This window comes from Corynebacterium sp. HMSC068G04 (assembly GCF_001814885.1).
In the GTDB taxonomy this organism is placed as follows: Bacteria; Actinomycetota; Actinomycetes; order Mycobacteriales; family Mycobacteriaceae; genus Corynebacterium; species Corynebacterium hiratae.
Map to the genome: position 1 here is coordinate 106,527 of NZ_KV818291.1, position 87,418 is coordinate 193,944.

The 87,418-nt window shown below is 60.3% G+C and carries 82 protein-coding genes and 3 tRNA genes; 41 read left to right on the forward strand and 44 right to left on the reverse strand.

Annotated features, from left to right (window positions below; all coding sequences use genetic code 11):
• Window positions 1–67: 67 nt before the first annotated feature.
• Window positions 68–139 (reverse strand) — tRNA-Val (locus HMPREF2993_RS00705).
• A 61-nt stretch (window positions 140–200) separates the two neighbouring features.
• A tRNA-Gly gene (locus tag HMPREF2993_RS00710) sits at window positions 201–276 on the reverse strand.
• 287 nt (window positions 277–563) lie between these two features.
• Here HMPREF2993_RS00710 and HMPREF2993_RS00715 point away from each other — a divergent pair.
• The 5 genes from HMPREF2993_RS00715 to msrB all read left to right on the forward strand — a co-directional run bounded on the left by HMPREF2993_RS00715 (window position 564) and on the right by msrB (window position 4,120).
• A tRNA-Val gene (locus HMPREF2993_RS00715) sits at window positions 564–638 on the forward strand.
• A 268-nt stretch (window positions 639–906) separates the two neighbouring features.
• Complete coding sequence (locus tag HMPREF2993_RS00720; protein WP_083318664.1) at window positions 907–1,794, forward strand: TDT family transporter; 888 nt, start codon at window positions 907–909, stop codon at window positions 1,792–1,794.
• 57 nt (window positions 1,795–1,851) lie between these two features.
• Entirely contained in the window at window positions 1,852–2,502 is a 651-nt protein-coding gene (locus HMPREF2993_RS00725; RefSeq protein ID WP_070700426.1) for a dihydrofolate reductase family protein, read from the forward strand.
• Window positions 2,503–2,513: 11 nt separating this feature from the next.
• On the forward strand, window positions 2,514–3,710 hold the full coding sequence (locus HMPREF2993_RS00730; protein WP_070700429.1) for a glycosyltransferase family 87 protein: 1,197 nt from the start codon (window positions 2,514–2,516) through the stop codon (window positions 3,708–3,710).
• Complete coding sequence (gene msrB / locus HMPREF2993_RS00735) at window positions 3,707–4,120, forward strand: peptide-methionine (R)-S-oxide reductase MsrB (protein ID WP_070700432.1); 414 nt, start codon at window positions 3,707–3,709, stop codon at window positions 4,118–4,120. Before HMPREF2993_RS00730 ends, msrB begins: the two co-directional genes overlap by 4 nt.
• Window positions 4,121–4,154: 34 nt before the next feature.
• Here msrB and hemQ read toward each other — a convergent pair whose 3' ends face one another.
• Window positions 4,155–4,856, reverse strand: coding sequence for a hydrogen peroxide-dependent heme synthase (gene hemQ / locus HMPREF2993_RS00740; RefSeq protein ID WP_049157489.1), 702 nt, complete (start codon window positions 4,854–4,856; stop codon window positions 4,155–4,157).
• A gap of 125 nt (window positions 4,857–4,981) precedes the next feature.
• Between hemQ and HMPREF2993_RS00745 the strand changes: the two genes are divergently transcribed.
• Window positions 4,982–5,647, forward strand: coding sequence for a DUF3000 domain-containing protein (locus HMPREF2993_RS00745; protein WP_049157491.1), 666 nt, complete (start codon window positions 4,982–4,984; stop codon window positions 5,645–5,647).
• Between the two features lies 1 nt (window position 5,648).
• Window positions 5,649–6,896, forward strand: a complete 1,248-nt coding sequence (locus HMPREF2993_RS00750) for an HRDC domain-containing protein (RefSeq protein WP_049157492.1) — start codon at window positions 5,649–5,651, stop codon at window positions 6,894–6,896.
• Here the strand turns inward: HMPREF2993_RS00750 and dxs are convergent.
• The 5 genes from dxs to dut all read right to left on the reverse strand — a co-directional run bounded on the left by dxs (window position 6,877) and on the right by dut (window position 12,536).
• Window positions 6,877–8,805 carry a 1-deoxy-D-xylulose-5-phosphate synthase gene (gene dxs / locus HMPREF2993_RS00755; protein WP_070700435.1) on the reverse strand — a complete coding sequence of 643 codons (1,929 nt, stop codon included), beginning with the start codon at window positions 8,803–8,805 and terminating at the stop codon, window positions 6,877–6,879. The two genes, HMPREF2993_RS00750 and dxs, sit on opposite strands and share 20 nt — an antisense overlap.
• A 113-nt stretch (window positions 8,806–8,918) precedes the next feature.
• On the reverse strand, window positions 8,919–10,235 hold the full coding sequence (locus HMPREF2993_RS00760; protein WP_070700438.1) for a class I SAM-dependent RNA methyltransferase: 1,317 nt from the start codon (window positions 10,233–10,235) through the stop codon (window positions 8,919–8,921).
• Window positions 10,222–10,920, reverse strand: coding sequence for a DUF3159 domain-containing protein (locus HMPREF2993_RS00765; RefSeq protein ID WP_070516979.1), 699 nt, complete (start codon window positions 10,918–10,920; stop codon window positions 10,222–10,224). The genes HMPREF2993_RS00760 and HMPREF2993_RS00765 overlap by 14 nt, the downstream gene beginning before the upstream one ends.
• A 182-nt stretch (window positions 10,921–11,102) precedes the next feature.
• Entirely contained in the window at window positions 11,103–12,020 is a 918-nt protein-coding gene (locus HMPREF2993_RS00770) for a DUF3710 domain-containing protein (protein ID WP_070700441.1), read from the reverse strand.
• Between the two features lie 39 nt (window positions 12,021–12,059).
• A complete protein-coding gene (gene dut / locus HMPREF2993_RS00775) occupies window positions 12,060–12,536 on the reverse strand; it encodes a dUTP diphosphatase (RefSeq protein WP_046648177.1) in 477 nt (158 codons plus the stop codon).
• 124 nt (window positions 12,537–12,660) lie between these two features.
• Between dut and HMPREF2993_RS00780 the strand changes: the two genes are divergently transcribed.
• Window positions 12,661–13,197: a DUF3093 domain-containing protein gene (locus HMPREF2993_RS00780; RefSeq protein ID WP_046648178.1), complete on the forward strand. Its 537-nt coding sequence runs from the start codon at window positions 12,661–12,663 to the stop codon at window positions 13,195–13,197.
• A 44-nt stretch (window positions 13,198–13,241) separates the two neighbouring features.
• On the opposite strand, the gene HMPREF2993_RS00785 is transcribed toward HMPREF2993_RS00780, so the two are convergent.
• Window positions 13,242–13,532, reverse strand: a complete 291-nt coding sequence (locus HMPREF2993_RS00785) for a DUF4193 domain-containing protein (RefSeq protein WP_070700444.1) — start codon at window positions 13,530–13,532, stop codon at window positions 13,242–13,244.
• 321 nt (window positions 13,533–13,853) lie between these two features.
• Here HMPREF2993_RS00785 and ppgK point away from each other — a divergent pair, with 321 nt between their 5' ends.
• The 3 genes from ppgK (at window position 13,854) to HMPREF2993_RS00800 (ending at window position 16,761) form a co-directional block, all read left to right on the forward strand.
• Window positions 13,854–14,651: a polyphosphate--glucose phosphotransferase gene (gene ppgK / locus HMPREF2993_RS00790; protein ID WP_070700447.1), complete on the forward strand. Its 798-nt coding sequence runs from the start codon at window positions 13,854–13,856 to the stop codon at window positions 14,649–14,651.
• Window positions 14,652–14,853: 202 nt separating this feature from the next.
• Window positions 14,854–16,326, forward strand: a complete 1,473-nt coding sequence (locus HMPREF2993_RS00795) for an RNA polymerase sigma factor (RefSeq protein ID WP_070513148.1) — start codon at window positions 14,854–14,856, stop codon at window positions 16,324–16,326.
• 108 nt (window positions 16,327–16,434) lie between these two features.
• On the forward strand, window positions 16,435–16,761 hold the full coding sequence (locus HMPREF2993_RS00800) for a hypothetical protein (protein ID WP_070679687.1): 327 nt from the start codon (window positions 16,435–16,437) through the stop codon (window positions 16,759–16,761).
• A gap of 164 nt (window positions 16,762–16,925) precedes the next feature.
• Here the strand turns inward: HMPREF2993_RS00800 and dhaM are convergent, their stop codons facing one another.
• From dhaM to HMPREF2993_RS00835, 7 genes are all read right to left on the reverse strand, one after another.
• The gene (gene dhaM, locus HMPREF2993_RS00805) at window positions 16,926–17,636 is read right to left on the reverse strand and encodes a dihydroxyacetone kinase phosphoryl donor subunit DhaM (protein ID WP_070679684.1); all 711 of its coding nucleotides are present in this window, start codon (window positions 17,634–17,636) and stop codon (window positions 16,926–16,928) included.
• A 3-nt stretch (window positions 17,637–17,639) separates the two neighbouring features.
• On the reverse strand, window positions 17,640–18,305 hold the full coding sequence (dhaL, locus tag HMPREF2993_RS00810) for a dihydroxyacetone kinase subunit DhaL (protein ID WP_070513139.1): 666 nt from the start codon (window positions 18,303–18,305) through the stop codon (window positions 17,640–17,642).
• Window positions 18,306–18,315: 10 nt separating this feature from the next.
• Complete coding sequence (gene dhaK, locus HMPREF2993_RS00815; RefSeq protein ID WP_070513136.1) at window positions 18,316–19,317, reverse strand: dihydroxyacetone kinase subunit DhaK; 1,002 nt, start codon at window positions 19,315–19,317, stop codon at window positions 18,316–18,318.
• Between the two features lie 124 nt (window positions 19,318–19,441).
• Window positions 19,442–21,070, reverse strand: a complete 1,629-nt coding sequence (locus HMPREF2993_RS00820; protein WP_070700450.1) for an MFS transporter — start codon at window positions 21,068–21,070, stop codon at window positions 19,442–19,444.
• Window positions 21,071–21,072: 2 nt separating this feature from the next.
• Window positions 21,073–21,519 (reverse strand): DUF2871 domain-containing protein, encoded by a 447-nt coding sequence (locus HMPREF2993_RS00825; protein WP_070700453.1) that lies wholly within the window; start codon window positions 21,517–21,519, stop codon window positions 21,073–21,075.
• A 162-nt stretch (window positions 21,520–21,681) separates the two neighbouring features.
• Complete coding sequence (locus HMPREF2993_RS00830; protein ID WP_070700456.1) at window positions 21,682–23,472, reverse strand: DEAD/DEAH box helicase; 1,791 nt, start codon at window positions 23,470–23,472, stop codon at window positions 21,682–21,684.
• Between the two features lie 103 nt (window positions 23,473–23,575).
• The gene (locus tag HMPREF2993_RS00835) at window positions 23,576–23,827 is read right to left on the reverse strand and encodes a DUF3039 domain-containing protein (RefSeq protein WP_046648196.1); all 252 of its coding nucleotides are present in this window, start codon (window positions 23,825–23,827) and stop codon (window positions 23,576–23,578) included.
• Between the two features lie 48 nt (window positions 23,828–23,875).
• Between HMPREF2993_RS00835 and HMPREF2993_RS00840 the strand changes: the two genes are divergently transcribed.
• From HMPREF2993_RS00840 to galE, 6 genes are all read left to right on the forward strand, one after another.
• The gene (locus HMPREF2993_RS00840) at window positions 23,876–24,337 is read left to right on the forward strand and encodes a DUF3099 domain-containing protein (RefSeq protein ID WP_118779511.1); all 462 of its coding nucleotides are present in this window, start codon (window positions 23,876–23,878) and stop codon (window positions 24,335–24,337) included.
• 85 nt (window positions 24,338–24,422) lie between these two features.
• Window positions 24,423–25,964 carry a DUF7782 domain-containing protein gene (locus HMPREF2993_RS00845; protein WP_210401536.1) on the forward strand — a complete coding sequence of 514 codons (1,542 nt, stop codon included), beginning with the start codon at window positions 24,423–24,425 and terminating at the stop codon, window positions 25,962–25,964.
• 86 nt (window positions 25,965–26,050) lie between these two features.
• Window positions 26,051–26,527 carry a D-aminoacyl-tRNA deacylase gene (gene dtd / locus HMPREF2993_RS00850; RefSeq protein WP_070700464.1) on the forward strand — a complete coding sequence of 159 codons (477 nt, stop codon included), beginning with the start codon at window positions 26,051–26,053 and terminating at the stop codon, window positions 26,525–26,527.
• Between the two features lie 139 nt (window positions 26,528–26,666).
• Window positions 26,667–27,662: a sigma-70 family RNA polymerase sigma factor gene (locus tag HMPREF2993_RS00855; protein WP_046648202.1), complete on the forward strand. Its 996-nt coding sequence runs from the start codon at window positions 26,667–26,669 to the stop codon at window positions 27,660–27,662.
• A 287-nt stretch (window positions 27,663–27,949) separates the two neighbouring features.
• Complete coding sequence (locus HMPREF2993_RS00860; RefSeq protein ID WP_046648203.1) at window positions 27,950–28,630, forward strand: metal-dependent transcriptional regulator; 681 nt, start codon at window positions 27,950–27,952, stop codon at window positions 28,628–28,630.
• A 4-nt stretch (window positions 28,631–28,634) separates the two neighbouring features.
• A complete protein-coding gene (gene galE / locus HMPREF2993_RS00865; protein WP_046648205.1) occupies window positions 28,635–29,618 on the forward strand; it encodes a UDP-glucose 4-epimerase GalE in 984 nt (327 codons plus the stop codon).
• On the opposite strand, the gene HMPREF2993_RS00870 is transcribed toward galE, so the two are convergent.
• Complete coding sequence (locus tag HMPREF2993_RS00870; protein WP_046648207.1) at window positions 29,575–30,723, reverse strand: DUF4192 domain-containing protein; 1,149 nt, start codon at window positions 30,721–30,723, stop codon at window positions 29,575–29,577. The two genes, galE and HMPREF2993_RS00870, sit on opposite strands and share 44 nt — an antisense overlap.
• Window positions 30,724–31,058: 335 nt before the next feature.
• Here HMPREF2993_RS00870 and HMPREF2993_RS00875 point away from each other — a divergent pair, with 335 nt between their 5' ends.
• The 5 genes from HMPREF2993_RS00875 to HMPREF2993_RS00895 all read left to right on the forward strand — a co-directional run bounded on the left by HMPREF2993_RS00875 (window position 31,059) and on the right by HMPREF2993_RS00895 (window position 37,219).
• Window positions 31,059–32,078, forward strand: a complete 1,020-nt coding sequence (locus HMPREF2993_RS00875; protein WP_070513116.1) for a PAC2 family protein — start codon at window positions 31,059–31,061, stop codon at window positions 32,076–32,078.
• A 99-nt stretch (window positions 32,079–32,177) separates the two neighbouring features.
• Window positions 32,178–34,751 carry a DEAD/DEAH box helicase gene (locus tag HMPREF2993_RS00880; RefSeq protein ID WP_070700467.1) on the forward strand — a complete coding sequence of 858 codons (2,574 nt, stop codon included), beginning with the start codon at window positions 32,178–32,180 and terminating at the stop codon, window positions 34,749–34,751.
• Window positions 34,752–34,833: 82 nt separating this feature from the next.
• The gene (locus HMPREF2993_RS00885; RefSeq protein WP_070700470.1) at window positions 34,834–35,958 is read left to right on the forward strand and encodes a PTS sugar transporter subunit IIC; all 1,125 of its coding nucleotides are present in this window, start codon (window positions 34,834–34,836) and stop codon (window positions 35,956–35,958) included.
• Window positions 35,959–35,986: 28 nt separating this feature from the next.
• On the forward strand, window positions 35,987–36,364 hold the full coding sequence (locus HMPREF2993_RS00890) for a hypothetical protein (RefSeq protein ID WP_046648216.1): 378 nt from the start codon (window positions 35,987–35,989) through the stop codon (window positions 36,362–36,364).
• Between the two features lie 144 nt (window positions 36,365–36,508).
• On the forward strand, window positions 36,509–37,219 hold the full coding sequence (locus tag HMPREF2993_RS00895; protein ID WP_046648218.1) for a VIT1/CCC1 transporter family protein: 711 nt from the start codon (window positions 36,509–36,511) through the stop codon (window positions 37,217–37,219).
• A gap of 137 nt (window positions 37,220–37,356) precedes the next feature.
• Here HMPREF2993_RS00895 and HMPREF2993_RS00900 read toward each other — a convergent pair whose 3' ends face one another.
• Both HMPREF2993_RS00900 and HMPREF2993_RS00905 read right to left on the reverse strand, forming a co-directional pair.
• Window positions 37,357–37,890, reverse strand: a complete 534-nt coding sequence (locus HMPREF2993_RS00900; RefSeq protein ID WP_070700473.1) for an alkylhydroperoxidase, AhpD family — start codon at window positions 37,888–37,890, stop codon at window positions 37,357–37,359.
• Between the two features lie 44 nt (window positions 37,891–37,934).
• Window positions 37,935–38,528, reverse strand: a complete 594-nt coding sequence (locus HMPREF2993_RS00905; RefSeq protein ID WP_046648222.1) for a peroxiredoxin — start codon at window positions 38,526–38,528, stop codon at window positions 37,935–37,937.
• A gap of 173 nt (window positions 38,529–38,701) precedes the next feature.
• Between HMPREF2993_RS00905 and HMPREF2993_RS00910 the strand changes: the two genes are divergently transcribed.
• The gene (locus HMPREF2993_RS00910) at window positions 38,702–39,661 is read left to right on the forward strand and encodes a hydrogen peroxide-inducible genes activator (protein WP_070700475.1); all 960 of its coding nucleotides are present in this window, start codon (window positions 38,702–38,704) and stop codon (window positions 39,659–39,661) included.
• A gap of 164 nt (window positions 39,662–39,825) precedes the next feature.
• On the opposite strand, the gene HMPREF2993_RS00915 is transcribed toward HMPREF2993_RS00910, so the two are convergent.
• Window positions 39,826–40,908, reverse strand: coding sequence for a hypothetical protein (locus HMPREF2993_RS00915; protein ID WP_070700476.1), 1,083 nt, complete (start codon window positions 40,906–40,908; stop codon window positions 39,826–39,828).
• 110 nt (window positions 40,909–41,018) lie between these two features.
• On the opposite strand from HMPREF2993_RS00915, the gene hrpA reads away from it, so the two are divergent.
• On the forward strand, window positions 41,019–44,894 hold the full coding sequence (hrpA, locus tag HMPREF2993_RS00920; protein ID WP_070700477.1) for an ATP-dependent RNA helicase HrpA: 3,876 nt from the start codon (window positions 41,019–41,021) through the stop codon (window positions 44,892–44,894).
• Window positions 44,895–44,898: 4 nt separating this feature from the next.
• Here hrpA and nrdR read toward each other — a convergent pair whose 3' ends face one another.
• A complete protein-coding gene (nrdR, locus tag HMPREF2993_RS00925; RefSeq protein WP_046648225.1) occupies window positions 44,899–45,357 on the reverse strand; it encodes a transcriptional regulator NrdR in 459 nt (152 codons plus the stop codon).
• Between the two features lie 777 nt (window positions 45,358–46,134).
• Here nrdR and lexA point away from each other — a divergent pair.
• Together lexA and HMPREF2993_RS00935 are read left to right on the forward strand one after the other, a co-directional pair.
• Window positions 46,135–46,857, forward strand: coding sequence for a transcriptional repressor LexA (lexA, locus tag HMPREF2993_RS00930; protein ID WP_046648227.1), 723 nt, complete (start codon window positions 46,135–46,137; stop codon window positions 46,855–46,857).
• Window positions 46,858–47,229: 372 nt separating this feature from the next.
• Window positions 47,230–48,012 carry a DeoR/GlpR family DNA-binding transcription regulator gene (locus HMPREF2993_RS00935; protein ID WP_046648229.1) on the forward strand — a complete coding sequence of 261 codons (783 nt, stop codon included), beginning with the start codon at window positions 47,230–47,232 and terminating at the stop codon, window positions 48,010–48,012.
• A 105-nt stretch (window positions 48,013–48,117) separates the two neighbouring features.
• Here HMPREF2993_RS00935 and ptsP read toward each other — a convergent pair whose 3' ends face one another.
• Entirely contained in the window at window positions 48,118–49,812 is a 1,695-nt protein-coding gene (gene ptsP, locus HMPREF2993_RS00940; RefSeq protein ID WP_070513104.1) for a phosphoenolpyruvate--protein phosphotransferase, read from the reverse strand.
• Between the two features lie 236 nt (window positions 49,813–50,048).
• Between ptsP and pfkB the strand changes: the two genes are divergently transcribed.
• From pfkB to HMPREF2993_RS00955, 3 genes are read left to right on the forward strand one after another with little or no spacing between them, the layout of a single operon-like run.
• Entirely contained in the window at window positions 50,049–51,020 is a 972-nt protein-coding gene (gene pfkB / locus HMPREF2993_RS00945) for a 1-phosphofructokinase (RefSeq protein WP_070513101.1), read from the forward strand.
• A gap of 23 nt (window positions 51,021–51,043) precedes the next feature.
• Window positions 51,044–53,128, forward strand: a complete 2,085-nt coding sequence (locus HMPREF2993_RS00950; protein ID WP_070516879.1) for a PTS fructose transporter subunit IIABC — start codon at window positions 51,044–51,046, stop codon at window positions 53,126–53,128.
• Between the two features lie 58 nt (window positions 53,129–53,186).
• Window positions 53,187–53,456, forward strand: a complete 270-nt coding sequence (locus tag HMPREF2993_RS00955) for an HPr family phosphocarrier protein (protein ID WP_010190265.1) — start codon at window positions 53,187–53,189, stop codon at window positions 53,454–53,456.
• Between the two features lie 364 nt (window positions 53,457–53,820).
• On the opposite strand, the gene HMPREF2993_RS00960 is transcribed toward HMPREF2993_RS00955, so the two are convergent.
• Complete coding sequence (locus HMPREF2993_RS00960) at window positions 53,821–55,101, reverse strand: uracil-xanthine permease family protein (protein ID WP_070700479.1); 1,281 nt, start codon at window positions 55,099–55,101, stop codon at window positions 53,821–53,823.
• Window positions 55,102–55,135: 34 nt separating this feature from the next.
• Window positions 55,136–56,614: a GTPase HflX gene (gene hflX / locus HMPREF2993_RS00965; protein ID WP_070513095.1), complete on the reverse strand. Its 1,479-nt coding sequence runs from the start codon at window positions 56,612–56,614 to the stop codon at window positions 55,136–55,138.
• Between the two features lie 122 nt (window positions 56,615–56,736).
• Between hflX and HMPREF2993_RS00970 the strand changes: the two genes are divergently transcribed.
• Window positions 56,737–57,519, forward strand: a complete 783-nt coding sequence (locus tag HMPREF2993_RS00970) for a hypothetical protein (RefSeq protein WP_070700482.1) — start codon at window positions 56,737–56,739, stop codon at window positions 57,517–57,519.
• Between the two features lie 21 nt (window positions 57,520–57,540).
• On the forward strand, window positions 57,541–58,074 hold the full coding sequence (locus HMPREF2993_RS00975; RefSeq protein WP_070700485.1) for a hypothetical protein: 534 nt from the start codon (window positions 57,541–57,543) through the stop codon (window positions 58,072–58,074).
• Between the two features lie 17 nt (window positions 58,075–58,091).
• On the opposite strand, the gene dapF is transcribed toward HMPREF2993_RS00975, so the two are convergent.
• From dapF to HMPREF2993_RS00990, 3 genes are read right to left on the reverse strand one after another with little or no spacing between them, the layout of a single operon-like run.
• Complete coding sequence (dapF, locus tag HMPREF2993_RS00980; RefSeq protein ID WP_046648245.1) at window positions 58,092–58,928, reverse strand: diaminopimelate epimerase; 837 nt, start codon at window positions 58,926–58,928, stop codon at window positions 58,092–58,094.
• An 11-nt stretch (window positions 58,929–58,939) separates the two neighbouring features.
• On the reverse strand, window positions 58,940–59,866 hold the full coding sequence (gene miaA, locus HMPREF2993_RS00985) for a tRNA (adenosine(37)-N6)-dimethylallyltransferase MiaA (RefSeq protein ID WP_070700488.1): 927 nt from the start codon (window positions 59,864–59,866) through the stop codon (window positions 58,940–58,942).
• Entirely contained in the window at window positions 59,866–60,498 is a 633-nt protein-coding gene (locus tag HMPREF2993_RS00990) for a hypothetical protein (RefSeq protein WP_046648247.1), read from the reverse strand. Before HMPREF2993_RS00990 ends, miaA begins: the two co-directional genes overlap by 1 nt.
• A 131-nt stretch (window positions 60,499–60,629) precedes the next feature.
• Here HMPREF2993_RS00990 and HMPREF2993_RS00995 point away from each other — a divergent pair, with 131 nt between their 5' ends.
• Window positions 60,630–61,946: a DUF349 domain-containing protein gene (locus HMPREF2993_RS00995; RefSeq protein ID WP_070513083.1), complete on the forward strand. Its 1,317-nt coding sequence runs from the start codon at window positions 60,630–60,632 to the stop codon at window positions 61,944–61,946.
• Window positions 61,947–61,959: 13 nt separating this feature from the next.
• On the forward strand, window positions 61,960–63,045 hold the full coding sequence (locus HMPREF2993_RS01000; protein ID WP_070700491.1) for a GNAT family N-acetyltransferase: 1,086 nt from the start codon (window positions 61,960–61,962) through the stop codon (window positions 63,043–63,045).
• On the opposite strand, the gene HMPREF2993_RS01005 is transcribed toward HMPREF2993_RS01000, so the two are convergent.
• Genes HMPREF2993_RS01005 through miaB form a run of 3 tightly spaced genes read right to left on the reverse strand, consistent with a single transcriptional unit; the run spans window position 63,018 to window position 66,350 of the window.
• Window positions 63,018–64,106 (reverse strand): alkene reductase, encoded by a 1,089-nt coding sequence (locus HMPREF2993_RS01005; RefSeq protein ID WP_070700494.1) that lies wholly within the window; start codon window positions 64,104–64,106, stop codon window positions 63,018–63,020. The two genes, HMPREF2993_RS01000 and HMPREF2993_RS01005, sit on opposite strands and share 28 nt — an antisense overlap.
• 28 nt (window positions 64,107–64,134) lie before the next feature.
• Window positions 64,135–64,767: an Rv2732c family membrane protein gene (locus HMPREF2993_RS01010; RefSeq protein WP_046649363.1), complete on the reverse strand. Its 633-nt coding sequence runs from the start codon at window positions 64,765–64,767 to the stop codon at window positions 64,135–64,137.
• A 20-nt stretch (window positions 64,768–64,787) separates the two neighbouring features.
• Window positions 64,788–66,350 carry a tRNA (N6-isopentenyl adenosine(37)-C2)-methylthiotransferase MiaB gene (gene miaB, locus HMPREF2993_RS01015; protein ID WP_070513072.1) on the reverse strand — a complete coding sequence of 521 codons (1,563 nt, stop codon included), beginning with the start codon at window positions 66,348–66,350 and terminating at the stop codon, window positions 64,788–64,790.
• A gap of 138 nt (window positions 66,351–66,488) precedes the next feature.
• Here miaB and gluA point away from each other — a divergent pair, with 138 nt between their 5' ends.
• From gluA to HMPREF2993_RS01035, 4 genes are all read left to right on the forward strand, one after another.
• Window positions 66,489–67,217, forward strand: coding sequence for a glutamate ABC transporter ATP-binding protein GluA (gene gluA, locus HMPREF2993_RS01020; protein WP_046649369.1), 729 nt, complete (start codon window positions 66,489–66,491; stop codon window positions 67,215–67,217).
• Between the two features lie 68 nt (window positions 67,218–67,285).
• Window positions 67,286–68,170, forward strand: coding sequence for a glutamate ABC transporter substrate-binding protein (locus HMPREF2993_RS01025; protein ID WP_070700497.1), 885 nt, complete (start codon window positions 67,286–67,288; stop codon window positions 68,168–68,170).
• Window positions 68,171–68,245: 75 nt separating this feature from the next.
• On the forward strand, window positions 68,246–68,932 hold the full coding sequence (gene gluC / locus HMPREF2993_RS01030) for a glutamate ABC transporter permease GluC (RefSeq protein WP_049157556.1): 687 nt from the start codon (window positions 68,246–68,248) through the stop codon (window positions 68,930–68,932).
• The gene (locus HMPREF2993_RS01035) at window positions 68,932–69,870 is read left to right on the forward strand and encodes an amino acid ABC transporter permease (RefSeq protein WP_046649359.1); all 939 of its coding nucleotides are present in this window, start codon (window positions 68,932–68,934) and stop codon (window positions 69,868–69,870) included. Before gluC ends, HMPREF2993_RS01035 begins: the two co-directional genes overlap by 1 nt.
• Before the next feature lie 6 nt (window positions 69,871–69,876).
• On the opposite strand, the gene recX is transcribed toward HMPREF2993_RS01035, so the two are convergent.
• The 3 genes from recX to HMPREF2993_RS01050 all read right to left on the reverse strand — a co-directional run bounded on the left by recX (window position 69,877) and on the right by HMPREF2993_RS01050 (window position 72,381).
• On the reverse strand, window positions 69,877–70,470 hold the full coding sequence (recX, locus tag HMPREF2993_RS01040) for a recombination regulator RecX (protein ID WP_070516857.1): 594 nt from the start codon (window positions 70,468–70,470) through the stop codon (window positions 69,877–69,879).
• Window positions 70,471–70,479: 9 nt separating this feature from the next.
• Window positions 70,480–71,613: a recombinase RecA gene (recA, locus tag HMPREF2993_RS01045; RefSeq protein WP_049157561.1), complete on the reverse strand. Its 1,134-nt coding sequence runs from the start codon at window positions 71,611–71,613 to the stop codon at window positions 70,480–70,482.
• A gap of 258 nt (window positions 71,614–71,871) precedes the next feature.
• A complete protein-coding gene (locus tag HMPREF2993_RS01050; protein ID WP_128081875.1) occupies window positions 71,872–72,381 on the reverse strand; it encodes a hypothetical protein in 510 nt (169 codons plus the stop codon).
• Window positions 72,382–72,492: 111 nt separating this feature from the next.
• Between HMPREF2993_RS01050 and HMPREF2993_RS01055 the strand changes: the two genes are divergently transcribed.
• The 3 genes from HMPREF2993_RS01055 to HMPREF2993_RS01065 are packed head-to-tail and all read left to right on the forward strand — an operon-like array spanning window position 72,493 to window position 74,382.
• Window positions 72,493–73,065 (forward strand): biotin transporter BioY, encoded by a 573-nt coding sequence (locus HMPREF2993_RS01055; protein WP_070700500.1) that lies wholly within the window; start codon window positions 72,493–72,495, stop codon window positions 73,063–73,065.
• 5 nt (window positions 73,066–73,070) lie between these two features.
• Window positions 73,071–73,763 (forward strand): energy-coupling factor ABC transporter ATP-binding protein, encoded by a 693-nt coding sequence (locus HMPREF2993_RS01060; RefSeq protein WP_070700504.1) that lies wholly within the window; start codon window positions 73,071–73,073, stop codon window positions 73,761–73,763.
• 4 nt (window positions 73,764–73,767) lie between these two features.
• Complete coding sequence (locus HMPREF2993_RS01065; protein WP_070700507.1) at window positions 73,768–74,382, forward strand: energy-coupling factor transporter transmembrane component T family protein; 615 nt, start codon at window positions 73,768–73,770, stop codon at window positions 74,380–74,382.
• 3 nt (window positions 74,383–74,385) lie between these two features.
• Here the strand turns inward: HMPREF2993_RS01065 and HMPREF2993_RS01070 are convergent, their stop codons facing one another.
• The 4 genes from HMPREF2993_RS01070 to pgsA form a co-directional block, all read right to left on the reverse strand.
• Window positions 74,386–75,222: a PspA/IM30 family protein gene (locus HMPREF2993_RS01070; RefSeq protein ID WP_046649352.1), complete on the reverse strand. Its 837-nt coding sequence runs from the start codon at window positions 75,220–75,222 to the stop codon at window positions 74,386–74,388.
• Between the two features lie 106 nt (window positions 75,223–75,328).
• Complete coding sequence (locus HMPREF2993_RS01075) at window positions 75,329–75,676, reverse strand: helix-turn-helix domain-containing protein (RefSeq protein ID WP_070700510.1); 348 nt, start codon at window positions 75,674–75,676, stop codon at window positions 75,329–75,331.
• Between the two features lie 45 nt (window positions 75,677–75,721).
• Entirely contained in the window at window positions 75,722–76,219 is a 498-nt protein-coding gene (locus HMPREF2993_RS01080) for a CinA family protein (protein WP_070700513.1), read from the reverse strand.
• Complete coding sequence (gene pgsA / locus HMPREF2993_RS01085) at window positions 76,216–76,806, reverse strand: CDP-diacylglycerol--glycerol-3-phosphate 3-phosphatidyltransferase (protein ID WP_185963748.1); 591 nt, start codon at window positions 76,804–76,806, stop codon at window positions 76,216–76,218. Before pgsA ends, HMPREF2993_RS01080 begins: the two co-directional genes overlap by 4 nt.
• Window positions 76,807–76,853: 47 nt before the next feature.
• Here pgsA and HMPREF2993_RS01090 point away from each other — a divergent pair, with 47 nt between their 5' ends.
• Window positions 76,854–77,144, forward strand: a complete 291-nt coding sequence (locus HMPREF2993_RS01090; protein ID WP_010190299.1) for a YciI family protein — start codon at window positions 76,854–76,856, stop codon at window positions 77,142–77,144.
• Window positions 77,145–77,160: 16 nt separating this feature from the next.
• Here HMPREF2993_RS01090 and HMPREF2993_RS01095 read toward each other — a convergent pair whose 3' ends face one another.
• From HMPREF2993_RS01095 to dapB, 7 genes are all read right to left on the reverse strand, one after another.
• The gene (locus HMPREF2993_RS01095) at window positions 77,161–78,279 is read right to left on the reverse strand and encodes a TerC family protein (protein WP_070700514.1); all 1,119 of its coding nucleotides are present in this window, start codon (window positions 78,277–78,279) and stop codon (window positions 77,161–77,163) included.
• 179 nt (window positions 78,280–78,458) lie between these two features.
• Complete coding sequence (locus tag HMPREF2993_RS01100) at window positions 78,459–81,689, reverse strand: DNA translocase FtsK 4TM domain-containing protein (protein ID WP_070516845.1); 3,231 nt, start codon at window positions 81,687–81,689, stop codon at window positions 78,459–78,461.
• Between the two features lie 77 nt (window positions 81,690–81,766).
• The gene (locus tag HMPREF2993_RS01105) at window positions 81,767–82,405 is read right to left on the reverse strand and encodes a TIGR03085 family metal-binding protein (protein ID WP_070516843.1); all 639 of its coding nucleotides are present in this window, start codon (window positions 82,403–82,405) and stop codon (window positions 81,767–81,769) included.
• Between the two features lie 43 nt (window positions 82,406–82,448).
• The gene (locus HMPREF2993_RS01110; RefSeq protein WP_083295551.1) at window positions 82,449–84,512 is read right to left on the reverse strand and encodes a ribonuclease J; all 2,064 of its coding nucleotides are present in this window, start codon (window positions 84,510–84,512) and stop codon (window positions 82,449–82,451) included.
• A gap of 2 nt (window positions 84,513–84,514) precedes the next feature.
• Window positions 84,515–85,423 (reverse strand): 4-hydroxy-tetrahydrodipicolinate synthase, encoded by a 909-nt coding sequence (dapA, locus tag HMPREF2993_RS01115; RefSeq protein WP_070700516.1) that lies wholly within the window; start codon window positions 85,421–85,423, stop codon window positions 84,515–84,517.
• Window positions 85,424–85,494: 71 nt separating this feature from the next.
• The gene (gene thyX / locus HMPREF2993_RS01120) at window positions 85,495–86,244 is read right to left on the reverse strand and encodes an FAD-dependent thymidylate synthase (protein WP_070513046.1); all 750 of its coding nucleotides are present in this window, start codon (window positions 86,242–86,244) and stop codon (window positions 85,495–85,497) included.
• Complete coding sequence (gene dapB / locus HMPREF2993_RS01125) at window positions 86,244–86,990, reverse strand: 4-hydroxy-tetrahydrodipicolinate reductase (protein WP_070513043.1); 747 nt, start codon at window positions 86,988–86,990, stop codon at window positions 86,244–86,246. The genes thyX and dapB overlap by 1 nt, the downstream gene beginning before the upstream one ends.
• Window positions 86,991–87,418 lie beyond the last annotated feature (428 nt).

Here is an 87,418-nt window from a genome sequence, read left to right on the forward strand (position 1 = left end):
TGATGCGCTACCAACTGCGCTACATCCGCATTCGAAACCAGGCCCGGTTTCTAGGACTAAGTCCTTGTGCGCGATACTGGGATTGAACCAGTGACCTCTTCCGTGTCAGGGAAGCGCTCTCCCACTGAGCTAATCGCGCTTATGCATTTATCAAGACTCTCCACTCATTGACGCCAATAAGTTTGGCCACAAGAAAGTCTTGGAGCGGATGACGAGACTCGAACTCGCGACCCTCACCTTGGCAAGGTGATGCGCTACCAACTGCGCTACATCCGCATTGCACGTTGCCGGCCCGTATGCCGTGGTGCGAGAAGAAACTTTATCGTGCGCCGCTTCAGTTTCCAAATCCGCAGCCCACGGCACTAATCCCCGGGCACCCCAAAGCGTGCGGATTACATCAGTGTGATTGAGACTACGGTTACAACGAGCGGCAGCGATGACAACAGGAAGCCCTGGACCGACTCCACCACGACACTAGCGCCCACACATACAACTTAAAGCGCGTTTGAGCTGGACGATTAGGGGGTTGCCACACGCGCGGTGTACCTTAAGTGCTGCACCGAGGTTCTATAGCTCAGTGGGAGAGCGTTCCGTTCACACCGGAAAGGTCGCTGGTTCAATCCCAGCTAGGACCACCACCATAACTGCAGGTCAGAGACCTGCGGCATGAGGTACAAGCCTTCGCGTGGATACTATGTGGATAATAAATCTACATTAATGGTTTCTCGCGGGGCGTTTTCTCATTGCGCCTCATATTGGCCACAAGGGCTAAGCGAAAACCTCAACGCGTTGGGGACACGGCACGGTTACACAAGCCTGCATGACATTGAACCTGTCCCCCTCGCGCACTTATCCGATTGCTCCATAAGGGTTCAATAGCAACAAGTGCAGGCATAGGATAATTTTGTGCGGTTACCAAAGTATGGCCCAGCCTGGGCGGGCGCCTTGATGGGCACCTCGATTGCATCAACCTTGTCGGGATTACATGGTTTAGGCGTAGCACAGTTCGTCTTCGCTTGTATCGCAGCAATGCTGCTGGTGATTTTTACCGCGGGGACGAAGAATGAGCCTCCCCGGCACCAGAACATGGCGGCGTGGGGAATGTACACGATGGGCCTGCTGGCGTGCGGCTCGGCATGGACCGCACTGACCGGAAGTGATGCTTTCCAGTTGGCAAGTTGGTGGATTGGTGCACCGCTTTCGGTCGTAGTCTGCCTATGGCAGCTGTGGGGGTTGTTCAAACAGCCGCACCTCTACGACAAGCCCGCTTTTCCTTGGGGCCTGGCGCTTGTTTCCCCCATGGTGGCGGCGACCTCCGCAGGTCAGTTGGCTATGAACCACGGGCAGTTCTACCACTTTGCCGGCGAGCTATGCTTCTTCCTCACGTTCATCACCGCAATTCCACTATTCGCCTACTGTTACTGGTCCCTTGTACAACGCCGAGAAAGGCCGCGCGGGGCAGCTGCAGGTACAGCGTGGATCCCGCTTGGCGTGGTTGGTCAATCAACGGCTGCCTCGACTTTGCTTTTTGACGCCCACCTCTACGGCATCATCATGTTCACGATTGGAGCACCCTGCGTCGCATTCGCAATGTACTGCTTCTACCGAGCGGTACTCGAGTGGACTCCCTACGGCCCCGGCTGGTGGGGGTCGACCTTCCCGGTCGGAACACTGTGCCTAGGTTCATGGGATGAAGGCTGGCACCGGTTGTCCTTTGCTCTATTGGTGCTCTTATTCCTCCATTGGGGAGCCTGCGCGCTGCGCTTCAGCGCTTGGCGGCTCCAGCGCGCCTAATAGCATGAGGTCCGCCTCCCCAGGCAGTAGCCACCCTTTGCGGTACCGTGGGGCGCCATGAGTGACACTGCGCTGATAGAACACCTACTGGGGCCAGACCGAGAAGGAATCCGCTTGATTGCGGTGAGTACGCTCCACGGCTCCGCCACCATCGATGGAACCTCAGGGCCAATGGGCGACGCCACCGACAGTGAACTCTTCGCCGCACTGCGGGAGTGGGCCGATATTGCCGTCGTCGGCTCTGCAACGGTGAAGGCGGAGGAATACGGGCCGTCGACAAGCACGCGCCTCGCCGTGCTTAGCCGCTCCCTCGACTTTTCCGGCTTCGAGGACTTCATTGCAGCTGGCCCCATCGTGCTTACCCCCGCAGAACGCGCGTCTTCCCCCGAGGCCCAGCGCTTGACCGAAGCCGGTGCCGAAGTTATCAGCACGGAGACTGGCACCATGAGCGAGGCTATTTCAGCTCTTCGCGCCCAGGGCGCACGCCGCATCAGTTGCGAAGGTGGGCCATCCGTTTATTCCGCTTTTATCGCGGAAGGCCTCGTGGACCAGCTTTATCTGACGCTCGATCCGCACCTTTCCCCTTCCGTCGAAAAGCCCGTCGTCGACGGCGAGGCCACCTCCCCCGCACTCAAGCTCGAGCTGGAGAACGTCGACACCGTCGACAGCACGGTGTTTCTGCGCTACCGGCGCGCACAAACCCCGTAAACTTTGCTGCCGTGACTTCTCCGGCTCCCTCATCCCCAGCTTCCGCGCGACTGTGGACGGCCGCCGCCTGGCCCGCCGCCATCGTCTTAGTCCTTCACCGCGTGTTCGTGCTCGCTGTTAACGGCTCGGTGACTGATGACTTCGGCACCGTCTACCGCGCGATCCGGAGGTTGTGGGAAGGCAACCCGGTTTATGAGCAGAACTATTCCTTCGTCGAACCGCTTTATCTCTATAACCCTGGGGCCACCGTCTTTCTGTCCCCCTTGGGGCTTATCTCCGAAGAACACGCGCGCATCGCCTTCATTCTGGCCAACGCCGCTGCCATCGTCGCCGCCTTGGCCCTGCTGACCCGCTTCGTAGGTCACAGCCTGCGGGGCCCGCTGTTACCGGTGAGCATCGCCGCAGCCTTCGCTACCGAATCAGTCATCAACACGTTGGTCTTTACCAATATCAACGGTTTGTTGCTACTCGCGATGGTGGCGTTCCTAGCTTTGTTGGATAAACACGGATGGGCCGCTGGACTCTGCATCGGGCTGGCAATCTTGGTCAAGCCGCAGTTTGCCCCGCTACTCTTCCTCGCACTGGTGCGCAAGCGCTGGCTCACCTTAGGTCTGGGTGTGACTGTACCGCTGGTAGCCAACCTTGCAGCTTGGCCGTTCGTCCCCGGCGTGGAGGGCTTCCGCGCCAACCTTCTTCCTTACCTGTCCACCACGCGCGATTATGCCAACGCCTCATGGCCAGGTGTGCGCGCCTACTTCGATCTCCCCGGCATCATCTACTACCCCATCTGGTTGCTCTTCGCAGTACTTGCGGCAGTGGCGATCCTCGGTCTGCTGCGCTGGCGCGACAGCGAGCCGACCTTCTGGGCGCTGAGCACCAGTGGTGCCATCATGGTCGGGATCTTCTTCCTTTCCTCCTTGGGCCAGCAGTACTATTCCATGTGGCTTATCCCCATGCTGTTTACGGTGGTGCTGGGCCGCTCAGTGTTCCATTCGTGGGGAGCATGGCTCGCGGCATTTTTATTCTTGGCGCCGCTCGAGTGGACGTCGTCCAGCATGCCCACCGCCGCGCACTGGATGAGCGTGTTCATCGCCACCATCGGGTGGGGCCTGCTCATCGTCGTGACCGCTGCCTCCGTGGCCGGCTGGTGGAGCGCGGAACGAGGGGCTAGCCGGCAAGCTCAGTCGAGCGATAAGATTCCCGCATGACTGATTTCAAGCTCATTGCCGATACCGAATGGCGCAAGCGCCTGAGCCCTGAGGAGTATCACGTTCTGCGCGAGGCCGGCACCGAGGCACCGCACGTCGGCGAATACACCAACACCACCACCGAAGGCGTGTACTCCTGCCGAGCCTGCGGCGCCGAGCTCTTCCGCTCCACGGAAAAGTTTGAATCGCACTGCGGATGGCCGTCCTTCTTCTCCCCTTTGGCTGGTGACGCCATCATTGAGCGCGAAGACAATTCACTGGGCATGCGCCGGATCGAGGTGCTGTGCGCTAACTGCGAGTCCCACCTCGGCCACGTCTTCGAAGGTGAGGGCTACGATACGCCGACGGACCTGCGCTACTGCATCAATTCCATTTGCCTCAACCTAGAAGAAAAGCCGGTCGAGGACTAAACCCTCAACCGGCTTCCGGCGCTATAGCGACCCTTTAAGGCAAAATCGCGATGAGCTCAGCCACATCCTTCACGCGGCGACCGGTGTGGAAGGGAATCTCCTCGCGCACGTGGTGGCGCGCCTCGGTGTAGCGCATGAGGTACATCAGATCCACGATGCGGTGCAGCTCCGGGGCCTCAAAGGCCAGGATCCACTCGTAGTCACCCAGCGCGAAGGCCGGCACGGTGTTCGCGCGCACGTCCGGATAATCGCGCGCCTGCATGCCGTGCTCCATGAGGATGCGGCGGCGCTTTTCCTCGTCCATGGTGTACCAGTCGTAAGAGCGCACGAAGGGGTAAACGGAAATCCACTCGCCGGGCTCTTCGCCCATAATGAAGGACGGCAGGTGGGACTTGTTGAACTCCGCCGGGCGGTGCAAGGCATTGCCCACCCAGGTCACCTCGGAGACCTGGCCAAGGACGGTGTCGCGGCGGAAGTCCGCGAAGGCCTTCTGGATGTCGGCGAATTCCTCAGCGTGCCACCAGATCATGAAGTCAGCGCTCTCCCGCATTCCGGACAGATCGTAGATACCGCGCACGGTAACCACGCCTGCTTCCTCGAGCTCCGCGAAGAACTTCTGCGCCTGCGCGACGATCTCCTCGCGCTCGGTGCCCAGCGCTCCCGGGATGACCTGGAACACCGCGTGCTGCGAGTAGCGCTGGACCTTGTTGAGCTCGGCGAAGTTGACCTTCGACATGCCTCTCTCCTTTTTTCAACCGACAAAGTTTCTTATCCATCATAAGTTGGAGACGCCCTCGCGCGCCACTAGCCTTTCGGCGCGCCTTCCACCGCCACACGGGCGGAGCTTATACCTTGATCCCCGTGAGCAATTCCGACGTTTCTTCGCGCAACCTTGCAGGGGCCCCGACCAACCTGCACGATCGCGCCGCCGCCTCTCCCGCCGAATCGCGCCCCGCAGAACCGAGCACTCCGGCTGCCTTCACGGAGGCCGTCGAGTCCCTCCACGCTGCGCAGCTGCGCCCAGAAATCACCTTGGGCACCATCCGACCCCCGCAGCGACTGGCCCCGTTCAGCCATGCCATTGGCCTGGAGGTTGAGCGTCACGAGCAGGAGGAGGCTATCCCCACCGACTCTGAGGGTGATGCCTTCGGCCGCCTCATCCTGTTGCACGACCCAGGCGCTGAGGAAGCCTGGGAAGGTGCGATGCGCCTGGTGGCCTACATCCAGGCAGACTTGGAGGATGCCGTAGCCGGGGACCCGCTGCTTCCCGACGTCGCCTGGGAGTGGCTCACCGAATCCCTCGACGTGCGCGAGGCAACACACACCAACCTCGGAGGTACTGTCACCTCGACTGCTTCGGTGCGCTTCGGCGAGATCGGAGGCCCTCCGCGCGCCTATCAGTTGGAAATGCGCGCGTCCTGGACTGCAGCCGGCCTGAATCTTGCTCCACACGTCGAAGCTTTTGCACAGGTGCTTTCTCTCGTCGCAGGCCTGCCGCCCGAAGGCGTCACCGAGCTCGGGCGCTAACATGAGCGAACTGCGCCAGGTCCCCGTCGACGGCACGCCAAAAGTCCTGCTTTCTCCCCGTGAGTTCCAGGCGGGTGCTGCGCGCCTAGCCGCGGGGACTGGACCCTTCGCCATTGATACCGAACGCGCGTCGGCCTACCGCTTCGATGACCGCGCCTTTCTAGTGCAAATTCGCCGGGAAGGCGCAGGCACGCTTTTGTTTGCCCCGGAGAATCGTCGGCATGAACTGAGTTCCGCGCTAGCGCCGGTGCTCAACGGCCAGGACTGGGTAGTCCACGCCGCCCCTTCCGATCTCCCCTGTCTGGCCTGGCTGGGGCTACACCCCGGAACACTGTTCGATACCGAGCTTGCCGCCCGCTTCGCCGGTTTTGCGCATCCCAACCTGGGGGCGATGGTGCTGGAGCTGTTCGACGTCGAACTGGAAAAGGGTTACGGCGATTCCGATTGGTCCCAAACACCCATTCCCCGGACATGGCGCAACTACGCGGCGCTCGACGTGGAGCTGCTCAACGAACTTGCTGTGACGTTGCGAGACATCCTTGCGGAAGAAGACAAACTCGACTGGGCCTTTGAAGAATTCGACCGGATCGTCGACGAGCATGCCGGGATTACCGGCCCTGAGCCTCGAACGTGGCGGGAGCTGAAAGGTGTGTCTTCGCTACGCACACGCGAACAGCTCGCCGTGGCTCGCGAGTTGTGGCAACGCCGCGAATCCATCGCACGTTCCCAGGACATCGCCCCCAACCGGGTGCTGCCGCACCGCGTGCTCGTGGACATAGCGCGCCGCGTGCCTCGCACCCCGCACGACATCAATCAGATTAAAGGTTTCCCCCGCCGCCGCGGTGGGGCTACGTTGCGCTGGCTCGATGCCGTCACGACTGCGCTGGATAGCCCGCGCCAGGAGTGGCCAAAGCCGCTGCGCAGCCCCCGCCCGGTGCCCTCCAAATCAGTATTTAACCGGGATTTTCCCGAGCTGTGGCAGCTCTACTGCGAGATCCGCCATGACTTCGAGGACCTCGGTGACGAACTGCGCATGAGCTACGAGCTGATCCTCAAACCCAGTCTGATACGTACAGCGGTGTGGGCAGCGTTCGGGCCCGAAGGCGGCGTCGCGGGGGAGATCGCAAAAGATGCCGATATCCCCGATTTCCTGCGCTCCCAGGGCGCGCGCGACTGGCAAGTCGAGCTGGCCACGCCGCTCCTGCAGCGCGGGTTAGCCCGGATGCGCCCTACTCCCCCGCGCTCTTAGCAGACTCCTCAGCATCGCGTGCAGCTACCCACTCACGTACTGAGTTCGCGATGCCTTCCGGGGTCAAGCCAAAGTCCTCGAGGATTTCTCCACGGCTGGCATGCTTGGGGAAGCAGCCGGGTACGCCGAGCCTGTGTACTGGAGTGTCCACATCGGCGGCGTCGAGGGCCTCGGCCACCATGGACCCCACACCGCCCCGCAGGATGCCATCCTCCACCGTCACCACGAGATCGTGATCGGCCGCCAACGCGATGATGGATTGCGGTACCGGTACCGGCCAGCGCGGGTCCACGACGGTCACGTTGAAGCCTTGGGCTTCGAGCAGCTCAGCTGCACCCAGGGAACGCGCGCTCATGGCACCGATGGCGACGATAAGCACATCAGTAGCCTCCTCCGTAGCGGCAGCAGCATCGGAATAGCTCAGGATGTCTACCCCGTCATCGAGCCGCTTGAGTTCGTCGCGGTCATCAAGGAGGTTGCCCTTGGGGAAGCGCACCACGGTCGGGCCATCCTCGATTGCGATGGCTTCTTTAAAGAGTTCCCGCAGGCGGGCACCATCGCGCGGGGCGGCGATGCGTATGCCGGGGACGATGCTCATGAGCGCCATATCCCACACACCGTTGTGTGAAGCACCATCAGAGCCCGTGACACCGGCGCGGTCGAGGACAATGGTCACTGGCAGCTTGAGCAGCGCAATGTCCATGATGACTTGGTCCACCGCACGGTTGAGGAACGTAGAGTACACCGCCACCACCGGGTGCATCCCGGCCAGCGCCAGACCGGATGCAGAAGCCATGGCATGCTGCTCAGCGATGCCGACATCAAAGAAGCGCTCCGGGAACTCCTCTTGGAAGGGAGTTAGCCCCGTCGGCCCAGCCATGGCGGCAGTAATGGCGACGATGTCCTCGCGGGCGTGGCCGGCCTTGATCAATTCTTCCGAGAACGCCGCAGTCCACCCCGGTTGCTTCTGTCCCTTGGATACACCGGTGACCGGGTCGATGGCGCCGGTGGAGTGCATCTGGTCCTTCGGCTCGTTGACCGCAGGAGCAAAGCCATGCCCCTTCTCGGTGACCGTGTGCACGATGATGGGACCGTCATAGTCGCGGGCGTAGCTCAGCGCCCGCACAACTGCCTCAATATCGTGGCCGTTAATCGGGCCAATGTATTTGATGCCCAGCTCCGGGAACATCTCCGTGGGCATGACGGTCGACTTCACACCCTCCTTGACCGCGTGCAATGCATCAAAGGTGCGCTCGCCTACCCAACCCATGGACTTGAGGCGCTTCTTGCCCAGCGCCATGAACTCGTCGTATCCGTGCTGCGCACGAATGCGCCCCAGGTTCTCTGAGAGGCCGCCGATCGTCGGCGAATAGGAACGCCCGTTGTCATTAACGATGATGACAACGTTGCGGTCCTTGTCGGCAGAAATGTTGTTGAGGGCTTCCCAGCACATGCCGCCGGTAAGGGCGCCATCGCCCACGACCGCCACGGCATTGCGGTGGGATTCACCCCGAATCTTGAAAGCCTTGGAGAGCCCGTCCACCGTGGATAGCGCTGCCGAGGCGTGGGAGGATTCGGTCCAGTCGTGTTCTGACTCTGCGCGGTCCGTGTAGCCGGACAAACCGCCCTTCTGACGCAGCGTATCGAATTGGGAGGCGCGGCCCGTGAGCATTTTATGCACGTAGGACTGGTGTGACGTGTCGAAGACGATGGGATCCCGCGGGGAATCGAAGACCCGATGGATCGCCACCGTGAGCTCCACGACGCCCAGGTTAGGGCCTAGGTGGCCGCCTGTAGCGGACACCTTCTCAATAAGGCGCTGACGGATTTCCGCCGCGAGCTCAACCAGTTGCGTCTTGCTCAGGGCTTTAAGATCGCCTGGTGAGTGAATGGAATCCAGAATGCCCATAGAGCTTGCCTTAAACCCCTTCATCGATCGTTTTCTTCTTTACCACCGTACCCGTTGACACGCGTGACGCGTCAATCATTGCCCGACCACTCCCGCGGCACCCCCTGTGCGCCCTAGGCCAGTGGAACCAGGAGTGCCAGGGTTTCAAAGTGATGTGTCCCGGGGAAAGCATTCACCATGGCGAGGCGCTTCGCGCGGTAACCATGCTCCGACCAAGCAGCCAAGTCCCGGGCGAACGTAGCAGGATCGCAACCGATATGCAGGATGCGTTGCGGCTTTGCCGCGGCGACAGCGGCCACCACGTCGTTGCCAGCACCGGTACGCGGCGGATCCAAAATCACCGACGCCGGCTGCGGAAGCTGGCTGGCCACCTGCTCCACCTTGGCGGTGCGGAAGTGCACGTCAATACCTGCGAGCCCCGGCTGCGGCGCCGCTGCTGCGGGCGAATAATCGACGGAATACACGGTCGTGTGCCCGCCCTGGGGTGCGGTGACCTCTGCGAGCGCGGGAACGAACAGGCCAACGCCGCCATACAGATCCCAGGCCACTGCATGTACAGCGGACTCGTCCGCTGCCTCAGGTTCACCGCCGTTCCCGTGGCCTTCTGCGCCGAGCCACTCGCGTGCAAGGCTGGTGTAAACGTCCGGTGCTCCGACGTGCGCCTGCCAAAAAGCGGTGGGCGGGAAGCGGAACTCGTGGCCGTCAGCACGCTGCACCACGTTCTCAGTTGGCGCCTCGATGACCTCTCGAATGGTCTCGATTCGCCGCCCCCGCGGCGCCTTCCGGGTTTCCACGACGTGCCTATTGCCGTCGCTATCCATGACCGCGATTACCTCTGCACCTGGATTAAAGGTACGGGCATCAGGCCCCACTAGGCCGTCGACGAGCCCCGGAATCAGCTGGCTGCACGCAACGTCGGTGACGAGCTCCGTGGAGCCACGCTTGCGCAGACCAGCACGGCCCTGCTTGTCGACGCCCAACCGCACTCGCGTACGCCACCCGCGATGCGGTGCCACATCGATGGTCTCGACGTCGGGAGCATCCTCGATGTGAGCCACGCGGCGCAGCTGATCGAGCAAGACTGCGACCTTGATGTCTGGCTCCGCCGCGGGATCGAGCTCAGCGAAGTCACAACAGCCGGCGCCACGCTGCGCGACCGGGCACGCAGATTCGACACGGTAGGGCCCAGGTTGTACGACGGAACTCAGCGCGGCTTCCACAAAGGACTTCTTCACCTTGGTCGCAGTCACCGTGACATGGTCGCCGGGGAAGGCACCCGGGACGAAGCACACGCGCCCGTCGGGGGCCGCCCCGATTCCGACACCGCCGTGCCCCATACGTTCGATGGTGGTGTCGAATGACTGCCCTTTGCTCAGGCTTCCGGCAGCGGCGCTCTGATCTTTCGCAAAGTTGTGATCAGTCGCGGTCATGGATCTTCTCCTTAGAGTTGTCGCCGCCCTGCGACGTAGTGTCGCTGCCCTGTGCTTCCTCCACGGCGGCATTCGCGCGGCGCACCATCCAGATAGTGAGGAGGGTGACAATACCCGTTAACGGCCAGCCCATGAGAATGCGGACGATACCAAGCGTTGTGGTGGCATCGGCATCGTAGAGCGCGCGTTGCACCGCAAAACGGGCGATGAACACCGTCGCCCACCCGGCGGTGGCATAGGCATAGGAGCGTCGCGCCCGTGGCACTGTGCGCCACCCCATGTCCTCACCGTTGAGGCCTTTCCATACCACGCCGACAAGCGGCCAGCGCAGAATAATGGAAACGATCGCGACGATGAACAGCACGAGCGACATCCAAATTCCGTAGAGGAAATAGCCTTTGGCATCCCCGGTAAACCACGCGATTCCGGCGCAGATGGCCACGCCCAGCAGACCAGAAAAAGCTGGTTGCAGGGTTTCCTTGCGGGCAAGGCGCCACAGGCTGATAGCCAGCGCCACGCCCAGTGCCGCAACAAGCGCCGGCCCCAACCCCCAGACGTTGTTGACCGGGATGAGAACCAGCACGGGCAGGGTCGCAGACACGAGCCCGGTCAGCCCACCCATCTGGTCGAGCAACGACGGCTCCGGATCAGCTTCTGGCGACACCGTCGCTTGTCCTGCCGCCATGTCGGCGCCAGGATTCGAGGATGGCTCAGGGGCAGGTTCAGTAGCGCGCTCGGTGGTATCGGGGTCATGCGCAGACGCCGGGGGGCGGTAAGGCTCGCGCTCTTCGGGAGTAGGGCTGGTCACGTGCTTAAGGGGTCCTTTTCGGTAGTGCCGGAGGGGTCTGGCCGGCAGGCTGAAGTGCGCTACTTGTTCTCGTTGTCTTCGAGGTCGCGCAACTGCTCGCGGGCCTGGGACTCCGCGGTCTTTTCTGTTTCCGTGGCCGTGTCCGCTGGCGCTGCACTATCCGCGCTGGCTGCCTGCGCGGCCTGCTGCTGACGTTCCTTCAGCGCCTGCTGAACTTGCTCAGTCAGCTGCTGCGGAAGCGTGACAGGCAGGGAGCTGCCAGCCAGGATGGGATCCTCACCGCGGTAGACAAAGGTGCGGGCAACGACTTCGCGCCCTAGCTGCGCCAATTCCTCTTCCTTGCCGGCAGGTGCGGCCAGGGTCAGGCGGTACATCCACCGCGGCCCCTCTACACCAATGATGCGTATGCCGCCTTTCTCGCTGCTGCCAACGATCTCAGAACCCCACGGGCCATCCTCCGGGTGGGCAGCGAAACCATCGGCTTCCAAGCCTTTGATGATGTCCTCCGCAGACTCCGCCCACTGCCCCGGCGTGCGCGGCGCGGCAAAGGCCACTGGGGTCATGCGGCCGTGTGGGGTGAGAATGTGGAGCATGCGCGGGCCTTCCTGGCCCATCTCCACCTGGACCTGTGAGCCCTTCGGCAGCGGGATGCGCAGTGAGCCCAGATCCAACAGGCCTACGGAGAAGTCCTCAAAGTTAAACTCAGCGATGTCGACATTATCCCCATCGTAGGGACCCATGTCGCCGTTGATGGCATCGTGAGCCACAGCCTTCACGGCTAGAGAAGCCTGAGTATCATCTTCATCCTCACGGACAAGACCCGCGGTTGGCTCGGGAGCGGCCTCAGCGGCGCCATCGTTTGCGTTCTCCGCTGCCGGGTTCACTGCGGTGGTGTCCTCGGCCACGGCCTCGGTAGCCACCTCTTCTTGGTGGACGGCAGAGTTCTTCTTCTTTTTTCCAAAGGGCCACATCGCCATAGTTTAAGCCTTCCTCATTCCGTGTCTGCTTTGTTGAACTTAGTTAACGCCGGTTGATCCATACCCGCCGTCGCCACGAGCGGTGTCATCAAGTTCCTCGACTTCCTGGAAGCCCACCAGCTCCACGCGTTGGACAATCAACTGCGCGATACGCATTCCCCGCGTGACCTCAAAGGTCTCCTCTGGGTCGTGATTAATGAGGCATACTTTAATCTCACCGCGATACTCGGCGTCAATGGTGCCGGGTGTATTCACGACGGAAATGCCGTGCTTGGCCGCCAGGCCCGAGCGCGGGTGGACCAAGCCTACCGTGCCCATCGGCAGGGCAAGGGCAATGCCCGTACCGACAAGAGCGCGCTCGCCGGGCCGCAAAATAACGTCGTGAGCAGCGTAGAGATCCGCGCCCGCATCGCCGCCGTGAGCGCGATGCGGCAGCGGAAGCTCCTTATCAAGACGCTTGACCTGAATGTCGCCGAAGGGACTAACCGGATCTACGAGAGGGTGTTGCTCATTCACGGGGCCCAGCCTACCTTGTCCCCTCCATCCCCAACCGTCAGGGCTGGAAGCCGCGTCAGCCTGGCAGCCGCGCCTACTCTGCGTGTTGGGCTCTCCCCTGCCCCGACGGCTAGACTCGAAGGTCATGACTTCGAGTTCTTCGTCTGCTTCTCCCTCGGCACCAGCCGCTTCCCCAGTGATCCTCTACCGTGAGCGCCAATGGGTGCCGTGGTACTGGTGGCTGATGGCGGCCTTTGTTGTCGCGATCTCCACCGCCACAGTCAGCCTCAACCGTGGAATCATGTGGGTCATCGTCCCCGCCATCCTGCTCAGTGCCATCGCCGCGTGGGTCCTGCTGACATGGTCCAACACGGTGGTGCAGGTGGAACAGGATGCCGACGGCACACGGTGGCTCACCGTCAAGGACGCGCAGCTGCCGAACGATGTTGTCGCCCGCAGTACCGCGGTGCCGGCCACTGCACGCCGCAACGCGCTCGGTCCACAGCTCGATCCGGCTGCCTTCCTCGTCACACACGGCTGGGTACCCGAACACGTCATGCTCGTCCTCGATGACCCCGAAGATCCAACGCCCTACTGGCTCATCGGATCCACCAACCCCGAAAAACTCCTCGCAGCCTTTGTCCCCGAGCAGGCCGCAGCAGCTACAAGGCGCAGCAATTAAGGCTTGAATTAAGGCCTCAGCCACGCCTCGGTGAAACTGGCCTACTAGGCGCAGTCCATGCAGATTGGCTCGCCGTCCTCTTCATGGTCAAGGCGCTTGTTGGACTGCACCAAGAAACATACAGAGCAGGTGAACTCGTTTTCTTTGCGCGGAACGACGGTGACGTTGAGCTCTTCACCGGTCAGGTCCACTGACGGCGGTTCGAAGGCCTCGACGATTTCTCCATCGTCATCCATGCCATTGTTATCGTTTTCAGCCGCCTTCAGGCCCTCGAGGGAATCGGCCTCGAGGTCGTCTTCAGCGCGGCGACGCGGTGCGTCATAATCCGTGGCCATAATGCTTGCCCCTGTGAGTCAGATCGATAGGTATGTGTATTTATCGACGGCATCCTAAACCAGACTGGCCTCTGTGTCACACTCGCCCCGCCGTGGGGGCACCAAACCCTGCACTATCCTACCCCCTATTACTCCTCCTTCACCCCTGTGACCTGCTGATTCCAGCTCTATAGCGGGCCGCAAGAATTTCATCACAGTCTGTGCCTACCGCCAGCCCAAAAAGCGCGTCACGCACCGCAAACCGCACGGCACTACCGCTACTGCCCTTTTCATCCCTCGGATCATGCCGCATCATCGCGCGGGTCCACATAGACTGTCGGTATGACCGCCCATGAATCACAGCACCAGGACACGAAACCGAGCCCGCAGCACGAAGGCCACGCCTTCGGCATCGATGTTGGAGGCTCTGGCATCAAGGGTGCCGAGGTCGACCTCGCAACGGGAGAGTTCGTTGGTGACCGCCTCAAGATTGCTACTCCCCAGCCCGCAACGCCGGACGCCGTCGCCAAGGTGATTGCCCAGATCATCGAAGAGAAGAACTGGGACGGTCCCGTCGGCATTACCATGCCAGCGGTGGTAAAGGACCAGGTAATCCGCAGCGCGGCAAACATTGATAAATCCTGGATCGGCACGGATGCACAGGACTTGTTGAGCTCATACCTCGACGTTCCTTTTACCGTGCTTAACGACGCCGACGCGGCCGGCCTCGCCGAGGTGGCTTATGGCGACGAGATTGCGCGCTTCGGCCCCGTCATCTTCCTCACTTTGGGCACTGGTATTGGTTCCGCTTTCCTGCTAGATGGCCAGCTTTTCCCCAATACGGAGATTGGGCACATCATCGTTGGCGAGAAGGAGGCGGAGCACCAAGCTTCTTCAGCCGTCAAGGACCGCGAGGGGCTCAAAACCAAGCAGTGGGCGAAGCGCGTCAACCGCGTACTCCACGAGTATGAGGCCCTGTTTAACCCTTCAGCCTTCGTCATCGGCGGAGGAATTTCCCGCAAGTTTGACAAGTGGGGAGAGCACCTCCGCATTGAAACGCCGGTCGTGGCAGCTCAGCTTCGCAATCGCGCCGGTATAGTAGGCGCAGCCATGGCAGCACAAGAAGGTATTCGCCCATAAGGCAACCGGGGGCCAGCATTTCCGAGTTGACCCCAGTCACCGCCTAGTGCAAGAAATGATCTATACTGGGCTGTCGATTATCCAATATCCAGCGGCGCGCCTCCCCTGCTCATCTCGGAGGCGGGCTAGCATCGGGGACTAGTCGCGACTAACTTGCGCGTCCCCATAGTTTCCACTCAGAGAGCAAGTCGAAAGGGCGTACGTGGCAGCCACTGATTCTTCAGACCAGGTACTCGGCGCGGGCGAGAGCACCTCCGAGGCATCTGCACCTGCACAGAAGACCGCCAAAAAGACGGCAAAAAAGACCGCTAAGAAAACGGCCAAGAAAACCGCGAAAAAGACAGCCAAAAAGACAGCCAAGAAAACGGCTAAAAAGACGGCCAAGAAGGCAACAAAGAAGACCACCCGCAAGTCTGCACAAAAGGCCACAAAAAAGGCGGCCAAGAAGACTGTGCGTAAGTCAGCAGCCACAAAGGCAACGTCGCCTGAAGCTGCCAAGTCTTCCGAGGATCTCGCCGAGGATCAGACCGACGAGTTGGACGCCGACACCACTGACGATGCCGATATCGATTTCGATCCGGACAACGCCGAGATGGATGATGAAGACGAGTTCGGCGACGACGATGATGACCTCGAGGGCGACGACGCTGATGAGGACGAGGACGATGGTTCCTCGGTCTGGGACGAGGATGAGTCCGCAGCCCTGCGCCAAGCCCGCAAGGATGCGGAGCTGACCGCGTCGGCAGACTCTGTCCGCGCCTACCTGAAGCAAATCGGTAAGGTCGCCCTGCTCAATGCCGAGCAAGAGGTCTCCCTCGCCAAGCGAATCGAGGCTGGCCTCTACGCTCAGTACCGCATGGATGAGATGGAAAAGGCCCGTGCCGAAGGCGACAAGGCCGCCAAGCTTTCCCCCATGGAAAAGCGTGACATGCGTGCCATCGCTCGTGATGGCCGCAAGGCGAAGAACCACCTTCTCGAGGCAAACCTGCGTCTCGTGGTGTCCTTGGCCAAGCGCTACACCGGCCGCGGCATGGCCTTCTTGGATCTCATCCAGGAGGGCAACTTGGGTCTCATCCGCGCTGTTGAGAAGTTTGACTACACCAAGGGCTACAAGTTCTCCACGTATGCCACCTGGTGGATCCGTCAGGCTATTACCCGCGCGATGGCAGACCAAGCACGCACCATCCGCATTCCTGTGCACATGGTCGAGGTCATCAACAAGCTGGGCCGCATCCAGCGAGAGCTGCTGCAGGATTTGGGCCGCGAGCCCACGCCGCTGGAGCTGGCGAAGGAAATGGACATCACCGAGGAAAAGGTGCTGGAAATCCAGCAGTACGCTCGTGAACCCATCTCCTTGGACCAGACCATCGGTGATGAGGGTGACTCCCAGCTGGGTGACTTCATTGAGGACTCCGAGGCCGTCATTGCTGTCGACGCGGTCTCCTTCACCTTGCTGCAAGACCAGCTGCAGGACGTGCTCACGACCCTGTCTGAACGTGAGGCGGGCGTGGTTCGTCTGCGCTTCGGCCTCACCGATGGCATGCCGCGCACTTTAGACGAAATCGGCCAAGTCTATGGTGTCACCCGCGAACGTATTCGCCAGATCGAGTCCAAGACCATGTCCAAGCTGCGCCACCCTTCGCGCTCCCAGGTGCTGCGAGACTATCTCGACTAAGCCCGCGGACACGACAGTGGCGGCGAGGAAATCTTTTCCTCGCCGCCACTTTTCTTTCTGTATGTTCCAGGGCTCTGGGTTTCCTAGCAGCTCTAGGGATTGAGTCCCATGACCACCATCATGGCCATGGGAACGAACGGTGCGATACAACTCCAACAGAATCCGATGATCATCCCGGACACTGTGATGCCGGTTCGCCTATGCTCCGGGCTTCGCCCTGATCCGAGGATGAGCGCCACGATCCCCAGCCCCACCGCGCACCATCCGGTAAAGATCGTCAGCATCGACGACAAGAATCCCACTGCACCCCACAAGAGTGTCAGTACGATGATGAAGAGTGGCGGAAGCACCGCCAGCCCCAGTACCCACGGCGCGAGGGGGTTCGGCGTGGAAGGGTGTTCTATCGGAGACGTGTACGACCCCGCAGAGGAGTAAGGGGAAGTATTCGGATAAGCCTGTACGTAATCGGGCTGGTTCATGGATTCCCCGCTTTCAAGAGAACTCAACTAGGACGCTGCCTTTACCTTATTCGAAGGCATTGGAAGCGTCCTTTCATGCGGGGGACGGTGCCCGCACGCCGCACCATTCGGGGCACGCTTCTAACCGTCGAGCCCCAGCTCGATGGCCGTGGCAATCCGGTCGATGACTTCCTTATCGGAGATATCTCCGCTAATGGTCACCGATGCGCCCTGGCAAGCACCGAGCGACATCAGCATCATCGCGGAGTCTGCCTCTACTGCCTCACCGTTATAGGTAAGGACGATATCGCCCTCTGCTTCAGCCGCCATTTCAGCGATCTTGGACGCGGGACGAGCATGTAGTCCTGCTTCATCGGCAATGGTCACAGTCAGCGAGTATCGATGTGGATCTTCCTCTTGGTCTTGCTCGCGCACAGTCCCGGGATCAGCAGGCTGCTGAGGAGTGAAAGCCTCGATAGCTCGTCTAGCGGCGTCAGCAACTGCCCCCAGATCATCGCCTTGCTGGGCGGCGGTTGCCGCAGCGATAGTGGCCTCGACCAGTGGGGCATCAACGAACAGTGCTTGCTCTTCGTCCAGAAACTCCAGAACCGATTCGACGGTCATCGTTGCCGAGCCCAAGTCCGTGAGCACAACAACGCTGAGACCTTGACCTATGGCGTGGCTGATAGCGCCTTCGATGAAGTCATAGGACGTTCCGATACTGCCGTCTTCCAAGCCACCTGCAGGAAGGATGGTGACATCAGCGGCCATCTGGGCGGCGAGCTCAGCCAATCCTTCTGCGAGCTTCGCGGAATGCGAAACGAGAACGAGTCCAACGCGCGGCTGTGCCATGCTCTACGCCCCCTTCCCAGTAGTGTCGGCGGCGTCAGCAGCCGCAGCGAGGAAAAGCGCCGAGGAGGCGGCACCCGGATCCTTGTGCCCGGCAGAACGCTCGCCCAGGTAGGAAGCGCGTCCCTTAGTCGCAACCATCGGGATAGTAGCGTCCGCGCCGGCTGCGGCCGCGTCGGCAGCCGCGCGCAAGACCTCGGCGGGGCTCTGTGCGGCATCGGCGGCGTCGCGGGCAGCGCGCGCCGCTGGCGCCCAAGCATCGACCATGGTCTTCTCCCCTTCCGTTGCTTTGCCGCGGGTCATGATTCCCTCGAGGGCGGCCTCAATAAGCGCAGCCGTCGTAGAAGCATCAATGTCACCGGTGCCGGCGGCCTTCGCCGCACGCAAGAAGGCGGTGCCCAACAATGGGCCGGAGGCTCCGCCGACGGTGGACATGAGAGTCTTCGCGGTTAGTTTGAGTACATCAGCGACCGTTGAGTCATCCGAAGAGATATCCGCAGCAACCTTGTCGACGACGGCGCGGAAACCACGGTCGACGTTTTCTCCATGGTCGCTATCGCCGATGGCACGGTCGAGCTCGATGAGCTCCTCACGGTGTTCACGCGCGGCTTCGGCACAGCTTTTCATCCATTCCTGTGCCCACGCGCTTGAAAGAGTTTCAGAATTCGTCATAGTTAGATTGTTACATTCCTTGGCGTAGTGCGGAGGTGTGGCAGGGAGCGTCGAAAAGCGCGAGGTCCTCGTCGTCCGCTCGCATGACGGTAACAGAGCACCCAGCCATGTCCAGGCTGGTGACGAAGTTACCCACGAGGGAGCGCTCAATGGCGATGCCAGCCTGCTGGAGACGCTGGGCCACGCGGCGGTAGACCACGTACAGCTCAGAGGCCGGGGTGGCGCCCATGCCATTGACGACGACGATGGTGCGCTCCCCCTCGCTCAGCTTAAGATCTGCCAAGACGGGGTCGAGTAGGTGATCAGTAACGTCATCGGCAGAAACCAGTGGAATTTCCTTGCGGCCCGGCTCGCCATGGATACCCACGCCGAGTTCGACTTCGTCTTCCCCAAGGTCGAAGGAGGGCTTGCCCACGTGCGGCACCGTGCAGGCGCTCAGTGCCGCGCCCATGGTCGCGGTATTCTCCACTACCTTCTTAGCCACCGCTGTCACCGCAGCAAGATCATCGCCGCGCTCGGCTGCGGCACCTGCCAGCTTCTCTACCAACAAGGTTCCTGCCACGCCGCGGCGTCCGGCGGTAAACGTAGAATCCTCCACCGCGACATCATCGTCGACGATGACCTGGCTGACCTCAATATCATCGAAGTCAGCCAGCTCGGCTGCCGTATCAAAGTTGAGAACATCGCCGGTATAGTTCTTGACGATGTAAAGAACGCCCGCCCCAGCACTTACCGCTTCGGTGGCTGCTTGGATTGCATCCGGTGTAGGCGACGTAAACATGGCGCCCGGCACCGCCGCGTCCAGCATGCCGTAACCAACGAAACCCGCGTGCAAAGGCTCGTGCCCAGAACCACCACCGGAGACAATAGCCACCTTGCCGTGTTCTTTCTTCTGTGCGCGGGCAACAAACAGCGGTTCCGTGTTGCGAGTCACAATGTCACCGTGGGCTAACGCGAAGCCTTCTACTGATTCGGCTACTACGTTGTCCGGCGAGTTGACGAGCTTTTTCATCATCCATCTCCTTAGGTTGTCTTTGGCCTAGAGCACTCTTCTCACAATGCTGCCGAGCCTACCCTTCGCTGCTGGATGTTTCGCTGAAACCGTTGCGCCAACACCGTGGGCTACGCCCCCTTGCTTAGCCCTGCGCTGCTTTGCGGACCTGCAACGCACCAATAAAACCGAGCCCTAAGAACGCAACTGCGGTCAGCAATGACCAACGCGCTGCATCACTCATACCGTCGCTGAGTGCTCGGACCAACACGGCAGTCTCCTCTCCGAAGGGACTGGCGGCACCCTGCGCACGCAGCCCAGCGATACTCGACCCAGCCGATTGACGCGCTGCTTCCGCTATTCCTTCCGCAGCCGGACCATCGAAGCCAATGGTATTAAGCGCCTTCGGCAGAGACAGCGCTAGCGAGACGGAAAAGACCGAACCGGAAATCGCGGTTCCCAGGGAAGAACCAATTTGACGAACTGTGCTCTGTGTCGCGGAAGCTTGGCCTGAGTTTTCCACGGGGATGTCACGCAAGACGGTTCCGGTTAACTGCGCAGAAGCGAATCCTAGGCCCACTCCATAGATCACAAGCGGCAGCGCGATGAGCCATCCGCTGGTGTCGGGACCGAGAATTAACGCGAGTATAAGAGCTCCGACGACCTCGAGGCTCAGGCCGATGAGTACGGTGCCAGGGGCGCCGAAGCGCCCAGCGACGTGGCGTGCGGCTGCACCTGAAATGAAGGCTCCGACGGCCATCGCCGCGAGCACAAGGCCGGCAGACATTACGCTTAAGCCCAACGCATTAATGAGATATAACGGCAAGACGAAGATGATGGCGAACTCCCCGATGGCTACCGCACCGGCGGTGGTATTTCCCCACGAGAACGTCGGATAGGAAAATAGCCCCAAGTCCAAGAGTGCGGAGCGCTGAACCTTTTCGCGGTGCTTCTCCCAACGGATAAACAAAGTGAATCCGACCGCGGCGATGAGCAGCGCCACCGGCACAGCGGATACCGACGCGGTGGTAGGCCACGTCCACCCGAACACAGTCAGCTCCGCTTGCGGTGTCCACCAGCCAAGGCTGGGCCCCTCGATGACAGCGAAAACAAGGGCCCCAAAGGCAATCGCGCTCAGCTGCGCGCCGTCGACGTCGACTCCAGGGCGAGTCTCTGGGTTGCGGGTTTCCCGGACGGTAAGGACAGCTCCACCGGCCACGAAAAGGCCGATGGGGACGTTGACCAGAAAGATCCAGTGCCAGGACACCCACTGAGTAAGCGCGCCGCCGGCTAAAGGGCCTACGGCAGCAGCGCCTGAGATGACGGCGCCCCACACGCCGAATGCGGCTGCACGATACTTCCCGCGGAATACGGCGTTCACGGTGGACAGGGTGGAGGGCATGATAAAAGCCGCGCCCACTGCCTGCACGGCACGTGCCGAGATGAGAATTCCCGCTGTTTCGGAGAAACCAGCCCACACGCTGCCTGCTACGAATACGGCGAGGCCGAGAAGGAAAGCTCGTTTGCGGCCCCAACTATCCGCGATCTTTCCGGTTGATAGCAACAGCGCGGCAAGCACTACCGCGTAGAGGCTGTTGACCCACTGTGCCTGGGTGATATCCAGGTTGAGGTCCGTGATGATGGCGGGCAATGCCACGCCGACGATAGTGCCATCAAGAACAATGACACTCAGCCCTACCGATAAAACCGCAAGGCTAATCCAGTCACGGCGGGTCGGTGCCACCGTGCTGGATTCTGTTGTAGCCGCGGGCATAGCTAGGCGCTCACAGAAGTTGCGGCGGCAGGGTTAGCGGGCTCGTTCAATGCGCGGCCAAATGCGACGAGGAAGAGTGCCAGACCCACCGTGATGAAGATGTGTCCGAGGCCGGCGATTCCGGCGATCATCGCGGTAGATTCCTCACCGAGCACGGTGAGGCTGCCGTGCCAAATGAGCATCGCAACGGTAACCACCACGCCAGCGTTGTAGAACCAGAAGAAGGAATTGAACAGCTTCTTGTTATGGGACACGGCGAAGACCTTGTCTACCACAAGGAAGATGAGGAACATCATGAATCCCAGCGCTAAAAGGTGGGTATGGGCCACGCCCAGCTGGGTGAACTGCCCCTCCGGGAAATCATTCGCGCGCGTGAACTCGCGGTAGAACACGCCGGCGCTCAACCCCATGACAAGGTAGAAGATGGCTGCTCTATAGAGGGACTGCATTGTGTGTTCCTTCCTAGCCACGCTGCTGTGGCGATTGCGTCGAGGATGGTGATTGGCCTTTAGACCATCTGCTATCCATCCTGCTTCGCGCTCACAGCGTTTCCATCGCGTAGCCGGTTGAGTTTCTCATCAACCAACTAGTTGATAGCGTGGCCGCGCCGGCTACCACTTGCGCAGGTAATCGATGCGCTCCCGCAGCTGCTCGGCGTCGCACAACGCAGTCGGCGGGCCACCGCAGGCCTTGCGCGCTTCGGTGTGGATGGCTCCATGCGGGCGCCCGGTGCGTTGGGCGGTAATAGACACCACCGTGTTGAGTTCTTTGCGCAGCGCGGAAATCTCATCCACCACACCTGGCTGGGAACCAGCACCGCTTGCCGACGCCTCTGCCCCACGCTTGGGTGCATGTGGGGTGCCGTAGAGCTTGCGGCGTTGTTCCTCTGCTGCTTCCGCAGCCCGGCGCGCCTTCTCTTCTGCCTCGCGGCGGTCCAACTCTTCGGACTGCTTTTTGCGCAAAAGGTCCTTGACCTGGTCGGCGTCGAGAAGCCCGGGAATTCCAAGGAAGTCTTCCTCTTCGTCCGTGATATTGCCCGTCGTGAACTGCGAGCCGTTATAAAGCAGCCCGGAAAACTCTGCCTCCGCGCCTAAGGATTCATAGGAAGGCTCGAGCATGTCCGGTTCGGACTTCTTCTTATTGGCGTCCTCGAGCAGCTCATCGTCCCAGCCATCCTTGTCGGGGTTTTTCTCCCCTCCCAGGACGTGGTCGCGCTGCTTTTCCATATTCTCGGCAAGGCCCAAGAGCACCGGCACGGAGGGCAGGAAGACGGAGGCCGTCTCGCCGGGCATGCGGGAGCGCACGAAACGCCCGATGGCCTGAGCGAAAAACAGCGGGGTCGAGGCAGAGGTGGCGTACACGCCTACGGCGAGGCGGGGAACGTCGACGCCCTCCGACACCATGCGCACGGCCACCATCCATTCGTCGGTGGATTCGGAGAACTCCGCAATGCGCGCGGAGGAGCCTGGATCATCGGAGAGGATGACGGAGACGGGAGTATTGGAGATCTGCTTGAGGATCTTGGCGTAGGCGCGCGCGGTTGTCGTGTCGGTAGCAAGTACCAGACCGCCGGCATCCGGCATGTTGCGGCGCATCTGCATCAGCCGCGTGTGCGCCGCCTGCAAGACGGTGGGGATCCACTCGCCTTTCGGGTCGAGGGCCGTGCGCCAGGCGCGGGCGGTCTGCTCCGGATTGAGAATATCGCCGAGCCGGGCCGCATGTTCCTCACCGGCGCTATCGCGCCAGCGGGATTCGCCGGAGTAGCTGAGGAAGACGACGGGGCGCACGACACCGTCGGCAAGCGCATCGCCATAGCCGTACGTGTGATCAGAGCGGGATACGAGGTGACCTTCCCCGTCCTCCTCGTAGCGCACGAAGGGGATCTGCGAGTCATCGGAGCGGAAGGGCGTACCAGTCAGCGCGAGGCGGTGCTCCGCATCATCATAGGCTTCCCGCACGCCATCGCCCCAGCTCTTGGCATCACCGGCGTGGTGGATCTCATCGAGGATCACCAGGGTGCGCCGCGCTGAGGCGACCGCACGGTGCTTGTACGGGTGCATCCCCACCTGCGCATAGGTCACCACGACACCGTCCATCGCGGGGTTGACTCCCGAGGAGTTTGTGAACTTGGGGTCGAGAGCTAGCCCTACGCGGGAGGCGGATTCCGACCACTGCACTTTGAGGTGCTCGGTGGGCACCACCACGATGACGCGCTCTACGGTGCGGTCCGCCATGAGCTCTGTGGCCACCCGCAGGGCGAAGGTGGTCTTACCTGCACCTGGCGTTGCCACCGCCATGAAATCCTTTGGCTTGGTGGCTAGGAACTTATCCAAAGCCGCGCGTTGCCACACGCGCAGCGAACCATTATTGGCAAATCTCTGTGCTGGAGTCTGAGTAGACACGGTCAGCGACTTTCCCCCTCTAGTTATCCCAACATCCCGCTCTTGTGAAGTTTTTCGTACGTTTTCGCTTTACGCCGACGCAGGTTGAGCGTCGACGTCGGACTTAACGGCGGCGCAAGCTCTTATATATGCGCTCGCAGTCTGGGCACACGGGTGAGCCGGGCTTCGCTTGCTTGGTCACCGGGAAGGTCTCTCCACACAGGGCAACGACGTACTTGCCGTTGACCGCGGAATCGAGGATCTGGTTCTTCTTCACATAGTGGAAGAACTTCGGGGTGTCGTCGTTGGTCGACGTATCCTCGCGGACATCAGGGCGTTCAATAGTCTTAGTCGTCGTACTCACGCCCCCTATCATGCCGCATCGGTATCGAAGTTGGCGAGTCCTGCAGCTACGCTTGTAGGCATGACCCCTTCGAACTCGCGCGATAACGCCCGCCATACCCCACGTTCGGGGCAGCGGCGCGGACGCCGATTCGGGCGCGAAACGCACCTCATCACGACTGCCAAGCTCGCCCCGGGTCAAGACCGGTATCGCCGCGAGATCATTTACTCCATACTGCAGTTTTTACGCGTTCCATCCCTCCTGATAGCCGGGGCCATGGTTTATGTTTGGCAGTGGTGGATCCCCGCTGCACTCGTCGTGGCCGTCACCTTCCCCCTCCCCTGGATCGCCGTGGTCATTGGCAATGGCCGGGGTCAAAAGAAAGACAAGCGCGAGAAGGCTGTTTATAAGCCCGCTATGGCTCGGCAAATGGCGCAGGCCCAGCGCGAGCAACTGACAAGCCGGTCCCATGGAGCGCTTCCCGGCGCGCCATCATCACACGACGATTCGGCGAAGCACAACACCATCGACCACGAAGACTAGACGTTAACCGTTTACCGTTTCCCTCCCGAAGCAATGTAAGGACACTTTTGTGAGCACACAACAGCCTTCTCCTTTTGGCCCGGAGATGAACCCAGAGCACCCCGTCGCGGATGTCGCGGCCGACCTCGCCCGTGTCTTTGCTGACGCGGGATTCACCGCGGACGGCATCGCGGGACACTTAGGGCCGGAGTACACCGAGGCCCTACATCGCGGGGAGCCCGAGGCCGTGGCGCTGGGTGCTAGCGGCGACTCCCGTCTCGACCACCTCATCCGCATCTTTGTGTTGCACGAGCACGTGCCGGCCACGCTGCTTTCCGACGTCCTCGGTGCCCGCCTAGCCACCCAATTGCTTGACAGCGGTGTCGCGCTTACCGACGATCACGGCACTGTCTACGTGGCATACGACATTCGGCCGCACGTCATCGTGGGCAAGAATCGCGTGGTGTTTTCCGATGTTGATGCTTCCCTCGTGGACCACGTTCCTGGTCCCGAGCACGTCTTGGGTGTCGGCTCTGCCAGCCTTTCCCTACTTCATTCGACTCCCACTACTCCGGTGTCATCGGTGCTGGATCTGGGCACAGGCTCTGGCGTGCAGGTCCTGGGGCAGCTGGATTCTGCAGAGCGCATCGTCGCTACTGATGTCCATGAGCGAGCCCTCGAGCTCGCCCGCGCTACCGTTGCTGCAGCGGACGCAAAGGAACGGGTCGAACTGCGCCAGGGTTCGTGGTTCGAGCCGGTACAACACGAGCGCTTCGACCGCATCGTGGCCAATCCTCCATTCGTGGTGGGTCTTCCTGAGGTCGGCCATGTGTACCGAGATTCCGGCCTCAACCTCGATGGCGCTAGTGAGCTCGTGGTGTCCCAGGCTGTGGAACACCTCACCCCTGGAGGAACCGCGCATGTGCTCGCCGCGTGGGTTCATCAAGGCGAGGAGTCCTGGCAACAGCGGGTTGCCTCATGGTTGCCGGACACCGGCGTAGCCGCATGGATCATTCAACGCGACGTGGCAGATCCTGCCCTGTATGTGTCCACCTGGTTAAGCGATGAGTCCGTGGATGTTCGCAGCCCTGCAGGAAGGGAGCGTTCGCGCCGTTGGCTCGAACACTTCCGCGACCATGAGGTCACCGGCATTGGGTTTGGTTTCGTAGCCATCCAGCGGATTGGGGACGACGAGCCCTCGGACATTCTGGCGGAGACAATGTCACAGCCGGTCATCGATCCGCTCGGGCCCGAGGTGGAAGAATACTTTGCGCGCGTCGAGTGGCTGCGCGCTTTGGTGCCGGGTGAGCTGGAGACCAAGCACGTTCAGCTGCGCCCCAGTGTTGCTCGGGAGGACGTGGCCCTGCCAGATGCTGAGCTTGGCATGGGCTTTGAGCGCGCAGCGCTCCGATTGAGCCGGACCGACGGTCCGCGCTGGCAGCATGATGTCGACGAGCACCTCGCGGCTATCGTCGCTGGGCTCAATCCGCATGGGTTGAGCATCGGCGAAACCATCGAGCTTTACGCCGCCGCACAAGGCTTTGATGAGACCGCACTGGTGAGTGCTGCGCTTCCTGCCATCGTGGATCTCATCCGCCATGGTCTGCTGATCCCCACGGAGCTGCTAGCTTTTAGCAACACCGAGTAGACCAAGTAGTTCGCGTTAGCTGTATCCCCAGGAGCCTCCTTGCGTACTGAAAACTTCTCCACAAGAAAGGTTGTGTATCCCCGTCCATGCGTGCTGTTCTCACCCGCGTTTCTGAAGCTTCCGTTACGGTAGAAGGCGACGTTGTCGGTTCCATCAGCTGTCCCGACACCGGCGGCATTCTAGCGCTCATTGGTGTATCTCGTGAAGATGTCACAGCAGGCGCCGAAGCTGGTCCTGCCGACGGGCGATCCTTGGAGGAGCGGATGGACACGATGGCACGCAAGATCGCCGAGCTGCGCATTCTCGAGGGCGAAACCAGCGTGGTTGACAGTGGAGCTCCAGTGCTAGTGGTAAGCCAGTTCACTCTCTACGGGCGAACGGCGAAGGGCCGCCGGCCATCGTGGTCAGATGCCGCACCCGGAGACGCGGCGGAACCGGTGATCCAAGGGGTTGTCGCTCGCCTGCGGGAGTGCGGGATCACCGTGGAGGAAGGTCGCTTCGGAGCCATGATGCAGGTCGCCTCCGTCAATGAGGGGCCGTTTACCGTGCTCGTTGAGGTGTAGCCTCGGCGCGCCTCCCCCAAAATGGCCTAAAACCCACCTCGCAGACCGGGATGCGTGAACATTTTTCAAACCGTGGGAACTATCTGCGCCGAAGGTCCGTTGTAGGAGATGAACCAAGCCGCAACTTAGGAGGCATGAGATGGCCACATCATCCGCTGCTAGCGTCCAGGACGAGGACGGACAGGAAGTTGACCGCGGCTCACGCCGTAACCAGACTAATGACAATCCCTCCGCGGACTTGGTCCGCGTTTACCTCAACGGAATCGGCAAGACTGCGCTGTTGAGCGCCGAAGACGAAGTTGAGCTCGCACAGGCAATCGAGGTGGGCCTGTACGCCGAGTACAAGCTCGCCAATGCCGAGAAGCTGACCCGCGCCGAGAAGCGCGACCTCAAGATTCTCGCCCGCGAAGGCAAGAAGGCACGCTCCCACCTCCTCGAGGCCAACCTGCGCCTCGTGGTCTCCCTGGCTAAGCGTTATACAGGCCGCGGCATGCCGCTGCTGGACCTCATCCAGGAAGGAAACTTGGGCCTGATTCGTGCGATGGAGAAGTTTGACTATGCCAAGGGATTCAAGTTCTCTACGTACGCCACGTGGTGGATCCGCCAGGCCATTACCCGCGGCATGGCTGACCAGTCCCGCACCATCCGCCTCCCAGTGCACCTCGTAGAGCAGGTCAATAAGCTTTCCCGCATCAAGCGCGAGATGTATCAGTCCTTGGGCCGCGAGGCTACGAATGAGGAGCTGGCCGAAGAATCCGGCATCGAAGAGTCCAAGATCGAAATGCTGCTGCGTCAGTCCCGCGATCCTGTCTCCCTGGATATGCCGGTGGGCACCGATGAAGAAGCACCGTTGGGTGACTTCATTGAGGATGCCGAGGCAACCGATGCGGAGACCGCCGTGGTGGCATCCATGCGCCACTCTGATATCCGCTCCGTCATCGGCTCCCTCGAGGAGCGTGAGCAGGATGTCATCCGCCTGCGCTATGGCTTGGACGACGGTGTTCCGCGCACCCTCGATCAGATTGGACGCAAGTTCGGTCTCTCCCGCGAGCGTGTTCGCCAGATTGAGCGCGAGGTCATGGCCAAGCTGCGGGAGGGCAACCGCGCCGATCGTCTCCGCGAATACGCGCTTTAAGTTCTGTTTCATAGCTTGGCGCTAGCCATCGAGGTTCATCCCTCCTGCCCACCTAAATTGTTGGCTGGGCTCGGGGAGGTCGATGCTCGGTGGCTTTCGTCATTTCTCGAGGGCCGTGAATCTCTTTGTCCATATCTTCCTATTCACCCCGCGCAGCGTGCAGCGCTGCGTGCGCTAAGCCCTGAAAAAATACGCTATTGTTTAAGATATTCTCTTAATACACTCCTATTACCGCGCCTAAACCTATGTGGCTACGGACCGCCGACAACGCAGAAAGGTAAGCCCACGTGAGGGATCTAGTTGACACCACGGAAATGTATCTGCGAACCATTTATGAGCTCGAAGAGGAAGGAATTACCCCACTGCGTGCTCGCATTGCAGAGCGCCTAGAGCAATCTGGGCCGACTGTGTCCCAGACTGTGGCTCGCATGGAGCGCGATGGCCTGCTCCACGTGCGCACGGACCGCAGCCTCGACCTCACCCAGCAAGGTCGCGAACTGGCCACCAATGTCATGCGCAAGCACCGCCTCGCTGAGCGCTTGCTCACGGACGTCCTGGGCCTCGATATTCACAAGGTTCATGATGAGGCCTGCCGTTGGGAGCACGTCATGAGCGAAGAGGTAGAGAAGCGAGTCATAGCCGTTCTTGAGGATTCTTCCCGCTCCCCCTTCGGCAACCCCATCCCAGGTTTGGCGCAGCTTGGCATGACCCCCGCGGAACTCGACCTGGGGACTCGCGCCATCGATCTTCCCACCGGGCAAAAGACTGCAGCCACCATCGTCCAGATCAACGAGGTTTTGCAGGCGGATAACTCGACTTTCCACGAGCTTTACTCGTGCGGTATTCAGGTTGGTTCGAAGGTTACCGTGGTCAATGAAAGCGGAACGATTACGCTGACCACGGAGTCGGGCCACACCGTCGAGCTTGTCGACGACCTCGCGCACGCTATCCGAGTCAAGGAGGACTAAGGCGATGAAGCTACTTGTTACTGGCGGTGCCGGCTATGTCGGCAGCGTGTGCGCGGCCGTCCTCGTGGAGAAGGGGCACGACGTCACCATCATCGATAACTTTTCCACCGGCAACCGCGAAGCTATCCCAGAGCAGGCCCGCCTCGTCGAGGGTGACGTGGCCGATGTCGCTCGTGAAGTGCTATCTGAAGGAGGCTTCGACGGCGTTGTGCATTTTGCCGCTCGCTCCCTCGTTGGCGAATCCGTTGAGGCTCCAGCTGACTATTGGCAGCACAATGTCGTCACGACGCTGCAGTTGCTCAACGCCATGCGCGAATTCGGCGTCACCAACCTTGTGTTTTCTTCGACCGCGGCAACGTACGGCGAGCCTGCACAGGTTCCGATCACAGAGACGATGCCTACGAAGCCGACGAATCCTTATGGCGCATCCAAGCTCGCAATCGACTACATGATCACCTCATATGCCCAGGCCTACGGCTTGGGGGCGACGTCGTTGCGCTACTTTAACGTCGCCGGTGCCTACGGCAGCATTGGCGAGAACCGCGAGGTGGAAACCCACCTCATTCCGCTTGTATTGCAGGTAGCACTTGGCCATCGCGACAAGATCTTCATTTTCGGCGATGACTACGACACTGCCGACGGCACCGCCGTCCGCGATTACATCCACATCCGTGACCTGGCCGACGCTCATGTGCTCGCGCTTGAAAGCAACGCTGCGGGTACACACCGCATCTATAACCTCGGCTCCGGAGACGGTTACTCTGTCAAGCAGGTCATTGAGGCCTGCCGCGAAGTCACCGGACACCCCATCCCCGCTGAGCTGGCGCCCCGCCGCGCAGGAGATCCCGCAACCCTCGTGGCCTCCTCGGACAAGATTAAGTCCGAGCTCGGATGGGATCCGAGCCGCACCGACTTGACCACCATCGTGACGGATGCGTGGAACTTTACCCGGCAGCTCGGCGAGCGGGCTCATTCCGCGCGGCGTTAGTGCTGCCCTCCCCAGCCGTATCCCCTACCGCGTTGTCGAAGGCCTTACGCGCCCCTGCGTGGATCGAAGCACGTATCTTTTCATGCAGCCCGTGGCGATAGGCCTGGCACAACAGCGAGCCTAGGCGATGGCTGGGGAACTCTTCCGTGACGAGCTGCAGTGCCGGTCCAGCCAGGATGTCCCACTCCTGTTCCATGTGTGCCAGGGCAAACAGGGTCAGAGCATTCGCCCGTAATTCTTCGCCGAATGTGCGCGCTGCTGCTAGGAGAAGGTACGCACCGGTTTCGCCAGCCTCCGCGCAGATGCCCACCACGAGGTCGCGCGTCCAGGTCGTCGACAGCCACACGGCGCATGATGCCAACAGCTCTACATCTTCTTCGGCTTCCTCCACAGACGCCACCTGGTGAAGCGCCCACTGAGCATCATCCACAAAGTGCTCAAGGAGTTCCTTGCGCTTCTTCCCTTTCGCCGCGGCCACCTGGGCGCGAAACTGAGTCGCGGTATCGCGTGCTTGCCGGCTCAGGGCTTCGGCTTCGGCAGAATCGAGGTGTGGGTTTCCCGGCGCGAAAATGGCAAAGAATTCTTCCCTATTGAGCTCTGGAACAACATTGTGATTGACGCAGGAGCGCATCGAGGAGGCGTCGGTAAGCGCCGGTATAGTGCCTTCTACCCACTTTTTCATCGGCCCGCTCCCATCTGCGTTGACGGTTCCGTGCAACAGAACGTAGGGCTCATGTTTGGTGATTTCCTTGGCGTACCAGGCCGCGTCAATCTCCAACCCGTCACAGGAACGATCCAGGCCGTAGAGCCAGTGGGTCACCTCCCGTAATTCAGTAAGCGGGCGCTGCGAAATGAGGAAGGCGAAGACGCCTTCGCGGGCATTCTCTGCCAGCATCGCCGCGATGTCTGGCAGGGCTCCGGCGGCATCGGGGATATCGACGCGGGCGAGCGGACCCATGGCCGGGCCGCGCGGGGTGGTGTCAATGGCCATGAATACCACCGATTCGGTGGGATAGAAGCCAAGGAGTCCGGGGATGTTAGCAAGGAGATGACCAGGTGTCGTAATCGGTGGGGTGTTATCTGTGTGCGTTGAGAATGTGCTCATACTTGTACCCTGAACCAGGGCTGCCACAGGACGCTAGGGGGATCACGCCACACACGGAGAATCTGTGGATAACTAGTCCGGACTGGTCTGCAATCCGAGGGAAAGAGCCAAGTTATTCACACCCACCAACTCGACATGCTGGCACAACGGATGGCCATGTGGCATGCTTGAACGATCATCACCAGTGCCCATGATCAATCCCAGCTCGGCTTGGCAAGGAACGCACAATCGCAGCTGGGAATAGGTAGTAGCCCTACAGCGTTGCAAGGCACAGAACGCTGATTAGGTCCGTACGCTTCTAAAGAAGCGCACGGATAGAAGGAGGAGTCACAATCATGCAGGAAGAACAGGGCCGCATGTATGAGCTGGAGTATCCCGCACCAGTGGTCAAGGACGATTCCGCCCCAGGCAATGGCCCTACGATGATCGTGGCCATGAATGGCTATGCCGATGCGGGCCAGGCCGTCGAAGCCAGTGCTGATCACCTCAAAGCCGCGTTGGAGAACCGCCAGCTGGCTTCGTTTAATAATGACGAGCTTATTGACTACCGCTCTCGCCGCCCCGCCGTCACCATTGACCACGATCGCACGGTAGAAATTGAGAACACCGATCTGGGCATCAAGGTGCTCCGGGATAACTCCGGCACACCTTTCCTGCTGCTTTCTGGACCGGAACCGGACTTGCGCTGGGAGGCATTTACGGACGCGGTGGTGAACTTGGTGGAAAAGTTCGATATCAAGAACACCATCATGCTGTACTCGGCCCCTATGCCGGTGCCGCACACCCGCCCCACCGTGGTCACGGCGCACGGCAATGAGCCGGAGCTCCTTAACTCCATGGTGCGCATGGAATCCACCATGATGGTCCCGGGCGCCGCCGCCCTGTATATTGAGCGAGCCTTGGATAAGAAGGGCCGCCGCGTTGCTGGATACACCGCTCATGTTCCGCACTACCTTGCGGCGTCTCCTTACCCGGCCGCCACGCTACGGCTGTTGGATTCGGTCGCCTCGGCGGTTGACCTCAACATTCCGCTGGGCAGCCTGGAAGCGGACGTTGCTCGCATCAACCAGCAGTTGGAGGAGCAGGTTACCGATTCTGAGGAGATCGCTGGCGTCGTACGTCAGCTAGAAGAGCAGTACGATGCCTACATGGAGCGCTACCGCTCCCGCCACCCGCAGGCCATCATGCCAGGTGAGGAGCACATGCCCACTGGCGAGGAGATCGGTGCGGACTTTGAGGCCTTTCTTGCTGGCCTCGATGACAGCTCGGACATCCTGTCCGAAGATATCGATGACCGCGAAGACAACTACGGCCGCGATGAAGGCCCCGGCTTAGACATGGATGACGACGTCTAAGCATATCTTGCCCAGCCGCACAGCAACAGGCAGGGCGGTGAAGCTCGGACGCAAGGCCGACGCTCTGCACTATAGGGCTTTTCGCCTAAGGTGGGACGGGTGAACCTTTCTCAGATGTTGCCCGATCTCGCCGAAGTCCCCGAGTCGATGGTTGATGAGGCCATCTGGGACACATTTTTGTCCTGGACTTCCGGCCGCGGTATCTCGCTCTACCCGGCGCAGGAAGAGGCCTCCCTTGGTGTTCTCGCCGGGGATAACGTCATCTTGGCCACCCCCACCGGTTCTGGTAAGTCCATGGTGGCCAACGCCGCCCACTTCATTGCTTTAGCACGCGGCCAGCGCAGCTTCTACACCGCTCCCATCAAGGCCTTGGTGAGCGAAAAGTTCTTCGCTCTCTGCGAGATTTTCGGCCCCGAGAACGTCGGCATGATGACCGGCGATGCCACGGTCAATGGCTCCGCCCCGATTATCGCCGCCACCGCTGAGATCGTGGCCAATATTGCGCTACGCGATGGCGCGGAAGCCGCCATCGATCAAGTGATCATGGACGAGTTCCACTACTACTCCGAACCCGATCGCGGCTGGGCCTGGCAGGTACCGCTCCTGGAGCTACCGAAGGCCCAGTTCCTGCTCATGTCCGCCACCCTGGGCGATACCGCATGGCTGGAGAAGGATTTGACGGAGCGTACCGGCCGCACGACGACGCTGGTAGCGGGAACAACTCGCCCGGTGCCCCTCGACTTCTCTTATGTCTTTTCCGCGGTCCACGAAACAATCGAAGAATTGCTCGCCGATGGCAAGGCGCCCATCTACGTCGTCCACTTCTCCCAACGCGAAGCCTCAGAGCGTGCGCAGGCGCTCACTTCGCTGTCGAAGATCATCACCGCAGAGGAGAAGGAGGCCATTGCCGCGGAGCTCGCAGGCTTCCGCTTCACCACGACGTTTGGCAAAGACCTCTCTAAGCTTCTGCGTAAGGGAATCGGTGTCCACCACGCTGGCATGCTGCCGAAGTACCGGCGCTTGGTTGAGCGCCTGGCCCAGAAGGGCCTTCTCAAGATTATTTGCGGCACCGATACTTTGGGTGTGGGCATCAACGTCCCCATCCGTACAGTGCTGATGACGGGTTTGGCCAAGTATGACGGGACCCGCCAGCGCATTCTGAAATCCCGTGAGTTTCACCAGATTGCCGGCCGCGCTGGCCGCGCCGGTTATGACACGGAAGGCACCGTCGTAGTGCAGGCGCCGGAGTATGAGATTGAGAACGCCAAAGCGCGGCGCCGTGTGGGCGATGACCCGGCCCGCCTCAAGAAGCTGAAGAAGAAGTCTGCGCGCGACGGTGAAGTGTCGTGGTCGGAGCAGACTTACGCCCGGCTTATCGACGCCGAGCCGGAGCAATTGACGTCCCAGTTCCGAGTGTCCAACTCCATGTTGCTCAACGTGCTCGCCCGCCACGGCAACGGCTACGAGCACCTTAAGCACCTGCTCCGCACGAGCCACAACACGCGCGCCCGCCAGAACGAGGACATCCTCACAGCGTTGAGTCTGTTCCGAGGCCTCCTCAATTCGGGCGTGGTGCAAAAGTCTACGAAGGGGCTCGATATCTACGGCCGCCCCTACCACGTGGTCCGTGAGATGCCGCGCGATTTCGCCCTCAACCAGCCTTTAGGCCCCTTCGCGCTAGCGGCACTCACCTTGCTGGATCCCGAGTCCGAGACCTATGCCCTCGATGTCATCTCTGTCTTTGAATCGGTGCTGGATGATCCACGCCAGGTGCTTATTGCTCAACAGAAGCAGCGGCGCGGTGAGGAGATAGCAGCTCTCAAAGCGGAGGGCGTGGACTATACCGAGCGCATGGCCATCGTGGAAGACATCACGTGGCCAAAGCCCCTGGAAGAACTCCTCGAGCAGTCCTATGAGACCTTCTGCCAGACCAATCCGTGGGCTAAGGAATTCGAGCTGCGGCCCAAGTCTGTGGTGCGCGACATGCTGGAGAGCGCCATGACTTTTTCCGATCTCGTCGCTAGCTACGGTCTCGCCCGCTCGGAAGGCGTCATTTTGCGCTACCTCACCGATGCGTGGCGTACTCTCAAGCAGTCCATCCCCGCGGAATTCCTCACAGAGGAACTCGAGGACATCATCGTCTGGCTCGGAGAGCTTATCCGCCAAGTCGATTCTTCGCTTGTCGACGAGTGGGCTGAGATGGCTGGCGAGGACTCCCCCATTTCCCAGGAGGATTTGGACCGCGAGTTGGCCTTCGGAGTCGAGGATCCCACCGCCTTGACCGCTAATCAGCGGGCTTTCAGCATCATGGTGCGCAATTACTTCTTCCGCCTTGCACAGCTCTTTGCGTTGGAGAAGGAAGAGCGCTTGGCAGACCTGTTGGACTACTTAGAGGAGATTCCTGACTTTGGCCGTGCCCTCGATGACTACTTCGATGACTACGATGACATCGACACTGGGCCAGCGGCTAGGGGGCAGGAATACTTTGTCTTAGACAAGGGCGACACGGGCTCGGGCGCTCGTGGCGTTGGCGGCTCGCGGTCGTGGACCGTGCGTCAGATTCTTAAGGACCCAGAGGGCGATAACTCCTATCAGCTCGTTGGCACCGTAGATCTCGATGCCTCCGATGAAGCCGGGGAAGTACGGCTATCTGAGCTGAGCGTGGAGTACTAGGGCGCATAAGCAGGGAATATTAATACCCCCTTGCCTGCATTAATATTTTCTACCCATCGCATATTATGCGTATGATTGAGGGATGACCACGCCACAGCAGATAGACGAACGCAAGCTTTCCCCAATTCCTCACGCCAGCGCAGCCCCCGCGGCCGAGCGCCTCACACCCGGTTCCTTCACCATGAAGGTCCTCAACGGCATCTCCATCGCCGTCGTGGTGTCGCTGGTTCCGCAAGCTCTACTGGGCGAACTGGCCAAGGCTCTGCTGCCCTTCTGGTCTGGCGCCGCCACCGTCATGGCCCTCACCGGTTTGGCCGCTAGCCTTTTGCCCGTCATGATCGGTGTCCTCATTGGCATCGAATTCAAGATGACACCCATCCAAACCGCCGCGGTGGGTATTGCCTCCTTCTGCGGCTCCGGCGTGGCCACAGTGAATCCCGAGGGCGGCTTCTTCCTCAAAGGTACTGGCCTTGTGATTAACTCAGGACTTACCGCAGCCATCGCGGTGGGACTGCTTCTTTTCATCGGCGATAAACTCAAGAACTACTCAATCTTGCTGCTCTCCACCATTGTGACTCTGGTCGCGGGCACGATTGGATGGGTAGTCACTTACCCCGTTGTTAAGGTCTTCACCCTGTGGTTGGGCAACTTGGTCAACGGCGCAACCACTTTGCAGCCGGTCCTTATGGGCGTGGTCCTCGCTATCCTCTTCGCCATCATGATTGTCTCCCCAGTCTCCACCGTTGGCATTGCCACTGCCATCTTCATTGACGGTGTTGCCTCCGGTACCGCCAACCTGGGTGCCGTGGCCGCCGGATTTACCCTTCTGGTTGCTGGTTGGCGCGTCAACGGCTTCGCCACCTCCATCCTGCACGTCCTCGGTTCCCCCAAGGTGCAGATGGCCAATATGCTGTCCAAGCCAGTGACCTTCCTCCCGGTACTTTGTTCCGCGGCAGTTTTGGGCGGGGTCGGCGGCGCCCTAGGGATTTCCGGTACCCCGATTTCCGCCGGTTTCGGCATCTCCGGCCTGATGGGCCCCTTGGCCGCCCTCAACTACGAAGGCTGGGGCTGGAGCGCTGGCAACGTAATGATTATCACCTTTGTCTACCTCGTCCTGCCGCTCGCCCTTGCGCTGCTCTTTTGCTGGCTCTTCGAGAAGGTCCTGCATCTCACCAAATCTGAATACTTTTCTCTCGATTTCACATAGCCACGTGGGGAGTACAGTGGGTGGCGCTATGAATACCCCAGACTCCCCAGCCACCAGTATTCGCCTCGCGGGCGTTCACTTTGAAACGCAGGATGACGCCGTCACGGTCCACTGGCTTCTCGGAGGCCTTCCTCACCACCGTGACGTCGTGTTTAAGCTGCACACCCTCGATCTTCAACTCATCATCCACTTCGAGCGAGACCAGCTCGTCTCCATGGAAATCGCGTCTTTTGGTGAGGACACCAGGGATGCCCACCGGCCCGTCGATTATCACTACACGTACACCCCCGAGGAGCTCGTTGTCACCGTGCCAACGGCTCATTTTGAACTCACCGACCAGGTTTTCACCATGGGGCTGTCCGTGGATGGCGCCGCCTGTGGCGAATGGACTGGCACTATTGTCTAAGCCTTCGCTCCCTGCATTCAGCTAAGCCTACACACGCTTTACAGGGCGTTGACCAGCAACAATACTGGAGAGTAAGAAGTTCTCTAGACAATTGCGAGAGCACTAGAGCACGACGCGGACACTCTGGACATCGAGGAGCTGGCAATGCCCCACCATGGCAACGAACCCCACGGATCTTCACACAACGCGCGCCTCAACTCTTTGCGGGCAGGCGTTCTTGGCGCCAACGACGGTATCGTCTCTGTCGCCGCGCTTCTACTCGGCGTGGTGGGTTCGGGGGCGTCGGCAAGCACCATCCTCACCGCAGGCTTGGCAGCCACCGTGTCTGGCGCCGCTTCCATGGCGCTCGGAGAATACGTCTCGGTGTCCGCTCAGCGTGACTCCGAGCGGATGATGATCGACAAGGAGACCCGCGAGCTGGCGGAAATCCCCGAACAAGAGCATGCCGAGCTCGTTTCCATGCTCGCCAGCTACGGCATGCACACCGAAACCGCGGACACTGCCGCCCGTGAGATCGCTGCCGAGGATAGACTTCTCGAAGCACACCTCCGGCTTGAAATGGGCATCGACGGCGAAGACCTGACAAATCCATGGCACGCGGCGTTCTGGTCGGCCATATCTTTCCTCGCCGGCGCCGCACTCCCCCTGTTGTCGATCTTCCTCGCCCCCATGAGCATGGCTGCAGCAACAGTCGCCATCGTTACCTTGGTCGCTCTTGCCATCACAGGCTACGTCTCCGCCCGCCTCGCCGACACGAACACTGGGCGTTCCGTGCTCCGCCTCGTCATCGGTGGTGCACTGGGCCTGGCCGTCACTTATGGCATCGGCGTCGCGTTCGGCGGGGTCGTCGGCTAAAGGCAGGAAGAGAGCTGTCCCACGCGCCCTCTGCGCACCGACGCCCCTCCCCGACGGGCCCCAAAACACAAAGTCCCACCTCCCGCCAAATGCGGGCAGTGGGACTCTACGTTTAGCTAGAAAAGTGCTAGCTGGTTTTACTCAGCGGTGCGCACGGCCTCGGACTGCAGCGCCTGGGCCACAGCCTCGATGACGCCAGCTACCTTGATACCTTCCCAGATCTGCTCCTTGGTCACGCCCTCCTCCAAGAGGGTGTTGGCGTGAGCGGACAGGCAGTGCTCGCAGCCGTTTATGGCGGAGACCACGGTGCTCCACAGCTCAAACGTGGTCTTTTCCACGCCAGGCTTAGCGATGATGTTCATGCGAAGACCGAACTTGACCTGAGCAAAGTCATCGCCCAACCAGCTCTTTGCGCGGTAGGCCACATTGTTCATGGCCATCACCGTGGCAGAGCCAAGAGCTGCGTCAATTGCCTCTTCGCTGAGGTGCTCGCGGGCTTCCTCAAGAATCTCCGACAACACCAAGTCATTGCGGGTAGCGGCCGCGGCAGCAACCAAGCTTCCCCACAACTGCTCCTCATTCAGTTCGGTCGTACGAGTAAGGGTACCGATGTTGAGCTTCTGATCCTTGGCATATGCCGGAAGCGCGGACTTCAGGTTTTCGATGGACATTGATGTAACTCCTTTAAGGTTGGACGGTTGTGCTTATTGCTGCTTTACAGAGCGGACTGAACAACCTCGAGCTTGTCGATGTTCTTGGTCGGGTCATTAGCCTCCCAGTTGCAGGCACAGACCTCTTCGGACTGCAGGGCGTCCAGCACACGCAGAACTTCATCAACGTTGCGGCCGACAGCATCCGGAGTCACGGACACGAACTGGATAACACCGTCCGGGTCGATGATGAAAGTAGCGCGGTCAGCAACACCGTCGGCATTCTCCACACCGAGGGCACGGATCAGGTCGTGGCGAATATCAGAGAACATCGGGAACGGAACTTCCTTCAGCTCTGGGTGGGTTGCACGCCAGTTGAAGTGTGCGAACTCGTTATCGGTGGAGCCGCCAAGGACCTGGGTATCGCGGTCCAAGAACTCCTCATTCAGCTTGCCGAAGGCCGCAATTTCAGTCGGGCAGACGAAGGTGAAGTCCTTCGGGTAGAAGAACACAACCTTCCACATTCCCTGGTACTTGTCCAGAGATACCTGCTCGAAGTAGTCCTCCGGCTGGTTAGCGTTAACGTCGTGGAGGTCACCGCCCTTCAGTGCGGTCAACTCGAACTCTGGGAACTTCTCGCCAACGGTCAGGATAGGCATTAAAGGCTCAACTCCTTATAGTGTCACAACAATGCATAACTGTGATGCAAATCTCTACGACCACACACCAATCTGCCTTTTAGCAGGTACGCGGTCGCTCACCTGCCCAGTATGCCACGGAAGGCTTCGCGCGTCAATAGGACCGACGAATTAGAAGTGTTACAGTTATAGGCATGAACAATAAGGAGTATCGTCCGACCCTCGCCCAGTTGCGCACCTTCGTCACGATCGCAGAGAACAAGCACTTTGGCTCCGCGGCCGCCAAGCTCGATATCTCCCAGCCTTCGCTCTCCCAAGCCCTCGTCGCGCTCGAGCAAGGACTGGGAGTGCAGCTCATTGAACGCTCCACCCGCAAGGTCATCGTGACGTCCACCGGCGAGATGCTCCTGCCCTATGCAAAGGCGGCCCTCGAAGCCTCCGATGCCTTCCTGAGCCAAGCCCGCGGCGCCAACGGCACACTCACCGGTCCCCTCACCATCGGCATCATCCCGACCATCGCGCCCTATATGTTGCCGGGTCTGTTGCGATCCATCGATGATGCTTACCCCGATTTGGAGCCCCGCTTCGTCGAGGAGCAAACCCAGCATCTTCTGAGTAAGCTGCGCGAAGGAAACCTTGACTTAGCCGTTGCTGCACTACCCACTGAGGCTCCCGGCATGGTGGAGATCCCTCTCTACACCGAGGCCTTCACCGCAGTAACTCCAGCGGCGCATCCACTCGCAGGGCGCGATGACCTCACGCTGTCGGAGCTCGAGCATCTCGATTTGCTCTTGCTTGATGACGGCCACTGCCTCCGCGACCAAGTCCTCGACCTGTGCCGCCGCGCGAAAGTGAACCCCTCCGAGGCCACCAACGCCGTCACGCGCGCCTCGTCATTGACCACTATTTTGCAGCTTGTCATGGGAAACCTCGGCGCCACACTCGTACCTGAATCCGCACTCGTTACGGAATGCCAGAACCCGCAGCTTGCCGTTGCTCGCTTTGCCCCTTCGGTAACAGCAGAGCGCCAGGTGGGGCTCGTTTTTCGCTCCTCTGCCGCCCGCGCCGATGAATACCGCACTTTCGGGACACTGGTCACCAGCGCATTTGAGGACGCCGTCGAGCGCTCTCGGGACCTCTTTTCGTCTCCCTAGTCAGCTCCCTCTGATCAACACGCGTGCCCCAGCGCGACACTCAAAACGCCAAAGCCGCCACTGACCGGCCTCCTTGTCTAGGCCCTCCTCTGTGAAAGGGCTATCCGAAGAGGACAGTCAGGGCGGCGGCGCGCGTTAAATGCGCTACGTGTGGCCTTTAGTGTTTAGGCTGCGGGGGCATAACGCCCTTGACACTGGCGGCACAGGTGCGCGGTTGCCAGCTGCATAGCCGGTGCGATGACTACCAGCGCCAAGCCCAACGTGATGAAGGACGCGGCAAACATGAGAGCCGTAAGAACGATGAACAGCAGGATGTGGCTGTAATTCTGTTTGCCTAGCTTGAGCCCCTGCGAGAACGCCTCACCGATTGAGGAGGTATCCGCTGCCAACCAGGGCATGAGGGTAAAGAAGGGCAGGATGAATAGCCCGATCAGCATGAGCACGGCGAGAATACCGAAGATGGAACCGACGAGCGCGAGAATCTCCCCGTCTCCGAGGTTCTCGACGTTCTGCATATCCATTGCAGAGGCCCCGCCGAAGCCCACAGCAAACACAATGACGACAACAATCACGAGGGCTATAGCGCCAAGAATACCCAGGACCAGGTTCACCACAAGCGGCGACACCCAGCGAACACCTTGGAAAAGAGTGCCCCACGTGGGGCTTGGCTTATCGATCTCGCGATAGGCCAAGCGGTACACAATCAAAGAGATAACGATGGAGAGTATAGACACGGCAAAGGAGAAGAAGCTCACCATGACGCTCGCGCCCGTACCATCGGCGTTCTGCTCGCCAACGCTGATGCCAATTTGTGGAATAACCTGAATAAAGAACACCACGACAGCACCCAGCACCCACAGCATCGCATTACCCAGCGCAGCCTTGAAGCCCCATTTGATCGCCTCTAGGGCGCTGACTGGGCCCGTGTAGGCAGGGCCGGCGCCCGGACCAGGGCCCTCATATCCGGAATCGCCTCCGTAGCTTGCCCCGGCGTATCCCGGCTGACCGGCGTTGTAGGCGCCATAGGAATTGCCACCATAGGGCTGAGCGCCGTAGGACTCGCCACCGTAATTGCCATAACTGCCGGACTGGCCGAAGCCAGCCTGATCCTCTGGGTGCGTGGTGGGTTCATACCGCGGCAGGCCGCCATTGTTTCCCGAGGAGTTATTGGCGTTGTTTCCCGGATTGTTGCCGAACCCGCCGTGGGAGCCGTTGTCATCCGGTTTCGGATCAAAAGGATTGGTCATACACTTCTGCCCTTCTGTAATCTCTTTTCACACAGTCACCACAAGAGTACCAATTTCTCCACCTCGACCTGTGAGCGAAAAGCACTTCCGAGTAGACTTCTAGGTCGACTATGACTGCTACTCGCGAAGACCTCTACAACGCCCTTACGACAGTTTCCTTGAGTGATGAGCGTGCTTTCCGCCGCCGCCTCCGCAAGGCTCGCTCCCCCAAAGCGCTTGCAGCTATCGGGGCTGATATTGCATCTGCCCAGGAAAAAGTGAGCGCCATCGACGTAAACGTGCCGTCGATTTCCTACCCCGAGCAGCTTCCCGTTACCGGACGGCGGGACGATATCGCCGAGGCCATCGAGAATAATCAGGTGGTCATCATTGCCGGCGAGACTGGTTCGGGCAAGACCACTCAAATTCCCAAAATTTGTCTAGAGCTCGGCCGTGGACGCCGGGGTCTCATCGGCCATACCCAGCCGCGACGACTCGCAGCACGGACCGTCGCCGAGCGCATTGCGGAGGAACTCGGCCAATCAATCGGGGACTCCGTTGGCTATGCCATCCGCTTCGATGACCGAGTCTCCTCCACCACCGCTGTGAAACTCATGACGGACGGCATCTTGCTGGCAGAAATGCAGCGTGACCGCTTCCTCAATGCCTATGACACGATCATCATCGATGAGGCACACGAGCGTTCGCTCAATATTGACTTCCTTCTCGGGTACCTCAAGAGGCTGCTCCCCAAACGCCCAGATTTGAAGGTGATCATCACTTCCGCCACCATTGATCCGGAACGCTTCGCCAAGCACTTCGCTGACGCTAACGAAAAGCCAGCGCCGATCATCGAGGTCTCCGGACGCACCTACCCCGTGGAGATCCGCTACCGCCCGCTCGAGGTCGAATCAGGTGGAAAGACCATCGACCTCGATCCCTTGGACGCCCTCTGCGAAGCCATCGAAGAACTCATGGCCGAAGGCGAAGGAGATATTCTGTGCTTCTTCCCGGGCGAGCGCGATATCCGCGACGCCATGGAAGCCATCGAAGGGCGCCATTGGCGCAACGTGGAGGTCACTCCGCTCTTCGGACGCCTGTCCAACCAGGAGCAGCATCGCGTTTTCCGCTCACACCGCGGTCGCCGCATTGTGCTCTCTACCAACATCGCTGAGACCTCATTGACGGTGCCTGGCATTCGCTACGTCGTCGACACAGGCACCGCACGCATCTCGCGTTATTCCACCCGCACCAAGGTGCAAAGACTGCCCATTGAGCCGATCTCCCAAGCAAGCGCTAACCAGCGCTCAGGCCGTTGTGGCCGCGTGGCCGATGGCATTGCCATCCGCCTCTACAGTGAACAGGACTTCCTCTCCCGGCCAGAATTCACCGACCCCGAAATCCTGCGCACCAACCTGGCCAGCGTCATCCTGCAAATGATCTCGCTGCGCCTCGGTGATATCGCCGACTTCCCCTTCGTTCAATCCCCCGAACCGAAGGCCGTGCGCGATGGCCTTCTCCTCCTCCACGAATTGGGCGCACTCGAGGGCAAAGAAAAAGATGGGCTGCCGGTCCTGACACGCATCGGGCGGGATCTCGCCCGCATCCCCGTAGATCCGCGCATGGCCCGCATGCTCGTCGAAGCCAACACCTCCGGATGCCTCCACGACGTCATGGTCATCGTTGCCGCCATGACAATCCAGGATGTGCGTGAGCGCCCCATCGACAAACAGGCACAAGCCGACCAGACCCATGCTCGCTTTAAGGACAAGTCCTCAGACTTTATGGCGATGCTCAACCTGTGGGACTTTGTCCAAGAAGCTCGCGATGAGATGAGCGGCAATGCTTTCCGCAAACGGATGAAAGCCGATTTCCTGCACTATATGCGCATCCGCGAGTGGTTCGACCTGGTGCGGCAGCTGCGGGACGTCGCCAAGCAGCTCGGTTGGAACGCTCAAGAGGGCACCGAGCGGCGCCCCGATGACATCCACATGTCCCTGCTGTCTGGCTTGCTGTCCAATATCGGCGCACGCGATGGAAACTCTAAGGAGTTCATTGGCGCCCGCAATACCCGCTTCCTTGTTTTCCCGGGATCAGCGCTGGCAAAGAAGCCACCGGAGTTCCTCATGGCAGCCGAGCTCGTGGAAACCTCGCGACTGTGGGCACGCGATGTTGCCGCCATCGACCCGGCTTGGGTGGAAAAACTGGCGAAGGCTCTGTTGAAACACAACTATTCCGATCCAACATGGTCACGCAAGCGTGGCTCAGCGGTAGTTACCCAACGCTCGACGTTGTACGGCGTCACCGTGGTCGCGGACCGGACGGTGCCCTACCACCGCGTCGATCCTGCGGCGGCACGCGACATGTTCATTCGCAATGCGCTTGTCGACGGCGACTGGACCACCCACCATAACTTCTTCCACGACAACAAGCGCAAGCTTGCCGAGGCTTCCGAATACGAAGAAAAAGCACGGCGCCGCGGTCTCGTTGTAGACGAGGACACGCTTTTCGACTTCTACGATCAGCGCATCCCGGAATCTGTGACCACTGCCCGACACTTCGACTCGTGGTGGAAGAAACAGAAAAACAAGCATTCTCTGGACTTCGACCCAGAAGCACTCCTCGAGGATGACCACGATGTCACTGAGGACGCCTTCCCGGATCGGTGGTTGAAGGGAAGCATCGATTACGACCTGTCCTATAAGTTCGAGCCAGGTGACCCGCTTGACGGCGTCACGCTCAGGGTTCCCGTTCCACTGCTGGCCGGATTGGATACTGAGGGTTTCGACTGGCTCGTGCCGGGCCTGCGTCTAGAGCTTGTCACTGAGCTGATCCGCTCGCTACCGAAAGCGCTGCGCCGTACTGTGGTTCCGGCCCCCGAGTTCGCTGAGCGGGCCTTGCCCAAGCTCCTTCCCTATGAAGGAGCGCTCATCGACCAGCTCGCCGCGGTGTTACGGGACATGGGCGGCCAGGGCATCAACGCGGCTGATTTCCGCCCTGATCAGCTCCCACCACATTTGCGCATGAATTTTGCCGCTGTGGACAAGCGCGGAAAGATCATCGATTCCGATCGCGATTTGAAGGCTCTCGTGCAACGCCAAGCCGGGCATATCTCTTCCTCCGTCTCGCGCGTCGGCCGCGCCGCTGAGTCCGCTTCCGTCAAGGAATGGTCGGAAGACACGCTGGGCGCTATCGATGAGAAAGTGACCACGGTGGTCGATGGGCATGAGGTCACCGCTTATCCTGCGCTTGTGGCTACGAAGGAGGGCGTGGCGCTGAAGGTGCATCCAACCAAGGCGGCTGCCGACGCCTCCATGATCACCACCACCCTGACGCTGCTACTCCGAGAGATTTCCGTAAACACGCAGCATATGGTCAAGGGCCTGCCCCTGCAGCAGCGGGTTGCTGTCGACGCCTACCCGCACGGCGGGGCCGAAGGTCTCGTCAACGATGCTCGGGTCGCCGCAGTACGCGACATCATGATGGAGAAGGGCGGGCCGGTACGAAGTCCTGGTGAATTTACCACTCTTCTCAACGCGGTTAAACCGGAGGTGCCAGGCCGCGTCCGCCAGGCGGTGGTCGCGATCGCCCCAGGCTTGGCAGAGTATTCGAACCTCAACGCTGAGCTCAATCAGTGGGAGGGGCCGGCAATCGATGATATTCGCGGTCAGCTGAAGTTCTTGTTGCCCCCGAATGCGATCACTATGCACGGCATGCAGCACCTTCGCCACCTGCCGCGTTATATCCAAGCCGCGCGCATCAGGCTCGAGGACATGAATCTAGACCCGGATCGGGATGCCGACCGCCAAGCCGATGTCGACGAAGCGAAGGCATATCTGAACAATCGTTTGCGCACGCTGCCCGCCGGCCGCGAGAAGACCCGTGAGGTCAAGGACATCTACTGGATGATCGAGGAGTTGCGCGTATCGCTCTTCGCACAACGCCTGGGTACCGCGCATGCGGTGTCCGTGCGGAGAATCCAAAAAGCCGCGGACAAGCTGCGCTAAAACGTTAGAAGCTGTCGCGGTCGCGCCGGCGCATGAGGCGAATTTCGGATTCAAAGTCGTCGGCGCTCTCAAAAGACTTGTATACCGAGGCGAAGCGAAGATAGGCCACCTCATCGAGGTCACGCAGGGGTTCCAAGATAGCAAGGCCGATATCGTTGGCGTTGACTTGTGACGATCCGTGACTGCGCACGGTTTCCTCGACCTCTTGCGCAAGCTTTTTCAAGGCATCATCGCTAACATCCCGCCCCTGGCACGCGCGCTTCACGCCGCGGATTAGCTTGTCCCGGCTGAAAGGCTCGGCCAAGCCATTACGTTTGACCACCGACAAGACAGCCTTCTCGATGGTGGTAAACCGGCCTCGGCATGCAGCACACTCGCGACGTCGGCGAATTGACGTTCCACTGTCGATCACTCGGGAGTCAATCACTCGTGACTGTTCGTTGTGACAGAACGGGCAATACACTGTGCCGTATCCTTCCTCTCGACCGCTGCGCAGACGCCTTCCGGCCCCTCGGGAAGTCTAGCGCGAAGAAACAACCGCTGTGGCTGATGCACCGCTAGCGCTAGGGGCCTCACCATCAATACTAAGACCACCCCACACGGTGCCGATAAATACCGCTGCACCGAAAACTGCTCCAAGAACATAGTTACCTACGTTCGAGCCGCTACGGCGAGGTAGGGACGCAGCACGCTGGTATGAAACTGAGGAATCCCCTATTCGATCTGTGCGCCCCTGTGTTCTATCTCTCGGCTCGAGCGTTCGAACACGCGACAAACCACTTTCACGCGTTAACGCGAACGAGTGACACCGCTCAGGTTCCCACACGGCCGCGGGCGGGACGAGCACAGGACCCTTTCCGGACTTCTCGGGAGTTACTCCATGCAGAGCAGAGCTGGTATTAAGTGCAATGGCCATGACAGTTCCTTTCCAGGACTTCTTCTTCATTGTGGTGATGCCTGAAGTGTAAGAGCGAGGTTCGACATCGTCGAACACTTCCATCGACCAACCGTTCGATTTGGTCTGTATGTTCGATTTATAGCAGGCGCTCGAAAGTTTGTCCACATCCAAGCGGCGTTAGTCGAACATTTTTTCTTTACGTGCTAAAAAGGAAACGGAAACACCAATACGGCGCACGCCACGATGAGCAACCAACGAGACGTCACCGCGATGCCCACCAGCGTCCTGCACGCCTCAACCCGACGCGCTGTTTTGCGCACACCGATAGCCCTAGGAGTAAGAATGCCCCGCAAGCCGAAGCGAAGCGACCAACCTACCCTCGACTCACTTTCCGCCCGTCAGCGCCGCATCTTGGAAGTCATCCATGACGCTGTCATGCTGCGCGGGTACCCGCCAAGCATTCGAGAAATCGGCGATGCAACAGGCCTACAGTCCACGTCTTCCGTGGCCTATCAGTTGAAGCAACTAGAGGAGAAGGGCTTTCTTCGCCGCGATCCAAACAAGCCGCGCGCCGTTGATGTGCGCCACTTCCCCGGCGCCGACGATCCCAAGAAGCCGGGCCGCAAAGCCGGGCAGGCCAACACCACAGCAGGGCAGTCCACTCCCGACGTCCCCGAGGATGCAGCAACGCCGAACTACATCCCAGTAGTCGGCCGCATCGCCGCGGGCTCTCCTATCACCGCCGAAGAAAACATCGACGGCTACTTCCCCATGCCAGGTGAGATCCTGGGAAGCGGCGAGCTTTACATGCTGCAGGTCGTCGGCGACTCTATGCAGGACGCCGGAATCCTCAATGGCGATTGGGTTATTATCCGCTCCCAGTCCGTCGCCGAAGAAGGCGAATTCGTCGCTGCACTCCTCGAAGGCGAAGAAGCAACTGTAAAGGAGTTCCACCGCGATTCTTCTGGAGTGTGGCTCCTCCCCCACAACGACGCCTACGCTCCCATCAAGGGCGATGAGGCCGAAATCATGGGCAAGGTTGTATCGGTGTTCCGCAAGCTTTAGGCACCCCTAAGCCACAACTATCCCTCCCCCAACCGGTTGCCCACGCCACCGCTTATTTCCACTCGGTGCGGGCGAACTGGAGGGAGGGATTTTTTCTTTTTACCCCCTTGTGTGTGTACATGTCCGAATCGCGCCGTTTAAGCGTCCGACATCACACATTTGCAAACATGCAGTATAAACATTGTTTTTCTCGCACGTTTGCCGCCAGCAATGTGAGCTTTTATTTGTTTGGTTCCGTTTTGTTCGCATTCAGTGGGACAATAGAAGCATCGCCGCAACATTCGTTGCTCTCTTCGCTCACATGCCCCGGCCCCACTTATTATCACCGCCGGGCGCAGCGACTACCACAGGCAAACTTCACTGGGAGGAACTATGTACGCAGAAGAGCGTCGCCGACAAATTGCGTCATTGACCGCCGTCGAAGGCCGAGTCAATGTCACTGAGCTTTCCGAACGCTTCGATGTTACCGCTGAGACGATTCGCCGCGACCTCGCGGTCTTAGACCGGGAAGGAGTTGTCCACCGCGTTCATGGCGGTGCGGTTGCTTCCCAATCGTTCCAGACTGCAGAATTTACACTCGATACTCGTCAGCGTTCCGCCACGGGCGCGAAAATGGCTATCGCCCGCGCCGCACTAGAGCAGCTTCCCGACGGGGGCAGTATCTTCATCGACGCTGGAACTACCACCAACGCCCTCGCTGACCTCATCGGACAGCGCTATTCTGCTGGCCAGTTCAGCATTGTGTCGAATAGCCTACCGATCGCCCTCTCGTTGGCCAGCAATGGTGTTTCCGAGGTGCAGCTCCTAGGCGGCACGGTGCGCGCGATCACCCAAGCCGTCGTCGGCGATACCGCCCTTCGCACCATGGCGCTGATGCGCGCAGATGTTGCTTTCATCGGCACCAACGCCCTGACCATCGACCATGGGCTATCCACGGCGGACTCACAGGAAGCAGCTATCAAGTCGGCCTTTGTTACCAACGCGCATCGCGTCGTCGTCTTGTGTGACTCGTCGAAGCTCGGCAATGACTATCTGGTCAGCTTTGCCTCGCTCGATGAGATTGATGTCGTCATTACGGACGCCGCTGCTCCAGCCGCCTACGTCGAAGCCCTGCGCGAGCACGGCATCGACGTGATTATCGCTTCGGAGAAATAGGCGGTTTCATCCCACGACCGCGTAAGGGCGGTGTGGTTCCCCGAGGGGCCTCTCGGGGAACCACACCTCCCTGTTTCAGCAGCGGCCTAAACCAAGCTAGAGCTACTAGGCAGTCTGGTATTCCTCCAGCAGCGCAATCACTGCGGATCGCGCATCTGCTGGGCTTTCGGCGTTGATAGCCGCCTCCGCCATCTTCTGGCACTGCTCGAGTGTGAGCTCAGCCAGCTGTGCACCAACGCCCGCAACTGCGGTCGACGCTGCGGACAGTGAGGTGACTCCAAGGCCAGTCAGCACGCAAGCGAGCATGGGATCGGCGGCGGCCTCACCACAGACACCAACCGGCACATTGTTATCGCGACCCACCACGCACGTGTGCTGGATCAAACGCAGCACGGCCGGCTGCCACGGATCGGTCAGGTAGGCCAGCTGCGGCGACAGGCGGTCCGCGGCCATCGTGTACTGAGTCAAGTCATTGGTACCGATGGACACGAAGTCGAGGTGCGGCATGATGGTATCGGCCATCAGGGCCGCTGCAGGCACCTCAATCATCGCGCCGGCGATGAGCCCGCGCTCACGACACAGTTCAGCAAACCACTTCGCCTCTACTGCCGTGGCCACCATGGGCGCCATGACCCAAGTGGTAGCGCCATCAGCACGCTTTTCCGCGGCCTGTGCGATGGCGTCGAGCTGACGGGTGAGAAGCGCCTCGTTGTTTCGGGCGATGCGCAGGCCGCGCACACCCAAGGCCGGGTTCTCCTCAGAGTCCAACGTGGCGTAGGAAATCGGCTTATCCGATCCGGCGTCGAGCGTTCGAACGACGACCTTGGATTCGGGGAAAGCGTTGAAAACCTTGCCGTAGATGCGTGCCTGCTCCTCCACGGTCGGTTCTTCGCTGGCAGAGAGGAAGGAAAGCTCCGTGCGGTACAGGCCGATCCCCTCTGCCTGCGAATCCGAGGCGATGCGAGCTGCGTTCCCGTCGGCCACGTTGGCCAACAGCTGCACGCGGTGGCCGTCCTTGGTCTGGGCAGGGCCACGCCACTCGGCCACTCGCGCTGCCTTCTCGCGGTATTCCTCAACTGCCTTAAGTGAGGTGTCACGATCCGCGCCAAGGGACACCGTTCCCACGGAACCATCGACGAAGATCTGGGTTCCCGCTTCAATCGAGCGGAGATCAGCGCCAACTGCGACGATGCACGGAAGGTCCAGCTGGCGGGCGATGATTGCAGTATGGCTCGTCGGCCCGCCGAGCTCGGTGACCAGTGCCTTGATATGCGCAATGTCCAAGGTAGCGGTATCCGCTGGAGCGAGGTCATCCGCCAGCAGCACCGCCTCCCCTTCAACCATGGGCAGGCCCGGTTCCTGCTCACCGCGCAGTTGTGCGATGACGCGGTCGCGCACGTCCTTGAGGTCAGTCGTACGCTCGGCCATTACGCCGCCGGCAGCCTCAAACATGGTGACAAACCTGTCTGTGGCACCAACAACTGCATATTCAGCGTTCTTGCCGCTACGAATACCCTTGCGTACAGCCTTGTGCCAGCCTCGGTCCTTCACCATTCCGGCGGTAGCACCGAGAACCTCAGCAGCCTGGCCTTCGGCCCCAGCTGCCCGCTGCTCAAGGCGGCTGGCAACAATGTCCGCCGCTTCGAGGAAGCGATCGTACTCAGCATCACGCTGCTCCTCCGGCACGGTTTCTCCCGCCGTGGGCAGTTCTGGGCGTGGGCGGACCCACACCGCCTCAGCGTATGCAACGCCGGCGACGACGCCGGTGCCTTTAATGGTGGATGGGGATGCGTTTTCCATGACACATATCCTTACGGAGACGATGTTTTCTCTATCCAGATCATCACAAGTCGGTCAAAAATGCAACGAAAACCACAGTGATTCCGTTGACATTCGGACACATACGGGCAATAATCAACATTAAGCAACATTAGTTTCACGCTGACCACGGGCAATCTGCACCGAAGTTCTTGTTCGAGCCGCCGCGGCGCTTTTGCCCCAATATACGCACTCCGCGAAAGGGGACATTGTCCACGATGATCCTTACTTTGACCCCCAACCCGAGCATCGACGCCACAGTGCGCCTGAACGAGGCGCTCGACCCCGGTGCTGTCCACCGCGCCGAGTCTGTCTCCAGCGTTGCTGGCGGTAAAGGCGTCAACGTTACGCATGCCGTAACGCTCGCCAACGTCGACAGCTTGGCGCTGCTCCCCGCCGCCCCCGCTGATCCTTTCTTGGCCCTTGCTGATGACGCGTCCATCCCCGTACATGCAGTACACACGGCCGGCGCGGTGCGCACCAATACCACTCTGACCGAGCCAGACGGCCGGACGACCAAACTCAACGGTCCCGGCCCCACGCTCGATGAGTCAGTTCAGCAAGACGTGGCACAGGCCGTTGCTGAACACTGCGCCAACGCCGAGTGGATCGTCATGGCAGGCTCCCTGCCCAAGGGGGTTCCCACCGACTGGTACACGCAGCTCATCACTGTCGCTCGCGAGGCGAACCCCAACATCCGTGTAGCCGTCGACACCTCCGATGCCCCTATGGTGGCTCTCGGAGAGAACCTCGAGGTAGCCAGCCCCGATCTCATCAAGCCCAATGGCCTTGAGCTTGGACAGCTAGCCAACGTTGATGGCCAGGCCCTCGAAGCTGCCGCCGAGAACGGTGATTTTAGCGGTGTGGTCGAGGCCGCGAGGGTCGTCGTCAAGCGCGGCATTCCTGAGGTTCTCGTCACCCTAGGTGGCGCTGGCGCAGTGCTGGTCACCACCGATGAAGCGTGGGCCGCTACTCCCCCGCCCATTACCCTCCGTTCCACCGTGGGTGCCGGCGATTCTTCGCTCTCCGGCTATATCCTCGCCCGCCGCAGCGGTGCCTCCTACCCCGAAGCGTTGCGTCAGGCCGTGGCCTACGGATCGGCTGCCGCAGCGCTCCCAGGAACCCAGATACCAACCCCTGAAGAACTCGATATTAAACACACGACGGTTCAGGCCGTCACCGACCTTTAGCAGTACTGAGGAGTACTTACCCGATGTCATCAGAACTCATCACCACCGACCTTGTGGCGCTCGACGCCGACTTCGGTGGCAGCATCGAATCAGTCATTACCAACCTGGCCACGCTTGTCCATGACACCGGCCGCGCCACCTCCATCGAAGAGCTGGCCGGCCCCGCCATCGAGCGTGAAGCCAAGGCCGGCACCGGTGTTCCCGGCGGGGTTGCCATCCCGCACTGCCGCTCCGCCGCAGTGTCTGAACCCACCTTGGCCTTCGCCCGCCTCTCGCGCGGCGTGGACTTTTCCGGCCCCGATGGTGACGCCCACCTGGTATTCCTCATTGCTGCCCCGGAAGGTGGCGGTAAAGCACACCTGAAGATCCTCTCCAAGCTTGCCCGCGCGCTGGTGAAGAAGGACTTCCTGGAGGCTCTGCGCACCGCGCAGACCAAGGAGGAAATCGTCTCCCTGGTACTCGACGTGGTTAACGCCGAAAAGCCGAAGAAGAAGGCGACGTCCAGTGAATCGGCACCTGCCGCTGCGGCTGCAGCGCCTGCCTCGACCAAGGCTGTGGACTCAAAGAAGACTCACATCGTGGCCGTCACCGCATGCCCGACCGGCATTGCCCACACATACATGGCGGCCGACGCCCTCACCCAGACCGCCGAGGAGCGCGACGATGTCGAGCTCACCGTAGAGACCCAGGGATCTTCCAATAACACCGCTGTTTCTGCAGACACCATCGCGGCTGCCGACGCCGTCATTTTCGCCACCGATGTCGGTGTTCGCGACCGGGAGCGCTTCGCCGGCAAGCCCGTCATTGAATCGGGCGTCAAGCGCGCCATCAACGAGCCGGGTGTGATGCTCGATGAGGCTATCGCTGCGTCCAAGAACCCTAACGCGCACAAGGTTGCGGGCACTGCAGGCGCAGCCTCCTCTAGTTCCGCGGAAGAAGGCGAAGGACTGGGCTGGGGCAAGCGCATTCAGCAGGCCATCATGACCGGCGTGTCCTACATGGTTCCCTTCGTCGCCGCCGGTGGCCTCCTCTTGGCCTTGGGCTTCCTCTTCGGTGGCTACGACATGGCAAACGGCTGGCAGGCCATCACCACCGATTACTCGCTGACCAACCTGCCGGGCCATGACGTCATGGTTGATGGCGAAATGATGACCTTCCAGAAGGCAGGATTCGCCCTATACATCGGCGCCGTGCTTTTCGCTATCGGTCAAGCGGCGATGGGATTCATCGTCGCAGCGCTCTCCGGCTACATCGCCTTCGCACTGGCAGGCCGCCCGGGCATCGCGCCGGGCTTCGCCGGCGGTGCTATTGCTGTTACCTTGGGCGCCGGCTTCATCGGTGGTCTGGTCACCGGTCTCATCGCGGGTTTCGTGGCCATGTGGATTGGCAAGTGGAAGGTCCCGCGCTGGATCGGTTCCCTCATGCCTGTCGTTATCATCCCGCTGCTCGCCACGATGATTACTGGCCTGCTCATGTACCTGGTTCTCGGTGCCCCACTGGCCGCCATCATGGAAGGCCTGCAGAACTGGCTGGCCTCCATGTCCGGATCCTCCGCTGTCCTTCTGGGCATCATCCTCGGCCTGATGATGTGCTCCGACTTGGGTGGTCCGGTCAACAAGGCTGCCTACCTCTTCGCCACCGCTGGTCTGTCCACGGGTGATGAGGCTTCCATGAAGATCATGGCCGCCGTTATGGCCTCCGGCATGGTTCCGCCGATTGCGCTGTCCATCGCTACCTTCGTACGCAAGAACCTGTTCACGCCCGCGGAGCAGGAGAACGGCAAGTCGGCCTGGCTGCTGGGTCTGTCCTTCGTCTCCGAAGGTGCTATCCCGTTCGCCGCTGCCGACCCGCTGCGCGTTATCCCTTCGATGATGCTCGGTGGCGCCGTCACTGGTGCTCTATCGATGTCCCTGGACGTCATGTCGCGCGCCCCGCACGGCGGAATCTTCGTCATCTTTGCTATCGAACCTGCGTGGGCCTACTTCGTGGCCATTCTCGCCGGCGTCATCGTGTCCGCCATTGCGGTTATCGCGATGAAGCGATTCTGGCCCAACAAGGCTGCTGAAGAGGCTGCTGCGAAGGCCGACATGGCCGAGGCTGCCGCCTAGCACCTAACCCGCGTACACTTGTAAGCACGAAATACCGTAATTCGAAAGGATTATCATCATGGCTTCTAAGACCGTCAAGGTTGGCTCCTCCGTCGGACTGCACGCACGTCCGGCCTCCATCATCGCTGACGCCGCCGCTGAGTTCGATGAGGACATCTTCCTCACCCTCGTTGGCGATGAGGACGAGGATGAGACCGATGCCGCTTCTTCCCTCATGATCATGGCTCTCGGCGCCGAGCAGGGCGACGAAGTCACCGTGACCTCCGAGAACGAGGCCGCTGTGGAGAAGATCGCCGGTCTCATCGAGCAGGACCTCGACGCTTCCTAAAGCACTTTCCGTTTATAGAACGGCAGAGCTCCCGCCTCCCTCTTGTACTGAGGGTGGCGGGAGCTTTCTGTTGCTTGGTTGTCTAGCACAAGGTTCTAGTCATCAGGCTCTACTCAAACGGTTCTGTTGGGGGCAAGGAAACCATATGGAGGTGCCTAGAAGGTTCATTTGACCTCAGGAGAACCTTCTGACCCAAACCGTTTGAATGGAACCATGTGTATGCGCGTCTTCATGCCGCAGAGGGACCGAAGCAAACGCACCTTATACAGATTTCTGCACGCAATCACCTGGGGTTTGCGTAAATACGCGTCCAGATGGTGCCTTTACTCCGGTCCCTTATCCTCGCTAGTCGGCGTAAGCGCCTCTAGTACTTCGCGCCGCGGCCCTCACCAATGGTGCCGTAGAGCTTCTTCATCACCGGGTAGAGCACGATGATGCCGACAGAGCCCCAGGCAATACCTTCCAGCGTCACGCCGAAGACGTCGAGGGTGAGGTTGCCAATGCCCGCGATGAGCGCCACCGCCGCCGCAGTGAGGTTGACCGGGTTGTTGAAGTTGACCTTGTTGTCCATCCAGATGCGCACGCCCAGCATGCCGATGAGGCCGTAGAGGACAATGCAAGCACCACCCAGCACGCCGGTGGGGATGGTAAAGATGAGCGCGCCAAACTTCGGGATGAAGGCCAGAGCGATGGCTGTGATAGCAGCTACCCAGTAGGCGGCCGTGGAGTAGACGCGGGTCGCGGCCATCACGCCGATATTCTCCGCATAGGTCGTTGTACCGGAGCCGCCGAAACCACCGGCTAAGGAGGTAGCCAGGCCATCGGCGATGAGAGCGTCACCGGCCAGATCATCGAGATCGCGTTTGGTCATCTCCGAGACGGCCTTGACGTGACCGACGTTCTCAGCAATCAGCACAACCAGCACCGGCAGGGCTGCCGCGATGGCGGAGACGTGGAACTCCGGCGCATGGAACTGCGGGAAGCCAATCCAGGCTGCTTCGCGGATGGACTCCACGGCACCTTCGCCAAGGTTGCCCGTGGCAGCCGCAAAAGCCCAACCGACGACGACGCCGATAAGAATCGACAGGCGCGACACCATGCCGCGACCAGCGACGGTGGCCAGGATGATGACCGCCAGCGTCACCGTGGCAACTAGAGGCTGGCTCGAATAATTGGTGGCAGCATTGGGCGCCAAGTTAAGGCCGATCAGTGCCACGATGGCGCCGGTCACAGCCGGCGGCATGACGGCGTCAAGGACCTTGCGGCCCGCTGCCTTCACCGCGAAACCAATCGCCACCAGGACCAGGCCAGTCACTAAAACGGAGCCCGCCTGTGCGCCAATGCCGTACTGCTGGGAGGCGCTCAGCGGTGCAATGAACGCGAAAGAGGAGCCCAGGTAGGAAGGCAGGCGGTTGCGGGTAATCAGGAGGAATAGGATTGTTCCCAGGCCTGAAAACAGCAACGTCGTATTGACCGGGAATCCGGTCAGGGTGGGCACCAGCAGTGTCGCGCCGAACATGGCCACGACGTGCTGCATGCCGATGCCGATGGTGCGGCCCCAGCTCAATCGTTCTTCGGGTGCGACGACCGCGCCCGGCTTAATCGTTTTTCCGTCCCCGTGGACGGCCCAGCCAAAATTACTCACGAACCATAATTATGGCTCACGGGAGCACCGAAACCTAAGCGTCCTCACCGGCCACGCGAAATTCCCTGAGTTCGGCGGCAATGGAGGCGGGCAGGCGAACGTCGACAAGCGTGCCCTCCCCCGTGTACTCCTCGCTACGCACGGTGCCCTGGGTATGGATGCGATCGACCACGTCTCCGCGGGTAAAAGGAATGAGCAACTGCACATGCTCGTCCTGGGAATTGAGGAAGAGCTCCACGCGCGTGGTGAGCTCATCGATGCCCTCCCCCGTCTTGGCGGAGACATACACCACGTTGTCACGGTCAAGGGCGTGGCGAAGCTCCGCCAGCACCAGCGGATCGGCCTGGTCTATCTTGTTGATGACGATGATCTCCGGCGGGGCCTCCTCGCCGGTTTCCTTCACGATGTCATAGATGACCGCATTAACCGCCTCAATTTGCTTCAGCGGGAAGGGATCTGAGCCGTCCACGACGTGCAGCATCAAGTCTGCTGCGAGGACCTCCTCCAAGGTGGACTTGAAGGCCTCCACCAACTGTGTGGGAAGGTGGCGGACGAAACCAACGGTATCGGTGAAGACGACCTGGCGGCCATCAGCAAGCTCGGCGCGCCGGGTGGTGGGGTCCAAGGTAGCGAACAGCGCATCCTCCACCAGCACGCCAGCGCCCGTCATTGCGTTGATGAGCGAAGACTTACCAGCGTTGGTGTAGCCGGCGATCGCAATCTGCGGGATCGTCGATGACGCACGGCGCGAGCGCTTAATCTCACGCGCCGTCTTCATCGCCTTAAGCTCCTTCCGCAGCAGCGCCATCTGCGTGCGGATACGCCGACGGTCCGTCTCAATCTTGGTTTCACCGGGGCCGCGCAGACCGACGCCGCCGTTGGAACCAGCACGGCCGCCCGCCTGGCGCGAGAGGTTGCCGCCCCAACCACGGGTATGCGTATAGAGGTATTCCAACTGCGCGAGCGAGACTTGGGCTTTGCCTTCCTTGGACTTGGCGTGCTGCGCAAAAATATCCAAGATGAGCATGGTGCGGTCGATAACTTTGGTGTTGAGAGCGCGTTCCAAGGCAGAGAGCTGGCCGGGGGTTAGCTCGCCGTCGCACACCACGGTATCCGCGCCAGTGGCAGCCACGATATCCTTGAGCTCGTTCACTTTGCCGGAGCCGATATAGGTACCCGGGTCCGGCTTATCGCGCTTTTGATACAGGGCTTCTACTACTTCGGCTCCCGCGGTTTCCGTGAGCGCCGCGAGCTCCGACATCGTGGCCTCAACCTCGGCCACGGTGCCTTCAGTCCACACTCCTACGAGGACTACTTGTTCAAGGCGCAGCTTGCGGTACTCCACTTCGTAGCCGTCGGTGGTGTCTTCTGCGCGAATGGTGGTCTCGCGGGTTACTCGGCGGAAGGCGTTGCGCTCAGCTAGGTCGAGATCACCGGTAGTCGGCTCCGGTGAGGTGGGCGCGGGCTCACCAAAAGCCTGCGCGAGGAGATCATCATGGGTTTCTTTTGTCATATGCTTTCTATTCTTGCACGTCACGCCTCTTAACAGGGAATCTCCGTTGCACACGACCTTGTGCCGATCCCGGCGGCAAGGCTCACCGACAACATTTTTGAGTCATCGCGGCGCCAGATACAATGGGCCGCATGACCGTCAAAGAGACCACTCACCCAGAGATGCAGGCCATTGGCCTCAACTACGAGCGCTGGCAGGACGCCGTCGAAGCAGCCATTTCGACCAACCAGCTGGCAGTCACGGGGGAGGTTCGCGGAGGACAACTCATTCAGTTCTCGGATCCTTCCGGGGCGCAACTCAATATCCTTGCCGTCGAACCTTTCGCCACCTTCATTGGGTTTGAGGGCGTCACCCAAGGCTTCGCCCACGTCTCTATGATCAACGATGTCTTGGCTTACCTGGACATCATCGATCCTTTCGGAAACGTTCTCGCGCAAGCGACGGCGAACTTGGCGCAGGGCCCGCTCTTGGCTGATGAGGACACCCAGCAGTGGCAGCAGGTAGAGCTTACTGCGATGGGTCTCGATGTCACCGCGTTCGACAACGCAGATGCCTACGAAGCCGAGAAGGGCACCTACCCAGCCACGTTTGAATCCACCGGTGCGGCAGTTGTTGCGGCCGGTTCCGGCGCCGAATCCCCTACCCCGGGCTGCACTTTTTCCGCTCGGGTTATGGAGTCCGAGTGGCGCCACAACCAGCTCACCGGTGAGCGCTTCATGCACCTCGTCATGGATGGCACCTTCCCCTTCGATCTGTGTCTGCCGGAGAGCTTTGGCGAGCTGCCGCCGAAGGATTCCGTGCTTGCAGGTTCGGCGATGCTGACCGCCTCTATCGCGCTGCCCACCGGCGGCTGTGGCGGCGAGGGCGGCTGCGCCTGCGGCTCTGGAGGCTGCGGCGGCCACTAGGCATACCGTAGAGTTGTAAACATGAGTTTTTCCGCATCTCAGCGTCAGGGTTTTGCCCTGCTCCTTGCCGGGGTTACCGCTACGGTACTGGTTCTGACGCTGAAGCTGCCGGGAGTTATTCTCGCCATCTTTATCTGCGGGGCGCTATGGCTGTTTGTCGGCGCCCGCCCCGATGCCTCGGAACATGCGGCGCTGCGGGCTTCCATTGCGCTCACGGTGGAAGACATCACGGGCGTCCTCGAGGACTACGCCACATTTGCTACGAGCGACGACGCTGAAGCATTGGCGGACCGCACGCTCCACCGCCCAGCGCTTGCCGACGTCGACTGCACGAACCCCACTATCGAAGCGTTCCACTATGAAATGCATGGCGCGCAGCGTTTCTTGCGCCGCCTCGATGCGCGGGTTAACTCGCCAGATACTGGCACCAGCGAACTCGAATCCTTGCTCAAGGTGGCCGATGATCGGGCCGCCGAGCTCAAGGAGTCGTGGCTCGCTGCCCGCCGCGCCGCCTTGGCGCTAGGGACCAACTACAAAAAGGGGGACGGACGCTAAACGCCGTCCCGAAAACCCTATAGTGAGGTTTCGCCTGTGGCTACGATGCGCGAAGGCCCCGTCAGCGTAGATCCGTCCTCAGTGATTTCTACCTGGACCTCGCCGCCGGGGACGACGACGCGGACGCGGCCGGTGGTGTGGGAGGCGTCGGCAAGCGCGGCGCACGCTGCGGCCACCGTTCCGGTACCGCACGAACGTGTCTCCCCTGAGCCGCGCTCGAAGACGCGCATGTGAATCACGCCATCGTGCAGCGGAGTAACCAGCTCCACGTTGACGCCTGCCGGGAAGAAGTCAGTATCGAAGACGGGCTGCTCAAGGCGCTTCGCCGCCAAATCCTCCGCGGTCAGTCCCGGGATAACGGCCGCTAGGTGAGGGTTTCCCATATCTACCCCGAGCCCGGCGAAGCTCTCCCCCGCCATCGAAGCGGTGGAGACACCGAGCACCTGTGCAGGTCCCATCTCCACGCTGACTTCGGCTTCAGTCTCGTTGAAGGAGTGGACGGTGACCTGCTTGGCCCCAGCGCGCGTGCCGACGGTGAAAGTATCGGTGTTCACCAGCCCACGGGAGCGCACCCAATGCGCGAAAACGCGGGTACCATTGCCGCACATTTCCGCCACCGAACCGTCCGCGTTGCGGTAGTCCATGAACCAGTCATCGGTGTTAATACCCGGCGCGAGCTCATCGATTTCTCCAGAGGCGAGCAAGTCACCTGCACGTATGACGCGCAAGACGCCGTCGGCGCCGATCCCTGCGCGGCGATCACACAGTGCCACTACCTTTTCCGGCGGTAGCGACTCGGTTCCTTCCACAATGACGAAGTCGTTTTCCGTTCCGTGGCCTTTAGCAAACTTCATAGGAGTAGAGTCTAACTCTCTTCGAGGACACGCAAAGCCTGCGTTGTCGTATCAGCCGCGGCATCCAGCCAGTGGATGCGCTTATCACGGTTAAACCAGGCACGCTGGCGACGCACATAACGACGGGTTCCAGTGATGGTACGCTCCACCGCTTCTTCCCAGGTGAGCTCTCCACACTGGGCTTGGAGGACTTGGGCATAACCGATGGCCCGCCCCGCCGTCGAGTCAGCCTTCAGGCCGTGCGCCTGAAGGTTCTCGACCTCTTCGACCAACCCCTTGTCGAACATGAGGCGACTGCGCAGCTCGATTCGCGGATTCAGCCAACTGGAGTCCGTGCGCAGCCCAAGGATTCTTGTACCCCACCGGGGCGGTGCGTTCTTCGGCGGCTGGCTGGCCTTGAACGGCTTGCCCGTGAGCTCAATGACCTCCAGCGCGCGCACGGTACGGCGTGGGTCCTTGTCTTCGATGATGGCTGCGGCTGCCGGGTCCACGCTGGCAAGTTCTGCGTGCAAGGCATCGGTGCCGATCTCTTGACGCCGGGCTTCCCAGCGAGCGCGCACCTGCGCATCAGTGGGTGGGAATTGCCAGTTGTCCACGAGCGATTGGACGTAGAGCATGGATCCACCGACGAGGATCGGGGTTTTGCCACGGCCACGAATGCTGTCTATATCCGCGATGGCGGAGGACTGGTAGCGGGCTACTGACGCCGTTTCCGTCACGTCCCACACATCGAGCTGGTGGTGCGGGATACCTTCGCGCTCCTCCATCGTCAGCTTGGCCGTGCCGATGTCCATGCCCCGGTAAAGCTGCATCGAATCGACGTTGACTACTTCCCCGTCAAGCTCGTGCGCCAAGGCGACTCCGAGTGCTGATTTTCCGGAGGCCGTCGGCCCTACGACGGCAATCGGGGTTGGGCCGCTACTGAGAGTCTCTGGCATTAGCACTGCCACCCCGCCACATAGCGGCCCACGCCCAACGTCGAATCTGCAGCCCGGAGTTCTGCATGATGCGGGTGCACGCCTGCTAGCTGCGCCCACAGTGCCGTTTCGAGCACTCCCGTCGAATGGAGCAGCTCTTCGTCACAGTCTTCCTCCGCGCCGGCCAGCACGCTCTCGCACCACAGGTGAGTGTCCCGCGCACCCTCGACGAGGGCGAGCGGCGCGCGCTCTGTCAAGCCTGCAGAGCCATCAACGCACACTATTGTGAACCGTCCGGAACGCACTTCCCCTAGGGAGGCGCGGGAGTCTTCCACCGTGAAGGCGTGGTGACTGCTTTCTGCCCCGAGCGCGCTAGTGAGTACGTAGCGGGCCATGATTTCGGGCAGGTAGTTTCCGCCGCCGACGTCGACCTGGGGTGCGCCCCACGCTCTCAAACTTCCCGTGCGCTCGGTACGCCAGCGCGCATCGCGCGATCCCACGATGTCGACCTTAAGCGGTGCCCTACCGTTGACGCGTGCGGCATCACGTGCGAGCTCGCAGGCGGCGCTAAGGAGCGCGCGCGAAGCGTCATCGCTCGGTGACAATTCTTCCGCCAAGGCCGGTGAGGCTGGCATAACCATGAGATTTTGCATCAACTCCCATCCTATAAGGTTAGTTTTTCGGGGTTAACACGCGGCTGCGCGGCGGAAACGGTAGTGTTGTGTCACATAAGTTCTGGCAGCCGTGTCGCGCGGCGCGATAATACCGAAGGTGGTTTCTTAGCATGTCCGCTATTCCTTCCCCTGGAGCCATGCCTCGCAAGGGCGCTCGTCCCGGCCCGTCTTCCTCTGCCCCGGCAGCACGTCCCGTGCAGCCCGCAAAAAACGATCCGGCCCAGTGGGGCCGCGTTGATGCTGATGGATCGGTATTCGTCAAGGCCCCCGAAGGCGAACGCAAAATCGGCGAGTGGCAGGCCGGCACCCCGGAAGAGGGCTTGGCGCACTTTGGTGCACGCTATGACGATCTGTCCACCGAGATCGAACTGCTAGAATCCCGCCTCACAGCCCATCCGGGCGATGCTGCGTCGATCAAGGCGACTGCTGCGGAACTGCGAGAGTCCCTACCTACACAGGCAGTAATTGGTGATATCGCGGCACTGGACAAGCGCCTAGCCACTATCATCGAACACTCCGTGGAAGCCGGTGAGCAAGCACAGGCTGACAAGGCTCGTCGCCGCGAAGAAGCCATTGCCAAAAAGGAAAAGCTCGCTGCCGAGGCCGAGGACATCGCCGCCAACTCGACGGAGTGGAAGGCCGCCGGCGACCGTATCCGCGCCATCTTGGAGGAATGGAAGCAGATCCGTGGCATCGACCGCCAGACGGATGATGCCCTGTGGAAGCGCTACTCCCGCGCCCGTGACTCCTTCAACCGCCGCCGCGGCTCCCACTTCGCCGAACTGGATCGCAACCGCGCGGCCGCCCGCGCCAAGAAGGAAGAGCTGGTAGAGCGCGCAGAAGCTATTCAGGACTCCACCAACTGGGGCGAAACGGCGCGCGCGTACCGTGATCTCATGACGGAGTGGAAGGCTGCGGGCCGTGCCCCTCGTGAGATCGACGACAAGCTCTGGGCCCGTTTCCGCGCCGCCCAGGATCACTTCTTCAACGCCCGCAACGCCGTCAATGACGAGCGGGACAAGCAGTTCGCAGAGAACGCCGCCGCCAAGGATGCGCTCATTGCGGAATATGACTCCCTGATTGATCCCACCAAGTCGATCGACTCGGCGAAAGCCAAGCTGCGGGAGCTGCAGGAAAAGTGGGAGGAGATCGGTTTCGTTCCGCGCAACCAGGTGCGCGAGTACGAGGCCAAGATCTCGGCGCTGGAAAAGCGCGTGAGTGACGCCGAGGATTCACAATGGCGCCGGACGGACCCAGAGGCCCAGGCCCGCGTGGCCCAGTTCCAGTCCAAGGTCGATGATTTCACCGCGCAGGCAGAAGCTGCCGAGGCCAAGGGCAACACCAAGAAGGCGGAAGAACTGCGTGCCCAGGCCAAACAGTGGCAGGAATTCGCCGATGCCGCAGCGGCTGCTGTCAACGACAAGTAGCACCCTAGTCTGAGTGTTCGTTCAGATTGTCGCGCCACCGGGTTCGGCCTCAGCTGAGCCGGCGGATTGCCTGCGCAGCTTCGTTTTCGACGCCAACCTCGCCGCCCAAGAGGCCAGTGGCGATCCCGCTGCCAGCGGTTCCCCGCGCCGTGTGCTTCAGCGCCTGCAAGGCTCCACAGAGTCTCGCACCTATCTCTTTGGGCTGACTGACTCCGCCTTGGGGCGGGCTGGTGAGCTGGGTCTACCCGTTATCTCAGCGGCAGAGCCCAGCCCCGAAATCGATTTCGATGGCTTCATCCACATCTCCCTTCCGCTCTTGGAAGAAACGGAGAACGCCGATATCGAATGCGTCCTCGCCGCGGATCTCCTGCCCCTGCCTGGGGAGGAACTAGAGCCAGAGGCTCTCGACGTTACCCGATCCCTCGCCCGCGAGGCACTCCGGCTTACCCGCCAGCTGGGTCGCACGACTGCCCAGGTTGGCATGCTGTACCCGCCAGACGCGGACCATACCTATGACCCAATGTCGCAAGCCTACCTTGAGCTCGGTTTTCGTCGCAAACATGCCGAGCGCCAAATGTTCGTCGAAATAGCCCCCACTCCTCCGGTGGTTGGAGCGCAGGTGTGGCCCGACTACGACATCCCGGAAGAGCTGCTTGATGATGTCCTGCGCCTGCTCACCCTAGCCTCCACCGACGCGGTCTACGGTGACTTAAGCGTCGAGCCCATCGTGTGGACACGACAGCGCCTGAATGAAGCGCACGCACGGCTGCGCTCGCGCAAAGCGCATACGCTCCTCGTCGGCATTGTTGAACAGGGACGCGTCGTCGCACTCACCGAGCTCTCCCGCCACGGCGATGCGGACCCTGAGGTATGCGAGTGGACTCTTACCGTGACAGACCGCGAACAGCGCCGTCGTGGCCTGGCTACACGTGCCAAGCAGCATGCCCAGTATGCGGTGGCGCACCACTGGCCCGACGTCCGCCGGGCTTACTGCTCAGTCGCCCAGGCGGATCCGGCGATGAATGCGCTCTACAAGCGCCTCGGCGCGCACGTCATCTCGGCGAGCAGCGCCTACGAGTTGACCGTGGAGAACGGATAGTCGGTGTAGCCGTGCGCTCCACCCGTATAGAATGTGGTCTCATCCGGCGCAGTAACAGGAAGCTCCTCCTGCCAGCGGCGAACGAGATCCGGGTTAGAGATGGCCAACCGGCCCACGGCCACGGCATCACCGTGGTGTACTAGATCCTCGGCTTCCGCGCGCTGGGTCACCTGTCCAAACCCCGAGTTCAGGATGACACGGGTACGCCCGTTAGCACGCGCTTCGGCGCTCAGCTCAGTAATGAGCTCACCCGTAGGCGCTGCATGCAGGAAGGAGACGTAGGCCAAACCAAGGTCTGCGACAGCGCGCAGCAACCCACCATAGGTGGCACGCACATCCGCAGCGTCGGTTTCCTCAATGCCCTGAATATTGTGCTGCGGGGACAGGCGCAGCGCTACGCGGTCGGCTCCGATCTCCTTGGCCACGGCACGCAGGATCTCCACTACTAGGCGGTAGCGCTTCTCCGGGGTTCCGCCGTAGGCATCCTCTCGGTGATTCGAGCTCGGAGAAAGGAACTGGTGCAGCAGATAACCGTTCGCACCATGAAGCTCCACGCCATCCATCCCAGCATCGATGGCATTGCGGGCAGCTTGGCGGAACTCATCGACAATGCGCGGTAGCTCCTCGATGTCGAGGGCGCGGGGCACCGGGCACTCCTTGCGGGATTCGAAATCTCGGACCGCAGTGCCCGATGCCAGCGCAGAGGGTGCCACCGGTTCTGCACCCTCGAGGAGGCTGGCATGAGAAAGGCGCCCGCCGTTCATCACCTGCATGAAAATGCGTCCGCCAGCTTCGTGGACGGAATCGGCCACTCGCCGCCAGCCGGAAATCTGTTCTGGAGTTTCGATACCGGGCTGGCCAGGGAAAGCGCGGCTGGTCACTGCGGGGAAAACGCCCTCCGTCACGATAAGACCCAGGGAAGCGCGCTGCGTGTAGTACGTCTCGTGCAAATGCGTGGGGACACCGTCACGGCCTGCCCGTGAGCGGGTCAACGCTGCCATGGTCACGCGGTTTGGCAGGGTCAGTCGTCCCAATTCAAGTGAGTCGAAGAGTGTAGTCATGCACTCCACAACACGAATCTCGTAGCGCTTATTCCTCGTCCTGCTGGCGCCGGTGGCGGGAGGCCGCGCGGGAGCGGCGGTCGTCGATAAGCAGCGGATTCTGTTCTGCCGGCAGCTCGGTAGCGGCTTCGGTCTGCAGGACTCCCACGTGATCGAGCTGGCCGGCGACTTCCCGCACGCGTTCTGCGGCGGCCAACTGCTCGGGACTGCGGCGCAGTGCTACCTGGCAGTACACAAGAAAGGCGACCAACGTTGAGAAGACGCCCACGTACATACCTATGGCAGCGCCATCCGAGGCGCTGTCCCTGTACCAAAATCCCCACAGGTTAGCGAAGAAAGAGATCGTCGTCATCATCCACGCTACGAGAGCCAGCTTGGTCCGGCGAGTGATGATCGTGGCGGTGGTTAAGATCCCCACCCCACCCAGCGCTAGCCATGCGCTGACGGTTTCCATGAGGGAGATACGCACGCCCTCGGCCGTTCCACCGACGAAGAGAGCTTCCCAGCCGCGGGCATCACCGGCATAGGGCAAAACCAAGTAAGCAACCCACGCCACGACGGACACGATGAGCGCATATTTGTGCTTTCCCAACTCGAGGGTCTGCGCTGCGCGCTTCTCAGCAGCAACGGCATCGTGAACGGACTTTAAGTCATCACTCATAAAACGGAGCCTACCCCCTTTTAGCAGCCGCAGGAATCGGCAGGAGCACTGGGCTTGCCGACGCCCGGCAGACCCAGACCCACCCCAATTGGTGCCGTCGTGGGCGTCTGCCCCGCCGCCGACATATCACCGGCCTTCGTGCGACGGTGCTCGCTCACGCCGGAATCAGCCACCAGGAAGAAGGAGCCTGCATCCGTCACGGTAGCGTGCACAACATCACCGGGGCGAATCTCCGCAGAGATGTCCTTGCCCGCGGCATCGACTGGTGCAAAGTGAACAAGGCGACCATCACGCGCGCGTCCGGTGAGGCGGTGGGTCTCGGCGGCCTTGCGGCCGCCTTCCGCCTGCACCAACAGCTCTACATCAGTGCCGACAAGCTTGGCGTTTTCCTCTGCCTGAATGGAATCCTGCAAGGCGACGAGGCGCTCGAAGCGCTCCTGCACAACTTCCTTGGGGATTTGGTTATCCATTTCTGCGGCCGGGGTGCCGGGGCGCGGCGAGTACTGGAAAGTGAAAGCGGAGGCGAAACGTGCGCGGCGAACCACGTCCATCGTGGCTTCGAAATCCTCCTCGGTCTCGCCTGGGAAGCCCACGATGATGTCGGTGGTAATTGCCGCGTGTGGCATCTTCTCACGGACCTCGTCGAGAATCCCCAGGAACTTTTTCGTGCGATAGGAACGGCGCATGTCCTTGAGGACCTTGTCAGACCCAGACTGCAGCGGCATATGCAGCTGCGGGCACACAGCCGATGTCTCCGCCATGGCATCAATAACGTCGGAGGTGAACTCGGCCGGGTGCGGCGAGGTAAAACGCAAGCGCTCGAGGCCCTCAATCTTGCCTACCTCGCGCAGCAACTTGGAAAAGGCGAAGCGATCACGCGGCAGGTCTGGGTCCGCGAAGTTGACGCCATAGGCGTTGACGTTCTGCCCCAATAGGGTCACTTCGGACACGCCTTGATCTACCAAGGCCTGAACTTCTGCGAGGATATCGCCGGGGCGGCGGTCTTCCTCTTTGCCACGCAGCGAAGGGACGATGCAGAAAGTACAGGTGTTATTACAGCCCACGGAGACCGAGACCCACCCGGCATAGGCGGATTCGCGCTTTGCCGGCAGTACGGAGGGGAAAGCCTCGAGGGCATCGACGATTTCCACCTGCGCTTCATTGTTGTGACGTGCACGCTCAAGCAGTGCCGGCAGCGCCGCCATGTTATGGGTGCCGAAAACCGCATCCACCCACGGCGCGTGGTCCAAGACGGTGTCCTTATCCTTCTGCGCCAAGCAGCCGCCAACCGCGATCTGCATGCCGGGATGGTTTTCTTTCGTCTTCTTCAGCGCACCCAGGGTGCCGTACAGGCGCTTGTCGGCGTTCTCGCGCACGGCACAGGTATTGAAAACGATGAGGTCAGGCTCGGCGCCATCCGGCGCCGCCGAGTAGCCGGCCTCCTCGAGCAGGCCGGAAATGCGCTCGGAATCATGAACGTTCATCTGGCAGCCAAAGGTCCGCACCTCATAGGTGCGGGGCTGGTTATTAGTTACGGGGGAGCTCACGTGGGGACATTCTAACTGGGCGGCCGCACTACTCATAATGCCGCGACCGCATATAAGAGTTATGGATTTGTTACACAAACCTCCCCGCCTCCACTATCCACACGCCTATTGTTCTACATATGATTCAGCTCACTCTATCTAAGGAGGTGTGATGTGACCGAACATTCCGGTCCGATGATCAAGATGGACGGAGTCAATAAGTACTTCGGTGACTATCACGCTCTCCGCGATATCAACTTGGAGATTGGCCGCGGCGATGTCGTCGTTGTTCTCGGTCCGTCCGGCTCCGGCAAGTCCACCCTGTGCCGCACCATCAACCGGCTTGAAACCATCGACGAGGGTTCCATCGCGATCGACGGCACTCCCCTTCCTGAAGAGGGACGCGAGCTAGCCAAGCTGCGTGCGGACGTGGGCATGGTGTTCCAGCAATTCAATCTCTTTCCACACAAGACCATCAAGGACAACGTCACTCTGGGGCCTATCAAAGTCCGCAGGATGAAGAAGTCCGAGGCCGAAGAGCGTGCGATGCAACTGCTTGACCGCGTTGGAATTGCTAATCAATCAGAAAAGTACCCTGCACAGCTCTCCGGCGGCCAGCAACAACGTGTCGCCATTGCACGTGCCTTGGCTATGCGCCCGAAAGTCATGCTCTTCGACGAACCTACCTCAGCTCTCGACCCTGAGATGGTCAACGAGGTGCTTGACGTCATGACGGATTTGGCCAAAGAAGGCATGACCATGGTCGTGGTGACCCACGAGATGGGCTTCGCCAGGCGCGCGGCCGACCGCATCCTCTTCATGGCCGACGGGGCCATCGTCGAGGACACCGACCCGGAATCCTTCTTCACCAACCCACAATCAGAACGAGCAAAGGACTTCTTGGGCAAGATCCTGCAGCACTAAACGGCTACCAGTTCACCTCTTTTCTCTACCTTCATTCATTTTCCACTCACCTCATCAAGGAGAATCTCATGTCCCGCACTTTCAACCGCATTACTGCCACCGCCGCCGCCATCGCCGCATCCAGCGCTCTGCTCGTTGCGTGTGGTGATTCTTCTGATTCCGCCAGCGGAGGCGAGGGCCTTCTCGGCGCTATCGAGTCTGGCTCTGTCACCCTAGGCACCAAGTTCGACCAGCCGGGTCTGGGCCTGCGCGAGGGCGATGGTTCTATGACCGGCCTCGACGTTGACATTGCCACCTACGTGGTCAACCACATTGCCAAGGATAAGGGGTGGGAGGAGCCGGAGATCGAGTGGCGCGAGACTCCGTCCGCGCAGCGTGAAACTCTGATCGAGAACGGCGAGGTTGACCTCATCACCGCAACGTACTCCATCAACGCTTCCCGCGCGGAAAAGGTCAATTTCGCTGGTCCGTACCTCATCACCCACCAAGCGCTTCTTACCCAGGCTGATAACAAGGAGATCACCGGGCTCGAGGGCCTCGACGGCAAGATCCTGTGCTCTGTCACCGGCTCCACCCCGGCACAGAAGGTGAAGGAAGCTCTGCCCAGTGTGCAGCTGCAGGAGTACGACACCTACTCCTCCTGTGTGGAGGCACTGAGCCAGGGCAACGTCGACGCCATGACTACCGACGCGACGATTCTTAACGGCTACGCCGCCCAGAATCCTGGCAAGTTCCAAGTCGTCGAGTTGGAGAAGGACGGCAAGCCCTTCACCGATGAGTACTACGGCGCGGGTCTGAAGAAGGATGATCAAGAGGCGACAGACGCTGTCAACAAGGCCCTGGAAGAGCTTCATTCCTCCGGCGAGTTCGACAACCTCGTAGCCAAGAACTTGGACAAGGGCGAGGGCATCGACGAGGCCACCGTCGGTGACCTCTCCTTCCTCAACTCCTAAACGCTCGATTAGCCCCCACCTAGCCTGCGCCGAGGACATTCAGCCTCGGCGCAGGCCTGTTAGTAGGAGATTTCTATGGAATCCATGTGGGCCGCACTAGGCCCCGAACTATGGCCAGCCTTTTGGCTCACCATCCAGCTGACGTTCTGGTCTGCCATCGGCGCAATGATCCTCGGCACCATCCTCACTGCCATGCGTGTCTCCCCCGTAAGAATCCTGCGGTGGATTGCCACGACGTACATCACGACGGTGCGCAATACTCCCTTGACTCTCATTATCCTCTTCTGTTCTTTTGGCCTGTACCAGAACCTAGGGCTCACGCTTGCTAGCCGGGACTCTGCGACCTTCCTAGTGGATAACAACTTCCGCCTCGCCATCGTCGGGTTCATCTTGTACACCTCGGCATTCGTTGCGGAATCCTTGCGCTCGGGAATCAACACCGTGGACTTCGGTCAAGCCGAGGCCGCACGATCGCTGGGTTTGAGCTTCTCACAGACCTTTAGCACGATCGTCTTCCCTCAGGCGGTACGTGCGGCAATCGTCCCCCTGGGAAATACGCTCATCGCGTTGACCAAGAACACCACGATCGCCTCCGCAATCGGTGTGGCGGAAGCTTCCCTACTGATGAAATCCACCATTGAGATGCATGCGAGCCAGCTCTTTGTCATCTTCTTTATCTTCGCGCTGGGCTTCATCATCCTGACCTTGCCCATGGGCTTAGGCCTAGGCAAACTCTCCGAAACTGTGGCGGTGAAGAAATAATGGCTGTACGCGCAACCGTGCTTTATGACGCCCCCGGCCCCAAGGGCAAGCGGCGCAATCTCATCTATACCGTCATCACCGTCGTTCTCTCGCTAGCTGCACTGTATTGGGTGCTGTCTACATTGGGTGAGCGCGGGCAACTCGACTCCGCGTTATGGACCCCTTTTCTTAACAGCCAAACGTGGACCACGTACCTGCTCCCTGGCCTGCGCGGAACGATCCTTTCCGCTGTAGCATCCATCATCTTGGCCATCGTGTTCGGCGTCATCTTCGGCCTAGGCCGATTGAGCGAGAACGTCATCGTACGCGGCGTATGTGGTGTGGTCGTGGAATTCTTCCGCGCCATCCCCGTCCTGCTGCTCATGATTTTTGCCTACCAGCTTTTCGCCATCTATAACGTAGTTCCGTCGAAGCAGCTGGCGTTTAGCGCCGTGGTCTTCGCGTTGACCCTCTACAACGGCTCTGTCGTCGCAGAGATTCTGCGCTCCGGAATCAAGTCGCTGCCCAAGGGGCAAACTGAAGCCGCCCGCGCGCTGGGGCTGTCGCATGGGCAAACAATGCGTACCATCCTGCTCCCGCAAGCAGTAGCCGCAATGCTTCCGGCCCTCATCGCCCAGATGGTTATTGCGCTCAAGGACTCTGCGTTGGGCTACCAGATTGGCTATGTCGAGGTGGTGCGCTCCGGTATCCAATCGGCGTCCTACAACAAGAATTACCTGGCCTCGCTCATCGTCGTTGCGATCATCATGATCCTCATCAACTGGGGGCTGGGCCTCCTAGCCGAACGCATCGAACGTCAGCTTCGAGCGGGCCGTGCGCGCCGGAACATCATCGCTAAAGTTCCGGAGCAACCAGACCAAGGCTTGGACACCAAAGACCAGGTCAACGTTGATTGGCACTCAGAAAGCTATACAGAAATCCGCAACCCGGACGAATAGAAACAGCTAGGAGAGCTCGGCGATGCGCGCATCCAGCACTTCGATGGAAATACGCATCACCAGCTCCTGGCGATAGCCGCGCCGCGCGAGTGTTCCTACAATGCGACGCAGGAATTTGTCCCTCTCATGGCGGTCGGCGGGAACACTCTTCAAGGTTCGCGCCTTCTTCTCCGCTACGCGGCGCGCTACGGCCTCCTCAGATTCCTCGGTAATCTGCTCTAGGGCCGCTGCGCGATCGGCGGCCTCAACGCCCTTCTCCTTGAGTTCCACATTGAGGGCACGGGCCGACTTACCGCGCCGCGCGTGGCGCTGGCGCACCCACTCCTTGGCGAAGGTTTCATCATCAACGAGCCCCACCCCTGCAAGGTCATCGACCACGTCCTCGACCACATCGGGCTCAAAGTCCGCCGCGACAAGCCGGTCACGCAGTTCCTTGCGGGAACGTGCACGTTGATCTAGCAAGCCTAATGCTCGGGAGCGCACGGGCGCCTTCGCTGCTTCAGCATTCGCATCAACAAGCTGCCCACCGGCGTCGCCCGCCTCGTAGGCTTCGAGAGCTTGACGTAGCTTCTCTAGCTTCTCTGGTGAAGGTTGTGCCATTGCGCCTGTTTAGTCGTCGTCGAAATCAACGTTCGGTACCAGATCCACAGCCTCATCCGTCAGCGGATCGTCTGCACCCGGCACATCCATGGCGACGTCCTCACCAGCTTCGGCTGCGGCAGCACCCACGCCGAGCTTGACGAAGATCTTCTTCTCAATCTCATCCGCTAGATCGGGGTTGTCCTTGAGGAAGTTGCGGGCCTTTTCCTTGCCCTGCCCCAGCTGATCGCCTTCGTAGGTAAACCACGAGCCAGACTTCTTAATGAACCCGTGTTCGACACCCAAGTCAATGATGGAAGACTCGCGCGAAATGCCTTCGCCGTACATGATGTCGAACTCAGCGATCTTGAACGGCGGGGACACCTTGTTCTTCACCACCTTGAGCTTGGTGCGGTTACCAATGGCATCCTGGCCGTCCTTCAAGGTTTGGATTCGGCGGATATCGCAGCGCACAGAGGCATAGAACTTCAGCGCCTTACCACCCGTGGTCGTTTCCGGTGAGCCAAACATCACGCCGATCTTTTCACGCAGCTGGTTGATGAAGATGGCGGTAGTCCCGGAGTTGTACAGAGCACCCGTCATCTTGCGCAGCGCTTGGGACATGAGACGGGCTTGGAGGCCAACGTGGCTATCTCCCATCTCACCCTCAATTTCCGCCTTGGGCGTCAAGGCGGCTACGGAGTCAATCACGATGATGTCGATGGCGCCAGAGCGCACGAGCATATCTGCGATTTCCAGAGCCTGCTCACCGGTATCCGGCTGGGAAACCAAGAGGTTATCCGTGTCCACGCCAAGCAGACGCGCATACTCAGGATCGAGCGCGTGCTCCGCATCGATAAACGCCGCGATGCCACCGGTCTTCTGCGCCGATGCGATAGCATGCAGAGCAACGGTGGTTTTACCCGAAGATTCAGGTCCATAAATCTCTACGATGCGACCGCGCGGGAAGCCACCGACGCCCAGCGCAATGTCGATGGCCGTATTACCGGAGGAAATGGCCTGGATCGGCGGGCGGTCATCGTCACCAAGACGCATGACGGCTCCTTTGCCAAAATCCTTCTCAATCATCGCCATTGCGGCATCGAGGGCTTTCTGACGATCATCGCCCTTGCTAGCCGCCGAGGACTTCTTCTTCGTAGCCATTTATTTCCTCACTATCGTGCGTCAGTTAGTGTGTAGTGCTGTATGTCATTAAATGGGGGCACCTAGTTAGACTGCCATGAAGCAACTTCGGTTCCCAGGCCCGTCGCATTGTGTTTTCCGGCATCGTCCCGGTTCCATCACATGCCACGAAAGTACCCTAACGTTTCCACCAGACCACAACCCACAATACACACACAAGTGTTCGATTGCCCATTCGAGCAACGCGCGTGTCTGAGACCTAATCCAACGCCTCGCCGCCTAGTGAAGTTTCCACGGACCGCCCTGCTCTGCACGGACGAAAGACACCTGCTCATCGGCAGGCAGTACGGCAACTACCCCGCCCAGCGCGCTACAGACATCCAGCTCATCAAGAGAGGCCCTGCTGCTCACATACTTCGACGCTCCACGCCCCTGCGCATCCCGATAAATCTCAACACTCCCCGAGCTTGGCGGCACCCATTCATCATCCTCGTCGGTACCGCCCTGCCAGGTTCCTCCACTAGCGTTTATGACATCCTCCTCGACAGCCCCAGGGCAGATAAAGATCACGCGGTGATATTCGGAATCGAAGATGTCGCCGACGCGCATGTCGACGCTGCCAGGCTCCCCTTCCTCCACCCCGGCCGCTTCTTCGATATTTTCGATGACATTCGCGGAACCTATCAACGAACATCCAGCCACGCTCCCCAGCGCGATACCGGAAAGAAGCGCTACCACACTGACACGAGCAAGCCCTAAGACATGCTCCATCTTCTTTCTATTTGCCATGCCTCGAGATTACCCCGTTCGGGGTAGTTTCAAGCCCTGAAAGCCGTGCTTGAACACTGTTCAAAAGTACCTATTTGCTGCATTATTAAGCTACTAGATAAACTTTGGCCCATGAAAAAGAATTCCGTCGCGACTGATATCGCGTACGTCGCGGTCTTCACCGCGCTCATCATAGTCTTTGCATTCGTCTCTATCCCTACGCCTACCGTGGGCGTGCCCATCGTTCTTCAAAACGCCGTCATCATCCTGGGCGGCCTCGTCCTTGGTGGCCGCCGGGGCTTCTTCGTCGGTCTACTCTTCATAGCTCTCGGCCTCGTCGGCCTTCCCATCCTTGCCGGCGGCCGCAGCGCCCTGAGCGCCATTGCCGGCCCCACCGTGGGCTACCTTGTCGGCTACGTCGTCTCACCCGCCATCGCCGGCCTCATCGCCTACCGCGCGCCGAGAAGCAAAGGAGGCATGACGGTAGTCCTCGCCATCGCCGGCGTCGTCGGCCTGGCCGTGCAGTACTTGTGCGGCATTGTTGGCCTGATGGTCCGCTCTGACATGTCCTTCGGGGCGGCCGCCGTGGCTCAGGGCCCGTTCGTCATCCCCGATCTCATTAAGGTCGCCGTGATGGTTGTCATCGCCGTCGGTGTCCACGCAGCATTCCCCGACCTAATGGGTCGCCGCACCAAGGCAAAGTAGCACCAGTGCCGCAGATTGACTTCCGCAACGTTTCCGTCACCTTTGACGAAACAACGGTGCTCAAGGATATTTCCCTCTCATTAAGCGAACAGCGCATCGGCATCATCGGTGCCAATGGTGGCGGGAAATCCACTCTCGTCCGGCTCATCAACGGTCTTGGTGAACCTTCACGTGGTGAGGTCTTGGTGGATAACGTGGACGTCGCCAAGCACGGCAAGGAGATTCGCCGCCAGGTGGGCTTCGTGTTTTCTGATGCGGAGAACCAGATCGTCATGCCGCACGTGCGCGATGACGTGGAATTCTCCCTTCGCCGGCTCAAGCTGTCTCGTGAGGAGCGCACCGCGCGCGTCGACGCCGTTCTCGAGCGCTTCGGCCTGACGCCGCTAGCTGAGCAGTCCCCGCACACTCTCTCCGGCGGGCAGAAGCAGCTCCTCGCGTTGGCGGCAGTGCTTGTCATGGAACCCACCGTCATCATCGCTGACGAACCCACGACCTTGCTAGATCTGCGCAACCGCGATCGCATTCGCCGCGAATTTGCGCAGCTCGAACAGCAACTCATCGTGGTTACCCATGACCTTGACTTTATCTCTGATTTCGATCGCGTTCTGTGCATCGATAACCACCACGTCGTAGCCGACGGATCTCCCGACAAGGTCATTTCCTTCTACACCGAACTCATGAAATCCCGCCCGCTCTAGAGTCATGCCTAAAAACATCCCCCTCGGCTACTACGTCGACGCCGATACCATCATTCATCGCATACCGGCCGCGGTGAAATTCCTCGTGCTCATCGGCTTCATCCTCGTGACCTCGCTGGCCGTGCACACGCTTCCTTGGGCGGCGGCCAGCCTCTTCCTCCCACTCGTGCTCTTTCCCGTCGCCCGCATCCCGTTTCGCGTCGCACTCGGACAGCTTGTTCCTCCGCTCTACCTCCTCGTTGCGCTCGCAGCTTTTCAGTGGTGGCAGAAGGATTTGCTGTCGGCCGCGATCATGTTTCTCACCATCTACGCAGCGATCAGCGCGGCGGTGCTGCTGACGCTGACAACGAAGGTGTCGGAGATGATGGACTCCCTCGACCGCGCCCTCGCGCCCCTAGGGCGGCTGGGCGTCCCTGTTGAGAACATCACGCTGGCCATGTCTCTCACCATTCGTCTGCTCCCGCTCATGCTGGGAACAGTCGTCGAGGTACTGGACGCACGAAAAGCCCGGGGTGCCACGGCATCTCTAACTGCCTTTGGCACCCCGGTTATCATTCGCTCAATCCGCCGAGCACGCGCGATGGGTGAGGCACTTCAAGCCCGCGGCGTCGGCGACTAAGCCTTATTCTCCGCGCAACTCGCGTAGGCGAGCCTGGACGGCATCGTCCTGCACGTTCGGCTGAGCCTTAGCCTCTGCCGAACCGATTGCCTGCTGGGAGTTTCCCTCCACTGCCTTCGGGTTATTCATCTCCGCACGGATCTGCTCGAGACGGGAGTGGCCAGCCAGTTGCACGCCAGCCTGCTCGATCTCCTGCATGCGGTTAGACACTGAGTTCTCGGCGAGCTCTGCCTGGCCCAGGGCCTTGGAGTAGCGGCGCTCAATCTTGTCACGCACAGCATCCAGGGAAGGCGAGTTACCGTTTGCGGAGAGCTCGTTCATCGAGTTGAGGGACTCGGAGACCTTCTCCTGCATCTTGGCCTGCTCGAGCTGCGACAGCAGCTTGGAGCGCTCGTTGACCTTCTCACGAAGCGCCATGCCGTTGCGTTCAACGGCCTTCTTGGCCTGCTCCGCCTGCTGTAGAGCCTGATCGTGGAGCTTCTTAGTGTCCTCAACAGACTGCTCAGCGGTAACCAACTGGGCGGCGAAGGCTTCAGCCGCATTCTCGTACTCGGTCGCCTTCTGTGCATCGCCTTCGGCACGGGCCTTGTCCGCAAGGCTTAGGGCGTTACGGGTATTCTGCTGCAGCTTTTCAATCTCGCTCAAACGACGGTTCAGCTGCATCTCCAGCTGGCGCTGATTACCAATAACCGCAGCGGCCTGCTGTGACAGCTCCTGGTGCTGGCGCTGCGCCTCCTCGATAGCCTGCTCAATCTGAACCTTTGGGTCGGCGTTCTCCTCGATCTTGGAATCGAAGAGAGCCATCAAGTACTTCCAGGCTTTTACGAATGGGTTCGCCATAACAGGAGGTGCCTTTCTCAGCAGTTTGTTGTGTCAATAAGGTGTGTAACAAGAATATTTCCTGCCTGCCTAATAGTAGCGAAGCAGACAGTATTCCGTTGCGGTTCTATAGTTCCGATGCAGCGGGTGCGGTGGATGCGAGCTCCTCATCCATCGACGGCAGTGCCATGTATCCAGCCGCCTCAATAAGGACATCGGAAACACTGGCGTCAAGGGCATGACACACGGAAGCCAGAAGCTCGGAGGAAACCTCCTTGCGGCCGCGCTCCAACTCCGACAGATATCCTGGGGACACACGCGCCGCGGCGGCGAGTTCGCGAAGTGTTACTCCCTTATCCGCACGGAAGGCACGAAGCGTCAATCCGAGGGCCTCGCGCAAAAGCGGCTCCGGAGTCCGCGTCGATCGCGCCGTGGTCTGAGTGGGCTTATCAAGTAGTGCAACTGAAGTGTTCATCACTCCGTATAACGGCTCAGCGCCCCTACTTGTTCCCACAAACAGCTACTTTTCTTCAAGAGTTGATAGGAGAAGGCTCAATGCCGCCTGAACCGCAGCAGCGCGAATCGCGTTGCGCCCTTCATCTGGAAGTTCATAGAGAACGCCACGCTTAGCGACGTCCCCGCCGACTCTCCCGCACAAGCCCACGTACACCGTGCCCGCAGGTTTGCCTTCTTGGAGGTCCGGACCGGCCACGCCGGTAAGCCCAATCCCCCAGTCAGCTCGCATCTCCACGAGCGCCGCCTCCGCCATCTCCGCCGCGGTGGCAGCCGACACCACTCCCTGCGCCTCTAGCGAATCCACGGTGGTGTTGAGGAACTGCGCCTTAACCTCAGTGGCATAGGTGACGAGCCCACCACGCAATACCGTGGAAGCACCCGGCACGTTGGCGACGGTGGCTGCCGCCAATCCAGCTGTGAGGGACTCGCAAAAGGCCACCGTCTCGCCGCGTTCGCGAAGCTTCGCCACGAGCTGTTCTTCAGCATTTGCGGGCCTAGTCACTTGTTCTCCCTGTGGCCATCGATGAGGTACTGAATACCGGTCACTACGGTAACGACGACAGCCGCCAGCATAACGAGCAAGCTGGGGGTGTCCATCCATCCTGGAAGTGGGCACAGGTACAGCGCCACCGCTAGCGTCTGCAGAGCTGTCTTGAGTTTGCCGCCTTGGGAGGCCGGAACTACCTTGCCTTGGCGGAGCAAGTAGAAGCGCCAGATGGTAATACCGAACTCGCGGAACAAAATGACGACGGTAATCCACACGGGCAAAGCACCAGTGATGTTGAGACACACGAGAGCCGCGGTCATCAGAGCCTTATCCGCGATCGGATCCGCAATCTTGCCAAAGTTGGTAATCAGCCCGCGCGAGCGCGCGATATCGCCATCCAATTTGTCGGTGAGCATGAGGAGCGCGAAGCAGCCGAAGGCCCACCACTCCTGCCCGCCGAGCACCAGCCAGGCAAACAGCGGGATAAAGAGGATGCGCAAACTAGTCAGGATGTTGGGCAGGTTCCAATTGGAGACCTCGGGGTTTACATCCGTGGTTCGAGATTGGTTGTGCGCAGCCTGAGAATCATTCACGCTCTTCATCCTACCGTGGCCTCCCTGCCACTCGGGCGAGCACTACCATGGTCATTATGAAGTACTTCGCAGTCTCCTATGAATACAATCCATCCAACCCGGTCATTGCTGAGGTTCGCCCGAAGCACCGCGAATTCATCGGCGCACTCCACGACAAGGGCCAGATCTGTGGCTCTGGCCCCTACACCGATTCCAAGGGCGGGGCGCTCATCGTCCTGCAATTTGAGGATGAGTCCGTAAAGGTGGCCGATGTCATCGCCCTCATGGACCAGGATCCCTTCTACACCGAAGGCGCTGTCACTGGGCGCGCCTTCCGCGAGTGGAATCCCGTTATCAATTCCTTCTAAACCCCGCTGCCCGAGTTTAGGGCAGCTCGGACTTGGGAAGCTCGTCCGCCTTGCCGACGAGCTCACCCTCCTTGTTGCGAACGATCTTGTTGCCATAATCGTCCCAGTCGTAGTGGTTGTGGGAAATCACCACACCACCCTGGGCTTGGTCGCGTTTGTCCTTCCACACCGACAACAACACCGTCACGAGGAGGACGCCAACGATGACCAGCAGCGACACCATGGTCGTAATTTCCGGTACCGCACTGACATTCTCGCCGCCGTTGATGAAGGGCACGTTGTTCTCATGCAAAGCGTGGAAGAGCAGCTTGACACCGATGAACAGCAAGATGATACCCAGGCCATAAGGCAGGTAAACCAAGCGATCCAACAGACCATCGATGAGGAAGAACATCTGGCGCAGACCCATGAGAGCGAAGGCGTTGGTGGTAAAGACCAGGAAAGGCTCCGAGGTAATGCCGTAGATAGCTGGGATGGAGTCGAAGGCAAACATGACGTCGATAAGCCCGATGGCCGCCAACGCAATAAAAAGCGGGGTCAGGGCAAACTTGCCCTTCTTTTCACCTGACTCTTCACGGTGAGTGAGCTTGTCACCGTGGTAGCGCGGGGTTACGTGGACCACCTTGCGCAGCCACTTGACCACCAGCATGTCATTGGGATCGGTCTCAGGCGTGCCATTAATCTCATCAATGAGCAGCTTGACTGCGGTGTAGATGAGGAAGATTGCGAAGATGTAGAAGACATCAGACCATGCAGCGATGATAGCTGCGCCCATCAGAATGAAGGCCAGACGGAAGATCAACGCCAGCACGATGCCAATGAGCAGCACCTTCTGCTGATAACTGCGCGGGATTTTGAAGGATCCCATGATGAGAGAGAAGACAAACAGGTTGTCCACACTCAGCGCCTGTTCCGTTACCCAACCGGTGTAGAACTGCGCTGCGTGTTCGCTGTCCCACAGCACCCACACAACTCCGCCAAAGACAACGGCCATCGCCATGTAAAACAGGGTCCAGCCGCCGGATTCCTTAATGGTCGGCTCATGTGGTGAACGAACATGACTGTAGAAGTCGAAGATGAAGAAGCCTAGGATCACCGCGATGGTGATGGCCCAGACCCATAGTGGCACATGCATAATGAGTTATCCCTCCGGTCGACACGACAATAAAGACCGGAGGTCTCCCCCGCTAGCAAGCCGATGTCACAGCCTCGCTAGCCGACGCGACCGGGAACTGTACCGCAGTTGCCGTGTTGACGATCGACGCCGTGGATTGGGGTACTCCCCTCCAAGACTCGTCCTATCCTACACGGAACTTAGAACGCACCTGTGGAGGGGTTAGCGGAGATTTCAACGGTGCGGGTATCGGCTTCAGCGTCGTCTACCCCGCCGGCACCTTCGGCGTCTTGGACCTCCTTCGGGGCCTCTGCTGGGTCAGCGCCCTTGATCATCCAGATGATAGTGTCGAGCTCCTCCGGCTTGACCAGAACCTCACGTGCCTTGGAGCCTTCGGAAGGCCCGACAACACCGCGCGACTCCATGAGGTCCATGAGTCGACCGGCCTTGGCAAAGCCGATGCGCAGCTTGCGCTGGAGCATCGACGTCGAGCCCAACTGGGAGGTGACCACAAGGTCGACGGCCTCCAAGAGATCGTCCATATCCTTGCCGATCTCCTCGTCGATCTCCTTCTTCGCCTCCGAGGCCTTATCGTCCGTCACGCCTTCCGTGTAGTTCGGCGAGCCCTGTGCCTTCGCGGCGTCGACAACCGCCTGCACCTCCTCGTCGGAGACGAACGCACCCTGCATACGCACCGGGCGGCCGCCCTGCGGGATGAAGAGGCCATCGCCCATACCGATGAGCTTCTCGGCTCCACCCTGATCCAGGATGACTCGAGAGTCCGTAAGCGAGGACGTCGCAAAAGCCAGACGAGAAGGAACGTTGGTCTTAATAAGACCGGTCACAACGTCCACGGACGGGCGCTGCGTTGCCAGCACCAAGTGGATACCGGCCGCACGTGCCTTTTGAGTAATGCGAACGATGGAATCCTCAATTTCCTTCGGCGCCGTCATCATGAGGTCCGCGAGCTCATCCACGACGCACACGATGTACGGGTACGGGCGCATCTCTCGTTGGGAGCCGGCAGGAGCCTGGTATTCGCCACTGCGGACCTTCCGGTTGAAGTCCTCGATCTTGCGCACGCGGGCAGCCTGCATGTCCATGTAGCGCTGCTCCATCTCCTCCACCAGCCACTGCAGGGCCGCCGCAGCCTTCTTCGGCTGCGTGATGATGGGGGTGATGAGGTGCGGGATACCTTCGTACGGGGTGAGCTCCACCATCTTCGGGTCGACGAGGATGAGGCGGACGTCTTCCGGAGTCGCGCGGGTCAACAGCGAGACCAGCATGGAGTTCACGAACGCCGATTTACCCGAACCGGTTGCGCCGGCCACGAGCAGGTGCGGCATCTTCTTCACGGAGAAGGAGGTGTACTCGCCTTCGATATCCTTGCCCAAGCCAATCAGCATGGGGTCATGGTCGGCACGCAGTGCCGGGGAATCCAGGACGTCGCGCAGACGCACCATCTCTCGGTCCGCATTGGGCACCTCAATGCCGACTGCGGACTTGCCTGGAATCGGGGTGAGCAGGCGCAAGTTATCCGTCGCGACGGCGTAGGCCAGGTTGGACTGCAGGTTCGTAATCTTCGAGACCTTGACGCCAGGGCCCAGCTCGATCTCATAGCGCGTGACTGTCGGACCACGGCTAAAACCGGTGACCTGGGCATCGACTTTGAACTCCTCGAAGACCTCGGTGATGGCCTCGATGATGCGATCGTTAGCCTCCGTGCGTGCCTTCGCAGGTTTGCCGGCGGTGAGCAGGTCCGTCGTCGGCACATCGTAGCCGCCGCCCAGGGCAGTGTCTTCCGCACCACTCGGGGCTGCGGGTGCTTCTTCGGCTACGCTCTGGGCTTCATCCTCAATCTTGGCACCCGTTCGCGCATCACGTCCGGATCGTTCCTGGAACATGCGCACTGCCTCGGAATGAGCGGCGGAGACCACGTCCTCTCCCGCTGAGCCAGCCGACGCTGCGCTTGCCGACGCCTCGGCAGCCGCCGCTCCCAGTGCTGCACCGGCGGCACCGCCGACGTCCACGCGGGGACGCTTCATCGGTGTTGGCTTGGGCTCTGGCTTTGGTTCGACTTTCTGCTCCGGTTGCGGAGTTGGCTGCGGGGCTGGCTCAGGATCCGGTACGACGGGGAACTCGTCGGTATCATCCGCGCGGCTATCAAAGCTCGGGCGGCCGTGCTGTACGGGCTCCTGGCTTACTGGCTGAGCTGCCGAGTCGAAAGAGACGGTGGCATTGTCATCCAGAATCTGCTTTGGCATCGGCTTCGGTGTCTGCTTCGGGCGCGGTCGCGAAGTGTATGCCGGGCGCACAGGACGCTCACGCCCCTCGGCGATGGCGTCGATGTCATCGCTGACGTAGTCGTAGTCGTCCGCGGGGGCGTCGTCAAGCAGCTCCTGATCTGAACGATTCTTCCTGTCACGCAGGCCGCCGACGAGCGCCGCACATTGCGCGGCCACAAAATCATATGCTTCACGCAGGGTGATGCCCGTGATATTGAGTGCCCCATACACAATGAGCAAGAAAAGCAAAGGCACCGCGACATAACTAGAAAAGGCCGCCACCAGCAGCTCGCCGACTCCAAAGCCGATGGCACCGCCTGCCTCCCCGGCGGCGTTGTTATTCCAGGTCAGCTTCGGAAGACCGGCAAAGATGTGAATGAGGCTCAGCATGCACACGACGATGAGGGCCGTGCCGCCCACCACTCGTGGCTTGAAATGGCCCGCCGGACCGGACAGATCCATCATGAGCGCAATGGCGACGGCGACCAGCGCAACGGGAAGAACATAGGCGCCCGCGCCAATCACATAGCGCACAGCGTTGGTGAGGTACTCACCGATAATGCCGGCCACCTGGAACCACGTCGCGCAAGCAAGGATGATGGCCACGCCGATAAGCACAAGAGCCACCGCATCTGGATTGGAGACGCGGATGCTCTTCTCAGTGTGAGCTGGACGCCCCATGACCGTCGTCGGCATCTCACTGTCGACGTCGCGTGCTCGCGTTACCTTGCTCTTTGCCGGAACAGCGCTATCGGCCTTGTTGCTCTTTTTCTTGTTCTTCGCGCGTCCAGAAATTTCCCCTGGCTCCCTCAACTCGTCGTAATCATCGTAGGCACCCTCGTCATGAGCAGCATCGTAGGCGGAGTCATAGAGGTCGTCATCTCGACTCCCCGCATCTACCGGCTTGAGACCGGCAAGGCCGTGCCCGACCCCTCGCGCCATGCTTCCCACGCCTCGGGCGGTAGCGCCAAAAACGGTTCCCAGTCCTCGGCCAACGGCGCGAAAGGCGCTGCCGGTCCTCTCTTCGGAGGTCTCGGCAGCGCGGGTTGCGGAGGTCAGCGAATAGCTTGTGCGGCCGGACGGCCGCGACCGATTGGCGGTGCGACCTCGGCCGGAGGCGCGAGACGGAGCGTTCTTGACAGACATGCCTGCCACTTTAGTAGCAAACACACCATTAACAACATGCGCCACACGCGTGCACTGAAGATTTTAGACAGTTCAGCCTACAGACTTGACCTAACGACGGCGGATGAATCCCCGTCAATCTCAACGCGAGCCGCCTCGCGGCCGAACGCCCATAGGAGCAACTCGGAAACTGCCCCACGGACCCGCACCACGTTGTCCCCCTTCGCTGCCACACGATGTTTATCCGCCGCGACGAGTGGCGCAAACCCAGCCGGCTCCAGCACTACCGGGAGGCGAGAGTGCGCCAACAGCCTTAACCCGAGAAACTTTAGCGGTGCGAGCAACTCCTTCTGCACCGCTAGCGAGAAATCACGCGGTTCGCTGTGCGCATTGGCCCGGCGTAGGTCTTCGTGGTGCACAAAATGCTCTGCGGTGTTGAGCACTGAATCCACGTAGCGCAGAGGGTTGAGCTTTCCCAATCCCCTACCCCAGTCATCCACCAGTTCCTCAAAATCTCGCGCACGGACTTCCTCCATGATGCTGTCCGCATGGGAAGTCAGCGCTGGAACAAAAGAACTGATGACGACGTCGGGCCGGTTTTCGCGGATCCAGAGGTGCGACACGAGGTCGCGGGCCGTCCACCCTTCGCACAACGTTGGAGCATCGGGACCAAGTTCACGGAATAACGCCACCATCTTGGCGCGTTCTGCTGAGGAAAACGACATGCGCCCCAGCATACCTACCAGAAGCAGGAACGCTGGGGCACTGTCTACCTAGACGTTAGAGCGATTCACGGGAGGCGTGAACTTCATCGTCGTCAGGCATCAGGACATCCGAGTTCGTCGGCACGATGGTCGGCAGAATGACCGGCTCGCGCTTGTACTTGGAATCCATGAGCTTGGATACCTTGCGGCGCAGCTTCTGCACCATGCGGTAGGTATCGTTCTCGCCCTCAGCGGCGAGATCGTTCATCGTGGACTCAACCAACTTGGCAACCTCCGGCACGATGCCGCGGTCATCGTCAGAGAAACCAGTGGTGGATACAGCCGGATGCTCAAGCAGCCGGGACGTGCGGTTATCAATCACACAGGTGATGGAAACGACGCCGCCAGAGCCGAGGTTGGTGCGGTCTGCCAGGGTATCTGCGTCGACGTCACCCATGGAGACGCCATCGACGTAGAGGTTACCCACGGTAATCTGGCCAACAACCTCTGCACGGCCGTTGCGCAGATCAACGACAACGCCGTTCTGTGCCAGAACCACGCGGTCGCGGTCAACGCCAGTGGAGACTGCCAGTTCCTTGTTTGCACGCAGGTGACGCCACTCGCCGTGGACCGGCATAACGTTCTTCGGACGCGCAGCGTTGTACAGGAAGAGCAGCTCGCCGCCGTAGCCGTGGCCGGAGGCGTGAACCTTGGCTTCCTTGTTGGTGATAACTTCAGCACCAATCTGGGAGAGCATGTTCATGACACCGTAAACGGCCTCTTCGTTGCCCGGAATCAGGGACGAGGAGAAGATGATGAGGTCGCCGTCGCGGACGGTGATCTGACGGTGCTCACGGCGTGCCATGCGTGACAACGCAGCCATTGGCTCGCCCTGGGTACCGGTGGTGATGAGCAAGACCTTGTGCGGTGCCATCTTGGCAGCCTCGTCGATCGAGATGATGGTTCCGCGCGGAACCTTCAGGAAGCCCATCTTCTCGGCGATTTCCATGTTGCGCATCATCGAGCGGCCGTTGAAGGCAACCTTGCGGCCAGCATAAACGGCGGCGTCGATAGCTGCCTGTACACGGTACACGTTGGACGCGAAGGTTGCGATGATGACGCGCTGCTTAGCATTGGACACCAGGCGGCGGAAGGTAGCCGGGATATCTCCCTCGGATGCGGAAACGCCCGGGATGTTCGCGTTGGTGGATTCGCAGAGCATCAGGTCGACGCCCTCATCACCGTAGCGAGATAGCGCCGGAAGGTCGGTCGGACGGTTATCCAGCGGGGTCTGGTCCAGCTTGATGTCACCGGTGTGGATGATATTGCCAGCCGGGGTGCCCAGCATGATGCCCAGTGCATCCGGAACGGAGTGGTTAACTGCCCAAAAACGGCAGCGGAACGAACCGTAGTTCACATCCGACTTCTCGTTGACCTCAACGAACTTCGGCTTCTGGCGGTGCTCCTTACACTTCGCCGCAATCAGCGCGATGGTAAAGCGCGATGCCACGATTGGAATATCCGGGCGCAGCTTCAGCAGCCACGGGATAGCACCAATGTGGTCCTCGTGAGCGTGGGTTACAACGAGAGCCTTGACCTTGTGAATCTTCTTCTCGATCGGGCCAAAGTCCGGCAGGATCAGGTCAACGCCAGGCTCACCGGAGGACGGGAAGAGCACGCCACAGTCGATGATGAGCATCTCGTCCTGGTACTCGAAGACGGTCATGTTACGACCGATCTCAGAAATACCGCCCAGGGCATAAATACGCAGCGAATCCTTCTGCTGCTTCGGCGGCTCCGGCAGACGCTTCGTCAGATCCGCGCCCTGCATGGACTTGGGAACGTTGCGGCGGCCACGGTTGTTATTACGGTTGCGATTGTTGTTGCGGCCACCGTTGTTGTGGTTGTTGTTGCCGCCGCGACCGCGACCACGGCCGCCACGGGAACCACGGGAGCGAGAACGGCGGTTGCCGTCCTCAGAATTCGAGTTATTAGACTCGTTCGAATTATTGCCGGATGCAGCCGATTCGTTCGGCGCTTGAAAAACCGGCGAAGCCGCCTCATTCGAGGCGGTCTCAGTCTCCGAAGGCGGACCCGCCTTACGGGTTACCTTGCGGGAGCGATTACGGGATTCAGTCATTCTTAAAGGACTCCAGCCTTTTCCAAATCGTGACGGAGAGCCTCGATCTCCTCCGCGTCAGCCGCGGAAACTGGGAGGCGGGGATCTCCAACTTCAATACCCTGCAGGCGCAGGGCAGCCTTAACAAGAGTTGCTCCTCCGAGGCGGCCTTGCGCCTCGACGAGCGGGAACAAAGTTTTCGCGTTAATCTCTCGTGCACGTGCAATATCGCCTTCATCGAAGGCCACGTAGAGATCAGCCAGGGCGCGCGGAGCGAGGTGACCAATCACGGAAATAACGCCCGAAGCACCGAGGGCCAGCCACGGCAAGTTCAGTCCGTCATCTCCGGAGTACCATGCCAAACCGGTTTCCTGGATAAGCGGTGCGGCTGCTACAAGGTCGCCCTTGGCGTCCTTAACAGCCTTGATGTTCGGCACCTCCGCGAGGCGAAGAAGGGTCTCCGTCTCAATCGGAATGCCCGAGCGGCCAGGGATGTCGTACAGACAAATGGGGAGGTCCACGGCGTCAGCCACAGCAGTAAAGTGCGCGTACACACCAGCCTGGGAAGGCTTGGAGTAATACGGGGTCACGACCAGAAGGCTGTCTGCTCCCGCATCAGCGAAAGCGCGCGCGGCCTCAATACTGGTGGCGGTGTTATTAGTTCCCGCACCAGCGCACAACTTAGCGCGGCCGCCTACCTCTTCCTTTACAGCTGCGAACAGCTCCAGTTTCTCATCCAACGACGTCGTCGGTGATTCGCCCGTGGTTCCAGACAAAATGAGCGAATCAACGCCGTTATCAACCAAATGAGCTGCTAGGCGACGACCAGCGGACACGTCCAAGGCGCCGTCCTGGTCAAATGGAGTGACCATAGCTACGCCTACGCGTCCGAAGGTGTCGACGCCTGCCTGTGCTGTCATACCTGTGCTCATAGGCGTCAAGATTACCTGCTTTCGCCCCTATTGGCCGCATCGGGGTCGTGCGCGAGTCTCCTGCAAAGCCTTTAAGCGTACGGGCTCGAAGCCATTTCGGTGCCGTCAGCCAGGGTGGTGATATGGAAGTCGTCGAAAAGCACCGGCGATTGCTCCCGCAACAGCTTCAAGCACGTGACGGCGAGCTGGCGCATCTCTGTATCGGCTTGTTCAGTCGCCCGCGCGCCAATAAAGTGACGCCACGCGCGATAGTTTCCCGTCACGACGATGCGGGATTCCGTGAGATTAGGTAATACCGCACGCGCTGCTTGTCGAGCCTGTTTCTTGCGCAGCAATGCATTTGGCTCCTCTTCCAACTTGGACTCGAGAGCGTCGAGGAGCTCCTCGTAGACAAACCTCGCTTCGTCGGCCGCCTGGAGGGTCAACCGCGTTAGCTGTTCATCTTCCGCAATGAATTTGGGCAGGACTACCTCCGCCTCCTCGGAATGCACGAAACGTTGCGAGAGCTGCGAGAAGGAGAAATGACGGTGGCGAACCAGCTCATGCGACGCCGACCGCGATAGTCCCCGTATATAGAGCGTCGCCGTAGCATGCTCCAGCAATGCATCGTGGCCTACCTCCAGAATGTGGTGCAGATAGGCCTGATTTGAGGCGGTACGGGGATTCGGCTTGTCGAAGGACTCATAACAGGCGCGTCCGGCAAATTCGACTAGAGCCTCGCTTTCCGACGCCCCCTCATCAACCTCCCAGTCCACTCCTCGCGGCGCATGGAATGCGGTTGCCGCAATGAGCTGGACATCAAGCTCAGAGACCTTTGCCATTACAGCCCCAAGTACTTCTCAAGTCCCACGGTCAAGCCTGGGTGGGATGCGATTTCTCGTACACCCAGCAGAACACCGGGGGTAAAGGAAGAGCGGTCATAGGAATCCTGACGGATGGTCAAGGACTGGCCTTGAGTGCCGAAGATAACTTCTTCATGAGCCACCATTCCCTGCATACGGACTGCGTGGACGTGAACACCATCGACGTCTGCGCCGCGCGCTCCATCGAGAGACTGCTCGGTCTTGTCCGGCATAGCGTCCAAGCCTGCCTCCTGGCGAGCCTTCGCAATACCCTGCGCAGTGTGAACCGCGGTACCGGACGGCGCATCGAGCTTGTTCGGGTGATGGTATTCAACTACCTCGGCACTGTCGAAGAACTTCGCCGCCTGCGCGGCAAACACCATGGTCAGTACAGCTGAAATAGCGAAGTTCGGGGCAATGAGAACGTTGCCGGCGCCCTCTTTCTTAGTCCACTCCTCCACCTTGGCTAGGCGTCCTGCATCGAACCCCGTGGTACCCACAACAGCGTGGATGCCATGTGCGATGCAAAACTCTAGATTGTCCATGACCGATGCCGGCTGGGTGAAGTCGACGGCGACCTCGGCACCCGATTCAACCAGCTTCTCCAACGGGGTCTCGCGGTCGATGGAAGCAACTAGCTCCAAATCCTCTGCCGCATTAACGCCTTCCACGATTGCTTGGCCCACGCGCCCTTTAGCCCCCAAGACGCCTACCTTGATAGTCATTGACAATCCCTTCATACGTGTTCGTGCGGTTAACTGTGCCCAGTCTATCCCTGACACCGGCGTGGTTTCAGACAGGGCTCAAAAGGCCGCCTTTGATACGCATTTTCTTCCTTTCGTTGCGGACACAGGCGACGCCACTCAAATCATTCAGCATCGAATGTCCTGGCTAACCCATGGTGGCTACCCCCGTTTATAGTAACGACTTGACGGGAATTTACCACTGGCTATAGCCATGCGTGGCGGTGGCCGCTAGGATTATGTTTAGAACATTTCTTCTAATACAGGTTTATCTCGGGGGAGATACCCATGACCACCACCGCTACACGCCCGCCTACCTTTTTCTTTTCCACCACCAACCCTAATAATCCACACGCGATGGCCCGTGCTCAAGCACGAAGAGCCACCTATAAAACCTGGGTCGGGGCCAT

Bases quoted from the DNA above. Each gene is read 5' to 3' on its own strand.
- HMPREF2993_RS00725 (WP_070700426.1), top strand. From the start codon at position 1,852: ATGAGTGACACTGCGCTGATAGAACACCTACTGGGGCCAGACCGAGAA.
- msrB (WP_070700432.1), top strand. From the start codon at position 3,707: ATGACTGATTTCAAGCTCATTGCCGATACCGAATGGCGCAAGCGCCTG.
- hemQ (WP_049157489.1), bottom strand. From the start codon at position 4,856: ATGTCGAAGGTCAACTTCGCCGAGCTCAACAAGGTCCAGCGCTACTCG.
- HMPREF2993_RS00750 (WP_049157492.1), top strand. From the start codon at position 5,649: ATGAGCGAACTGCGCCAGGTCCCCGTCGACGGCACGCCAAAAGTCCTG.
- dxs (WP_070700435.1), bottom strand. From the start codon at position 8,805: ATGGGCATTCTGGATTCCATTCACTCACCAGGCGATCTTAAAGCCCTG.
- HMPREF2993_RS00760 (WP_070700438.1), bottom strand. From the start codon at position 10,235: ATGACCGCGACTGATCACAACTTTGCGAAAGATCAGAGCGCCGCTGCC.
- HMPREF2993_RS00765 (WP_070516979.1), bottom strand. From the start codon at position 10,920: ATGGCGGCAGGACAAGCGACGGTGTCGCCAGAAGCTGATCCGGAGCCG.
- HMPREF2993_RS00770 (WP_070700441.1), bottom strand. From the start codon at position 12,020: ATGGCGATGTGGCCCTTTGGAAAAAAGAAGAAGAACTCTGCCGTCCAC.
- HMPREF2993_RS00780 (WP_046648178.1), top strand. From the start codon at position 12,661: ATGACTTCGAGTTCTTCGTCTGCTTCTCCCTCGGCACCAGCCGCTTCC.
- HMPREF2993_RS00785 (WP_070700444.1), bottom strand. From the start codon at position 13,532: ATGGCCACGGATTATGACGCACCGCGTCGCCGCGCTGAAGACGACCTC.
- ppgK (WP_070700447.1), top strand. From the start codon at position 13,854: ATGACCGCCCATGAATCACAGCACCAGGACACGAAACCGAGCCCGCAG.
- HMPREF2993_RS00800 (WP_070679687.1), top strand. From the start codon at position 16,435: ATGACCACCATCATGGCCATGGGAACGAACGGTGCGATACAACTCCAA.
- dhaM (WP_070679684.1), bottom strand. From the start codon at position 17,636: ATGGCACAGCCGCGCGTTGGACTCGTTCTCGTTTCGCATTCCGCGAAG.
- dhaL (WP_070513139.1), bottom strand. From the start codon at position 18,305: ATGACGAATTCTGAAACTCTTTCAAGCGCGTGGGCACAGGAATGGATG.
- dhaK (WP_070513136.1), bottom strand. From the start codon at position 19,317: ATGAAAAAGCTCGTCAACTCGCCGGACAACGTAGTAGCCGAATCAGTA.
- HMPREF2993_RS00820 (WP_070700450.1), bottom strand. From the start codon at position 21,070: ATGCCCGCGGCTACAACAGAATCCAGCACGGTGGCACCGACCCGCCGT.
- HMPREF2993_RS00825 (WP_070700453.1), bottom strand. From the start codon at position 21,519: ATGCAGTCCCTCTATAGAGCAGCCATCTTCTACCTTGTCATGGGGTTG.
- HMPREF2993_RS00835 (WP_046648196.1), bottom strand. From the start codon at position 23,827: ATGATAGGGGGCGTGAGTACGACGACTAAGACTATTGAACGCCCTGAT.
- HMPREF2993_RS00840 (WP_118779511.1), top strand. From the start codon at position 23,876: ATGACCCCTTCGAACTCGCGCGATAACGCCCGCCATACCCCACGTTCG.
- HMPREF2993_RS00845 (WP_210401536.1), top strand. From the start codon at position 24,423: ATGAACCCAGAGCACCCCGTCGCGGATGTCGCGGCCGACCTCGCCCGT.
- dtd (WP_070700464.1), top strand. From the start codon at position 26,051: ATGCGTGCTGTTCTCACCCGCGTTTCTGAAGCTTCCGTTACGGTAGAA.
- HMPREF2993_RS00855 (WP_046648202.1), top strand. From the start codon at position 26,667: ATGGCCACATCATCCGCTGCTAGCGTCCAGGACGAGGACGGACAGGAA.
- galE (WP_046648205.1), top strand. From the start codon at position 28,635: ATGAAGCTACTTGTTACTGGCGGTGCCGGCTATGTCGGCAGCGTGTGC.
- HMPREF2993_RS00870 (WP_046648207.1), bottom strand. From the start codon at position 30,723: ATGAGCACATTCTCAACGCACACAGATAACACCCCACCGATTACGACA.
- HMPREF2993_RS00875 (WP_070513116.1), top strand. From the start codon at position 31,059: ATGCAGGAAGAACAGGGCCGCATGTATGAGCTGGAGTATCCCGCACCA.
- HMPREF2993_RS00885 (WP_070700470.1), top strand. From the start codon at position 34,834: ATGACCACGCCACAGCAGATAGACGAACGCAAGCTTTCCCCAATTCCT.
- HMPREF2993_RS00890 (WP_046648216.1), top strand. From the start codon at position 35,987: ATGAATACCCCAGACTCCCCAGCCACCAGTATTCGCCTCGCGGGCGTT.
- HMPREF2993_RS00895 (WP_046648218.1), top strand. From the start codon at position 36,509: ATGCCCCACCATGGCAACGAACCCCACGGATCTTCACACAACGCGCGC.
- HMPREF2993_RS00900 (WP_070700473.1), bottom strand. From the start codon at position 37,890: ATGTCCATCGAAAACCTGAAGTCCGCGCTTCCGGCATATGCCAAGGAT.
- HMPREF2993_RS00905 (WP_046648222.1), bottom strand. From the start codon at position 38,528: ATGCCTATCCTGACCGTTGGCGAGAAGTTCCCAGAGTTCGAGTTGACC.
- HMPREF2993_RS00910 (WP_070700475.1), top strand. From the start codon at position 38,702: ATGAACAATAAGGAGTATCGTCCGACCCTCGCCCAGTTGCGCACCTTC.
- HMPREF2993_RS00915 (WP_070700476.1), bottom strand. From the start codon at position 40,908: ATGACCAATCCTTTTGATCCGAAACCGGATGACAACGGCTCCCACGGC.
- hrpA (WP_070700477.1), top strand. From the start codon at position 41,019: ATGACTGCTACTCGCGAAGACCTCTACAACGCCCTTACGACAGTTTCC.
- lexA (WP_046648227.1), top strand. From the start codon at position 46,135: ATGCCCCGCAAGCCGAAGCGAAGCGACCAACCTACCCTCGACTCACTT.
- HMPREF2993_RS00935 (WP_046648229.1), top strand. From the start codon at position 47,230: ATGTACGCAGAAGAGCGTCGCCGACAAATTGCGTCATTGACCGCCGTC.
- ptsP (WP_070513104.1), bottom strand. From the start codon at position 49,812: ATGGAAAACGCATCCCCATCCACCATTAAAGGCACCGGCGTCGTCGCC.
- pfkB (WP_070513101.1), top strand. From the start codon at position 50,049: ATGATCCTTACTTTGACCCCCAACCCGAGCATCGACGCCACAGTGCGC.
- HMPREF2993_RS00950 (WP_070516879.1), top strand. From the start codon at position 51,044: ATGTCATCAGAACTCATCACCACCGACCTTGTGGCGCTCGACGCCGAC.
- HMPREF2993_RS00955 (WP_010190265.1), top strand. From the start codon at position 53,187: ATGGCTTCTAAGACCGTCAAGGTTGGCTCCTCCGTCGGACTGCACGCA.
- hflX (WP_070513095.1), bottom strand. From the start codon at position 56,614: ATGACAAAAGAAACCCATGATGATCTCCTCGCGCAGGCTTTTGGTGAG.
- HMPREF2993_RS00970 (WP_070700482.1), top strand. From the start codon at position 56,737: ATGGGCCGCATGACCGTCAAAGAGACCACTCACCCAGAGATGCAGGCC.
- HMPREF2993_RS00975 (WP_070700485.1), top strand. From the start codon at position 57,541: ATGAGTTTTTCCGCATCTCAGCGTCAGGGTTTTGCCCTGCTCCTTGCC.
- dapF (WP_046648245.1), bottom strand. From the start codon at position 58,928: ATGAAGTTTGCTAAAGGCCACGGAACGGAAAACGACTTCGTCATTGTG.
- miaA (WP_070700488.1), bottom strand. From the start codon at position 59,866: ATGCCAGAGACTCTCAGTAGCGGCCCAACCCCGATTGCCGTCGTAGGG.
- HMPREF2993_RS00990 (WP_046648247.1), bottom strand. From the start codon at position 60,498: ATGCAAAATCTCATGGTTATGCCAGCCTCACCGGCCTTGGCGGAAGAA.
- HMPREF2993_RS00995 (WP_070513083.1), top strand. From the start codon at position 60,630: ATGTCCGCTATTCCTTCCCCTGGAGCCATGCCTCGCAAGGGCGCTCGT.
- HMPREF2993_RS01005 (WP_070700494.1), bottom strand. From the start codon at position 64,106: ATGACTACACTCTTCGACTCACTTGAATTGGGACGACTGACCCTGCCA.
- HMPREF2993_RS01010 (WP_046649363.1), bottom strand. From the start codon at position 64,767: ATGAGTGATGACTTAAAGTCCGTTCACGATGCCGTTGCTGCTGAGAAG.
- miaB (WP_070513072.1), bottom strand. From the start codon at position 66,350: ATGAGTAGTGCGGCCGCCCAGTTAGAATGTCCCCACGTGAGCTCCCCC.
- gluA (WP_046649369.1), top strand. From the start codon at position 66,489: ATGATCAAGATGGACGGAGTCAATAAGTACTTCGGTGACTATCACGCT.
- HMPREF2993_RS01025 (WP_070700497.1), top strand. From the start codon at position 67,286: ATGTCCCGCACTTTCAACCGCATTACTGCCACCGCCGCCGCCATCGCC.
- gluC (WP_049157556.1), top strand. From the start codon at position 68,246: ATGGAATCCATGTGGGCCGCACTAGGCCCCGAACTATGGCCAGCCTTT.
- HMPREF2993_RS01035 (WP_046649359.1), top strand. From the start codon at position 68,932: ATGGCTGTACGCGCAACCGTGCTTTATGACGCCCCCGGCCCCAAGGGC.
- recX (WP_070516857.1), bottom strand. From the start codon at position 70,470: ATGGCACAACCTTCACCAGAGAAGCTAGAGAAGCTACGTCAAGCTCTC.
- recA (WP_049157561.1), bottom strand. From the start codon at position 71,613: ATGGCTACGAAGAAGAAGTCCTCGGCGGCTAGCAAGGGCGATGATCGT.
- HMPREF2993_RS01050 (WP_128081875.1), bottom strand. From the start codon at position 72,381: ATGGCAAATAGAAAGAAGATGGAGCATGTCTTAGGGCTTGCTCGTGTC.
- HMPREF2993_RS01055 (WP_070700500.1), top strand. From the start codon at position 72,493: ATGAAAAAGAATTCCGTCGCGACTGATATCGCGTACGTCGCGGTCTTC.
- HMPREF2993_RS01065 (WP_070700507.1), top strand. From the start codon at position 73,768: ATGCCTAAAAACATCCCCCTCGGCTACTACGTCGACGCCGATACCATC.
- HMPREF2993_RS01070 (WP_046649352.1), bottom strand. From the start codon at position 75,222: ATGGCGAACCCATTCGTAAAAGCCTGGAAGTACTTGATGGCTCTCTTC.
- HMPREF2993_RS01075 (WP_070700510.1), bottom strand. From the start codon at position 75,676: ATGAACACTTCAGTTGCACTACTTGATAAGCCCACTCAGACCACGGCG.
- pgsA (WP_185963748.1), bottom strand. From the start codon at position 76,806: ATGAAGAGCGTGAATGATTCTCAGGCTGCGCACAACCAATCTCGAACC.
- HMPREF2993_RS01090 (WP_010190299.1), top strand. From the start codon at position 76,854: ATGAAGTACTTCGCAGTCTCCTATGAATACAATCCATCCAACCCGGTC.
- HMPREF2993_RS01095 (WP_070700514.1), bottom strand. From the start codon at position 78,279: ATGCATGTGCCACTATGGGTCTGGGCCATCACCATCGCGGTGATCCTA.
- HMPREF2993_RS01100 (WP_070516845.1), bottom strand. From the start codon at position 81,689: ATGTCTGTCAAGAACGCTCCGTCTCGCGCCTCCGGCCGAGGTCGCACC.
- HMPREF2993_RS01105 (WP_070516843.1), bottom strand. From the start codon at position 82,405: ATGCTGGGGCGCATGTCGTTTTCCTCAGCAGAACGCGCCAAGATGGTG.
- HMPREF2993_RS01110 (WP_083295551.1), bottom strand. From the start codon at position 84,512: ATGACTGAATCCCGTAATCGCTCCCGCAAGGTAACCCGTAAGGCGGGT.
- dapA (WP_070700516.1), bottom strand. From the start codon at position 85,423: ATGAGCACAGGTATGACAGCACAGGCAGGCGTCGACACCTTCGGACGC.
- thyX (WP_070513046.1), bottom strand. From the start codon at position 86,244: ATGGCAAAGGTCTCTGAGCTTGATGTCCAGCTCATTGCGGCAACCGCA.
- dapB (WP_070513043.1), bottom strand. From the start codon at position 86,990: ATGACTATCAAGGTAGGCGTCTTGGGGGCTAAAGGGCGCGTGGGCCAA.